This is a genomic window from Pseudomonas sp. B26(2017), from assembly GCF_002113045.1.
Classification (GTDB): domain Bacteria; phylum Pseudomonadota; class Gammaproteobacteria; order Pseudomonadales; family Pseudomonadaceae; genus Aquipseudomonas.
Genome location: NZ_NEJJ01000006.1, coordinates 230,687 through 327,345 on the forward strand (window position 1 = coordinate 230,687; position 96,659 = coordinate 327,345).

Sequence of the window (96,659 nt, forward strand, 5' to 3'; positions counted from 1 at the left end):
CCGAGTTCGACGAAGCTGTGTTTGTGCAAAAGTGTTGAGGTGTCAGTCATGGCCGATCTCCTCGAAGCCTTGCTCCAGACGCAGGCGCACCACGCCCGGGGTCGCGCCGAAGTCGTGGATATCGATGGCCATCGCCGGTGGCGTGGTGCCGTCGAACATCCGCGCGAACAGGTGCTGCCAGCGCTGCTGCGCGCCGTTGACCGAGGTCTGCACGTTGATCGTCAGCTTGCCGGCCAGGCCCGGTTCGATCAGCACTTCCAGATCGCCCGAGCCGACACAACCGACCAGCGCGCGACCGCGCGGCGGCTGCCCGGCGGGGAATTCAAAGGATAAGGTTTCCATCAAAACGCTCCCTGAAGGATGCCGTCGCGCTCGATTCGATCAAGCAGCAGGCTGGCGGCGAGCAAGTCGGCGGCGCCACCGGGCGAGGCATTCAATGCGATGAGTTGTTGATCCAGTTCATGCAGGCGGCGGCGACCGGTGAGGCTGGCGCTGCCACCGGCGTCGAGCACGGCCTGGGCGCCGTGCTGCATGGCGTGCAGGCCCTGTTCGCCGGCGCGGTACAGGACGCAGGTGTCGGCGAGCTCAGTCATGATCGCCAGCAAGCCATCGAGCCGGGCGTTCTGTTCGCCATGGCCGGCGGCGCGGCTGCGTTGGAGCTGCGGCAAACCGCGCTGCACCACCGACGGGAAACCGAGCTGCGCTTCTTCCCGGGCACCGCGAGCGCCGTAGCGTTGGGCGACTTGCGCGCCATGGCTCAGCGGGCGCGGCGCATGACGGTCATCGAGCAATGCCAGGCGCGCAGCGCGCAGGGTAACGGCGCCAGCGCTGGTGGACCTGGTGTCCAGCGCAGCAGCCGTGACCAGCAGGCCCAGCGCCCAGATCGCCCCGCGATGGGTGTTCACGCCGTGGGTGGTGGCGAGCATCGCTTGCTCGCCTTCCCGGCCGATGCGGCCAATGGCTTCGCGCAGCGGCAAGCCGATCTCGCCGAACTCGAGCGCGGCCTCGGCCATTTCCTTGAACGCCGGCCACAACGCCAACGCTGAGGCGTGCATCAATCCCAAGTGCAGATCGGTGTGCGCACCGTTGCCACGTCGGTCCACCAGCGCCGGTTTCGGCGACAGGTCGGCTTCGTCGATGAGCGCGTCCACTGCCAGGTCCGCCAGCCGTTCCGCGAGGGTGATGGTTTTCGGTTGCAGGTTGAGTGCGTGCATTACCAGCTCCTGAACTTGGCGGGCGGGTTATAGAGGCCGCCGGACCACTCGACCAGATCGGCCACGCTTTTCGCCGCCAGCAATTCGCGGGTGGCGTCGGTGCGACGGATGCCAAGGTCTTCGGGCAAGGCGATCAGGCCTTCGCGGCGCATGCGTTCAGTGTCTTTCGGGTTGTGGCGCAGGCCGATGGCCGTGACGCCGGCGACCGCAGCGATCATCGCCTGACGCTCTTCCAGCGAGCGCGCCTTGTACAGGTAGGCGATGCCCTCTTCGGTCAGCAGGTGAGTGACGTCGTCGCCATAGATCATGATCGGCGCCAGCGGCATGCCGCTTTTCTTCGCCACCTCAACCGCGTCGAGGGTTTCGACGAAGGTCGGTTTGCCGCCCTCCTGGAACGTCTCGACCATCTGCACCACGAGTTTCTTGCCGCGCTCGAGCATCGGCTGCTGCGAATCGTCATGCCGCATATCGAGCCATGCCGGAGTGCCGTGACGGCGACCGCGCGGGTCGTGACCCATGTTCGGCGCGCCGCCGAATCCGGCGAGACGGCCACGGGTCACGGTGGAGGAATGGCCGTCGCCATCGACTTGCAGGGTCGCGCCGATGAACAGGTCTACCGCGTATTGCCCAGCCAGTTGGCAGAACATCCGGTTGGAACGCAGCGAGCCGTCGCGCCCGGTGAAGAACACGTCCGGGCGAGCGGCGATGTAGTTTTCCATGCCCAGCTCGGTGCCGAAGCAATGAACGCTTTCGACCCAACCACTTTCAATCGCCGGGATCAAGGTGGGGTGCGGATTGAGCGTCCAGTTACGGCAGATCTTGCCCTTGAGGCCAAGGGATTCGCCGTAGGTCGGCAGGATCAGTTCGATGGCCGCGGTGTTGAAACCGATGCCGTGGTTCAGCGACTGCACGTTGTGTTTTTCGTAGATGCCGCGGATCGCCATCATCGCCATCAGCACGTGTACAGGCTTGATGTGGCGAGGGTCCCGAGTGAACAGCGGTTCGATGTAGAACGGCTTGTCCGCCACCACCACGAAATCGACCCACGATGCGGGGATGTCCACGCGAGGCAGTTCGCTGACGTCGTCCACCAGTTGGTTGACCTGGACGATGACGATGCCGTCGCTGAAGGCTGCCGGCTCAATCAGCGCCGGGGTGTCTTCGGTGCTCGGGCCGGTGTAGATGTTGCCGGCACGGTCGGCCATGAACCCGGCCGAGAGCACGACGTTGGGAATCAGGTCCACCACCAGCCGGGCGTAGAGTTCGATGTAGGTGTGGATCGCGCCGACTTCCAGCAGACCGTCTTCGAGCAACTGGCTGATGCGCAGACTCTGGGTGCCGGCAAAGGAGAAATCGAGTTTGCGGGCGATGCCGCGTTCGAACAGGTCCAGATGCTCTGAGCGACCGACGCTGGGCATGATCATGTGCAGGTCGTGGAGCTTTTCAGGATCGGCCCTGGCCAGAGAGCGCGAGAGGAAATCTGCCTGCTTCTGGTTGTTGCCCTCCAGCACCACACGGTCGCCGGGCAGGATCAGCGCCTCAAGCGCCGCGACGATCCTGTCGGTGGGCAACACCGCACCGTCGGCCAGCCCGCGCACCCTGTCGAGGCGCCGCTGCTTCTCGTCACGCCGCCGCGTCCAGCGCGAGTCGGGGGATATTGTTGTTGTCATGCTCACTCCACGGGTTCGCTGTCTTGGAGCTACCTTAGGAGTGTCAGGTGAGGGCATCAATCAAGCGCGGTGGCAAACCGTTACGGTCAGCGTAATGAATACTGGCCTCATCGCTGGCAAGCCCTGGTTCAGTGAACCAGTCCGGCATCCACCAACAATTTCTCCAATGCCAACAAATCCGGCACCTTCGCCACCTGCTCCCCGACCTGCACCGCTGCCTGCTCCAGCGCACACAGCGGCACGTCGACATAACTCAACTGGCTGTCGAGCTTGTACGAGCGCGGAATCCCCTGCACCAACAGCGCAATGAACTTCAACTCAGGCCGCCCGCCGAGGGCGTTGAGGATGACGATCCGTGCCCGCTCGCCGATGACGATCTTGTTGCCGCAGGCCGACTCGAAACTCAGCAGCGGAATCTGCCGCTCGCGCCAGGTCACCCGGCCCAGATACCACGGCGGCGTGTCGAGATCGAAGGCACTGGACTGGTAGTCGATCAGCTCGGCAACGGCGACGTTGGGCAGGATCAGGTTGCGATCCGCCAGCGGCAGCAGCAGCCCGGTGAGTTGGCTGGTGCGTTGGTTGTCCCGGCGTTCATGCATGTTTTTTGCTCCACAGCGCGATGCTTTCGAGCAGCACCGATTCCTGGTACGGCTTGCCGAGGTAGTCGTTGACGCCGATGGCCATCGCGCGGTCGCGGTGTTTCTGGCCGGTGCGCGAGGTGATCATGATGATCGGCAGGTGTTTCAGGCGCTCGTCGTGGCGCACCTGGGTCGCCACTTCGAAGCCGTCCATGCGCGGCATTTCGATGTCGAGCAGCATCAGGTCCGGCATGTGTTCTTCCAGCAGCAGCATCGCATCGACCCCGTCCTTGGCGGTCAGCACGTTCATGCCGTGGCGTTCCAGCAAACGACTGGTGACCTTGCGCACCGTGACCGAATCGTCGACCACCATCACCAGCAACGGCTTTTGCGGTTCGCTCTCGATTTCGTGACTGGCCGGCCGCTGCGGCAACCGCGCCTGCATCGCGCGGATCGGCGCCAGCAGGTCGAGAATCAGCACCACCCGGCCATCGCCGAGAATCGTCGCCCCGGACACGCCCTGCACCGACGCGAACTGCGGGCCGAGGCTCTTGACCACGATCTCGCGGGTGCCGGCCATCGTGTCGACCTGCACCGCAATGTGCCGGTCGTTGCACTGCACCAGCAAGACCGGCACCGGCAGGCTCTGGCCGGACAGCTTCGGCCGTGGCGCGGTTTTCAGCAGCTCGCCCAAATAGCACAGTTCATAACGCTGACCGCCGTATTGATAACTCGGCGGGTCGAGACGGAAATGCCCGTCCAGTTCATTCGGCAGCACACGGACGATGCCGTCGATGGTGTTCAGCGGAATCGCGTATTGATCCTCACCACACTGCACCATCAGCGCACGGTTGACCGACACGGTGAACGGCAGGCGAATGCGGAAGTGCACGCCCTGCCCCGGCACCGAGTCGATGCTCATGGTGCCGCCCAGTTGCCGGACTTCTTCGTGCACCACGTCCATGCCCACGCCACGCCCGGAAATCTGGGTGATTTTCTCGGCCGTGGAAAAACCTGGCTGAAGAATGAACTGCAGCACATCGCGATCACTGATCTGCGCGTCAGGTGCCAGCAATCCTCGCTTGATCGCCTTGCGCCGCACAGCGTCCAGCGGCACGCCGGCGCCATCGTCGCGGATGTCGAACACGATGTCGCCGCCCTCGCGGGACAGGTCGAGGCTGATCTGCCCCTGCGCCGGTTTGCCCGCCGCCAGCCGGACTTCGGCGGACTCCAGACCATGGTCGACGGCATTGCGCAGCATGTGCTCCAGCGGTGCGGCCATGCGTTCGAGTACGTTGCGGTCCATCTCGCCTTCGGCGTTGCCAACGGTAAACGCGACGTCCTTGCCCAGCTCTTCGGCGACCTGTCGGACGATGCGTTTCAAACGCGGCAACATGCGCTCGAAAGGCACCATGCGCGTGCGCATCAGGCCTTCCTGCAACTCGGTGTTGATCCGCCCCTGCTGCTGCAACAGGTTCTCGGCGTCGTGGGCGCGCCGGTCGAGGGTTTCCTTCAGATCCAGCAAGTCGGAAGCGGACTCGAACAGCGCCCGGGACAACTGCTGCAACTGCGAATGGCGGTCCATTTCCAGCGGGTCGAAATCTTCGTAGCCGAGGCGTTCGGCATCCACTTGCTGACGACTGAGGATCCGCCCCTGGGTTTCGGTGTCGAGCCGGCGCAACTGGTCGCGCATGCGCTCGATGGTGGTTTCCATCTCGTGCAGAGCGGTCTGCGCATCGCTGACTTGCTGTTCGATGCGCCCACGGAAAATCGAGGTTTCGCCGGCGAGGTTGACCAGTTCATCCAGCAGCTCGGCGGAGACCTTGACCATGTCCGCCCCGGCTTCGGGCGCCGGAGCAGCAGGCTCAACCTTCACCGCCACCGGCGGCACCGGCGCCGGAGTTTGCACCACCGGATGGCTGAAATTCTGGATCGCGCTGATCAGCCGATCCGCCGGTGGGCATGGCTGGCCGGCGCGCACCGCATCGAGCATCTGGGCCAACCGGTCATGACCACGCTGCAACAGGGCAAACAGTTCGGCACTGCCCTGCAGGGTACCGGCGGACAGGCTTTCGTAAAGGTATTCCAGCTCATGGGCGAGGTCGCCGATCGGGCCGATCTCCACCATCCGCGCGCCGCCCTTGAGGGTGTGCAGATCGCGCAACAGGGTTTCCACTTCCTGGCGATTGCCGGGCTCGGCCTGCCAGCGCAGCAACGCGGCACCGGAGTTTTCGATGATGTCGAAACCTTCTTCGAGGAAGATTTCCAGCAGCTCCGGATCGTGTCCGGGGCCGTCCTGCGTGACGCTGGTTGGCGGTGTTTCAGGATTGGCGGTCGAGCCCTGACGGAAACGGCGGATCGCCTCGATCAGGTCCTGCGCCGGATCCAGCGGCTGGTGCAGGTGCAACTGTTCGAGGAACTGCGCCAGACGTTCGTGGCTCTGGCGCAGCAATCGGTCGAGGGCTTCGCTGTGGCTGTAACGACGATCCACCAACCCTTCGTAAAGGCCTTCCAGCTCATGGGCCAGATCGCCGACAGCCGCCACCTCGGCCATCCGTGCGCCGCCCTTGAGCGTGTGCAGATCCCGTTGCAGCGACGACAGCGTTGCGCCGTTCTCCGGGTCTTTCAGCCAGCGCTGCAAGGCTTGCCCGGCGTTGTCGAGAATGTCGACCGCCTCTTCGAGGAAGATCTCGACGATCTCGTCGTCCGGCCCGCTGTCGGTGCTGTGTTGTTGCAGTTCGGCGGTGGCGCTGCCCAGTTCGCGAATGCTCGGGGTACGGCTGCCATCACTGCGGATCAGGCCCATGGCCGACGGGTCGAGGCTTTCGTCGAGCAGTTCGTGCAAGGCGCGGATGCGCTGCGGTTGCGGGGTGATTTCCTGGCCGGCGGCCAGTTCGTCGAGCATGTTGATCAGGGCTTCATGGGCCTGCTGCGCCTCATGGAAAAACCGCTCGCTGACCGCCAGGCTGCTTTCTTCGACGGCGCCGTACAGATCGAGCAACGCTTCGCACAGCACGTCCACCGGCAGCAGATCCGCCAGGTGCGCGCCCTCGCCCAGGGTCGTCAGTTCATCCAGCAGCGCGCTGAGTTCCTGACGTTCTCCGGGGTGTTGTTGCCAGCGCTGCAGGAGGTTTTCGGCGTCGAGCAGGATGTCCATGCCCTGGGCCAGGAAGTTGTTGATCAGTTGCGGATCGCGCTTGACCCGCAACGCACTGCTCGGCGCGCTGAGGATTGATTCCAGGCGCTCGCCGAGCAGGGTTTCGGTGCGTTTGATCAGCGACTGCGCGCCGACAATCGGCGCCAGCGGATCGTGTTTGAGCTGACGCAGACCGACGCGGAACAGGCCCTCGGCTTCGAGCAGCAGTTCCACTTCGTCCAGGTCCAACGCCAGTTGATGGGCCTTGAATTCCCGGGCGAGCTTGTCGAGCGGCGCCGCCAATTCAGCAATCGGTGAAACCCCCGCCATCGAGGCGCTGCCCTTGAGCGTGTGCAGTGCACGCTGCAATTCGTCACTGGCCTGCAACGGCACATGCTCGGCGGCCTGATCGAGAAAACGGTTGAGGCTGGCGAGATGGGTTTCGGCTTCGTTGCGAAAAATCTCCAGCAGCAGCGGATCGAGGGCCGCGACGTCTTCCACGTCTTCAGCCGGCAGCGGTGTGTCGCCCTTGGCCAGCGCATGAGCACGGGCCGCCAGTTGATCGACATCGTGGCGCTGACGCTGGCCGTTGGTGGCGAATTCGCCGATCAGATCGGGCAACAGCAGCAGCGTGTCGGCAAGCAACTGGTGCACCGCCGGGCCGGGTTCGACGCTGTGCTCAAGCACGCGGTTGAGCAGGTTTTCCACCGCCCAGGCCAGTTCGCCGATAACCAGCGCACGCACCATCCGGCCGCTGCCCTTGAGGGTGTGGAACGCTCGGCGCAGCTCACTGAGGGCGGCGCGGTCATCGGGCTCGGAAGACCAGCGCGGCAGGTATTCGCTCAGTACTTCGAGCACTTCCCCGGTCTCTTCGAGGAACACTTCGCGCAGCTCGTCGTCCACCGGTTCTTCATCAGCCGGTGGCGGCAGCAGGCTGCCCGGCGTGGTCAGTGCCGGCGGGTTGACCGCCGACACCGGGCTGGCCAGCACTTCGGCCAACGACTGCACGATCTGCGGATCATCCAGCTCCTGCAAATCCTGCATCACCAGGGCTTCGCTGGGGCTGAGCACATCGTCGAGCACCGGCACATGCGGCTCGCCGGGCTGTTCGTCGGGAAAGAAACCGAGACTGGCGAGGCTTTTCTGCGCGATATCCAGCAAGTGCTCGCTGGGTGCCTGCGGGTCATCGGTCATGCGCTCAAGGTAGTACTCAAGGCTGCTGATGGCGTCGGCGAGGCTGTCGAGTTGCTGCCAGCCCGGCTCATGAGGGTCGAGCAACAGATGCTCGCGGATGAACCCGTTGCAGGCTTCGAGCAGGCTTGCCGCACGCGCCAGCGGAATCATCGCCAGTGCACCGCGCACCTGGGTCAGCAGCGCCGGCAGGCTTTGCAGTTGCTGGCGATCCCAGTCGGCGTCGATGTAGTCGACGATCATGTCCTTGGCCTGTTGCAGGCAGATGCGCGCTTCCTTGATCACGATCTGATGGATCTGCGTCAGGTCGGTGGTCGGCAGGCGCGAGTCTTCCGGGCTCTCCGGCTCCACCGTACCCACCATCCCGGCCAGCGTCGCTTCGACGTAGAGCAAGGCGCCGGCGACGTCCATCAGCGTGGCATCGTTCGGTTCGCGCTGGCCCTGCGCAAGGCTGAGCACCACTGCCAGTTGATCGATGATGACCTTGCGCGGCTGACCGAAACCAAGCACCGCCAGCGTATCGGCGATCTGCCGCAGCGGCGCCAGCAGGCTGTCCAGGTCCGAGGCGTGCTGGCGGTCGCTGCGCACGAACAGATCGAGGCGTTCCTTGACCCGTACCAGCTCTTCGCACAGCGCCGCGAGCACCGAGCGCATGGCGTCGCGGTCGGGACCGGCCAGGCGCGCGCGTTCTTCGTCGACCATCGCGCTGTCGGGCAGCGCGTCGTCCAGGGAGTAGCGATCTTTCATGGTCAGCATCTGCCCGGTGGGATGTTCGGCTTTGGCGATATAAAACAGCAGGCTTTTCAGCAGTTCAGGCGGTGGCGGCTGGTTGAGGCCGGGCATGCCCTGTTCGAGCAGGCGCTTGAGTTCCTTGTCGGCGTCCTTGAACAGACTGCGCAGGGCCGGGCTGTTGGCGATTCGCCCTTCGCGCATGCCCTCGACCAGCGCCGAGGCGACCTGCCACAACGGGCTCAGCGGCGAGTGACCGCTGAGTGCTTCAAGTCGGGTAAAAACCTTGGCCAGATAACCGAGATGCGTCTGGTCGTCCTGCTCGCGGAGCAATCCGACCAGCGCCATTTGCAGCATCTGGCGCAACTTGCGCAGCACATTCGCCAGCTCTGGCGGTTCCAGCAGCGCCAGTGTTTCTTCGCTCAAAGGCGCCAGTTCGGGCAACTGCGGGCTGAACAGGCTGGTTTCCGACAACAGGCTTTCGCCTCGGGCGCTGCGCAAGTCGTTGATCAGCGGCAGCACCACCAGCGGCAGGTCACGGCGGGCGCCCTGCACGCGGTCGAGGTAAGTCGGCAACTGGCCCAGCGCCTGCAACAGCAAGTGCAGCGCTTCGTCGCGGTGGCTGACACGGTCGTTCTGCAACGCTTCGACCAGGTGTTCCATTTCTTCGGCGAGCAATGCCGCGCCATAGAACTCGACCATCTGCAGGCTGCCATGCACCTGATGGATGCAGGCCAGACACTCGTCCAGCCCCGGCACCGACTGCGGATCGTCGAGCACGGCTTCAATGGCCTGATGCGCCTGTCTCAGCGTCTCGGCTATTTCACCCTTGACCCATTCGAGGGCCACGTAGTCGTGCCGGTCACCCATAACCACTCCGCTCGACATGGCCTCGCCCGCAGGCCTCACGCCTTGTCCGCGACGGGCGCAGGCGCCGCCGGCAAGGTGAATCCGGACACCGAGCGACGCAACTGGCTGGCCATTTTCGCCAGGTTGCCGATGCTCTCGGCGGTGGCCGTGGAACCGGACGAGGTCTGCGAGGTGATCTGCTGAATCACGTTCATCGTCAGGGAAATCTGCCCGGCCGAAGATGTTTGCTGCTGCGCCGCGTTGGAAATGCTCTGGATCAGCGCCGCGAGGGTCTTGGACACGCCTTCGATTTCTTCCAGGGCCACACCGGCATCCTGCGCCAGCCGCGCGCCGCGCACCACTTCGGTGGTGGTCTGCTCCATGGAAATCACGGCTTCGTTGGTGTCGGTCTGGATCGCCCGCACCAACGTTTCAATCTGCCGGGTCGCGGCAGACGAACGTTCGGCCAGCCGTTGCACTTCGTCGGCAACCACGGCGAAGCCACGGCCGGCGTCACCGGCCATCGAGGCCTGAATCGCCGCATTGAGGGCGAGGATGTTGGTCTGGTCGGCAATGTCGTCGATCAGGCTGACGATATCGCCGATCTCCTGAGACGACTCGCCCAGACGCTTGATGCGTTTGGCGGTGTCCTGGATCTGTTCGCGGATGTTGTCCATGCCGTGGATGGTGTTGTGCACCACCTCGTTGCCCTTGTTGGCGATCTCCACCGATCGCTCGGCCACCGCCGACGATTCGGCGGCGTTGGCCGACACCTGATCGATGGATTGGGCCATGTCGCTGATCGCGGTCGAGGCTTCGGAAATCTGCTGGGCCTGATGCTCCGAGGCCTGGGCCAGATGCATCGCAGTGGCCTGGGTCTCCTGCACCGCCGCGGCGACCTGGCCGGCGGTGAGGTTGATGGTGGCCACCAGATCGCGCAACTGATCGACGGAATAGTTGATCGAGTCGGCGATGGTCCCGGTGAAGTCTTCGGTCACCGAGGCAGTCACGGTCAGGTCGCCGTCGGCGAGGTCTTCGATCTCGTCGAGCAGGCGCATGATCGCGTTCTGGTTGCGTTCGTTCTTCTCGGCGGTCTCGCGCAACTGGCGGTTGGTTTCCCGGACCATGACCATGCCGATCAGGATGATCGAAGCCAGCGCCAGCAGGCCCAGCACATAACCGCCGATGGTGTCGGTGCTGCGTCCGCCGGCGAGGTTTTCGAAACCGGTGGCCAGGTGCGAGGCTTCGTCGAGCAGGGTCTGCGACAGGCTGAAGATATTGGTGGCCGACTCACGGACCTTGAACAGCTCAGGCGAGGTTTCGAGGATTTCATCCACCGAACCGGAGACGAACTGGAACAGCTCGGAAATATCGCTCAAGCGAGCTCGGGCGTCGCGGTCTTCGACCTGGCTGATCTTCAGCGTCGAGTTGCCTTGCAGCATGCCGTTAAGCACCTGACCGAAGCGTGCGGCATCGCGACCGAAGGCGTCGGCGGCCTGCTGGGAGTTTTCATCGCCGGAGAGCACGGTGTTCACCGCGCCGAGAATCCGCTCGGCCAGCAGCGACTGACGCTGGGCCATCGCCACCTGTCCCGCCGGGGCACCGCGTTGCAGGAGGATTTCGACGACTTTTTCGTATTCGATCTGCAACTGCGGCACGGTTTCGGCCAGGGTCGCGGCCACTTGATGCAGGGACAGCACGGTCTGTTCGCTGGAGAGAATTGCGTCGGTGTTTTTCAGCAGGCGTTCCCAATCCAGCTGAACGGCGCGCATTTCCGGGCGCACGGTGGACGGCGCGGGTGGCAGGCCGGTGGCCGGGTCGCCTTTCTTCAAATAGCCCCAGCGCTGGGCGAAGTCGTTGCGCGCATCGCTCAACAACTTGAACGCGGCGGCCTTGCCGGCGGCGGCTTCGGTGGCGTTCTTGGCGATCCGCTGCGACAGCACCCGCAGCTCGCCGGCGTGGCCGATGTACTGCTTGTCGTAGTTGGCCTGGGTGTTGAGGTAAGCGAAGTTGGCGAACAGCAGCATGATGAACACGATCAGTGCGATGAACAGCACGATGATCTGCGAGCGGCTGCGCGAGCCTTCTGCGGGCTTGCCTGTTTTTGCTTTGATCATCGGTCCTCGCCTGTTAAACCGCGACGTGCATGAAACTCGGTGACTGCGCCAGCGCAAACAGGCTGAACACCCGCCAGTTCTGCTCGCGCCGGAAATAGCCCTTGATGAACTCGCCCTTGGAACCTTGCCGTTTACTGATCGAGACCGACTCGAAACTGTCCTGCTCGAAGTGCTGCAGGCCGAAGACTTCATCGACCAGCAACCCGGCAAACACGTCCTGATGCTCTACCACCAATACCCGCCGCTGTTTGCGCATCGGTGACAGCTCATGGCCGAAGAATCCGCACAGGTCCATGACCGGCAGCAGCCGACCGCGCAGATTGGCCACGCCCTTGACCCACGGCTTGACGCCCGGCAGCTGGGTGACGCGCAGTTCGGGCAGCACTTCGCTGACTTCGCCCATCGGCGTGACGTACCAGTGCTCGCCCAGACGAAAGCCGATGCCGCTCCAGCGATCCTGGCGCGCAGCTTGCGACGGCAGGTCCGCCGCCAGCAGGCGACAGCGCTGGTCGATCTGCCACAACAGTTCGAACGCGCTCAGCGACTCGCTCATGACGGCGCGATCAACCGGCCAGCACGTTGTTCAGGGTCTTGATCAGCGTGTCTTCGTCGACCGGTTTGGTCAGGTAGTCCCTGGCGCCCTGGCGGGTGCCCCAGACCTTGTCGGTCTCCTGATCCTTGGTGGTGATGATGATCACCGGGATGTGGCTGGTTTCCGCATCCTTGGTCAGCTGACGGGTGGCCTGAAAGCCGTTGAGGCCGGGCATGACGATGTCCATCAGCACCGCGTCGGGTTTTTCCTGACGGGCCAGGGCCACGCCGTCGGCGCCGTTTTCGGCTTTCAACACTTCGTGGCCGTGCTTTTCCAGCATGCCGGTCAGTTTGTACATTTCGGTCGGCGAATCATCGACGATCAGGATACGTGCCATGGTCTTCCCCATTTTTCTTGTCGACACCGGGCCCGCTGGCCGAGCGTCTCTGTGCGTGTCTTACTGCGGCAAAGCGGCAGCGAAGCCCGGAACATGGGCCGAAATCGCGTCGAGCAGTTCTTCCTTGCTGAAAGGCTTGGTCAAAAATTGATCGGAACCGACAATCCGCCCCTTGGCCTTGTCGAACAACCCGTCCCGGGACGACAGCATGATCACCGGCGTGCCCTTGAACGCGTTGTTGTTCTTGATTAAAGCGCAGGTCTGATAACCATCCAGACGCGGCATCATGATGTCGACAAAGATGATCCCGGGATGGTGGTCGGCGATCTTCGCCAAGGCATCAAAACCGTCGATCGCGGTGATGACTTCGCACCCTGCATTTTTCAACAGGGTCTCGGCGGTGCGACGAATCGTTTTCGAGTCGTCGATCACCATGACCTTCAAGGCGCTGGACTGCTGTTCCATAAGGGGGCTCTACCGTCGCCTTTGCGAATCAATTTGTCCGTTTTGCGATGACTGATGGCTGGAAACCCTTGATGCTCAAGGGCCAGCACGGCTGGCAGCCTTTTTAGCACAGTCTCCAGACGCAATCTATCGACGGGTTTTTCCTTGACCGAAAACCCGCCCGGCGCCACTCTGGCGGCACTTTTTTCATACCGATCCGGTAGCCAATTTTCGAGGAAAACCCAATGAGCGTTCGCGTCGGGATTGTCATGGACCCTATCGCCAGCATTTCCTACAAAAAGGATAGCTCGCTGGCCATGCTGCTGGCGGCGCAGAAGCGCGGCTGGGAACTGTTCTATATGGAACAGAAAGACCTTTATCAGGGTGAAGGCCAGGCACGGGCGCGGATGAAGCCGCTGAAAGTCTTCGCCAACCCGGAAAAATGGTTCGAACTGGGCACCGAGCAGGATTCACTGCTCAGCGACCTGAACGTGATCCTGATGCGCAAGGATCCACCGTTCGACATGGAGTTCGTCTACTCCACCTACTTGCTCGAACAGGCCGAAACCGCCGGCGTGCTGGTGGTCAACAAGCCGCAGAGCCTGCGCGACTGCAACGAAAAGCTGTTCGCCACGCTCTTTCCGCAGTGCACGCCGCCAACCATTGTCAGCCGCCGTCCGGACGTGTTGCGCGAATTCGCCGACCACCACGGTGACGTGATCCTCAAGCCGCTGGATGGCATGGGCGGCTCGTCGATTTTCCGTCACACCGCCGGCCATCCAAATCTGTCGGTGATTCTGGAAACCCTGACCCTGCACGGCAAGCAACAGATCATGATCCAGGGTTATCTGCCGGCCATCGTCGATGGCGACAAGCGCATCCTGATGATCGACGGCGAACCGGTGGATTACTGCCTGGCGCGGATTCCGGCCCATGGCGAAACCCGTGGCAACCTCGCCGCCGGCGGCCGTGGCGAAGCCCGTCCGCTGACCGACAAGGATCGCTGGATCGCCGCCCAGGTCGGCCCGACCTTGCGCGAGAAGGGCCTGCTGTTCGTCGGCCTGGACGTGATCGGCGAGCATCTGACCGAAATCAACGTCACCAGCCCGACCTGCATCCGCGAAATCGACAACGCTTTCGGCACCGACATCGGCGGGATGCTGATGGATGCCATCGAGAAAAAGCTGCAAGGTTGATGTACATCACATGCAGCCTGTCGCTTGATGCTTGAAGCCCAAGGCGTAAAACCAACATTGCGTTATCATGCGCGGCCTGTGAAAAACGCGATGTTGGTTTTCTTGTCATGACACTTCCGTCCGATCTGCCTGCTGAACTCGCCCACCGCGGCGTGCGCCCGGTCGATCGCCTCGGATTTACCCTGTTTCTCGCGGCGCTGATCCATTTGGCACTGCTGCTCGGCGTGGGCTTCACCATGGTCGAGCCCAAGCAGATCAGCAAAACCCTGGAAATCACCCTCGCCACCTTCAAAAGCGAAAAGAAGCCGGCGAAGGCCGATTTCCTCGCCCAGGAAAACCAGGAAGGCAGCGGCACTCTCGACAAGAAAGCGGTCCCCAAGACCACCGAAGTCGCGCCGTTCCAGGCAAACGAGGTCAAGAAAGTCACCCCGCCGCCGGCCGCCAAGCCGCAAGTGCAGGAAGCCGCGCCCAAGGCGGCCGTGACCACCGTCGCGCCGAAACCGAAAAAGGCGCCGACCAAGAAAGAAGAAGCCAGGACCGAGATCAAACCAACGGTCGATGCGCCGACTTTCGACAGTTCGCAACTCTCCAGCGATATCGCCAGCCTCGAAGCGGAACTGGCCAAAGAACAACAGCTGTACGCCAAGCGCCCGCGCATCCACCGCCTGAGCGCCGCATCGACCATGCGCGACAAGGGTGCCTGGTACAAGGACGAATGGCGCAAGAAGGTCGAGCGCATCGGCAACCTCAATTACCCCGAGGAAGCCCGGCGCAAGCAGATCTACGGCAATCTGCGCCTGATGGTGTCGATCAACCGCGACGGCTCGCTGTATGAAGTGCTGGTGCTGGAGTCCTCCGGCCAGCCGCTGCTGGATCAGGCGGCGCAGCGCATCGTGCGACTGGCAGCTCCGTTTGCACCGTTTACCGGCGACCTGTCGGACATCGACCGGCTGGAAATCATCCGCACCTGGAAATTCGCCCGCGGTGACAAACTCTCGAGCAACTGACACACCGAAGAACCCCTGTGGGAGTGAGCTTGCTCGCGAATGCGGTGTGTCATACAACATTGATGTGACTGATCCACCGCTTTCGCGAGCAAGCTCGCTCCCACATTGGAACAGTGTTGCAAGCATCTCCAGCTTGTCAGTTCGCCCCCCGAACGCCACACTAGCGCACATGAAAAACGTCAGCCCCAGCTACCTCAAGCATCACTTCCTGATCGCCATGCCACACATGGCCGACCCGAACTTTGCCCACACCTTGACCTACATCGTCGAGCACACGGCCAATGGGGCCATGGGGCTGGTGGTCAACCGACCGCAAGAGCTGAATCTGGCCGACATCCTCGAACAACTGCGCCCGGACATCGATCCGCCAGCGCTGTGCCAGCATGTACCGATCTTCATCGGCGGCCCGGTACAGACCGATCGCGGTTTCGTGCTGCATCCGGCGGGCCAGACCTTCCAGGCCACCGTCGAGCTGGACGGCGACCTGGCCCTGTCGACCTCGCAGGACGTGCTGTTCGCCATTGCCGACGGCGTGGGCCCGGCCAAAAGCGTCATCACCCTCGGCTATGCCGGCTGGGAAGCTGGACAACTGGAGGCCGAACTGGCCGACAACGCCTGGCTGACCTGCCCGTACGACGCCGACATCCTGTTCAACACCAGCAGTGAACTGCGCCTGGAGGCGGCGGCCAGGCACCTGGGGATCAACCTCAGCCTGCTGACCAGCCAGGCAGGACACGCCTGATGGCCCTGCGCCTGCTCCTCGGCTTCGACTACGGCACCAAACAGATCGGCGTCGCGGTCGGCCAGGTGATTACCGGCCAGGCCCGCGAACTGTGCACCTTGAAGGCGCAAAACGGTGTGCCGGACTGGAATCAGGTCGAAGCCCTGATAAAGGAATGGAAGCCCGACGCCGTGGTGGTCGGCCTGCCGCTGAACATGGACGGAACGCCCAGTGAAATGTGCGCCCGCGCCGAGAAATTCGCCCGACGCCTCAACGGCCGCTTCAACCTGCCTTTCTATACCCACGACGAACGCCTGACGACCTTCGAAGCCAAGGGCGAACGACTGGTGCGCGGCGGGCAGAAAGGCAGCTACCGCGACAACCCGGTGGACGCCATCGCCGCCGCCCTGCTGCTGCAAGGCTGGCTCGACGAAAACACCGCACTATTTGAATCCTGACAAGCGCTACGGCGCTTTTCTTTTGGTTACAACCCGAGCCACGGTTCGCGAGAACCGGCTCGACCCCAAGAAGGAGCAACCATGAGCCTGCCCAATCCCGCCGATCTGATCAGCCAGATGGCGACCCGCCTCAAGGCGCACCTTGCCCAGCGTAATATCAGCGAACCGCGTTACATCGGCATCCGCACCGGCGGCGTCTGGGTCGCCCAGGCCCTGCTCGCAGAGCTGGGCAGCGATGCGCCATTGGGCACGCTGGATGTTTCCTTCTACCGCGACGACTTCAGCCAGAACGGCCTGCACCCGCAAGTGCGCCCGTCCGCCCTGCCCTTCGAAATCGAAGGCCAGCATCTGGTGCTGATCGACGACGTACTGATGAGCGGCCGGACCATCCGCGCCGCCATGAACGAACTGTTCGACTACGGCCGCCCGGCCAGCGTGACGCTGGTCTGCCTGCTGGACCTGGACGCCGGCGAACTGCCGATCCGCCCGAACGTGGTCGGCGCGACCCTGTCGCTGGCCGCCCACGAGCGGGTCAAGCTGTCCGGCCCGGAGCTGGCCCTCGAACTGCAAGACCTTGCCCTTTAATCCGCCCTATTGAGAGTCCCCTTCGCGATGACGCCTCTAGATACCAAGCGCCCGCTGCAGCTCAATGATCAGGGCCAGCTGCGCCACTTCCTCTCGCTCGACGGCCTGCGCCGCGAGTTGCTGACGGAAATCCTCGACACTGCCGACTCGTTCCTGGAAGTCGGTGCCCGGGCCGTGAAGAAGGTCCCGTTGCTGCGCGGCAAGACCGTGTGCAACGTGTTCTTCGAAAACTCCACACGCACCCGCACCACCTTCGAACTGGCGGCCCAGCGACTGTCGGCGGACGTGATCACCCTGAACGTGTCGACCTCGTCGGCCAGCAAGGGCGAAACCCTGCTCGATACCCTGCGCAACCTGGAAGCCATGGCCGCCGACATGTTCGTCGTGCGCCACGGTGACTCCGGCGCTGCGCACTTCATCGCCGAACATGTCTGCCCGCAGGTGGCGATCATCAACGGCGGCGACGGCCGGCACGCGCACCCGACCCAGGGCATGCTCGACATGCTGACCATCCGCCGCCACAAGGGCGGCTTCGAGAACCTTTCGGTGGCCATCGTCGGCGACATCCTGCACTCGCGGGTGGCGCGCTCGAACATGCTCGCCCTGAAGACCCTCGGCTGCCCGGACATCCGCGTGATCGCGCCGAAGACCCTGCTGCCGATCGGCATCGAGCAATACGGCGTGAAGGTCTACACCGACATGACCGAAGGCCTGAAAGACGTCGACGTGGTGATCATGCTGCGCCTGCAGCGTGAGCGCATGACCGGTGGCCTGCTGCCGAGCGAAGGCGAGTTCTATCGCCTGTTCGGCCTGACCACCGCGCGCCTGGCCGGCGCCAAGCCCGATTGCATCGTCATGCACCCGGGGCCGATCAACCGTGGCGTGGAGATCGAGTCGGCGGTGGCCGACGGCCCGCACTCGGTGATCCTCAATCAAGTCACCTACGGCATCGCGATCCGTATGGCCGTGCTGTCGATGGCCATGAGCGGACAAACAGCGCAGCGTCAATTCGAGCAGGAGAACGCCCAGTGAAGCTCAGCATTCTCGGCGCCCGCGTCATCGATCCAAGCAGCGGCCTGGATCAAATCACCGATATTCACGTTGAAGCCTGCAAGATCGTCGCCCTGGGCGCTGCACCGGCCGGTTTCAGCGCCGTCGAAACCATCGACGCCCAAGGCCTCGTCGCCGCTCCCGGCCTTGTAGACCTGAACGTTGCCCTGCGCGAGCCGGGCTACAGCCGCAAAGGCACCATCGCCAGCGAAACCCGCGCGGCTGCGGCCGGCGGCGTGACCAGCCTGTGCTGCCCGCCGAAGACCAGACCGGTACTCGACACCTCCGCCGTGGCCGAGCTGATCCTCGACCGCGCCCGCGAGGCCGGCAACACCAAAGTGTTCCCGATCGGCGCGCTGAGCAAAGGTCTGGATGGCGAACAGCTTGCAGAACTCGTTGCACTGCGCGACGCCGGTTGCGTGGCGTTCGGCAACGGCCTGGAGAGCTTCCGCAACACCCGTACCCTGTGCCGGGCGCTGGAGTACGCGGCGACCTTTGACCTGACGGTGATTTTCAACTCCCAGGATCACGACCTGGCCGACGGCGGCCTGGCCCACGAAGGCGCTACCGCCAGTTTCCTCGGCCTGCCGGGCATTCCGGAAACCGCTGAAACCGTGGCCCTGGCCCGTGACCTGCTGCTGGTCGAACAGACCGGCGTGCGTGCGCACTTCAGCCAGTTGACCAGTGCTCGTGGCGTAGCCCTGATCGCTCAGGCCCAGGCTCGTGGTTTGAAAGTCACGGCGGATGTCGCCCTGTATCAGTTGATCCTGACGGACGAAGCGCTGATCGATTTCAGCAGCCTGTATCACGTACAACCACCGCTGCGCACCCGCGCGGATCGCGACGGCCTGCGTGAAGCGGTGAAGTCCGGGGTGGTCTCGGCGATCTCCAGCCATCACCAGCCCCATGAGCGCGATGCCAAACTGGCACCGTTCGGCGCGACCGAGCCGGGCATCAGCAGCGTCGAGCTGCTGCTGCCGCTGGCGATGACGTTGGTGGAAGATGGTCTTCTGGATCTGCCAACCCTGCTGGCACGCCTGAGCGCCGGCCCGGCCGAGGCCCTGCGCCTGCCGGCGGGCAAGCTGGCGGTGGGTGGCGCGGCGGATATCGTGCTGTTCGATCCGAAGGCTTCGACCGTGGTTGGCGAAACCTGGCTGTCGAAGGGCGAGAACTGCCCGTTCCTCGGCCATAGCCTGCCGGGTGTGGTGCGTTACACCTTGGTGGATGGCCGGATCAGCCATCAGGCTTGATACCGAGTCGAGCCTAATCGCGAGCAAGCTCGCTCCCACAGGATTTGTGCAGTGACAAATCCCAGGTTACACACAGAACCTGTGGGAGCGGCGGTGCGACGATTCGACTTGCCAGCAATGACTTACTGAAAGGCACCCCGCCCTTCGGCATTACGCACCGACACCTGATCGTTCAGCGTCCAGAAGTCATACAGCACTCCCAGAAAGAACAACCCGCCGGTCAGCAGATAAATCACCCCGCTGATCCACTTGCCCTGATACATCCGGTGCACGCCGAGCGCGCCGAGGAAGGTCAGGAGAATCCACGCCACGTTGTACTCGATAGGGCCCGCGGCGAAACGCAGGTCGGCTTCGCGATCCATCGCCGGGATCAGGAACACGTCGATCAGCCAGCCGATTCCCAGCAACCCGAAGGTGAAAAACCAGATCGTGCCGGTCACCGGTTTGCCGTAATAGAAGCGGTGCGAGCCTGTGAAACCGAAAATCCACAACAGGTAACCGATCACCTTGCTATGGGTGTCTTTTTCCTTCACACGGGGCAGCTGATAGCTGTTCATTAAGACCTCGATACACGCGATAGATAAATATTCTTTAATTCTTTGTGACTTTTTTACAGGTTGCCGACGTATGGCAAATGCTACCGTGTCTCCCGTCAAACCCTTATAGCACCGGACTTCTGTCCGACAATTGCGTTTTTTTGCCGCTTATTTGGTTCCGTTGGCGCCCGATTGAATCGACCAACGGCCTCGGAAGTGACAAAAAAGCTGTTATAAAGTTGCGCGCTAACACACCAAGAGCCCTGCCTAATGCGTCCATTTTTCAAGACATGGCTAACCATTTGCCTATTAATGCCACTGGCCGCCCACGCCACCAATCGTGAGCAACGTCTTCCAAACGTTAACGGTTTCACCCCCAAATCCCATGCCTCTGCTCCTTCGAACAAAGGCAAACAGGTCAAACACACCACGCTGAGCAGCAACGGCCGCAGCAAGCTGGTGCCACCAATGGCGACCAAGGAAAGCAGCAATGTCCTGAGTCGTGCGGTAAACGTCCTCGGTACGCCATACCGTTGGGGCGGCAGCAGCCCGAGTAAAGGCTTCGACTGCAGCGGTCTGGTGAAATACGCGTTCAACGACGCCACGTTCGACCTGCCACGCACCTCGAATGCCATGGCCAGCGGTCACGGCGAGAAAGTCGAACGCAAGGACCTGAAGCCGGGCGACCTGATTTTCTTCAATATCAAGAGCCGTCGGGTCAATCACGTTGCCATCTACCTGGGCAACGATCGTTTCATCCACGCACCACGGCGCGGCAAGTCGGTGAGCATCGACACTCTGAACAAGCCGTACTGGGAAAAACACTACGTGGTGGCCAAACGCGTATTGCCGAAGGAACAGGGGCAGATGCGCGTCGTTCAGCGCTAACACCATACCGATCGTTCCCACGTCGAGGCGTCGAACCGTCCGCGTGGGAACGATCAGAACAAAAAAATCGCAGCCCACGGGCTGCGATTTTTTTTGCCTAGAAGTTATCCGGCGTACGCGCCTTCTCCCGCGCATGTTCGCGACTGATCAAGCCCTTGGTCACCAGATCCTTCAGGCACATGTCGAGTGTCTGCATCCCCAGTGAGCCGCCGGTCTGTATCGCCGAATACATCTGCGCCACCTTGTCCTCGCGGATCAGGTTACGGATCGCCGACGTCCCCAGCATGATCTCGTGCGCCGCCACCCGGCCGCCGCCGATCTTCTTGATCAGCGTCTGCGACACCACCGCCAGCAACGACTCCGAGAGCATCGAGCGCACCATGGACTTTTCATCCCCGGGGAACACGTCCACCACCCGGTCGATGGTTTTGGCCGCTGACGTGGTGTGTAACGTGCCAAACACCAGGTGCCCGGTCTCGGCGGCGGTCAGGGCCAGGCGAATGGTTTCCAGGTCCCGCATCTCGCCCACCAGGATCACATCCGGGTCTTCACGCAGCGCTGAACGCAATGCAGTGGCGAAACTGCGGGTATCGCGATGGACTTCGCGCTGATTGATCAGGCATTTGCGCGATTCATGGACGAATTCGATCGGATCTTCGATGGTCAGGATGTGGTGATGGCGATGGGTGTTGAGGTAATCGATCATTGCCGCCAGGGTTGTGGACTTGCCGGAGCCGGTCGGTCCGGTCACCAGCACCAGCCCGCGCGGCGCATCAGTGATCTTGCGAAAGACGTCGCCCATGGCGAGGTCTTCCATGCTCAGCACTTTCGATGGGATGGTCCGGAATACCGCGCCAGCGCCGCGGTTCTGGTTGAAGGCATTGACCCGGAAGCGCGCCACGCCAGGCACCTCGAAGGAAAAGTCGGTTTCCAGATGTTTCTCGAAGTCCACCCGCTGGGTGTCGTTCATGATGTCGTAGATCAGTTCATGCACTTGCTTGTGATCCAGCGCCGGCAGATTGATCCGCCGCACGTCGCCATCCACGCGGATCATCGGCGGCAGACCGGCCGACAGGTGCAGGTCGGAAGCGCCCTGTTTGGCGCTGAAGGCCAGCAGTTCAGTGATATCCATAGCGTCCCTCAATTCCAGTAGAATGCCGCGAACCTTCAGACCGCTGGCGCCTCTTGATGTCCACGATAGCAGACAACATTCTCCAGGTTAGTTCGCGCATTAAGGCAGCCGTCAAAGCCGCCGGCCGCGATGAAAACAGCGTCCGGCTGCTGGCCGTGAGCAAGACCAAACCCGCCCAAGCCTTGCGCGAAGCGTACGCCGCCGGCCTGCGCGACTTTGGCGAGAACTACCTGCAGGAGGCCTTGGGCAAACAGCTCGAACTGGCCGACCTGCCCTTGATCTGGCACTTCATCGGCCCCATTCAGTCGAACAAGACCCGCTCGATTGCCGAGCATTTCGCCTGGGTGCACTCCGTGGATCGTCTGAAAATCGCCCAACGCCTGTCCGAACAACGCCCGGCGGATCTGCCGCCACTGAACATCTGCATTCAGGTCAATGTCAGCGGTGAAGCCAGTAAATCCGGCTGCACCCCGCAAGACCTGCCAGCCTTGGCCCAAGCCATCAGCACCTTGCCGCACCTGAAACTGCGCGGATTGATGGCGATTCCCGAGCCGACCGAAGATCGCGCCGAGCAGGATGCTGCATTCGCTGCCGTCCAGAAATTGCAGGCCGGCCTCGATCTGCCGCTCGACACACTTTCCATGGGCATGAGCCACGACCTCGAGTCGGCCATTGCCCAGGGCGCGACCTGGGTCCGTATCGGTACGGCCCTGTTCGGCGCCCGCGACTATTCCCAATCTTGACCATTTCCAGATAAGGACCTGACATGAGCAACACACGTATTGCCTTTATCGGTGCCGGCAACATGGCCGCCAGCCTGATCGGCGGCCTGCGGGCCAAGGGTCTGGAAGCTGCACGGATTCGCGCCAGCGATCCGGGTGAAGAAACCCGCAACCGGGTCAGCGCCGAGCACGGCATCGAAACCTTCGCCGACAACGCCCAGGCCATCGACGGCGCCGACGTCGTCGTGCTGGCAGTCAAGCCGCAGGCCATGAAGGCCGTGTGCGAGGCCATCCGCCCGAGCCTGAAACCGAATCAACTGGTGGTCTCCATCGCCGCCGGCATCACCTGCGCCAGCATGACGGCCTGGCTGGGAGAGCAGCCGATCGTGCGCTGCATGCCGAATACCCCGGCGCTGCTGCGTCAGGGTGTGAGCGGTTTGTACGCCACCAGCGCAGTGAGCGCCGAACAACGCCAACAGGCTGAAGAACTGCTGTCCGCCGTGGGCATCGCCCTGTGGCTGAACGAAGAGCAGCAACTGGACGCAGTCACCGCCGTCTCCGGCTCCGGCCCGGCGTACTTCTTCCTGCTGATCGAAGCCATGACCGCCGCCGGCGTCAAACTCGGCCTGCCGAAGGAAACCGCCGAGCAACTGACCTTGCAGACCGCGCTGGGCGCCGCGCACATGGCGGTTTCCAGCGACGTCGACGCTGCCGAGCTGCGCCGCCGCGTGACCTCACCGGCCGGCACCACGGAAGCCGCGATCAAATCGTTCCAGGCCGGCGGCTTCGAAGCCCTGGTGGAAAAAGCACTCGGCGCCGCCGCGCACCGCTCGGCCGAAATGGCCGAACAACTGGGCAAATAAGGAGCCTTACATGATCGGATTGAACACCGCAGCGGTTTACGTGCTGCAAACCCTCGGCAGCCTGTACCTGCTGATCGTGCTGCTGCGCTTCGTCCTGCAACTGGTGCGGGCGAACTTCTACAACCCGCTGTGCCAGTTCGTGGTCAAGGCTACCCAGCCGTTGCTCAAGCCGCTGCGCCGGATCATCCCGAGCCTGTTCGGCCTGGACATGTCGTCGCTGGTACTGGCGATCCTCGTGCAACTGGTACTGATGGCGCTGACCCTGCTGCTGACTTACGGCACCACCGGTAACCCGCTGCAACTGTTGATCTGGTCGCTGATCGGCGTGACGGCGCTGTTCCTGAAGATATTCTTCTGGGCCATGATCATCAGCATCATCCTGTCCTGGGTCGCACCGGGCAGCCACAATCCGGGCGCCGAGCTGGTGAACCAGATCTGTGAACCGGCCCTGGCGCCGTTCCGTCGCATCGTTCCGAACCTTGGTGGCCTGGACCTGTCGCCGATCTTCGCTTTCCTCGTGCTGAAGCTGATCGACATGCTGGTGATCAACAACCTTGCGGCGATGACGATGATGCCGGAAATCCTGCGCCTGCTGATGTGAGCTGGTTTCGTTGGGACGGTGACGATCTGATTCTGGAATGTCACCTGCAGCCGGCCGCCCGCAGCGATGACTTTTGCGGGCTGCACGGTGATCGCCTGAAGATCCGCCTGACCGCGCCGCCGGTCGAGGGCAAGGCCAATGCGTATCTGATGGGCTTTCTGGCCAAGGCCTTTGGGGTTTCCAGGAGTCAGGTCAGTTTGCTCAGCGGCGAGTTGAACCGGCAGAAGCGGGTGAAGATTTGCTCGCCAAAGAAGTTGCCGGATTTGCCGGGTTTGGTTTTTCCCTGATCGATCCCAAGCAGAGCGTGGGAACGAGCGCAGGTAGTTGCTTGCCGCTAACCCCACCGGTCTTTAGACTTACGCCTCATTTCAACGAGAGCAGGGTCGATGCCAGCTGCCTTTCCCCCCGATTCTGTTGGTCTGGTGACGCCGCAAACGGCGCACTTCAGCGAACCGCTGGCCCTGGCCTGCGGCCGTTCGCTGGCCGATTATGACCTGATCTACGAAACCTACGGCACGCTGAACGCGCAAGCGAGCAACGCCGTGCTGATCTGTCACGCCCTGTCCGGCCACCACCACGCCGCCGGCTACCACAGCGTCGAAGACCGCAAGCCCGGTTGGTGGGACAGCTGCATCGGCCCCGGCAAACCGATCGACACCAACAAGTTCTTCGTGGTCAGCCTGAACAACCTCGGCGGTTGCAATGGTTCCACCGGCCCGAGCAGCCTCAACCCGGAAACCGGCAAGCCGTTCGGCGCCGACTTCCCGGTGCTGACTGTAGAAGACTGGGTGCACAGCCAGGCACGCCTGGCCGACCTGCTCGGCATCGGCCAGTGGGCCGCGGTGATCGGTGGCAGCCTCGGCGGCATGCAGGCGCTGCAATGGACCATCACTTACCCGGATCGCGTGCGCCATTGCCTGGCCATCGCCTCGGCCCCCAAGCTGTCGGCGCAGAACATCGCTTTCAACGAAGTGGCGCGCCAGGCGATCCTCACCGACCCGGAATTCCACGGCGGTTCGTTCCAGGAACAGGGCGTGATCCCCAAGCGCGGCTTGATGCTGGCGCGGATGGTCGGGCACATCACCTACCTGTCCGACGACTCCATGGGCGAGAAATTCGGTCGCGGCCTGAAGAGTGAAAAGCTCAACTACGACTTTCACAGCGTCGAGTTCCAGGTCGAAAGCTATCTGCGCTATCAGGGCGAAGAGTTCTCCGGGCGCTTCGATGCCAACACCTATCTGTTGATGACCAAGGCGCTGGACTACTTCGATCCTGCGGCGAATTTCAACGATAACCTGGCGAAAACCTTCGAAGGTGCGAAAGCCAAGTTCTGCGTGATGTCGTTCACCACCGACTGGCGTTTCTCCCCGGCCCGCTCGCGGGAACTGGTGGACGCGCTGATGGCGGCGCGCAAGGACGTCAGCTACCTGGAAATCGACGCGCCACAGGGCCACGACGCCTTCCTGATTCCGATCCCGCGTTATTTGCAGGCGTTCGGCAATTACATGAACCGCATTACGTTGTGAGAAAGCCATGAGAGCTGATCTGGAAATCATCCAGGAATGGATCCCCGCCGGCAGCCGCGTGCTCGACCTTGGTTGCGGTGATGGCGAGTTGCTGACCTGGCTGCGCGACCACAAGCAGGTCACCGGCTACGGCCTGGAAAACGACCCGGACAACATCGCCGAGTGCGTGGCCAAAGGCATCAACGTCATCGAGCAGGACCTGGACAAAGGCCTGGGCAACTTCGCCAGCAACAGCTTCGACGTGGTGGTGATGACCCAGGCCCTGCAAGCCGTGCATTACCCGGACAAGATCCTCGACGAAATGCTGCGGGTCGGCCGCCAGTGCATCATCACGTTCCCCAACTTCGGCCACTGGCGCTGCCGCTGGTATCTGGCGAGCAAGGGCCGGATGCCAGTGTCCGAGTTCCTGCCGTACACCTGGTACAACACGCCGAACATCCACTTCTGCACCTTCGAAGACTTTGAAGAACTTTGTCGCGAACGTGAGGCGAAGGTCATTGATCGGCTTGCCGTGGATCAACAGCACCGCCACGGGTGGGCCAGTAAGCTATGGCCTAATCTGTTAGGTGAGATCGGTATCTACCGCGTCAGCAGCCCGGGGCTTGCGGATCACAAAATCGCGGTCTGAACCACGACATTGCGAGGAGAACGAACATGGGACGCTTGATTACCGCGCTATTGGCCGCCTGCCTGAGCCTGTCGGCCGTTGCCGCCGATGCCATCAAGGGCGAGCGCAAGGAAGTGTTCGGTGATGTCACCGTGCATTACAACACCTTCAATTCCACCTACCTGACGCCGGACATCGCCAAGGCTGCCGAACTGGTCCGCAGCAAGAACCAGGGCGTGATCAATGTCTCGGTGATCAAGGACGGCAAGCCGTTGATCGCCAACGTCACCGGTACGGTGAAAGATCTGACCAGCCAGAGCGTGCCGCTGACCTTCCGCCAGATCACCGAACAGGGCGCGATCTATTACATCGCCCAGTACCCGGTGGAACAGCAGGAAACCCGCACCTTTGAAATCAAGGTGCAGACGGGCGACAAGATCAACACCATCAATTTCAACCAAGAGCTTTTCCCTGGCCAATGATCAATCTCAAGCAACTCGTACTGGCCAGCCACAACGCCGGCAAACTCAAGGAACTCCAGGCCATGCTCGGCGATTCGGTGCAATTGCGCTCGATCGGCGAATTCAGCAGCGTGGAGCCGGAAGAAACCGGCCTGTCTTTCGTCGAGAACGCGATCCTCAAGGCCCGCAATGCCGCGCGCATCTCCGGGCTGCCGGCGCTGGCCGACGATTCGGGCCTGGCAGTGGATTTCCTCGGCGGTGCGCCGGGCATCTATTCGGCGCGTTATGCCGACGGCAAGGGCGACGCGGCGAACAATGCCAAGCTGCTCGACGCCTTGAAGGACGTGCCTGAAGCCGAACGCGGCGCACAGTTCGTCTGCGTGCTGGCGCTGGTGCGTCACGCCGACGACCCGCTGCCAATCCTCTGCGAAGGCCTTTGGCACGGGCGCATCCTGACCGCTGCCAGCGGTGAGCACGGTTTCGGCTACGACCCGCTGTTCTGGGTGCCGGAGCGTAACCTGTCCAGCGCCGAGCTGAGCCCGAGCGACAAGAACCAGATCAGCCACCGCGCCCGCGCAATGGATCTGCTGCGCCAGCGTCTGGGCTTGAAATGACCGGTGACTCTTCCGCGTCGCCACTGATCGTCGGTGGCGCCGCCTCCTCGCCTCGGACGCCGTTGCCGACGCTGCCGCCCCTGGCGCTGTACATCCACATCCCGTGGTGTGTGCGCAAATGCCCCTATTGCGACTTCAACTCCCACACCGCCAGCCCGGTGCTGCCGGAGCAGGAATACGTCGATGCGTTGCTGGCTGACCTCGATCAGGATCTGCACGCAGTGTATGGCCGTGAGTTGAGTTCGATCTTCTTCGGCGGCGGCACACCGAGCCTGTTCAGCGCTGAAGCACTCGGTCGCTTGCTGGAAGGCGTGAAACAGCGCATTCCGTTTGCCGATGACATCGAGATCACCCTGGAAGCCAACCCCGGAACCTTCGAACAAGAGAAGTTCGTCGCCTACCGCAAACTGGGGATCAATCGCCTGTCGATCGGCATCCAGAGCTTCCAGCAGGAAAAACTCAAGGCCCTCGGCCGTATCCACAACGGCGACGAAGCGGTACGCGCCGCCGGCATGGCGCGTCAGGCCGGGTTCGATAACTTCAACCTCGACCTGATGCACGGCTTGCCGGACCAGTCGCTGGACGATGCCCTGAGCGATCTGCGCCAGGCGATCGAACTGAAGCCGACGCATATCTCCTGGTATCAGCTGACGCTGGAGCCGAACACCGTGTTCTGGAACCAGCCGCCGGTGCTGCCGGAAGACGACACGCTGTGGGACATTCAAGAGGCCGGACAGGCGCTGCTGGCCGAGCACGGTTACGCGCAATATGAAGTTTCGGCCTATGCGCAACCGGGTCGCCCGGCGCGGCACAACCTGAATTACTGGAGCTTCGGCGACTTCATCGGTATCGGCGCCGGCGCCCACGGCAAGCTCAGTCACCCGGACGGGCGCATCGTCCGCACCTGGAAGACGCGCCTGCCGAAGGACTACCTCAACCCGGCCAAAAGCTTCCAGGCCGGCGAGAAAGCCCTCACCAACGACGAGATGCCGTTCGAGTTCCTGATGAACGCCCTGCGCCTGACCGCCGGCGTCGAATCGCGCCTATACCCGGAACGCACCGGACTGCCGCTGGAGAGTCTCGACGAACACCGGCGCGAGGCCGAACAAAGCGGTCTGTTGCAGGTCGAACCGTCACGTCTGGCGGCCACCGAGCGCGGACAGCTGTTCCTCAATGACTTGCTGCAGAAATTTCTGAGCTGACCGCTCTTAAGGAAACCGCATGGATTTGATACTCGACCTGCTCGCCACCGTGTCCCGCTGGAGCCGCAGCAACCTCTCAGAAATCGCTCTGGCGCTGGTGGGCTGTCTGCTGGTGCTGTTTGGCGCCGACTTCAAGGGCTGGGTCGAGCAACGGCTGGGCAGCATCGCCGGCGCCCTGCGCGTCCCGCTGATGGCCCTGCTGTGCATGATCGGCAGCGGCGCGGCGCTGATTTACGCCACACCCTGGGTGGTGAAGGGGCTGAGCCAGTTCAACAACTACAGTCTGGCGCCGGTGCTGTTGGTGGTGCTCGTTTTGATCGGCGTGGTCGCCGACCGCCGCTGATCTTCAGCACACACAAAACAACTGTGGGAGCGAGCTTGCTCGCGATGGCGGTGTAACAGACGACATAAATGTTGAATGTGACGGCCTCATCGCGAGCAAGCTCGCTCCCACAGTTTTTATTGCGTGATGCTTAAGCGAGCTTTTCGAACTTCAGATCCCACACGCCATGCCCAAGACGCTCGCCGCGGCGTTCGAACTTGGTGATCGGGCGTTCGGCCGGGCGCGGCACGCACTTGCCGTCTTCGGCGAGGTTGCGATAGCCCGGGGCGACGTTCATCACTTCCAGCATGTATTCGGCGTACGGCTCCCAGTCGGTGGCCATGTGCAGAATGCCGCCAACCTTCAGCTTGCTGCGCACCAGCTCAGCGAAGGACGCCTGAACGATGCGACGCTTGTGGTGACGGCTCTTGTGCCATGGGTCCGGGAAAAACAGCATCAGGCGATCGAGGCTGTTGTCGGCGATGCAACGGTTGAGCACCTCGATCGCGTCGCAATCGTAGACCCGCAGGTTGGTCAGGCCCTGGGTCAGCACGCCGTTGAGCAGCGCGCCGACACCCGGACGGTGAACTTCGACACCGATGAAATCCTGTTCCGGCGCAGCGGCGGCCATTTCCAGCAGCGAGTGGCCCATGCCGAAGCCGATCTCCAGCGAACGCGGCGCGGAACGGCCGAACACCTGGTCGTAATCCACCGGCGCATCAGCCAGCGGCAGGACGAACTTCGGCGCGCCCTGATCCAGGCCGCGCTGCTGGCCTTCGGTCATGCGCCCGGCACGCATCACAAAACTCTTGATGCGGCGGTGTTGGCGCTCGTCGCCTTCTTCCGTCTGGATTGGCGTGTCGTTCGATTCAGTCATCAATAGCTCTTACTTGATCAGACCATCCAGCGGCGAAGAGGCGCTGGCATAGAGTTTTTTCGGCATGCGTCCGGCGAGGTAGGCCAGGCGGCCCGCGACGATCGCGTGTTTCATGGCTTCAGCCATCATGATCGGCTGCTGGGCATGGGCGATGGCCGAGTTCATCAGCACGGCGTCACAGCCCAGCTCCATCGAGATGGTGGCGTCGGAAGCAGTGCCGACACCGGCATCCACCAGCACCGGGATCTTGGCTTCTTCGAGGATGATCTGCAGGTTGTACGGATTGCAGATCCCCAGGCCCGAACCGATCAGACCGGCCAGCGGCATCACCGCGATGCAGCCGATTTCCGCCAGTTGCCGGGCGATGATCGGGTCATCACTGGTGTAGACCATCACGTCGAAACCTTCCTTGACCAGCACTTCGGCGGCCTTGAGGGTTTCGATCACGTTGGGGAACAGGGTTTTCTGGTCGGCCAGCACTTCCAGCTTCACCAGGTTGTGGCCATCGAGCAGTTCACGGGCCAGGCGGCAGGTGCGCACGGCTTCCACCGCGTCGTAGCAGCCTGCGGTGTTCGGCAGGAAGGTGTAGCGATCCGGCGACAGCACTTCGAGCAGGTTCGGCTCGCCTTCGATCTGGCCCAGGTTGGTGCGGCGCACGGCGAAGGTGACGATCTCGGCACCCGAGGCTTCGATGGCCAGGCGGGTTTCTTCCATGTCACGGTATTTGCCGGTACCGACCAGCAAACGCGACTGGTAAGTACGACCGGCCAGAACGAAAGGCTTGTCGCTACGAACGATGCTCATGGGGAATCCTCTGTTGGGGTGAGGGTCTTGCAGAATTGTCGACCCATGCAGGCCTGGCGACTAGCCGCCGCCTATCGCGTGCACGACTTCGACATTGTCGCCGTCGTTCAGCGTGGTGTCGGCGTGCTGGCTGCGCGGGACGATATCCAGATTGAGTTCGACCGCGACGCGGCGTCCGGTCAGATCCAGACGGGTCAGCAGGGCCGCAACGGTTTCACCGTCGGGCAGTTCAAAGGATTCACCGTTCAACTGAATGCGCATGCGCAACGCCGCCATCACTTTTTAGGGGGTGGCATTCTAGCCCGATCATGACCTAAAGGTCAGCACCAAGCGTCAAGCGGTTGGCTGCAGGCGCCAGGCGGCGAGTCCGAGGCACAGCCAGCCGATCAGGAATGCCAGGCCACCGAATGGGGTGATGATGCCGAGCTTGCCGATGCCGAGGGTGGTCAACAGGTACAGGCTGCCGGAGAACAGCAGGATACCGACGGTGAACGAGATGCCGGCCCAGGCGACCAGACGCCCCTGAAGCTGCGTGGCCAGCAGCGCCACGCCGAACAGCGCCAATGCGTGTACCAACTGATACGTGACGCCAGTGTGGAAGATCGCCAGGTAATCCGGGGTCAGGCGGTTTTTCAGGCCATGGGCGGCGAATGCGCCAAGGCCGACACCCGTGAAACCAAAGAAGGCAGCCAGCATCAGAAAGCTACGCAGCATGTAGAACTCCACTCAGACTCGATCGGCAGGGTCTGTATAATGGCCCGCTCAACCGGTTCGGCCAAGCCATCTCTATGCTGCGTTTATTTCTCCGTCGTTTCACGAAGGCCCTGCTCTGGTTCGCGGGCGGCAGTGTATTGCTGGTGTTGGTGTTTCGCTTCGTGCCGCCGCCGGGCACGGCGTTGATGGTCGAGCGAAAGATCGAATCCTGGGTCGACGGCGAGCCGATCGATCTGCAACGCACCTGGAAGCCGTGGGACGAGATCTCCGATGACCTGAAGGTCGCGGTGATTGCCGGCGAAGACCAGAAATTCCCCGAGCACTGGGGTTTTGACCTGAGTGCAATCAAAGCTGCACTGGCCCACAACGAACTCGGTGGCTCGATTCGCGGCGCCAGCACGTTGAGCCAGCAAGTGTCGAAGAACCTGTTCCTGTGGTCAGGCCGCAGTTATCTGCGCAAAGGCCTGGAAGCCTGGTTCACCGCGTTGATCGAAGTGTTCTGGCCCAAGCAGCGGATTCTCGAGGTGTACCTGAACAGCGTCGAGTGGGATGACGGCGTGTTCGGCGCCGAAGCGGCGGCACGGCATCACTTCGGCGTAGGTGCCAAGTCATTGTCCCGGCAGCAGGCGAGTTATCTGGCGGCCGTACTGCCGAATCCTCGGGTGTGGAGCGCCAGTCATCCGACTGCTTACGTGTCGCGCCGCGCCGGATGGATTCGCCAGCAGATGAGCCAGCTGGGTGGCGACAGCTATCTGCTGACACTCGATGAGTCACGTCGGGCACCCTGGGCCCAATGAGTTTCTGAAGCGCACACGAAAACGCCCCGATCATCACTGATCGGGGCGTTTTTTATTGCCAGACTACCGGTTATGCGGCAATCGACAACTTGAGCTTGTTCATCGCGCTCTTCTCGAGCTGACGGATCCGCTCGGCCGACACGTTGTACTTCTGCGCCAGATCGTGCAGCGTGGCTTTCTCTTCTGCCAGCCAGCGCTGGTAGAGAATGTCGCGGCTGCGTTCGTCCAGCACTTCCAGCGCTTCGTGCAGATTGTGATTGGAGTTGTCGCTCCAGTCGGCATCTTCCAGTTGACGCGCCGGGTCGTACCGGTGGTCTTCCAGGTAGTTGGCCGGCGACTGGAAAGCACTGTCGTCGTCGGCTTCGGCAGCCGGGTCGAAGGCCATGTCATGGCCGGTCAGGCGACTTTCCATCTCACGCACTTCACGCGGCTCGACGCCGAGGCTTTCCGCCACACGGTGGACTTCCTCGTTGTTCAGCCAGGCCAGACGCTTCTTCTGGCTGCGCAGGTTGAAGAACAGCTTGCGCTGGGCCTTGGTGGTCGCGACTTTCACGATCCGCCAGTTGCGCAGGATGAACTCGTGAATCTCGGCCTTGATCCAGTGCACCGCGAAGGACACCAGACGCACGCCCATTTCCGGGTTGAAACGCTTAACGGCCTTCATCAGGCCGACGTTACCTTCCTGGATCAGGTCAGCCTGAGCCAGACCGTAGCCGGAATAGCTACGGGCGATGTGTACGACAAACCGCAGGTGGGCGAGCACCATCTGCCGAGCCGCCCCCAGATCCTGCTCATAGTAGAGACTCTCGGCCAGTTCACGCTCCTGCTCCGGCGTCAGCAATGGAATGCTGTTGACGGTGTGCACGTAGGCTTCCAGGTTTGCGCCTGGAACCAATGCATACGCAGGTTGCAAAGAATTGGACATACGGAAAAACCTCCGACTTACATACTCATGCTTTTCAGCATTGCGAAAAATTGACCGGAAACTCAAATGAAAGTTTCCTTAACCACTGAAAGGTCAATCACGCGCAAAAAAGATTCTACTTCGGCGCCAACTCCCTGAGATGACGTGCGACTGCAATCCATGCACCGATATAACCCAACAGCACCGCGCCAAGCAAGAGCGACAGACCGTCGGCAACTGGCACGCCGGCCAGTGCGAAGTCACTGCCGTACAAGCCGGCCAGCCCGACCACCGCGTCATTCAGCCAGTCCAGGCCGAACGCCAATACACCCCAAGACAGCAGCCCCGCACCGAAGCCATACAGCGCGCCCATATAAAGGAAAGGACGACGCACATAGCTGTCGGTGCCGCCGACGAGTTTAATCACTTCTATCTCGGTGCGGCGGTTTTCAATATGAAGACGAATGGTATTGCCTATCACCAAAAGCAATGCGGAAACCAGCAACACCGTCAGACCGAACACAAAACGGTCGCCGAGCTTGAGGATGGCAGCCAGACGCTCGACCCAGACTAGATCAAGTTGCGCCTGTTGTACCTTCGGCAGCTCGGAAAGTTTTTGTCTTAATGCTTCCAGGGTCGACTTGTCGACCTCGTTCGGCGTCACCAGCACCACGCCCGGCAGCGGGTTTTCCGGCAGCTCGCGCAGGGCTTCGCCCAGTCCCGACTGCTGCTGGAATTCTTCCAGCGCCTGGTCGCGGCCGACATATTCAGCATCAGCTACGCCGGGCATGCCTTTGATCTGGTCGCGCAACGCTTCGCCCTGAGACGGACTGGCCTCGAGCTCCAGGTACAGCGAAATCTGCGCCGCGCGCTGCCACGAGCCGCCCAGGCGCTCGACGTTGCTCAGCAACAGCGAAAGCCCCATCGGCAGGCTCAGGGCAACCGCCATCACCATGCAGGTGAAGAAGCTGCCGATCGGCTGCTTGCCGAGACGGCGCAGGCTGTCGATCCAGCTGGCGCGATGGCTTTCGATCCAGGCACGGAACAATGTGGCGAAATCCGGGCCGTCGTCATCGTCGTGCTTTTTCTTCTTTGGCGGTTGCGGATCGGCTGCCTTCGGGGCCACGCGCTCGGAAACCTTCGGACTACGTGTTGCACTCATACGCCGGCCTCCCCGTCGCCGATCAATCGGCCGCGTTGCAGAGTCAGCATGCGATGGCGCATGCGCGCGATCAGCGCCAGGTCGTGACTGGCGATCAGCACGCTGGTGCCCAGACGGTTGATGTCTTCGAACACGCCCATGATCTCGGCCGCCAGACGCGGGTCGAGGTTACCGGTCGGTTCGTCCGCCAGCAGCAAAGCCGGACGGTGAACGATGGCGCGGGCAATGCCGACGCGCTGTTGCTGACCGGTGGAGAGGTCGCCCGGATACAGTTCGGCCTTGTCCGACAGCGCCACACGCTCCAGCGCCGAATCGACGCGCTTGGCGATTTCAACCTTGGACAGCCCGAGAATCTGCAACGGCAGCGCGACGTTGTTGAACACCGTGCGATCAAACAACAGTTGATGGTTCTGGAACACCACACCGATCTGTCGGCGCAGGAACGGAATCTGCGCATTGCTGATGGTGCTCAGGTCCTGTCCGGCCAGCAGCAGTTTGCCGCTGGTCGGACGCTCCATCGCCAACAACAGGCGCAACAATGTGGATTTACCGGCACCGGAGTGGCCGGTGACAAACAGGAACTCGCCGCGACGGACTCGAAAGCTCAGCTCATGCAAGCCGACGTGACCGTTCGGGTAGCGCTTACCGACCTGTTCGAAACGAATCATGAACGCTCCCGCTCGGCGAACAATGCCTGGACAAAGGGTTCGGCTTCAAAGGTACGCAGATCGTCGATGCCTTCACCGACGCCGATGTAGCGGATCGGCAGGCCGAATTGCTTGGCCAGGGCGAAAATCACCCCGCCCTTGGCGGTGCCGTCGAGCTTGGTCAGCGCCAGGCCGGTCAGTTCGACGGTCTGGTTGAATTGCTTGGCCTGGTTGATGGCGTTCTGACCGGTGCCGGCGTCGAGCACCAGCAGCACTTCGTGCGGCGCATCGGCGTCGAGCTTGCCGATCACCCGGCGAACCTTCTTCAGTTCTTCCATCAGGTTGTCTTTGGTGTGCAGACGACCAGCGGTGTCGGCGATCAGCACATCGATGCCACGGGCCTTGGCGGCCTGCACGGCGTCGAAGATCACCGAAGCCGAGTCCGCGCCCGTGTGCTGGGCGATCACCGGAATCTTGTTGCGCTCGCCCCAGACCTGCAATTGCTCGACAGCTGCGGCACGGAAAGTGTCACCGGCGGCCAGCATGACTTTCTTGCCTTCCAGCTGCAGCTTCTTCGCCAACTTGCCGATGGTGGTGGTTTTGCCCGCGCCGTTGACGCCGACCACCAGAATCACGAACGGCTTGTTCTGGGAAGCGATTTTCAGTGGCTGTTCGACCGGCTTGAGCATTGCGGCCAGCTCGGCCTGCAGGGATTTGTACAAGGCGTCGGAATCGGCCAGCTCTTTACGTGCGACCTTCTGGGTCAGACGCTGGATGATCACCGAAGTCGCCTCGACGCCGACGTCGGCCGTCAGCAGGCGGGTTTCGAGATCGTCGAGAAGATCGTCATCAATGGCTTTCTTGCCGAGGAACAGGCTGGCCATGCCTTCGCCAATACTGGCGCTGGTCTTGGACAGGCCTTGCTTGAGGCGGGCGAAGAAGCCGGCCTTGGTTTCCTCGGTGCGCGGGGCCTCGACCGGGGTTTCCACAAGAGCGACTGGCGCTACGGCGACTGGTGCAGGTGCAGGTGCAGGTGCAGGTGCAGGTGCAGGTGCAGGTGCAGGTGCAGGCTCGGGCGTTTCAACAATCGGGGCAACCGGGGCAGCAACCACAGGTTCTGGAATGACAGGAGCGGCTTCCACCACTGGCGCCTGAGCAGGTTCCGGCGTAAACGCAACCGGCGCAGGAATCGGCGGCGTAACGTGCGGCGCGGCCTCTTCCACCAGCGCCACCGGCTCTTCCGCCACCGGCAAGGTCAGCCACGGCTCACTGGCCGGGGTCAGCGGCAATTCGGCGGCAGCCGGCGCTTCAGGCTCGGCCTCGGCCACAGGTTGCAACACCGGCTCGGCGATCGGCAGCACAACCGGTGCCGGCGCTTCTTCTATTACGGGAGCAGGCGCGGGGGCTGGCTCAGGAATGGCAGTCGGCTGTTCGATGACGGGTTCCTGCGGTTTCTTGCGCAGCCATCCGAACAGGCTTTTCTTCTCGCCAGCCGCAGCTGGGGTCTTCTTGTCGTCGTTGGAACCAAACATGGAGGACGGCTATCTCACGGTAGCGACGCGCCACAGGGGCGCCCCGGCAAATAAATATTCGATGCAGAACAGACTGTGTTTCACCCAGCTTGTTCACGCGCAACATTTTGTCGAGGCACCAACGGCACCTCAAAGGAATCGTTTTAATGAAGGACTGGCCGGCAAAATCGGCGAAAAAGCGAAGTTTAGCTGATAAACCAAAGCCTTCTGCCGCAAACCCATACAACCTGATCAGGTTTCAAAACCGGATAGGCGTGGTCGCCGGTAAAACGGATCAGTATCCTAGCACCCTCTCGCCCGCCGACGCTAAGACCAAGCGGGCAGCCCAACAGGTTTAAAAACGAATGAATGCTCTAGCCCGCCGCGCCGCAGGCCTGCTGCTCAGCACAGTCTGCCTGCCCCTTTCGGCCCTGGCGGCCGATCCGCAACCGACTCACGAATTTACCCTCGACAACGGCCTGAAGGTCGTCGTGCGCGAAGACCATCGCGCGCCGGTGGTGGTGTCGCAGGTCTGGTACAAGGTCGGTTCCAGCTACGAAACCCCGGGCCAGACCGGTCTGTCCCACGCCCTCGAGCACATGATGTTCAAGGGCAGCGAAAAAATCGGCCCCGGCGAAGCTTCGCTGATCCTGCGCGACCTCGGCGCCGAAGAGAACGCCTTCACCAGCGACGACTTCACCGCTTATTACCAGGTGCTGGCCCGCGACCGTCTGGGCGTGGCCTTCGAACTGGAAGCCGACCGCATGGCCAGCCTGCGGCTGCCGGCCGACGAGTTCGCCAAGGAAATCGAAGTCATCAAGGAAGAGCGCCGCCTGCGCACCGACGACAAGCCGATGTCCAAGGCCTACGAGCGCTACAAGGCCATGGCCTACCCGGCCAGCGGTTATCACACGCCGACCATCGGCTGGATGGCCGACCTTGAGCGGATGAAGGTCGAAGAGCTGCGTCACTGGTATCAGTCCTGGTACGTGCCGAACAACGCCACATTGGTGGTGGTCGGCGACGTGACCCCGGACGAGGTGAAAAGCCTCGCCCAGCGCTACTTCGGGCCGATCCCGAAACGCGACGTGCCACCGGCGAAAAAGCCGCTGGAGCTGGCGGAACCGGGTGAACGCCAGATCACCCTGCACGTGCAGACCCAACTGCCAAGCCTGATGCTCGGTTTCAACGTTCCGAGCATCGCCACCGCCGAAGACAAACGCTCGGTCAACGCCTTGCGCCTGATTTCGGCGTTGCTGGACGGCGGCTACAGCGGCCGCATCCCGACCCAGCTGGAGCGCGGTGAAGAGCTGGTGTCCGGCGGTTCGTCGAGTTACGACGCCTACACTCGCGGCGACAGCCTGTTCACCCTATCGGCCACGCCGAACACCCAGAAGAAAAAGACCATGGCCCAGGCTGAAGCCGGTCTGTGGAAACTTTTGGATCAGCTGAAAACCACCGCACCGTCCGCCGAAGAACTGGAGCGCGTGCGTGCGCAGGTTATCGCCGGCCTGGTCTTCGAGCGCGATTCGATCACCAGCCAGGCCACCGCCATCGGCCAGCTGGAGACCGTCGGTCTGTCGTGGAAACTGATGGACACCGAACTGGCCGATCTGGAAAGCGTCACCCCGCAAGACATCCAGAACGCCGCCAAGCTGTATTTCACCCGCGAACGTCTCAGCGTCGCCCACGTCCTGCCATTGGAGACGACTCATGAGTGAGCGCAAAACCCCACGCCTGCTGCTCGGCCTGATCGCCGTGGCCGTCATCGGCTCCGCTGCGTTCTATCTGGTGCCGAGCGACAACACCAAGGCCAGCGAAGCGCTGGATAACGCCAAGTCCAGCCAGAAGCTGCAATCGCTGGCGGAACTCGACGGCAAGGCCCCGGCCAGCCGCAAGCTCGACGTGCAGACCTGGAATACCGCCGAAGGCGCCAAGGTGCTGTTCGTCGAGGCCCGCGAATTGCCGATGTTCGACATGCGCCTGATTTTCGCCGCCGGCAGCAGCCAGGACGGTAACGCGCCGGGCCTGGCCCTGCTGACCAACGCCATGCTCAACGAAGGCGTGGCGGGCAAGGACGTCGGTGCCATCGCCCAAGGTTTCGAAGGCCTGGGCGCGGACTTTGGCAACGGCGCCTATAAAGACATGGCCATCGCCTCGCTGCGCAGCCTGAGCGCCGCCGACAAACGCGAGCCGGCGCTGAAACTGTTCTCGGAAGTGGTGGGCAAACCGACCTTCCCGGCCGACTCCTTCACGCGCATCAAGAACCAGATGCTCGCCGGTTTCGAGTACCAGAAACAGAACCCCGGCAAACTCGCCAGCCTGGAGCTGATGAAGCGTCTGTACGGCGATCACCCATACGCCCATTCCAGCGATGGCAACGCGCAAAGCGTGCCGAAAATCACGCTGGCGCAACTGCGTGAGTTCCACGCCAAGGCCTATGCGGCGGGCAACGTGGTGATCGCACTGGTGGGCGATCTGTCCCGCAGTGAAGCCGAGGCGATTGCCAATCAGGTGTCCGCTGCGCTGCCAAAAGGCCCGGCGCTGGCGAAAATCGAGCAACCGACCGAACCGAAGGCCAGCGTCGGCCACATCGAATTCCCGTCCAAGCAGACCAATCTGATGATTGCGCAACTGGGCATCGACCGTGACGACCCGGACTACGCCGCGCTGTCGATGGGCAACCAGATCCTCGGCGGTGGCGGTTTCGGCACCCGACTGATGAGCGAAGTGCGTGAAAAGCGCGGCCTGACCTACGGCGTGTATTCGGCCTTCAGCCCGATGCAGGCTCGTGGCCCGTTCATGATCAACCTGCAGACCCGCGCGGAAATGAGCGAAGGCACCCTGAAACTGGTGCAGGACGTGCTCGCCGACTACCTCAAGACCGGCCCGACCCAGAAAGAACTGGACGACGCCAAGCGCGAACTGGCCGGCAGCTTTCCGCTGTCCACCGCGAGCAATGCCGATATCGTCGGTCAGCTCGGCGCCATGGGGTTCTACAACCTGCCGCTGAGCTATCTGGACGACTTCATGCGTCAGTCCCAAAGCCTGACGGTCGAGCAGGTTCGCGACGTTCTGAACAAACACTTGAGCACGGATAAACTGGTCATCGTCAGCGCTGGCCCGACCGTGCCGCAAAAGCCGTTACCGGCCCCATCTGATAAACCTGCCGAGCAGCCGCTCGGGGTTCCGGAGCATTAATGGCCAGTCCAAAGAAACCTGTACAAAAACTGCACAACGGGGTGAACCAGTTGCGCATCATCGGCGGCGAATGGCGCAGCCGCAAACTGAGCTTTCCTGATGCGCCGGGCCTGCGTCCGACGCCGGATCGGGTACGCGAAACCCTGTTCAACTGGCTCGCGCCGTACGTTGCCGGGGCCAAGGTTCTCGATCCGTTCGCCGGCAGCGGCGCACTGTTTCTGGAAGCGCTGTCCCGTGGCGCAGCAATGGGTCAGGCCCTGGACGCCAGCCATGTTGCGGTCTCCAGCCTGAAAGAACACCTCGGCACGCTGCGCTGCACCAACGGCCACGTACAGACCGCCGATGCGCTGCGCTACCTGGAAACCCAGACCGCGACTCCGTTCGACCTGGTGTTCCTCGACCCGCCGTTCAACCAGAACCTGCTGCCGTCGGTGTGCACATTGCTGGAAGAGCGCCAATGGCTGGCCGAAGATTCGTGGATCTACACTGAAAGCGAAACCGCACCATCGACCCTCGGCCTGCCGGGCAACTGGCGCCTGCACCGCGAGCAGAAATCCGGGCGGGTGTACTACGCGTTGTGGCAGCGCAGCCTGCCCGCTCTCTGACACCGTCGATCCACGCAATGCCCGGCGTGCGGTAGATAACTACCGCACGCCTCCCCTGCAAAATCTCCACAGTGGATTACGCCATTTCCGTAATCCACTGAGGATGAATCACTTATGGACACTTTGTGCAGCAGGATGCTGCCTTGCCTGGCCCTCGCCCCGCTGCTGGCGCTGGCCGATCCACCACCGACCACCCATGAGTTTCTGCTGGACAATGGCCTGAAGGTCGTCGTCCGCGAGGATCACCGGGCCCCGCTGGTCACCTCACAACTCTGGTTCAAAGTCGGCTCGGCTGACGAATCGCCGGGCCAGACCGGACTGTCCCACGCGCTGGAGCACATGCTTTACAAGGGCAGCAGCAAGACTTGTCCGGGTGAGGCATCGGCCATTCTGGAATCCCTGGGCGCATCGGAAAATGCCTTTACCAATAAGGACGTCACGGCCTATTACCAGACGCTGCCCAAGCCTTATCTGGGCGTCGCGTTTGAGCTGATGGCCGACCTGATGTCGACCGCTCACCTCAGACCTGAGGATTTCACCCCCGAGATTGCCGTCATTCAGGAAGAACGTCGCTGGAGTGTTGAAGACAGTCCTCTCGACACCGCAATGGAACGCCTGGAAGCTCTGGCCTATCCCTCCAGCAGCTACCGGACGCCCGTCATCGGCTGGATGAATGACCTGCACGGTCTGAACGCCACTCAGTTGCGGGGCTGGTATGAGTCACGCTATTCCCCCGGCAATGCCACGCTGGTTGTCGTCGGTGACGTCACGCTCGATTACGTTCAGCCCTTGGCTCAGCGTTATTTCGGCGGCCTGCCCGGTCGCGCCTTTCCACAAGCCGTGAAACCTCATGAACTGCCGGAGCCGGGCGAACGCCGAATCACACTCAATCAACCGGTTCCTGCCCCACAACTGATCATGGCAATCAACGTTCCCAGCCTGGCTACGGCAGACACCGATCGGACCGCACACGCACTGCAGCTGATCAGAATGTTGCTGGCAGGCTCCCAGAGCGCACGCCTGCAAAAACGCCTGTTGCACCAGGAGCATTTGCTCAGCCAAGTCGACGCCAGCTACAACCTTTACAGCCGTGGCGACACCCTCCTGATAGTGCGCACCCGGCTCGACAATTCGCACTCGGCCACGCCTGACAAGGCGCAATCACGCGTCTGGGATCTGTTCGAGGAGCTGCGCACAACGCCTCCCTCCATCGATGAACTGGAACGCGCGCGAACCCAGTTGATCGCCCAAAGGGTTTTTGCACGAGACTCTATCGAGAGCACTGCCCAACAGCTGGTCGCCCTCGAGAGCATTGGCCTGTCGTGGCAATTGCTCGATCAGGAGATTGCCGAGTTAAAGAACGTGACGCCCGAGGACATCCGTCAGACCGCTGAAAAATATCTGATCCGCGAACGCCTCAGCACCGCCCATGTGCTCATGGAGAAAAAACATGGATAAATCGGCGCGCGTCTTTGAGTCTGTCCTGGCCTGTTTCGCACTCATCGGTTGGCTGTCAGCCAGCCCGGCTACTGCCGCCAACTCGCCAGCCGGCTTTCCCGACACTCGATTGCAATCGTTGCTGGAAACAGACTCCACACAACAGGCTCCACGCCCCTTTACCATCAAGGGCTGGAAACCACGACAGGCATCAAAACGTTATTCATCCGCACCACGAATCTGCCAATGTTCGACGTTCACGTCAGCTTCGCCGGCGGCAGTGCGCACGATGGCGACACACCCGGTCTGGCAGCGGTGACATTCAGTCTGTTCAACGAAGGCGTCGCCGACATGAGCGATCATGCAGCGATCGCCGAAGTGTTCGACGGGCTGGGAGCGAAGCTCGGGATGGACCTGGATCAGGAACGTGCCACTTTCACGTTACGCAGCCTGAGCGATCCAGACAAAAGCAGCCCGGCTCTGCAGCTGTTTACGCAAATGCTGGGGCAGCCCGCTCTTACCGAAGAAGCTCTGCTCAGGGTCAAGCGCGAGCTTCGTGGCTTGCAGCTGGCAGAACAGCAACAACCTGCGGAAATTGCCTTGCTGCGCCTGCTGGATCTGCTGGCTGCGGACACGCCATACGCCCGTTCGATCTACGGAACCGATGCCGGCCTGACCTCGCTCATCCGTCAGGCCGTTCAAACGTTCCACAGCCAGACCCACTCGGCAAGCCAGACACAAATTACATTGGTGGGAGACCTTTCCGTCGAACAGGCACAGGCCATCAGCCTGCAAATCGCCAACGCGCTACCCGCGCCCCTCGTTGCATTGCCCACCGTCGAACCGCTCAAAGCGTTCGGTACTGAAATGCATCGCCATGTCGAGCGCACACAGGAACAGGTTCACGTATTGCTGGGACAACCCAGCCTGTCGCGCCAACACGAAGACTTCGTTGCGCTGTATGCCGCGACGCTGATTTTCGGCAGGGGAGCAAACTCCCGTCTGATGACAGAACTGCGGCAAAAACGCGGCCTGGTGTACGACGCCAGCATTCGCACCAAAGACTGGGCGGGCAGCGGCCTGACATCAATCACCCTGCAGACCAGCCCTCAATTCGCGAATGAAACGGTGGCCCTGGTGAAATCGATGCTCAGCAAATTCCGGCGTGAGGGCCCGACACAGGAGGAATTGGCTCACTTCAAACGCCGACTGGCCAACGCCAACATCGTTGGCAGCGCCAGCAACGCGCAGATTCTCGGGCGCCTGGCCGAGATCAACCGGCATCACTTGCCACTGGACCTGGACTTCTTCGCACAACAGGTGCAGCGCCTGACGCTTGAACAGATCAGAACGGCAATGGACAAACATCTGCCGGACGATCAGTGGCGGGTAGTGACGGTCGGTCCGACGGTACCCCAAGTGCCGCTCCCGCAACCGGCCATTGTCCCGACCGTCGAGCCGTCGGGGCATTCGTGTCGCGCCGATGCAGGCTTTGTGGCAAGTTAGACCTCCCTTGAAGTGACAGCCCTTGTATGACTGTCACTTCATGCATGACACCGTCGAGATTTACCGTGCGCGCACTTCTTTCTCCTTCCGAACCAGGTTTTCTTTTCACACCCGCCTTCGGCCTTGGCAATCCGCACCTGCAAACCTTGTGGGGGCCGCTGTGGCGCAAGACCGTTCACCTTGACCGTCAGCGCGAACGGCTATGGCTGGAGGATGGCGACTTTCTCGACCTCGACTGGTACGGCCCGCACAGCGCCGAAGCGCCACTGGTGCTGGTGTTGCACGGGCTGACCGGCTCCTCCAATTCGCCTTATGTGGCCGGAATCCAGGCAGCGCTCGCCGCACAGGGCTGGGCCAGTGTTGCGCTGAACTGGCGCGGCTGCTCCGGCGAGCCGAACCTGTTGCCGCGCAGCTACCATTCCGGCGCCAGCGAAGACCTCGCCGAGACCATCCGCCATCTGAAAGCCAAGCGGCCACTGGCGCCGTTGTATGCGGTCGGCTATTCCCTCGGCGGCAATGTGCTGCTCAAGCATCTGGGGGAAACCGGCAGCGCCAGCGGCGTACTGGGTGCCGTGGCGGTGTCGGTGCCGTTTCGCCTCGATCAATGCGCCGACCGTATCGGCCAGGGTTTCTCCAAGGTCTATCAGGCGCACTTCATGCGCGAGATGGTGGCCTACATCAAGAACAAGCAGCGCCAGTTCCAGCACGACGGGCGCGAGGACGGTCTTGCCGCACTGGCCGCTCTCGGCTCGCTGGAAAACATGCGCACTTTCTGGGATTTCGATGGCCGGGTGACCGCGCCGCTGCACGGTTTCGTCGATGCCGAGGATTACTATCGCCGGGCATCGAGCCGTTACTTTCTTGGCGAGATTCGTACGCCGACCCTGATCATTCAGGCGGCGGACGATCCGTTCGTGTTTCCCCACAGTTTGCCTTCAGCCAGTGAGCTATCGAGCTCGACCGTGTTCGAATTGCAGAACAAGGGCGGGCATGTCGGCTTCGTCGACGGCACGCTCCGCCAGCCAGGCTATTACCTGGAACGACGGATTCCGCAGTGGCTGGCCGACGCGGGTCGCGGGTGAGGTCATGAGCGATCAGGGCGAGTCGATCCGTTTCTGGCAAGCCGCGCCTCTGGCCGGGGTCGAGCTGTTGACCGCGCGCTACATCGAGCAACGTTTCGCCCCGCACGTCCACGACGGTTATGTGATCGGCATGATCATGGCCGGTGCCCAGCGCTACCGTTATCGCGGCGCCGAACACCTGGCGGGCAGCGGCACGCTGGTGCTGATCAATCCGGATGAATTGCACACCGGCCACAAGGGCACCGAGGACGGCTGGCTGTACCGTGCGTTCTACCCGGACACCGGCAAGATTGTCTCGCTGCTTGAGGAACTGGAACTGCCGACCGCGCCGATGCCGGCCTTTGGCGCAACGCTGTATCGCGACCCGGATCTGGTCACCGGCTTCAGTCAGTTGCACCGCTTGCTGGAAAGCCCCGCCACCGCGCTGCAACAGCAAACGGTGTGGCGCGAAATGATGATGCGGCTGTTGCAGCGTCACGCGGCGGTGCACATCAACGGCAACCCCGGCAAGGAGCATCGCGCGGTGGCGATGGCCAAGGAGTTGCTGCACGCGCAACTGGCGGCGCCGCCCTCGCTGGAAGAACTGGCGGCGGCCGTGAACCTGTCACCCTTCCACTTCGCCCGGGTGTTCCGCCGCGCCACCGGCATGCCGCCGCACAGCTGGCTGATGCAGCAGCGGATCGCCTGTGCGCGGGGCTTACTGCAGAGCGGCTGCGTGCCGGTGGAAGTCGCCGCGCAGCTGGGATTTGCCGACCAGAGCCATCTGAGCCGGCAGTTCAAACAGGTTTATGGTGTGGGGCCGGCGGCCTATCGCAGCGCGCGGCTGGGTCGCTGAGCGCTTATTCGCCCGTCGCGATACCGCGCGACGGCTCGTTGATCCACTCGCTCCACGATCCGGCATACAGCGAACCCAACGGGTAACCCGCCAGACACAGGGCGAACAGGTTGTGACACGCTGTCACCCCGGAGCCGCAGTAAGCCACCAGATCGGCCGGCGAACGCTCGCCGAGTTTCGCGGCGAAACGCTGCTTGAGCTGATCGGCCGGCAGGAAACGCCCGTCGCTGCCCAGATTGTCGGTGAACGCCGCGCACTGCGCGCCGGGAATGTGCCCGGCGATCGGGTCGATCGGTTCCACTTCACCCTTGAAGCGCGGCAACGCGCGGGCATCGAGCAGGGTCAGGGCCGGTTGGCCGAGGCGCTGCTGCAATTGCTCGGCGCTGAGCAGCAGGTTCATGTCCGGCTGGCCGCTGAAGTTGCCGCGGACCGCTGACGGTGGATCGAGGCTCAGCGGCAGCCCCGCCGCATGCCAGGCCTTGAGCCCGCCATCGAGAATGAACACGCCGTCGCGCTTGCCCAGCCACGCCAGCAACCACCAGGCCCGCGCCGCATAGGCGCCCGGGCCGTCGTCATACAGAACCACGTCACTGTCGTTGTTGATGCCGAAGGCTTGCAGGCGATCAATAAGCGCCGTCGGCTCCGGCAGCGGATGGCGACCGGTCACGCCTTTGGTCACCGGGCCGCTGAGGTCCCGCTCAAGATCGGCGAAATGTGCCCCGGCAATGTGCCCCTCGGCGTAGCTGCGCTGGCCGTAATCCGGGTCTTCGAGGGCAAAACGGCAATCGAGAATCACCAGCCCCGGCTGCGCCTTGCGGGCATCCAGGGCGGTCGGGCTGATCAGTTGCGCAATCGGCATAGCGAACGACTCCAGTGAGGAAATGGAATTACGGTCTCTCTTCGAGGGCCTGGGCCAGCGGCACGTAGAACTCTTCGAACAAGGCGTTGACCTCATCGCGGGCCTGCTCGGTGACGAACCCCGCTTCCAGCACCAGCACCTGATACACGCCACGTTTAATGGCCTGTTCGCTGAGGTGATTGGAATTTTCTCGGGTCGTGCACAGGAAGCGCACCCACGAGGTGAGGATGATCCATGCGTTGAGGGTCAGGGATTCGATCTGCACCCGGTCCATCTTCAGGATCCCGGCGGCAACGAAGCCTTCGTAGATCGCCGCGCCCTGGATCACGCAGCGCTGGGAGAAGCGCCGGTAACGCTCGGCCAGATCCGGATCGCTGTCGAGCAGATGCTCGAGATCGCGGTGCAGGAAACGGTAGCGCCACATCGCCGACAGCAATTCCTTGAGATAGAAACGCTTGTCTTCGACCGTCGCGGCCCGGCCCTGGGGCGGACGCAGGAAGCTGTCCACCAGGCTTTCGTACTCACTGAACAGCACGGCGATGATCGCCTGCTTGTTGGGGAAGTGGTAGTACAGATTGCCCGGAGAAATCTCCATGTGGGCGGCGATGTGATTGGTGCTGATGCTGCGCTCGCCCTGCTGATTGAACAGCTCGAGGCTGTTCTGCACGATGCGCTCGCTGGTTTTGATCCGTGGGGCCATGGCTTGAGCTTTAATTCAGAGTGCGTTGGGGGGCATCTTACGACCTAACCGGAACCGGATAAAACCAGGATGCGCAAGGAAGCCATTTGACTTTCTAGAGCATAGACTCTAAAAAGTTCGTCACAACAACATCTCCGGAGCTGACAATGACTGCCGATATTGCCTACCTGCAAACGCTGCAACAGCCGCTGGAAGAGCTCAATCGGCTGTTCGATGCGCAGCGTGCCGCCTACGCCGCCAACCCGATGCCGCCGGCGGCCCAGCGTCAGCAATGGCTCAAGGCCCTGCGCGATTTGTTGAGCAGCGAGCGGCAGGCCCTGATCGACGCCATCAGCTCCGACTTCAGCCACCGCAGCGCCGATGAAACCCTGCTCGCCGAACTGATGCCGAGCCTGCACGGCATTCACTACGCCAGCCGGCACATCAGCCAGTGGATGAAACCTTCGCGGCGCAAAGTCGGCGTCGCCTTCCAGCCGGCATCGGCGAAAGTCGTGTACCAGCCGCTTGGAGTGGTGGGCGTCATCGTGCCGTGGAACTACCCGCTGTTTCTGGCCATCGGCCCGTTGACCGGCGCCCTCGCGGCCGGTAATCGGGTGATGCTGAAACTCAGCGAATCGACCCCGGCCACCGGCCTGCTGCTCAAGCAACTGCTGGCGCGAATCTTCCCCGAGGATCTGGTGTGCGTGGTGCTCGGCGAGGCCGATGTCGGCGTGGCGTTTTCGAAGATGCGCTTCGATCACCTGCTGTTCACCGGCTCCACCAGCGTCGGCAGGCACGTGATGCGCGCGGCGGCAGAAAACCTGACCCCGGTGACGCTGGAGCTGGGCGGCAAATCCCCGGCCATCGTCTCCCACGACGTGCCGCTCAAGGACGCCGCCGAACGCATCGCCTTCGGCAAGACCCTCAACGCCGGCCAGACCTGCGTGGCCCCGGATTACGTGCTGGTGCCGGAAGCGAGCATCGGCGGTTTCGTCGAAGCCTATCGCCAGGCCGTACGCGGGTTTTATCCGACACTCGCCGACAATCCGGACTACACCGCCATCATCAACGAGCGCCAACTGGCGCGACTGAACAGCTACCTCAGCGACGCCACCAGCAAGGGCGCGCTGCTGATTCCGCTGTTCGAGCAGGGCCAGGGCCGGCGCATGCCGCACAGCCTGCTGCTGAATGTCAGCGACGAGATGACGGTGATGCAGGACGAAATCTTCGGCCCGCTGTTGCCGATCGTGCCGTATCAGGATCTGGATCAGGCATTTGCTTACATCAATCAGCGGCCACGTCCTCTGGCTCTTTACTACTTCGGCTACGACAAACGCGAACAGAAGCGCGTGCTCAGCGAAACCCATTCCGGCGGCGTCTGCCTCAACGACACGCTGCTGCATGTGGCGCAGGACGACATGCCGTTCGGTGGCATCGGCCCGTCGGGCATGGGGCATTACCACGGGCACGAAGGTTTCCTGACGTTCAGCAAGGCCAAGGGCGTGCTGGTCAAACAACGTTTCAACGCGGCGAAACTGATCTACCCGCCCTACGGCAAATCCATTCAGAAACTGATCCAGAAACTGTTCATTCGCTAACGTCACCGCCGGGTAATAACAACAATGCACCCAAGCCTGACCGAAACACCTGCCCTCTCGCGCCGTGGCCTGCTGAAATTCAGCCTGGGCGCCACGGCGTTCCTCGCCACCGCCGGGCTTGGTGCCAGCCTCAGCGGCTGTTCATCGAGCGTATCGGCCCACGGATTCACCACGCTGCGCAGCGGTGACCTGCTGTTTCTGCGCGCGCTGATTCCGGTAATGCTCGATGGCGCCGTCGCGGTGGAAAAGATGCCCGCCGCTGTCGATGGAACCCTGAAGTCGCTGGATTACAGCCTCGATCACCTGTCGCCGGAAATGCTCAAGCTCACCCGGCAACTGTTCGATGTGCTGGGCATGGCGGTGACGCGCGGGCCATTGACCGGAATCTGGGGCAGTTGGGAAAACGCCAGCCCCGAGGCGATCCGCCATTTCCTCGATCGCTGGGAAAACAGCTCGCTGAGCCTGCTGCGCATGGGCCACAGCTCATTGCTGCAAATGGTGATGATGGCCTGGTACACCCGCGCCGAATCCTGGGCCCATTGCGGTTACCCCGGCCCGCCCGCCGTTTGAGCCTGGCGCCCCACGCAAAACAATAATAAGAGAACCTGATCGATGCCCGTACCCGACCCGTTTCGCGAAGGCCTTGCCCGTGGCTGGAAAACCTACAACGGCGCGCAACTCAGCGATGACCTGACCCTGGAAACCGATGTCGCCATCATCGGCAGCGGCGCCGGCGGCGGTACCACGGCGGAAATCCTCAGTGCCGCCGGCTACAAAGTGCTGTTGATCGAAGAGGGTCCGCTCAAGACCAGCAGCGATTTCAAACTGCTGGAAGACCAGGCCTACAGCAGCCTCTATCAGGAAGGCATCGGCCGCATGAGCAAGGACGGCGCGATTACCATCCTTCAGGGCCGCGCGGTTGGCGGCACCACCCTGATCAACTGGACATCGAGCTTTCGCACGCCGGAGCCGACCCTCGAACACTGGGCCAAAGAACACAACGTCAAAGGCCACAGCCCCGCCGACATAGCACCGTGGTTCGAGAAAATGGAGCAGCGCCTCGGCGTCGCCTCGTGGAGGGTGCCGCCCAACGCCAACAACGACGTGATCCGCAAAGGCTGCGAACAGCTCGGCTACAGCTGGCACGTGATTCCGCGCAACGTGCGCGGCTGCTGGAACCTCGGTTACTGCGGCATGGGCTGCCCGACCAATGCCAAGCAGTCGATGATGGTCACGACCATTCCGGCAACCCTGGAAAAGGGCGGCGAACTGCTCTATCTGGCCCGGGCCGAAAAACTGTTGATCAACGGCGACAAGGTCACCGGGCTGCAGTGCGTGGCGATGGACGAACGCTGCGTCGAGCCGACCGGACGCACGATCACCGTCAAGGCGCGGCATTACGTGCTGGCCGGCGGCGGGATCAACAGCCCGGCACTGCTGATGCGTTCGGATGCACCGGATCCGCACAAACGCCTGGGCAAGCGCACCTTCCTGCATCTGGTGAACATGTCTGCCGGGCGTTTCGACGAGGTGATAAACCCGTTCTACGGTGCGCCGCAGTCGATCTATTCAGATCATTTCCAGTGGAAGGACGGCACCACCGGCCCGATGGCTTACAAGCTTGAAGTGCCGCCGCTGCACCCGGCGCTGGCTGCCACATTGCTCGGCGGGTTCGGTCAGGAAAGTGCGCAACACATGGCGGACCTGCCGCACACCCACGCGATGCTGGCCCTGCTGCGAGACGGTTTTCACCCGGACAGCCAGGGCGGCAGCGTCGAGCTGCGCGGTGACGGCTCGCCGGTACTCGACTATCAGGTTTCGCCTTACGCCTGGGAGGGTTTGCGTCGCTCCTTCCACAGCATGGCCGAGATCCAGTTCGCCGGCGGCGCCAAAGCAGTGATGCCGATGCACGCTGATGCGCGCTACGTGAACAGCCTGGCCGAGGCCCGCTCGTTGATCGACAGCCTGAGTCTGCAGTTGTATCGCACCCGCCTGGGCAGTGCCCACGTCATGGGCGGCTGCGCGATGGGCGAAGACCCGAAAACCGCCGTCACCGACAGCCTCGGCCGCCATCATCAACTGCGCAATCTGTCGATTCACGACGGCTCGCTGTTCCCCACAAGCATCGGCGCCAACCCGCAGTTGTCGGTGTATGGTCTGACGGCGCAACTGGCGACATCCCTCGGCGAACGGCTGAGAAACCCGTGAAAAAGACGAAAATTCCGATCGTCTATAGTGCTTTCTTACCCAACAGGCGACTTTCCCGACCGGGACGGCTGCGATACCATCCGACTCCCCAACGGATTCCCGCCAGGACGACGCGATGAACCGAGTGTTGTACCCAGGTACCTTCGACCCTATTACCAAGGGCCATGGCGATCTGGTCGAACGCGCCTCGCGCCTGTTCGACCACGTGATCATCGCCGTCGCCGCCAGCCCCAAAAAGAATCCGCTGTTCCCGCTGGAACAACGGGTCGAGCTGGCCCGCGAGGTCACCAAACACCTGCCGAACGTGGAAGTGGTCGGCTTCTCGACGCTGCTGGCGCATTTTGCCAAAGAGCAGAACGCCAACGTGTTCCTGCGTGGCCTGCGCGCGGTGTCGGACTTCGAATACGAATTCCAGCTGGCCAACATGAACCGCCAGTTGGCCCCGGATGTGGAGAGCCTGTTTCTCACCCCGTCCGAGCGTTATTCGTTCATTTCCTCGACCCTGGTGCGGGAAATCGCGGCCCTGGGCGGCGATATCAGCAAGTTCGTTCATCCGGCGGTGGCCGAAGCCCTGACCCTGCGCTTCAAGAAGTAACGACCGTTCAAACGGCGCCCGCGTGCACTACGGGCGCCAATGCGGCACAATTGCGCGCATTGATTCATAGCGCCCGGGCTCCCCGCCCCGGCTGGAGTTAGCATGTCCCTGATCATCACCGACGATTGCATCAACTGCGACGTCTGCGAACCCGAGTGTCCGAACGCCGCCATTTCTCAAGGCGAAGAGATCTACGTGATCGACCCGAACCTGTGCACCCAGTGCGTCGGCCACTACGACGAGCCACAGTGCCAGCAGGTCTGCCCGGTGGATTGCATTCCACTGGACGAAGCCCATCCGGAGACTGAAGAACAGTTGATGGAGAAGTACCGCAAGATCACCGGCAAGGCCTGAGTTTCTGACCGTGATCGCAGCAGCAGGCTGCGATCACGTCATTCACGCTGTTCGAATCCCTCTCCAGTGCAGCCCAGGCAACGCACGAACGCCGCTTTCGCCGGCGCCACCACCAGCGCCTCTCCCGCATCGCCAATCCCGCCACCCAGCGCGGTGAACGGCAACGACACAACGAACGCCCCGGCACCGATCACCGTCGCCACCACCAGTAACGGACGGGCAATCAGCAGATCGCCGAGCATGGCGTAGGCCGGTGGATTCTGGATGGCGTAACGAGGATCGCCGCTGCCGCCTTCCGCGGCCTGAATGGTCAGGCTGAAGCACAGCAGCAGGGCGACGATGAGGGTTTGCAAGGACTTCATGGCACGATCCTTCGGGCTGAACAGTGAGACAACTCACTATAGACCGTAGGCGTTTTTCGGACGCCCTGTCAGCTTTGGCAGCGCGGACACCAGACGCTGGCGCGCTGGCCGAGCTTCATTTCCCGCAAGCCTGTGCCGCAGATCTTGCAGTGCTCGCCACCGCGACCGTAAACAAACAGTTCCTGCTGGAAATACCCCGGCTGCCCGTCGCCACCGATGAAATCACGCAACGTGGTGCCGCCGCGCTCGATGGCAGCAGCGAGGATGCGCTTGATCTCGATCGCCAGCTTCAAATACCGCGCCCGGGAAATGCCTTTGGCTTCACGGCGCGGATCGATACCGGCGGCGAACAGTGCTTCGGTCGCGTAGATATTGCCGACCCCCACCACCACCGCGTTATCCATGATGAACGGTTTGACCGCCATCGAGCGCCCGCGCGACAGCTGATACAACCGCTCGCCATCGAACAGATCGGTCAACGGCTCAGGGCCCAGACGGATCAGCAACTCGTGATTGAGCGGGTCATTGCTCCACAGCATCGCGCCGAAACGTCGCGGATCGGTGTAGCGCAAGGCCAGTCCGGAATCCAGTTCGATATCGACATGCTCATGCTTGGCCGCCGGCATCCCGACCTCAACCAGCCGCAAGTTGCCGGACATGCCCAAGTGGCTGATCAGCGTACCGGCCTCGGCGTTGATCAGCAGATACTTGGCGCGTCGCTCGACCAGCACGATGCGCTGCCCGGACAGCCGCACATCGAGGTCTTCGGGAATCGGCCAGCGCAGCCGCCGGTCCCGCACGATCACCCGGCTGACGCGCTGGCCTTCCAGGTGCGGGGCGATGCCGCGACGGGTGGTTTCGACTTCCGGCAGTTCAGGCATGGATTCCTCGAATCATCAGCTTCTCTAATCAGTGCGCGCCAAGTTCGCGGATCGTCTGCTTCAACGTTTCGAAGTCGTAATCCGAGAGGCCGATGTACTCAAGCACCAGCGGCCCGACAGCCTGCCATTCGAAGTCTTCGGTCTGGTTGCCCAGCACCCGGTACGACGCACAGATGTGCTCGGCCATCTTCAGGATCGCCAGCAGGTTCTTCATCTGACTGTTGCGCGAGGTCTCGTCGCTGAAGATCGCCAGGGCATTGTGGTGGTTGGCGATGGCCGCGCTGACATGTTCCGGCAGGCGCCAGGACTTGGCGGTGTAATAACCGACCACCGAGTGATTGGTGTTGTAGACATCGTTCTCGGTATCCACGACCCGGCGCTCGGCACTCGCGTTGGCGTAGGCCTTTTCGAGCGTCGTCATGTAATCCGGGAATCGCTGAAGCATCAGCGGTACGCCGCAGTCATGGAACAGGCCCAACGCGTACGCCTCGTCGCTCGCCTCGGTGCCGACGCGCTTGGCCAGGGTCAGGCAGGTCATGGCCACGTCCTGGGCGGTGTCCCAGAAACGATTGAGGGTGACGATGGTGTCATCGTTCATCTCGCCCTTGATCGACATGGCGTTGATCAGATTGACGATCGAACGGCTGCCCAACAGGTTCACCGCGCGCTTGATCGAAGTAATCTTGTTGCTCAGGCCGTAATACGGCGAATTAACGATTTTCAGCAGCGAGCCGGAAAGGCCGGGATCCTGGGAGATCAGCTTGGCGATCGTCTCCAGGTCCGGGTCGGGCATGTATTGCTCCATTTGCAGATCCACCATGATCTGCGGCTGCGCGGGCACGCTGATGCCTTGCAGGGACTGTTGAATCTGTTCGGTGGTCAGCTCTTGGGACATAAGTACACACTCTGGGACAGGCGGCGATTCTAACCTCTAAAAACCGCCGCACGACACACCAGTGGGCAATTCGCAGGAACTTTCACTTTTGCCCGGCCTTCGGAATCTGTAGTGCCCGGAACAGTTCTCGATCTGTCCCCGGGCTGTAATCCCAACAGACTCAGGAGCTTAACGATGGCAAATTCTCTCGGCAGCAAGCGCGTCGCTTTTCTGGTAACCGATGGTTTCGAGCAAGTTGAACTGACCGGTCCCAAAAACGCACTCGAGCAGGCTGGAGCGCAGGTTGACATCCTCTCTGCCGAAACCGGCAGCGTCAAAGGCTGGAACCACGATAAACCTGCGGACGATTTCAAGGTCGACCAGACTTTCCAGGGCGCAAGCATCGATCAGTACGACGCCGTGGTGCTCCCGGGCGGCGTGCAGAACTCTGACACCATCCGCATCGACCAGGACGCGCAACATCTGGTCAAGACCGGTGCCTCCGCCGGCAAACCGATCGCGGTGATCTGTCACGGCAGCTGGCTGTTGATTTCGGCCGGGCTGGTCAATGGCAAGACCATGACCAGCTACAAGACCGTCAAGGACGATCTGGTCAACGCGGGGGTGAACTGGGTCGATCAGGAAGTCGTAAAAGACGGCAACCTGATCAGCAGCCGCCAACCGGACGATATTCCGGCATTCAGCAAAGCGCTGATTGACGCGCTGTCGGCATAGAGCACAGGCGGGTGGACACGGGGGTGGGCCTGCTTGTAACGAGGCCCGCCGCGTTTCATCGCACGCCAAACCCGGCATAAGGCGCAACACGGTATACTCCCGCTCTTTTTTCCGGAGCGACGTCATGTCCCTGCCTAGCTTGCGCCTCAAAGCCAACGCCGACCGTCGCCTGCGCGCCGGTCACTTGTGGATCTACAGCAACGAAATCGACGTGGCCGCGACCCCGTTGCACGGCTTCAAGGCCGGCGACCAGGCGATCCTCGAAGCCGCCGGCGGCAAGCCGCTGGGCATCGTTGCCATGAGCCCGAACAACCTGATCTGCGCCCGCCTGCTGTCGCGCGACATCAAGCTGCCGCTGGACAAGTCGCTGCTGGTGCATCGCCTCAACGTGGCCCTGTCGCTGCGCGAGCGCCTGTTCGACAAACCGTTCTATCGTCTGGTCTACGGCGATTCCGACCTGCTGCCGGGTCTGGTGGTCGACCGTTTCGGCGACATCCTCGTGGTGCAACTCGCTTCGGCGACCATGGAAGCCCATAAAGATGACGTGATCGCGGCGCTGACCCAAGTGCTCAAGCCAAGCGGCATCCTGTTCAAGAACGACTCCGCTGCCCGCGATGCCGAAGGCCTCGAGCGTTACACCGAAACCGTTTTCGGCGTGGTGCCGGAGTGGGTAGCACTGGAAGAGAACGGCGTGAAATTCGAAGCACCCGTCGTTCAAGGTCAGAAAACCGGCTGGTTCTACGATCACCGCATGAACCGCGCCCGCCTGGCCCCTTACGCCAAGGGCAAGCGCGTGCTGGACCTGTACAGCTACATCGGTGGCTGGGGCGTGCAAGCCGCCGCATTCGGCGCCAGCGAAGTGTTCTGCGTCGACGCATCGGGCTTCGCCCTCGACGGCGTTGAGCGCAACGCCGCACTGAACGGTTTCGCCGACAAGATGACCTGCATCGAAGGCGACGTCTTCGAAGCCCTGAAGGAACTCAAGGCCGGCGAAGAGCGCTTTGACGTGATCGTTGCCGACCCGCCTGCGTTCATCAAACGCAAGAAAGACCTGAAAAACGGTGAAGGCGCCTACCGTCGCCTGAACGAGCAAGCCATGCGACTGCTCAACAAGGACGGCATCCTGTTCAGCGCTTCGTGCTCGATGCACCTGCCGGAAGACGATCTGCAGAACATCCTGCTGACCAGCGCCCGTCACCTGGACCGCAACATCCAGCTGCTGGAGCGCGGCGCTCAGGGCCCGGATCATCCGGTACACCCGGCCATCCCGGAAACCCGCTACATCAAGAGCATCACCTGCCGCCTGCTGCCGAACAGCTGACAGATCCACGGCATTGACGCTATCGAAAGGGGAGCCCACGGGCTCCCCTTCTTTTTGTCTTTGATTTTGCTTTCCTACATTTATATTCCTACCAACGTGCAGGATATTTCCGCAAATACTTTATTTACTGAAATTTAACTTACACAATCAGTTCCAGCCAAAGATCACTCCGACAAAATTACTGGATTATTCCTACTTAATATTTGCTTGCGATTAATCCATTACAAACTATTATTAAGTCGTCACCACGGAGGTGACACCAACTAATCCAAGTAACAATGAACAAGGAGTTCAATCATGAAAGCAATCACTCTGGAATCCCGCACCCTCGCAAACCTGGCTTTTCTGGTCGCACCTAAAGCCCGTTAAATAAGGTGGGCGCTGGGTATAGCCGGCTACCCAGCGCCTCTGACAAAGCAACTATCCAGAGCAGCGTGTCACAACATGCATATAAACCCTTATTTATTCATACTGCCGCGAACTCCCGGCCAGATAGTCTGGAATTACAGAGACCATACTCAACATGAACTTGATCTTGAGTATTCCTCCCGACTGGCGCAACTTATTCACAACCCCGACTTATATGACAGCAGCAACATAATAGATACACAGCTATTAAATGCCGGAATACTGACTTCTTCAAAAATCTCCGCCCCTGCCTGGGGCTGGGATGAACTGTCCATGATCTACCATATCGGGACTCGGGATATTCCTTGCGAACATACTCCCCGAAATATTCAGGAATGGTCCAGGCAATACCTCGAACACTGCAACACGGTGCTCGCCACTCCAGCGCCACACGACATGCCTGTGGATATCGGTCCGAACGCACTCATCGCCCTGCCCGAGCCGCTGGCATTGAATGACGACAGCCTGTCGAATTCGCTGACCCGGCGAAAGACCTGCCGATCCTTCACCGGCGCCGCCGTGTCGCTGGACGATGTCGGCACCTTGCTTTATCTGTCACTTGGTTACCTGCGAGAACGCGACGCCGATCGCGACGACAGCATCGCCGATGGACTTGGCGCGCGACGCAGCAGCCCTTCCGGCGGCGGCCTCAATGCCTGCGCCGGGTTCGTGCTGGTAAAGAACGTCGACGGACTGGCGCCCGGCGTGTATGCCTACCACCCCACCGAACATGCCCTGAGCTTCATCAACCCTTTGCCCGATACCGCGCCCGGCAATCTGCTGGGAGGCCAGCACTTCATCAACAACCTGCCATTGGGGCTGTTCATCACCGCCCGTTTTGACCGGCTCTGGTGGAAATACCCGCATTCGCGTGCCTATCGAATGGCATTCGTCGAAGCCGGGCACCTTTCGCAGACGTTTCAACTGGTGGCCACGGCCCTGGGCATGAACACCTGGCTCACGGGCGCGTTTTCCGATGATCAGGTCGAAACGTTGCTGCAACTCGAGAACAGTGCGGAGCAACCCTTGTTTTTCGTCGGTTGCGGGGAAAGCGACGGTCAGGCGATGTGTCAGGAAATGCGCGACCTGCTGCGTGAGGCACAACCATGAACGCCCTCGCCCCGGCACCGGTTTTCCAGTTCACCCTGAGTGACTGGAACACCCGCGCCTCGGTCCGCACCAGCCCTCACGATTACCGCTTGCCGGACAACGTGCAGGAACAACTGGAGACCCGGCACTGGTTTCCGCCGACATTCCTGCCCTACCTGGCCCACCCGGCCATCAAGGCAGCGGGCCGTTCGATGCTGCATCGGCTTACGGCCCGACATCTGGTGCATTTTCTCGACTACACCACATTGCTCGAACACCGGATCGTCAATCGCGCTGTCGAAACCATCGTCCACGAAGAACTGCCGGTCGCGGTGCCGGCGCCGATGAAAACCGCCGCACTGCAGCTCTATACCGACGAGGGCTATCACGCTCTGTTTTCCAGTCAGGTGGCGGAGCAGATCGCCAGCCTCTACGCCATCACCGGGCGCCCGGTCATGCCCGGACGGATCACCCGGATGAACCTGCTGATCGCACGCACTGGGCAGGAGCACCAGCCGCTGGCGCGCTTTCTTCTGGGTTTCGTCTCGGAAACCATCATTGCCCGTGAACTGCTGGATGTCTGCCGCGACAGCCTGGTGTCCGGCGTCAACGATATGTTGCGCGATCACCTTACCGACGAAGCGCGCCACAGCCGCTATTTCACCGAAGTGTTCCACTACCTCTGGTTGCACCTGGACCCGCGACAGCGAACGTTCACCGCAACGACCTTGCTCGACATTCTGGAAATCTTCTTCGAAGTGGATGAGCACTGGCTGCAGGAAAGCCTCTGTGGCGAGGGCATTGCCGACACCACGGTGATGGACATTCTCGGCACGATGACTACAGCGCAGGCCATTCGACAGCGAGCACGCTCCGGCAGCCTCGCCACGATAAGCGCATTGAAGAAAGCCGGATTTTTCGCCGAACCTCAAAACCAGACACTTTTTGCCAGGGCGGGACTGATCGATGGATGACGGACAATCTGTGGTGACCGGACGTCAGCGGCGCGGAGCTGTCAGTCTTTTGCTGGCGATGGTGTTGCTCGGCGTCTTTCCGCTGGATGTCCTGCTGCCTTCGTTCCCGGCACTGGCCGAACACTTTCACCGCACCCCGGCGGACATCGCCCTGTCGATCAGCCTGTTCGCCGTCGGTATCGCCTTCGCCCAGTTGCTGATCGGGCCGCTGTCGGATGTGATCGGACGCAAAGGCCTGCTGCTCGCCGGCATGAGCGTTTCTATGCTCGGCGCCCTCGGGTGCGTGATGACCTCGGACTATTCGCTGTTTCTGACGTTCCGGGTGGTGCAGGCGCTGGGGTGCGGTTGCTTCGTGCTGTCCCAGGCGCTGGTGCAGGATCTGTTCGAAGGCGAAGAACGCGATCGCCTGCGGATCCTGATGGTCACCGCCGGCGGGATATTCATCTCGGTATCGCCGCTGGCAGGCACCTTTCTTCAGGCGACACTGGGTTGGCGCGGCAGCTTCTGGGTGTTCATCGGCTTATCCGCCGCAGTGCTGCTCAAGGCCTGGCTGCTTCTGGAAAACACCCGACCGACCGCCAGTGACACACGTACGAACTTCTTCATGGCCTATCGACGGGTTCTGGGAGATTTCGACTTCGTCGGCTACTGGCTGATTTCAGCGTTTGCATTCGCCTGCCACTTTTCATTCATCGTGATCTCGCCGCTGATCTTCATGGATCGGCTGCAACTTTCCGCTTACGAATTTTCGTTGATCCTGCTGATCTACGGTGCGGCTTACGTCACCGGGGGTATCCTCGCCAGCCTGTTGAGCAGACGCCTCAACAGCGACCAGCAGATGGTCGTCGGCCTGAGCCTGATCCTGTCCGCGGGCCTGAGCATGCTTTACCTGTCATCAAGCTTTGCACTGGCTCCGGCGACCGTGCTGATCCCGATGCTGATCTGTACCGCCGGCACTACCATTGCACGGCCGGCGGCCACTTCCCGGGCCATGAGCCTGTTTCCGGAAAACGCCGGCACCTCGGCCTCGGCCGGCAGCACGATCATTTTCATCTGCGGCGGCATGATCAGTGCCTTGATCAGCCTGAGCCCGGCCAACCTGCAATCCACGCTCGGCTACAGCTTCGTGATACTCAGCGGGGTAGCACTGGCATTGAACGTCCGGATCAGTCGGCGCAACGATCTCGTGGGGCGACCGGACAGCGATTAACCTTGCCGGTCGTCATCCCGAACGCTTCGTCAGCACTGGAACAACGCTTTGCGCCATTCCCTCCTGACGCCAGCGGTGTAGAATCGCGAGATTCATCGCCATTCATCCCCGGCGGGTTTATGAGCTCAGGCTGAGACCAGCGGCGATCCCGCAACGTCATCGGCAACATCAGAACACACGGCCATTTCTGAGTGTTCCAGACGTCAATAGAAGCTCACTCCCTTTTGATACCTGATTAGCCGCCCGGAGTGCTCCATGCCAGATTACCGCTCGAAAACATCCACCCACGGCCGCAACATGGCCGGCGCCCGCGCACTGTGGCGCGCCACCGGGATGAAAGATGACGACTTCAAGAAGCCGATCATCGCCATTGCCAACTCCTTCACCCAGTTCGTACCGGGCCACGTTCACCTGAAGGACCTGGGCCAGCTGGTTGCTCGCGAGATCGAACGCGCTGGCGGCGTCGCGAAAGAATTCAACACCATCGCCGTGGACGACGGCATCGCCATGGGTCACGACGGCATGCTCTATTCGCTGCCGAGCCGCGAGATCATCGCCGACTCCGTCGAGTACATGGTCAACGCCCACTGCGCCGACGCCATCGTCTGCATCTCGAACTGCGACAAGATCACCCCGGGCATGCTGATGGCTGCGCTGCGCCTGAACATACCGGTGATCTTCGTCTCCGGCGGTCCGATGGAAGCCGGCAAGACCAAACTGGCCAGCCACGGTCTCGACCTTGTCGACGCCATGGTGATCGCCGCCGACTCCAGCGCTTCTGACGAGAAGGTTGCCGAGTACGAGCGCAGCGCCTGCCCGACCTGCGGTTCGTGCTCCGGCATGTTCACCGCCAACTCGATGAACTGCCTGACCGAAGCCCTGGGCCTTGCATTGCCGGGCAACGGTTCGACCCTGGCCACCCACAGCGATCGCGAACAGCTGTTCCTGCAGGCCGGCCGCACCATCGTCGAACTGTGCAAACGCTACTACGGCGAGAACGACGAATCGGTTCTGCCGCGCAACATTGCCAACTTCAAGGCGTTCGAGAACGCGATGATGCTCGACATCGCCATGGGTGGTTCGACCAACACCATCCTGCACTTGCTGGCCGCCGCCCAGGAAGCCGAGATCGACTTCGACCTGCGTGACATCGATCGTCTGTCGCGCAAGGTGCCGCAACTGTGCAAGGTCGCACCGAACATCCAGAAGTACCACATGGAAGACGTGCATCGCGCTGGCGGCATTTTCAGCATCCTCGGTTCGCTGGCCCGTGGCGGCCTGCTGCACACCGACTTGCCGACCGTGCACAGCCGCAGCATGGAAGAAGCCATCGCCAAGTGGGACATCACCCAGACCGACGATGAAGCCGTGCACCACTTCTTCAAGGCAGGCCCGGCCGGCATTCCGACGCAAACCGCGTTCAGCCAGTCGACCCGTTGGGAAACCCTGGACGACGACCGTGAAAACGGCTGCATCCGCAGCTTCGAACACGCCTATTCGAAAGAAGGCGGCCTGGCCGTGCTGTACGGCAACATCGCCCTGGATGGCTGCGTGGTGAAAACCGCCGGCGTCGATGAGTCGATCCACGTCTTCGAAGGCAACGCGAAGATTTTTGAAAGCCAGGACAGCGCCGTGCGCGGCATCCTCGCCGACGAAGTGAAGGAAGGCGACATCGTCATCATTCGCTACGAAGGCCCGAAAGGCGGCCCAGGCATGCAGGAAATGCTCTACCCGACCTCGTACCTGAAATCCAAAGGCCTGGGCAAAGCCTGCGCCCTGCTGACCGACGGCCGTTTCTCCGGCGGTACTTCCGGCCTGTCCATCGGCCACGCTTCGCCAGAAGCTGCGGCCGGCGGCGCGATCGGTCTGGTGCAGGACGGTGACAAGGTGCTGATCGACATTCCAAACCGCTCGATCAACCTGTTGATCAGCGACGAAGAACTGGCGGCACGCCGGGTCGAGCAGGACAAGAAAGGCTGGAAACCGGTCGAGAAGCGTCCACGCAAAGTGACCACGGCCCTCAAGGCCTACGCCCTGCTGGCGACCAGCGCCGACAAAGGCGCGGTGCGCAACAAGGCGATGCTCGACGGACTGTGATGCTTAACCGTCGTGCATAAAAATGCCCCGCCAAGTGCGGGGCATTTTTTTGCCTTCAGTTTGATCGTTCCCACGCTCTGCGTGGGTATGCAGCCCGTGACGCTCTGCGTCACTGGACGCGGAGCGTCCCGGTAGGCATTCCCATGCGGACGGTTCGACGCCTCGACGTGGGAACGATCATCGTAGAAAGGTTTACTGGATTTCTTCCGGCTTCACGATCACCCAGTTCTTGTCCGCCGTCACCGGCAAACCTTCTTTCGCCTGGGCCGCTGCGTGCTTGGCCATCATGCCGTTGAGCTGGGTCATGTACTTGTCCTTGCGGTTGATCCACAGGTGAATACCGCCCTTGGCCACGTCCACATCGTGGAACAGCATGTAGCCGTCGCTGGTCGGCGTGTCGCCACCCACCAGGACCGGTTTTTTCCACTCGTCGATGTAGGTCAGGATCGCCGCGTGCTTGCCGGCCATCCAGGTCGCCGGTGTCCACAGGTACGGAGTCAGTTCGAGGCCGAGGTTGGCCTTCTCGTCATACTTGCCGGCGGTGATCTGCTTGCGCGCGGTGGTCAGTTCGCCGGTCTCGCGGTTCTTCAGCAACGTGGTCACGCCGATCACGTTCTGCGGTTTGACGTTGTAACCGTACTTCGGATCGGCCGCGACCATGCGCACCAGTTCTTCGGAGGCGGCGGTCATCACGTAGACCTCGATGCCGTTTTCCATCAACTTGTTGTACAGCTCTTTCTGGCCGGTGAAGATCTTCGGCGGGTTCACATCCAGATTCTTGACCACATCACCTTCGTAATAGGTCGTCGGCACCGGTTTGCCTGAGGCCATCAACTCATCGACATAGCCCTTGAGTTCCTTGAGGGTGAAACCGGAAAACACCTGCGCGACCCATGGATAGCAAACCATGTCGTCAACTTCGCAGAGGCGGTAGTAGTAGCTGAACAGGCTTTCCTTGTGGTCGGCGGTGTCCTTGAACGGCAGCAGTTTCAGGGAAGGGTCGAGCTTGTCGCGGGTGATCAGGCCCTTGTTTTCCATGAACGGCAACAACGACTCTTCGAGGTCGTAGCGGTAACTGGTGTTGTCCATGTCGAACACCGCGTAGTTACCCTTGTTGGCATTGGCGGCGATCATCGCGTCCAGTGCCTTGGCCTGATCCGCCGGCCAGTGTTTCAGGTCGGTGGCGAATGCCTGAGTGACCAGGCCCATTCCCACAGTCAGTGCGACAGCCAGAAATTTCGGTGCAAACTTCATTGGCGCTTCTCCCTGGGTCAAAGAAATCGACGCTAACAAATAAATGTGACAGTCCCCGTCTGTCAGCGACCATCCGCGTCCGTTTCGCGCCAGTTGCATCTCCGTGAGCGACACCCGCTTATTCCAAAACCGACGGACGACCTTTGATTTCGGTATTAAATCATTGGAAATCAAACTGTTAGGCTTGCCGGTTCGCAACAGCCCCGGAAGGTTGTTGGCACAGTCTTTTCTGGAGTTCTCATGAATCTGCCCCTGATTCTCAACTTGCTGGTGTTCCTTGCCCTGCTCTTCGGCCTGGCGCAAACCCGTCACACCACGTGGAGCCTGGCGAAAAAAGTCCTGCTCGCGCTGGTGCTGGGCGTGGCATTCGGCGTCGCGCTGCACACGATCTACGGTGCCGGCAACCCGGTGCTGAAAGCCTCGATCGGCTGGTTCGACCTGGTCGGCAACGGTTACGTGCAACTGCTGCAAATGATCGTGATCCCGCTGGTGTTTGCCTCGATCCTCAGCGCCGTGGCCCGTCTGCACAACGCTTCGTCGCTGGGCAAGATCAGCTTCCTGACCATCGGCACGCTGCTGTTCACCACCGCCATTGCCGCGCTGATCGGCATCGGCCTGACCAACCTGTTCGGCCTGACCGCTGAAGGCCTGGTCGCCGGGACGCAGGAAATGGCCCGCCTGCAAACCATTCAGACCGACTACGCCGGCAAGGTCGCCGACCTGAATGTGCCGCAATTGCTGCTGTCGTTCATCCCGCAGAACCCGTTCGCCGACCTGGCCCGAGCCAAGCCGACCTCGATCATCAGCGTGGTGATCTTCGCCGCGTTCATGGGGGTTGCCGCGCTGCAACTGCTCAAGGATGACGTCGAGAAAGGTCAAAAAGTGATCAACGCCATCGACACCCTGCAAGCCTGGGTGATGCGCCTGGTGCGTCTGGTGATGAAGCTGACCCCGTACGGCGTACTGGCGTTGATGACCAAAGTGGTGGCCGGTTCCAACCTGCAAGACATCATCAAGCTCGGCAGTTTCGTCGTGGTGTCGTACCTCGGTCTGGGCCTGATGTTTGTGGTGCACGGCCTGCTGGTGTCGGCGGCCGGGATCAACCCGCTGCGTTTCTTCCGCAAGATCTGGCCGGTGCTGACCTTCGCCTTCACCAGCCGCTCCAGCGCGGCGAGCATTCCACTGAGCATCGAAGCGCAGACCCGTCGTCTGGGCATTCCGCAATCGGTGGCAAGTTTCGCCGCTTCGTTCGGCGCGACCATCGGCCAGAACGGTTGCGCCGGTCTGTACCCGGCGATGCTGGCGGTGATGGTTGCGCCAACCGTCGGCATCAACCCGCTGGATCCGCTGTGGATCGCGACGCTGGTGGCGATTGTTACCTTGAGTTCGGCCGGTGTGGCGGGCGTGGGGGGCGGTGCGACCTTCGCCGCGCTGATCGTGCTGCCGGCCATGGGCTTGCCGGTTTCGCTGGTGGCGTTGCTGATTTCGGTCGAGCCGCTGATCGACATGGGTCGCACGGCGCTGAACGTGAGTGGTTCGATCACCGCCGGTGCGATTACCAGCCAGGTGATGCAGCAGACCGACAAGGCCCTGCTGGATGCCGATGAGCATGCGGAACTGGCTCAGGCTTGATTGACGTTGTGGCGAGGGAGCGTGCTCCCTCGCTGATCGTTCCCACGCTCCGCGTGGGAATGCAGCCCGTGACGCTCTGCGTCACTGGACGCGGAGCGTCCCTAGAGGCATTCCCACGCAGGAGCGTGGGAACGATCGAGATTCAGGCTTTTTCCCAGACTTCGAAGTTGTAAGCCGGTTTGTCGCCTTCAGCCGGATTCGGCACGTTCGACACCCGCTTCCACTGGTTCAGATCGAACTCCGGAAACCACGCATCGCCTTCCGGGCTCAGTGCCACACGGGTCAGATACAGACGATCCGCCTGCGCCAGTCCCTGCGCATACAGTTGCGCCCCGCCAATCAGCATCAACTCATCGACGCCCTGCTCTTTCGCCCAAGCTTCGGCGCGAACCACGGCGGCTTCCAGCGATGGATAGACTTCCGCGCCCTCCAGCACCAGATCCTGCTGACGGCTGACTACGATGTTCAAACGGCCCGGCAATGGACGACCGAGGGAGTCCCAGGTCTTGCGACCCATGATGATCGGCTTGCCGAGCGTCGTGGCCTTGAAGTATTTGAAGTCCCCCGGCAAGTGCCAGGGCATGCTGTTGTCGACGCCGATCACGCGGTTTTCACCGAGGGCTGCGATCAGGCTGAGGGGGAGAGATTTAGTCATGCCGGCGAGGATACCAGAGCCGCGCTTACCCCGATAAGCGCCACAGCGGTTATGCTCACGGCTCAATCAAGCAACGGGATGCCGCGTGACTGAACTGACTCCACTGCAAAACCTCTGGCTCACCGAAACCGTGCGCCTGCGCGAAGAACACGCAGGCCCGCTGGACGATCCGGAAGCCAATCGCCTGGCCCGCGCGGCCGGCGGCGATCTGCCCGGACGCATTCAACGCCGCGCCCTGTGGCTGGCCGAGCGCGATGGCCTGACCTCGGCGCTCAAGCGCTGGCTGCAAGGCGCGCGCCTGGCGCTGGTGTTGTTGGCGATCTTCGCGGTACTGAGCGGCGCCGGCCTGGCCTTCGCCGCACTGGGCCAGACGCCGGTCAATGTGTTCTGGGCGCTGGGCAGTCTGCTCGGGCTGAACCTGATCCTGCTGTTGAGCTGGGCGCTGGGGCTGATCTTCGCTGGCGAACATGGCGCCACTCTCGGCCGCTTGTGGCTGTGGCTCAGTGAAAAACTCGCTCGCGACGCCAAGGCTGCGCAACTGGCGCCGGCCCTGCTGCTGATGCTGCAACGCCGGAAACTCAATCGCTGGGCGCTCGGCACGCTGGTCAATGGCCTGTGGTTGCTGGCAATGCTCAGCGCGCTGGTTTTGCTGCTGACGCTGATGGCGACCCGGCGCTACGGCTTCGTCTGGGAAACCACGATTCTCAGCGCCGACACGTTCATCAACATGACTCAGGCCCTCGGCGCCTTGCCGGCGCTGCTGGGCTTTAACGTGCCCACGGTCGAAATGATCCGCGCCAGCGGTGACACCGCGCTGAACATCGAAAGCGCCCGTCAGGCCTGGGCGACCTGGCTGGTCGGCGTGCTGGTGGTGTACGGCGTGCTGCCGCGTCTGCTGTTGGCGCTGTTCTGCTTCTGGCGTTGGAACAGCGGCAAGGCTGCGCTGCGTCTGGACCTGAACCTGCCCGGATACGCCCAGTTGCGCGAACGCCTGATGCCGACCAGCGAACGTCTCGGCATCACCGATCCCGAGCCTGCGCAATTGCACCGCATCGAAAGCACCGTCGGCGAACACGCCAGCGATGGCGCGTTACTCGTGGCCATCGAACTCGATGATCAACACCCATGGCCGCCGACGCTGCCGAAAAACGTCAGCAACGCCGGCATCCTCGACAGCCGTGAATCGCGCAACAAACTGCTCGAACAACTCAGCCGCTTCCCGCCGGCGCGCCTGGCGATTGCCTGCGACCCAAGGCGTTCGCCGGATCGCGGCAGCCTGGCGCTGATTGCCGAGTTGGCGCGCAATGCCGCCGCCACCCGCGTCTGGCTGATGCAGGCGCCGCAAGGACAAGCGCTGGACGCCGAACGCCTCGGCGACTGGCACGTGGCTCTGCAACAACTCGAACTGCCGTTTGCCGATTGCGCCCCGTTGAACTGGCTGGAGCACGGACATGACTGATGCCTGGAAAGCGCCGCTGAAACTGGCGGTAGTCGGCCACACCAACGTCGGCAAGACTTCACTGTTGCGCACCCTGACCCGCGATGTCGGCTTCGGCGAAGTCTCCCATCGCCCAAGCACCACGCGGCATGTCGAAGGCGCGCGGCTGTCGGTGGATGGCGAGCCGTTGCTCGACCTCTACGACACGCCGGGCCTGGAAGACGCCATCGCCCTGCTGGATTTTCTCGAGCGCCTGGAACGCCCCGGCGAACGCCTCGACGGCCCGGCGCGATTGGCGCGGTTTCTCGACGGCAGCGAAGCGCGACAGCGTTTCGAACAGGAAGCCAAAGTGCTGCGGCAACTGCTCGCCTCCGATGCCGGCCTGTACGTGATCGACGCCCGCGAACCGGTGCTGGCCAAATACCGCGACGAACTGGAAGTACTGGCCAGTTGCGGCAAGCCGTTGCTGCCGGTGCTGAATTTCGTCAGCAGCGCCAACCACCGCGAGCCGGACTGGCGCGAAGCACTGGCGCGTCTCGGCCTGCATGCGCTGGTGCGTTTCGACAGCGTCGCCCCGCCCGAGGATGGCGAGCGGCGGCTATATGAAAGCCTCGCCCTGTTGCTGGAAAACGCCCGCCCACAACTTGAACGCCTGATCGCCGATCAACAGGCCCAGCGCCTCGCCCGCGAGCAAAGCGCCGCACGCCTGATTGCCGAATTGCTGATTGACTGCGCCGCGTGCCGACGCAGTGTGGCGAGCAACGCCGAACAGGAACAACAAGCCATCAGCGAATTGCGCAAAGCCGTGCGTCAGCGCGAACAACGCTGCGTCGAAGCGCTGCTCAAGCTCTACGCCTTCCGCCCACAGGACGCTGCCGCGAGTGATCTGCCGTTGCTCGACGGGCGCTGGGGCGATGACCTGTTCAACCCGGAAACCCTCAAGCAGCTCGGCGTGCGGGTCGGCGGCGGAATTGCCGCCGGTGCCGCAGCCGGTGCGGGTGTGGATCTGCTGGTCGGCGGCATTACGCTCGGCGCTGCCGCTCTGGCCGGTGCCATTGCCGGTGGCGCCCTGCAAACCGCCCGCAGCTATGGCAATCGCCTGCTCGGCAAGATTAAAGGCCAGCGAGAACTGACGGTCGACGATAACGTGCTGCGCCTGTTGGCCCTGCGTCAGCGGCAATTGCTGCAAGCGCTGAACGCCCGAGGCCATGCGGCGCTGGACAGCATTCAGGTGGCAACACCGCAGGACAAGACCTGGCGCGAAGGCAAGTTGCCGGAGGCGCTGAACAAGGCGCGGGCGCATCCGCAGTGGTCTTCGCTGAACCCGCATCCGAAGCTGAATCAGACGGAGCGGCAGGAAGAGATTGAGTCTTTGGCCACAGAGCTGTAGTGCCTGATCCGCCGTCTTCGCGAGCTTGCTCGCTCCCAAAGTTACTTTGAGCGTTCACAGGATTTGTGTTTACCAAAGATCTTTGTGAGAGCGAGCAAGCTCGCGAATGCAGCAGCCCGGTCCAAAGACTTACACAGCAAGCAACCGCGCTGCCTTGCCCTTCAGCACGCCCAGATCCATCACCGGCACGGCCATTTCCTTCGCCAGCTCATCCCACTGGCGCATCCGCAGGCTGACGGCACACAACGGATCCTGCTCGAACGCATCGGCTTCAGCCTCGGTCATCACCCCGCCCTGATAGTCCAGGGTGCGGCGACTGGCTTCGCTCAAGCGCTCGTAATAGCCCGACTCCCTGAGCGTCAGATAGCGCTTGGCCTGGACGTGATACTCGACCAGCCGCGCCAGGCGCTCGCTGAATCCGGCCTCGCGCAAATAATCCGCGCCGAGGCGTTCGTGGCTGACCACGCCGTAACCACCCATGTTCTCCGCACCTTCGGCACACAAATGGCCGATGTCGTGGAAGAACGCGGCGAGTACCACTTCGTCGTCGAAGCCTTCGGCGATGGCCAGTTGCGCCGCCTGGGACATGTGTTCGATCTGCGATACCGGTTCGCCGATGTAGTCGCTGGCGCCGAAGCGCTCATAGAGGCCGAACACCCGGTCGATGACTTGCTCGTGACTCAACATCAGTTCTCTCCCAAAAGCTGTGCGACATTGCGCTCGGCCATGGCCGGGCCGACGCTCATACCGACGCCGCTGTGCATCAGCGCCACACTCAGCCCCGGCGCCGGGCGCAGGAACGAAAACGGCCCCGGCCCCCGGGAACCATAGACACCCTGCCAGCGCTCGACCACTTGCACATTGCAACCGAGAGTCTGCTCGGCCAGTTCGAGCATCCAGTTGTCCACCTGCTCGGCGTTGAACGGCGACGGATCGCTGCCGTAATGGTGCGAATCGCCGATGATCAGCTCACCATAGGGCGTCGGGCTGATCAAAAGGTGGATGCCGTTTTCCTGCAGGTGCGGTTGTTCGCGCAGGATTTGCGCCTGCACCGCCGACGCTTCCGGCAAGTCAGCGAAGGCGCCGTAGTGCACGCAGCTGAGGCCGGTGAGCAAAGCGTGTTGCAAGTTCAGGTCAATCTGCGGCCGAGCGCGAAGCATTTGCAGGCGGCAGATTTGCGGGTCGAGGGCGGCAATCGGTTCGGCCAGCAAGGTCTGATAATCATGGCCGGAGCAGACGATGATCTGCTCGGCGGTGAAGGTGCCGGCCGTACTGTGCAGGCGTCCCGGTTCGACGTCGCGCACCAGCGTCGAGAAGTGAAACCCGACGTTGAGTTCGCGGCGCAGGTATTGGATCAGCGCCGGAATCGCTTCCCGGGAATACAGTTGTTGATCGTCCATCCCGTGCAGCGCGGCGCGGTGATGGCTGAACTGGCCGCCATACAGATCGCGCAGCGCGGCACCGCGTAGCAGCTCGACGCGGTAGTCGTGCTCGACGGCGCGCCCGGCGCAGAAGGCTTCGAGCAAGTGTTCTTCGGCCTCGGTGCGGGCGAACAGGTACGAGCCGTTGCGCTTGAGTTGCAGGCCGGCGAGCTGCGCCCACTGGCCCCAGATTTCGCGGCTGGCCTTGGCCAGCTCCAGCATCGGGCCCGGTGGCTGGCCGGTGACCAGCGCCTGGCCGAAGTTGCGTACCGAGGCGCCGAGAGGCGTGGCGGTGCGCTCGAAAACCGTGACCCTGAGACCGCGCCGGGCGGCGGCGTAAGCGTGGGACAGGCCCAGGATGCCGGCGCCGACGATCAGCAAGTCTTTGTGTTGTGTCATGCAGCCCCCAATAATCGTTCTCGCGTCCAGGCGCTTCTCGTTCCCACGCTCTGCATGGGAATGCAGCCAAGGACGCTCCGCGTCCTCTGTGACGCAGAGCGTCACGGTATTCATTCCCACGCGGAGCGTGGGAATGAGCGGGCAAGAAGATTTACTTGGCGGCGACTTTCTCGGACTTGCCGTCATAGCGCTTGCGCCATTCGGTCAGGATCTCGTCGCGGTTCTTCGAGGCCCAGGCGAAGTCGTTCTTGATCAGGCGCTGCTCGTAGTCGGCCGGCAGTTCGGTCTGCGGCTTGGCGATGCCCGGCTGGGCGAGGACGGCGAAGTTTTCCTTGTACAGGTCCATCGCCGGGGCGCTGGCGGAGAAGTCGGCCAGTTTCTTCGCGGCCTCTTCATGCGGCGTGCCTTTGATCACGGCAGTCGCTTCGATCTCCCAGCCCAGGCCCTCTTTCGGCAGGATGATGTCCAGCGGCGCACCCTGACGCTTCAGCTGAACGGCCGGGTACTCAAAGGAGATCCCGATCGGGAATTCGCCCGCTGCCGCCAGTTTGCAAGGCTTGGAACCGGAGTGAACGTACTGGCCGATGTTCTGGTGCAGACCGTCCATGTAAGCCCAGCCCTGTTTCTCGCCGAAGGTTTGCAGCCAGGCGCTGACGTCGAGGAAACCGGTGCCGGACGAGGCCGGGTTCGGCATCACGATCTTGCCTTTGTACTCAGGCTTGGTCAGGTCTTGCCAGCTCACCGGTTTGGTCAGGCCCTGCTTTTCGGCTTCGACGGTGTTGAAGCAAATCGTCGCGGCCCAGACGTCCATGCCGACCCAGGCTGGCGGGTTGGCGGCGTCGCGGTAGTTTGCGCCGATCTTGCCCAGGTCCTTCGGCGCATAGCTTTGCAGCATGCCCTGTTGATCGAGGATTGCCAGGCTCGACGCCGCCAGGCCCCACACCGCGTCAGCCTGCGGGCGATCCTTTTCGGCCAGCAGTTTGGCGGTGATGATCCCGGTGGAATCGCGCACCCACTTGATCTCGACGTCCGGGTTGGCCTTTTCGAAGGCCTCTTTGTAGGACTTCAACTGCTCGGCTTCGAGGGCGGTGTACACCGTCAACTCGGTTTTTGCCGCGAAGGCATTCAGGCTGAAAGTAGCGAGCACAGCAGCGGCCAGGGCCATAGGCTTGAACATGATCGTTTTCCTGTAGGTGAGTTGAGCGATAGGGGACAAGTCGTGGATCAGTGGCCGGGCGCCGTTTGCCGCCAGGCCTGGGAACGGCGCAGCAAGCCGCGCGAAGCCCACGCCAGCAGCAAGGACACGCCCGCCGAGGTGAACAGAATCAGGGTCGACATCGCCGCCGCGCCGCCGACGTTGCCGGCGTCATCCATGTTCAGTACCGCCACCGCCGCGAGAATGGTGTCGGGGCTGTAGAGGAAAATCGCGGCGGACACGGTGGTCATGGCCGAGACGAACAGGTAGCGCACGATGTCCAGCAGCGCCGGCAGGCAGATCGGCACGGTGACTCGCAGGTAATGTCGGTACAGCGGCGCCTTGAGCGACAGCGCGGCGGCTTCGAACTCGGCGTCGAGCTGACGCAGCGCGGTGGTGGCGGTCATCTGCGCAGTGGTCAAATAATGAGCAATGGTGCAGACGATCAGCAGGGTCATGGTCCCGTACAGCACGTGCAGCGGGTTGCCGGTCAGGTTGAAAAAGAAGACGTAACCCAGACCGAGCACCAGCCCCGGTACCGCCATCGGTACGAAACTGAGCATGCGCAGTGTCAGATTCAGCCCGCGCTGGCTGCGGGTCTTTTCCATCAGGTAGGCGCCGGTGAAGATCAGCACACTGCCGATCAACGCCGTGCCCAGCGCCATCTCCAGACTGTTGCCGTAGGCCTGCCAGCCACCGCCGGCGGTCTCGTTGAACTGATAGTGGTTGAGCGACAGCGACAGGTTGTACGGCCAGAACTTCACCAGCGACGAGAACACCGCCATGCCGAACACCAGCAGCAACGCGGCGCTGATCAGCAGGACAACGGCGAGATAAAAGGCATCACGCTTCTTCGACGGCGCCGGTTTGAACACCTGGGCGCGGCCGCTCATGGAGTCGCCGTGACGACGACGCAACCAGGCATCGACGCCGAAGCTGAACAGCGCCGGCAGCAGCAGAACCATGCCGATCAACGCACCGCGACCGAATTGCTGCTGGCCGACCACGGCTTTGTAGGCTTCCAGCGCCAGCACCTGATAGTCGCCACCGACCACCACCGGTACACCGAAATCGGTGATGGTCAGGGTGAACACCAGACAGAACGCGGCGAACACGGCCTGACGGGTCGCCGGCCAGGTGATGCTGCGAAAGGCTTTCGCGGGACTGGCGCCCATGCTCGACGCAGCGTCGAACAGTCGTGCATCCGCCAGTGACAGGGCTGACAGCAAAATCATCAAGGCATGTGGGAAGGTGTAGATCACCTCACCCAGAACAATCCCCCAGAAACCGTAGATGTTGTCCGAGAGCAGTCCGCGCAGCATGCCCTGATTGCCGAACAGATAGACCAGCGCGATCCCCGGCAACATCGACGGCGCCATCAATGGCAGCAACGAAATCCCGCGCCAGATACCCTTTGCCGGAATCAATGTGCGCTGCAAGGCGTAAGCAAACAGGTAGGCCAGCGGTACGACGATGGCCGCGACGCTGAGGGAAACTTTCAGGCTGTTGCCGAGCAGCCAGTGGAAATTGTCGCTGGTCACCAGTTCCTTCGCGGCGAGCCAGCCACCGCCCTGCCCGGCTTCGCTGCTGAAACCGCGCCAGAAGATCGCCAGCAATGGCAACAGCACCGCCACACCGAGCAGCACCAGCAGCAGGAGTTTGCCGCCGAGGACGAAGATCCGGTCGCCGACCTCGGCCCCGGACACCTGCCGCGCCTGCTTTTGCGGTAGTGGCAGTGCGAGGTTGCTGTTCATCAGGCAAACACCTGCAGGCTGCGGGGCGGCAAAGCAACCATGATCTGCTGGGCGCCGAGGCGCGGCATGGCTTCCGGCGCCAGTTCGGCGAGCAAGGCATGACCGGGCAATTGATCGAGCTCGAAGCTCATGCGGCAGCGATTGCCAAGGAAAGTGATCTCGCGGACCCTGGCCGGGAACAGGTTTTCCTCATGCCCCAGCGGATTGACGTTGATCGCTTCCGGGCGGCAGAACAGTCGGCCCGACGGACTGTGGACGCTGCCGTCGGCCAGGCGCAGGTTCATCCCGCCAACCTTGGCGTGACTGTCGCTGCTGCGCTGGAACGGCAGCCAGTTACCCTGGCCGACAAACTCGGCCACGAACGGTGTGGCCGGGCGGTTGTAGATTTCCTGCGGGGTGGCGTACTGCTCGACCTTGCCGTTGTTCATCACCGCAATGCGGTCGGCCATCAGCATGGCTTCGTCCTGATTGTGCGTGACCATCAGGGTGGTGATGCCGAGGTTGCGTTGCAGTTGGCGCAGCTCGGTGCACAGATGCTCGCGCACCCGGGCATCGAGGGCCGACATCGGTTCGTCGAGCAACAGCAGCGACGGCGCGGGGGCCAGGGCTCGGGCCAGGGCTACACGTTGTTGCTGGCCGCCGGACAACTGGCCTGGGTACTTTTTCTCACTGCCGCTGAGGCCGACCAGTTCCAGCATCTGACCGACACGACGGCGCACTTCATCGCGACCACTGCCGGCGAGGCCGTAGGCAATGTTCGCTTCGACGGTCAGATTGGGAAACAGCGCGTAGGACTGAAACAGAATGCCGTAGTCCCGAGCCTGTGGCGCGAGGTGGGAAACGTCGCGCTCACCGAGGTACAACTCGCCGCTGTCCTGCTTCTCCAGACCGGCGATGCAACGCAACAGCGTGGTCTTGCCACAGCCCGACGGGCCGAGCAGGCACACCAGCTCACCGGCCGCGACATCGAGGGAGACATTATCCAGCGCGGTGAAGGCGCCGAAGCGCTTCTGCACGCCACGCACTTTCATCGGTGCGCCGGGGTTGGTCAGGGCAGTTGCGATTGCAGGGTTCATGGACAGGCCTCATCAAGCGGATGAGGCAGATCCTAGAGTTGTAATGCGTCGGTCATATGGCAACGAGGCAAAAACGACCGATAGTGGTATTCAGGGATTTTGGTTCCCCGCGGATCGTTCCCACGCTCTGCGTGGGAATGCAGCCCGGGACGCTCCGCGTCCCAAGAGCGGACGCAGAGCGTCCAATGAGGCATTCCCACGCAGAGCGTGGGAACGATCATTACGATCAGGCCGGGGACATTTCCTGCGCCAGTCCAAGAAACGCTGCCGGCAACCGGGCGCTCTTGCGCTCCTTGAGGCAGTAGAGGTATTCGGGAATCTGCGGTGCATTCTCCAGAGTCAGCACCCGCAATTGCGGATCATGCGGCACTTCCTGACGGGCGATGATGCTGATGCCGATATTGCGCAGCACCGCTTCGCGGATCGACTCGCGGCTGCCGATCTCCAGCAACGGCCCGAAACTGACGCCGGCGCCGGCCAGCAACTCTTCGGTCAGGCGACGGGTGGTCGAGCCGGATTCACGCATCAGCAAGGTATGCCCGGCCAGCGCACTCAGCGCTACATGGTCGTGCGCTGCCAGCGGATGATTGCGATGCACCGCCAGCACCAGCGGATCGCTGCCGAGCACTCTACGGATCAACCGCGCATCGTCGAGCAGTTGCGACGACGCCGCGACATCCACCCGATAGTCCTCCAGCGCTTCGAGCACCTGCTGCGAGTTGCCGATTTCCACCGACACTTCCACCTGCGGCAGGCGCTCACGGAAGGTCTTCACCAGATCGAGGATGTAATACGGCGCGGTGGCGGCGATACGCAGCGTGCCCTGCACCTGACCACTGTTGCGCAGGAAGAACTCGATATCGGCCTCCTGCTGCAACAGCGCCTTGACCATCGGCAACAGCCGCGCGCCTTCGTCGCTGACACTCAGGCGCCGGCCGCCACGGTAGAACAGTTCCACCGAATACTGGCTTTCCAGATTGCGGATCTGGGTGGTCACGGTCGGTTGGCTGAGGCCGAGCTTTTTTGCCGCCAGCGTGATGCTGCCCAGACGGGCCACCATGTAAAACGCTTTCAGCTCGGCACTCAGCACAACCGTCCCTCTTCCTCTACTTGCGCAACAGGCGCAAACCGTTGAACACCACCAGCAGGCTCACGCCCATGTCGGCAAACACCGCCATCCACATGGTGGCGAGCCCGGCGAAGGTTACCCCAAGAAAGATCGCTTTGATCACCAGCGCCAGCGCGATGTTCTGTTTCAGGATAGCGGCGGTATGGCGCGACAGACTGATGAAGGCTGGAATCTTGCGTAGATCGTCGTCCATCAGGGCGACATCGGCGGTTTCAATCGCTGTATCGGTACCGGCCGCCGCCATCGCAAACCCGATCTCGGCCCGAGCCAGTGCCGGTGCATCGTTGATACCGTCGCCGACCATGCCGACTCGACGGCCCTGCGCGTACAGATCTTCGATGGCTTGCAGTTTGTCGGTCGGCAACAAGTCGCCCTTGGCCTGATCGATCCCGACCTGCGTCGCAATCGCCTGGGCGGTGTGGACGTTGTCGCCGGTCAGCATCAGGGTTTTCACGCCCAGATCATGCAACTGGCGGATCGCCTCGCGGCTGGTTTCCTTGACCGTGTCGGCTACGGCGAACAGCGCCAGCGGGCCGGAACGGTCGAGCAGCAACACCACGGACTTGCCCTGTTTCTCCAGCGCGAACAGCTTTTCTTCCAGTTGCGGCGAGCACAGGCCGAGTTCTTCGACCAGACGGTGGTTGCCCAAGTGGTAGGCCTGACCGTTGATCTCACCTCTCACCCCGCGGCCGGCCAGCGCTTCGAAGTTATCCACAATCAGCGGCGCGAAACCTTTATCCACAGCCGCATTGGCGATGGCCAGCGACACCGGGTGATCGGAACGCCCGGCCAACGCGGCGGCAATCGCCGGGGCCGTAGCGTCGGCGGTCGGATCGAGGGACAGGTAATCGGTCTGCACCGGTTTGCCGTGAGTGAGGGTGCCGGTCTTGTCGAGGGCCAGATAGTCGAGTTTGAAACCGCCCTCCAGGTACACGCCACCCTTGACCAGAATGCCTTTGCGCGCCGCCGCCGCGAGGCCGCTGACGATGGTCACCGGGGTGGAAATCACCAGCGCACACGGGCACGCGACGACCAGCAGCACCAGCGCGCGGTAGATCCAGTCGAACCACGCGGCGCCCATGAACAGCGGCGGGATGATCGCCACGGCCAGAGCCAGGGCGAAGACCACCGGGGTGTAGATTTTCGAGAATTGATCGACGAAGCGCTGGGTCGGTGCCCGCGCGCCCTGCGCCTGTTCCACAGCGTGGATGATCCGCGCCAGAGTGGAGTTGTTCGCAGCTGCGGTCACCGCGTATTCCAGCGAACCAGCCTGGTTGATGGTGCCGGCAAACACTTTGTCGCCGACGGTTTTCTCAACCGGCAGGCTTTCGCCGGTGATCGGCGCCTGATCGATGGTCGAACTGCCGCTGACAACTTCACCGTCCAGCGCAATACGCTCGCCGGGTTTTACCCGCACGCGGGCGCCGATATCGACGCTCTTCACCTCCAGATCGACCCAGTTGCCGTCCGCCTGCAACACCGTCGCCCGCTCCGGCGTCATCTGCATCAGGCCGCTGATGGCGTTGCGCGCGCGATCCAGCGAGCGCGCTTCGATCAGCTCGGCCACAGTGAACAGGAACATCACCATCGCCGCTTCCGGCCACTGGCCGATCAACACCGCACCGGTTACGGCGATGCTCATCAGCGCGTTGATGTTGAGGTTGCGGTTCTTCAGGGCGATCCAGCCCTTTTTGTAGGTGGTGAGGCCACCGCTGAGGATCGAGATCAGCGCGATGATCGCTACCACCCAGGTCGGCGCAGCGCTGGTGAAGTGAATCACTTCGGCAGCCAGCGCACCGACGCCGGACAGCGCCAGCGGCCACCAGTGTTTTTTCACCGGGGCTGGCGCTGGTGCTTCAACGCCCGCCTCCAGCGGCTCGGCCTGCATGCCAAGGGATTTGATCGCGTCGATGATCGGCGCGGTGTCCGGCAGATTGTGGGTCACGCCGAGCACGCGGTTGATCAGGTTGAATTCCAGCTGCTGGATCCCGGTGAGTTTGCCGAGCCTGTTCTGGATCAGCGTCTGTTCGGTCGGGCAGTCCATTGCCTCGATGCGGAAACTGCTCAGCCGGGCGTCAGCGCTTTTCGCTTCGCTCAGTTGAATCAGCGACGGCGCCGCCGCTTTCGATGCACAGCAGGCATCAGCGCCGTGGTCGTGTTTATGTACAGGCTGCAATTTTTGGCGGTGGTCGTGTCCCGCGTGGGATTGGTGGGTGTGCTGGGAATCGCTCATTGGTCGCGTCCATGAAGGTGCCTGTTGCCAAGTAAAGACCCTGTAGCCACTATAGGGTCAAGCACCCTTTTTGGAGATGGCCGTCATGAAGATCGGAGAACTGGCGAAACAGACCGATTGCGCCGTGGAAACCATCCGCTACTACGAGCGTGAAAACCTGCTGCCGGAACCGGCCCGCAGCGACGGCAATTACCGGGTCTACACCCAGGCCCACGCCGAACGCCTGACCTTCATCCGCAACTGCCGCACCCTCGACATGACCCTCGAAGAAATCCGCAGCCTGCTCGCCTTGCGCGACAGCCCGCAGGATCAGTGCGAGAGCGTGAATGCGCTGATCGACGAGCACATCCAGCACGTCAAGGCGCGGATCGACGGGCTACTGGCATTGCAGACGCAACTGCTCGACCTGCGACAGCGGTGTGGCGAAGGGCCGGAGGCGGATCAGTGCGGGATCCTGCAGCGGCTGGAGGTGAGTGGCGGGGTTGTGGCGGCGGAGGTTGAGCATTCGCATGTGGGCCGTAGTCACGGTCACTGAGCACACCACATAACACTGTGGGAGCGAGCTTGCTCGCGAAGGCGGAGTGTCAGTTGGTAAAAATATCGACTGACCCGACGCTTTCGCGAGCAAGCTCGCTCCCACAGTTTTTTACATTGCCTGTCAGACCGCCATCGGCGCGGTCATCGGCGCATGGTGCTCGTAGCCTTCCAGCGAGAAGTCGCTCGGCTCCACCATTTCCAGCCACTCCGGCTGGTAAATACCGGTCTTGGCAAATTCCGGCACACGATCCGAAATCTTCAGCTTCGGCATGGCGAACGGCTCGCGCTTGAGCTGTTCGTTGAGCATGTCCAGGTGGTTTTCGTAGACGTGGGCGTCACCGATGAAATAAGTGAACCAGCGCGGCGTGTAGCCGGTCAGGCGACCGATCAGGCTCAGCAGCGCCGCGCCTTCGGTGAGGTTGAACGGCGTGCCCAGGCCCAGGTCGTTGGAGCGGATGTAGAGGGTCAGAGAGATCTCTTTGGTCTCGACATTCGGGTGGAACTGGTACAGCAGATGGCACGGCGGCAAGGCCATTTCATCGAGCTGGGCACAGTTCCAGCCGTGGAACAGGATGCGGCGGCTGCCCGGGTCCTTGATGATCGTGTCGACGCACTGGCGCACCTGATCGATGGCTTTGTACAAGACCACGTAGGCCTGGCCGTCTTCTTCGCCCTGGGCAATCTGCTTGTAGCCGTTGCTCAGGCTCTGTTCGATGGCGGCGGTGTTGCTCAGCGGAATCTGCTTGTACGCCGGCCATTTGCGCCATTGCACGCCGTAGATTTCGCCGAGGTCGTCTTCACCCTGGCGGAACGGGTTGGCCAGCCACTGGGCGTTTTCGTTGGCGTTCTGATCCCAGACCTTGCAGCCCAGCGCACGGAATTCGGCGGCGTTGTTCACGCCACGCAGAAAGCCGCACATCTCGCCGATGGCCGATTTGAAGGCCATCTTGCGGGTGGTGATCGCCGGGAAACCTTCCTGCAGATCGAAGCGCAGCATGGCGCCCGGAAAGCTGATAGTGTTCACGCCGGTACGGTTGGCCTGTTTGGTGCCGTTGTTGATGACGTGCGACACCAGATCGAGATATTGCTTCATGAGTTACCTGTGTCCTTGAGCCCCGGCAAACATCGCCGGGGTTCGAATGTTTAAGCTGTCGGTGCAACCGGCGCCGCCGGGGCGCGGTGGTAGGCCAGCCAGATCAGGAACAGCCCGCCGATGATCATCGGTACGCAGAGTACCTGCCCCATGGTCAGCCAGTTCCAGGCCAGATAGCCCAGTTGCGCGTCCGGCACGCGAACGAATTCGACGATGAAACGGAAGATGCCGTAGAACAGCGCGAACATGCCGGAGACCGCCATGGTCGGCCGGGGCTTGCGCGAGAACAGCCAGAGGATCAGGAACAGCGCCACGCCTTCGAGCGCGAACTGATACAGCTGCGACGGGTGACGCGGCAGTTGCGCCGGGTCGCTGAACGGCGGAAACACCATGGCCCACGGCACGTCGGTGGCCTTGCCCCACAGCTCGGCGTTGATGAAGTTGCCGATGCGCCCGGCGCCCAGGCCGATCGGCACCATCGGCGCCACGAAGTCCATCAGCTGGAAGAACGACTTGCCGTTACGCTTGCCGAACCACAGCGCGGCCAGCATCACGCCGATGAAACCGCCGTGGAACGACATGCCGCCCTTCCAAACTTCGAAAATCAGCGTCGGGTTGGCGATATAGGCGCTCAGGTCGTAGAACAGCACATAGCCCAGACGTCCGCCGACAATCACCCCCATCGACAGCCAAAACACCAGATCGGAGAGTTTCTCCTTGGTCCAGGTCGGGTCGAAACGGTTGAGCCGGCGCGATGCCAGCAGCCACGCGCCGCCGATGCCGACCAGGTACATCAGGCCGTACCAGTGGATTTTCAGCGGACCGATGGCCAGGGCCACCGGATCGATCTGCGGGTAAGGCAGCATTGCGACTCCTCGTTAGCATTCAAATCTTCAAAAATTCCCGGGCGACGCTGTCACCTCAGGATTAAGCCAGGATTGCGACCTGCCAAAACAGACGGTTCAGAACAAAAAGCTCAAGCCCACGCAAAACAGCAAAGCCGCGAACAGCCGTTTCAGCAACTTCGGCGACAACCTGTGCGCCAGCCGCGCGCCGAGACGGGCGAATACCATGCTGGTCAGGGCAATGCCGAGCAGCGCCGGCAGATACACAAAACCGAGACTATGAGCCGGCAGTAACGGATCATGCCAGCCCAGAATCATGAAACTTATTGCACTGGCCACGGCAATCGGCAGGCCGCAGGCCGACGAGGTCGCCACCGCCTGCTGCATCGGCACGCTGCGCCAGGTCAGGAACGGCACGGTCAGCGAGCCGCCGCCGATCCCGAAAATCGCCGACGCCCAGCCGATCACACTGCCGGCCACGGTCAGACCGAGTTTGCCCGGCACCGTTCGGCTGGCCCTGGGTTTGACATCCAGTGCCAACTGCGCCGCGATCACCAGGGCAAACACACCGATGATCTTTTGCAGGTTGGGCCCGGAGATCGCCTCGGCGGTCAGCGCACCGAAACCGGCGCCGAGCAGGATGCCGACGGTCATCCAGCGGAAGATCGGCCAGCGCACCGCGCCGCGTCGATGATGTTCACGCACGGCGTTGACCGAGGTGAAGATGATCGTCGCCAGGGACGTGCCGACCGCCAGATGGGTCAGGATCGACGGATCGAAGCCCTGCAAGGTGAAACTGAACACCAGCACCGGCACGATGATGATCCCGCCGCCCACTCCGAACAGCCCGGCCAATACGCCCGCACAGGCGCCGAGCGCCAGATAGAGCAGAAATTCCATGACTGCCTCCCAAGGCGCGTCCCCAAAACCGGAGCGGCATGGTAACGGATGGATACCCTTCGGCTCCACTGGCGATGGATGCACGGACAATGTCTGCGTAGAGTGGGCAAAAAACACACAAGGACCACCTTATGTGCCTGATCGTTTTCGCCTGGCGGCCGGGGCATGCCCAGCCGCTGATCGTCGCGGCCAACCGCGACGAGTTCTACGCCCGGCCCAGCCTGCCGCTGGCGCAGTGGCCCGAGTCGCCGCATGTTCATGCCGGTCGGGATCTGGAGGCTGGGGGCACCTGGCTCGGCCTGGGCGCCAACGGTCGTTTTGCGGCGCTGACCAACATTCGCGATCCGCATCAACCGCCGGCCCGACGCTCTCGGGGCGAGTTGGTGGCGGGATTTCTCACCGGAAACCTGTCGATCGATGACTATTTGTCCGACGTTGTCGCCCGCTCCCCGGAATATGCCGGCTTCAACCTGCTGCTGGGCAATGCCAACGAGCTGTGGCATTTCAATGCGCGGTCATCGGAACCGGTGATGTTGCAGCCCGGTGTTTATGGTTTGTCCAACGCCGGGCTGGATACGCCGTGGCCGAAACTGCTCAAGGCCAAGGCAGCGTTGAGTGGCGTGCTGGATGATCCGCAGCCCGAGCGGTTGTTGGCGTTGTTGGGGGATGCACAAACGGCGCCGTTTGCCGAGCTGCCGGACACCGGCGTGGGGCTGGCGACCGAGTCGTTGCTGTCGAGTGTGTTTATTGCCAGCCAGAGCTACGGGACACGGGCGAGTACGGCGTTGATTGTGCAGGCTGACGGGACGCGGCGGATGGTGGAGCGCAGTTTCGGGCCGTATGGCGGGCACTTGGGGGAAGTGGAAATTCTGATTTAGGCGTTGCTATACGGGCGCCATCGCTGGCAAGCCAGCTCCCACAGGATGCTCGGTGGACACATATTTTGTGAACACTAGAGGAAACTGTGGGAGCTGGCTTGCCAGCGATGAGGCCCTCAGAATTTCAGAGCGGGTTGGCTGCCGCCGGATTGACCATCTTCGCCAACCCGAGTTTCTTCAACGCCAGTTGCAGCGAGCTGTGGATCACCTGCGGGTTGTCGATGGTCATCAACTCCGCCAGCAGTTCCTTGGCCTTGCTCAGGTTGATCTGGCGCAACATCCATTTCACCTTCGGCAGGTTGGTGGCGTTCATCGACAGGCTGTCGAAGCCCATCGCCATCAACAGCACCGCCGCCGCCGGGTCACCGGCCATCTCACCGCAGATGCTCACCGGCTTGCCTTCGGCATGGGCGTCGCGCACCACGGTTTGCAGGGCTTGCAGCACCGCCGGGTGCAGGTAGTCGTAGAGATCGGCGACCCGCGGGTTGTTGCGATCCACGGCCAGCAGGTACTGGGTCAGGTCGTTGGAGCCGACCGACAGGAAGTCCACCATCCGCGCCAGCTCTTTGGTCTGGTAAACCGCCGCAGGAATTTCGATCATCACACCCACTGGCGGCATCGGCACGTCGGTGCCTTCGTCGCGCACTTCGCCCCAGGCACGGTGAATCAGGTGCAGCGCTTCTTCGAGCTCGTGGATGCCGGAGATCATCGGCAACAGGATCCGCAGGTTGTTCAGGCCTTCGCTGGCCTTGAGCATCGCGCGGGTCTGCACCAGGAAGATTTCCGGATGGTCGAGGGTGACGCGGATCCCGCGCCAGCCGAGGAACGGGTTGTCTTCCTTGATCGGGAAGTACGACAGCGACTTGTCGCCGCCGATGTCCAGGCTGCGCATGGTCACCGGTTGCGGGTGGAACGCGGCAAGCTGCTCGCGGTAGATCGCCAGTTGTTCCTTCTCGCTCGGGAAGCGCTGGTTGATCATGAACGGCACTTCGGTGCGGTACAGACCGACGCCTTCGGCGCCACGCTTCTGCGCCCGCGCCACGTCTGCCAGCAGGCCGGTGTTGACCCACAGCGGCATGCGGTGGCCGTCGAGGGTCACGCACGGCAGGTCGCGCAGGGAGTCGAGACCCAGCGCCAGTTGTTTCTCTTCTTCCACCACCTCGGCGAACTGCTTGCGCAGCACATCGCCGGGGTTGGTGTAGACCTCGCCGCGATTACCGTCGACGATCAGTTCGATGCCGTCGACCTTGGCATACGGCAGGTCGACCAGGCCCATTACCGTCGGGATGCCCATGGCCCGGGCCAGGATCGCGACGTGGGAGTTGCCCGAACCGAGTACCGACACCAGACCGACCAGCGTGCCTTCCGGCACCTCGCCGAGCATTGCCGGCGTCAGTTCTTCGCTGACCAGAATGGTCTTTTCCGGATAGACCAGGTTCTGCTGACGCTCTTCCTGCAGGTAGGCGAGCAGGCGACGGCCCAGGTCCTTGACGTCCGACGCCCGCTCACGCAGGTATTCGTCGTCCATCAATTCGAAACGGTTGACGTGATCGGTCACGACCTGGCGCAGCGCACCCTGGGCCCACTGGCCGGTCTTGATCACGGTGGTGATTTCGCTGCCCAGCGAGGCATCGTCGAGCATCATCAGGTAGACGTCGAACAGCGCGCGCTCTTCCGGACGCAGCTGGGTCGCCAGTTTGGCCGACAACGCACGCATGTCGGCCCGCACGCCTTCGATGGCGGTCTTGAACAGCGCGAGTTCCGCGTCGATGTCGGTGATGGTCTTGTCCGGCACCACGTCCAGATCCGCCGGCGGCAGCATGACCACCGCGGTACCGACCGCCGCACCCGGCGAACCCGGCACGCCGACGAACTTGGCTTCCTGGATGCCCTTGCCCTGACGGCCAAGGCCACGGATCGAGCCGGTAGCCTCGGCGTGAGCGATGACGCCCGCGAGTTGCGCGCTCATGGTCACGAGGAAGGCTTCTTCACCTTCATCGAACTGGCGGCGTTCTTTCTGCTGGATGACCAACACGCCGACGACGCGGCGGTGGTGAATGATCGGCGCCCCGAGGAACGAGGCGTAGCGCTCCTCGCCGGTCTCGGCGAAGTAGCGGTAGCGCGGGTGATCCGCGGCGTTTTCGAGGTTCAGGGGTTCTTCACGCGTGCCGACCAGGCCGACCAGACCTTCGTTGGGTGCCATGCTGACCTTGCCGATCGAGCGCTTGTTCAAGCCCTCGGTGGCCATCAGCACGAAGCGGTTGGTCTCTGGATCAAGCAGGTAGACCGAGCAGACCTGGCTGCCCATGGCCTCTTTGACGCGCAACACAATAATCCCCAACGCCGCCTTGAGATCCTTGGCGGAGTTAACTTCCTGGACGATCTTGCGCAGCGTATTGAGCATGGCTCGGGGTCGAACTCCGTCGTCAGTCGCGCGCTAAAAGGCGCGGGGCAAGCTCTTTGAGAGCGCGGCGATACACTTCGCGCTTGAATGTCACCACCTGGCCCAACGGATACCAATAACTGACCCAGCGCCAGCCATCGAACTCCGGTTTACCGGTCAAATCCATCCGCACCCGCTGCTCGTTGGAGACCAGGCGCAGGAGAAACCATTTCTGTTTCTGGCCGATGCACAGCGGTTGGCTGTGGGTTCGCACCAGACGTTGCGGCAAACGATAGCGCAACCAGCCCCGGGTACAGGCGAGAATTTCAACATCTTCGCGTTCCAGGCCAACTTCTTCGTTCAGCTCGCGGTACAAGGCGTCTTCCGGCGTCTCCTCGGGATTGATTCCCCCTTGCGGAAACTGCCAGGCATCTTGATTGATACGGCGAGCCCATAGCACCTGGCCGGCGTCATTCGTCAGAATGATCCCGACATTAGGGCGGAAACCATCGGGGTCGATCACGGCAACAACCTCGCAAACGCATGTCGCCGCATTGTTCCACAAAGGTTGTGAAGGCGGCAACGAAGGTTCCGAGCTTATGTGCACTCTTGTGAAAAGACCGTATTCTTGTGGCCTTTTTACTGACTTTTCAGCGGGTAACTGCAATGCGCCTGGCTTTATTCGATTTGGACAACACCCTTCTGGGCGGCGACAGCGACCACGCCTGGGGCGATTATCTGTGCGAACGCGGCTTCCTTGACCCGATCGCCTACAAGGCCCGCAATGACGAGTTCTACCAGGATTACCTGGCCGGCAAACTGGATAACGCCGCCTACCTGAACTTCTGCCTGGAGATTCTCGGCCGCACCGAGATGGCCGTGCTTGAGCAGTGGCACAACGATTACATGCGCGACTGCATCGAACCGATCATGCTGCCAAAAGCCGTTGAGTTGCTGAACCAGCACCGCGACGCCGGCGACAAGCTGGTGATCATCACCGCCACCAACCGCTTCGTCACCGCACCGATTGCTGCGCGCCTGGGCGTCGAAACCCTGATCGCCACCGAATGCGAGATGCAGGACGGCCGCTATACCGGACGCAGCACCGACGTGCCGTGCTTCCGTGAAGGCAAGGTGACGCGCCTGAACCGCTGGCTGGAAGAAACCGGGCATTCGCTGGAAGGCAGCTATTTCTACAGCGACTCGATGAATGACCTGCCGCTGCTGGAGCAGGTGGTGAATCCGGTCGCAGTCGACCCGGATCCGAACCTGCGGGCCGAAGCAGAGAAACGCGGCTGGCCGGTAATCAGTCTGCGCGACTGACTACGCCTTCGTCGGAACGCCGCCCGGAGCAAGCCCGCCCCAACATTGGATCTGTGTCGCACACAATCCCCTGTGGAAGCGGGCTTGCTCGCGATTGGGGTCGACTCGATCCCGGGCCTTAAACCGGCTTGGCGCCCATCAACCCGGCAATCGCGATAAAGCAGACCAGCCCGAACAACGCCAGCCCCAGACTGAACCGGCCCACGCCGCCCGGCGCCTTGCGCAACCGGTTCAAGCGCACCAGCAGCCAGAACCACGCCAGTGCGGCCACGGTGTACAGCACGCTGGAAGCCAGAATCCACGTCTGCCCCAGCGGCCAGCCCACCAGATGCACCATCCACCAGCCGGTGAACGGCATGCTCACCAGCGCCAGTACGATCAACAACCAGACAAACAGCCATGGCCGCTGCAACGTGCGGCTGCCCGCCGTCGCATCACCGTTGCGCCGTGCGCGCCAGACGCCTGTTCCGAGGCCCAGCGCACCGAGCAGCAACACCGCGGTCGCCAGCATGTGCGCCGCTTTCAGGGCGGTTAACGTTTCCATGATCCGATTTCCTTATGGCCTGCCCATCAGCGTAGCCGTTCAGCCAAGAAACAGCTTATAGGCCGGGTTGTCGCTTTCGTCCCAGTACGGGTAGCCGATTTCCTCAAGGGCTGCGGGCACCAGATGACGTTCGTCGTGGGGCACTTGCAGGCCCGCCACCACACGGCCGTCCGCCGCACCGTGGTTGCGGTAGTGGAACATCGAGATGTTCCAGCGACCGCCGAGTTTGTTGAGGAAGTTGAACAGCGCACCCGGACGCTCCGGGAACTCGAAGCGCAGCACCACTTCATCGACCACGTGCGCCGCACGTCCGCCGACCATGTGACGGATGTGCAGCTTGGCCAGCTCGTTGTCGGTCAGGTCGAGCACCGGGAAACCCTGCTCGGTCAGGCTCGCCAGCAACGCACTGCGCGGGTCGTTGTCCGGGTGCGTCTGCACGCCGACGAAGATGTGCGCTTCGCTGCCATTGTTATAGCGGTAGTTGAATTCGGTGATCTGGCGCTTGCCGATGGCCTCGCAGAATGCCTTGAAGCTGCCGGCCTTCTCCGGGATGGTCACGGCGATGATCGCTTCACGACCTTCACCCAGCTCGGCGCGCTCGGCGACGTGGCGCAGACGGTCGAAGTTGACGTTGGCCCCGGAATCGATGGCCACGAAGGTCTGGCCGCTGACGCCGCGCTGCTCGACGTACTTCTTGATACCGGCCACGCCCAGGGCGCCGGCCGGTTCGGTGATCGAACGGGTATCGTCGTAGATGTCCTTGATCGCCGCGCAGATTTCGTCGGTACTGACGGTGATCACTTCGTCGACGTAATCCTTGCAGATGTCGAAGGTGTGCTGGCCGATCTGCGCCACCGCCACGCCGTCAGCGAAGATGCCCACGGCCGGCAGCACCACACGCTCGCCCGCGGCCATCGCCGCTTGCAGGCAGTTGGAGTCGTCGGGTTCGACGCCGATGACCTTGATGTCCGGACGAAGGTATTTCACGTACGCCGCGATGCCGGCGATCAGACCGCCGCCGCCCACCGGGACGAAGATCGCGTCCAGTGGCTGCGGGTGCTGGCGCAGAATCTCCATCGCCACGGTGCCCTGCCCGGCAATGGTGTGCGGATCGTCGTACGGGTGGATGTAGACGTAGCCTTTTTCATCGACCAGTTTCAGCGAGTAGGCCAGCGCTTCCGGGAAGGAATCGCCGTGCAGCACCACCTTGCCACCACGGGAGCGCACGCCTTCGACCTTGATCTCCGGGGTGGTCTTGGGCATCACGATGGTCGCCTTCACGCCCAGCACTTTCGCCGCCAGGGCCAGGCCCTGCGCGTGGTTGCCCGCCGACGCGGTGACCACGCCACGGGCGCGCTCATCGTCGCTCAACTGGGTCAGCTTGTTGTAGGCGCCGCGAATCTTGAACGAGAACACCGGCTGCAAGTCTTCGCGCTTGAGCCAGATGTCGTTGCCCAGCCGCTCGGAGAGCTGGCGGGCGTTCTGCAGCGGGGTTTCTACGGCAACGTCATAAACGCGCGAGGTGAGGATCTTCTTGACGTACTGTTCGAGCATCGGAAAGCATCACTGAGCGGGTTGGGCAGGGCCAACGAGTCTAACCCGGCTTTTGGGCGCACGACCACACGAATCCAGAGGTTTTAGCCCGGCTTGAGGCTATAATGCCGGCCTTTCCGTTCTTACCTTGCCCGCTTCCGGAGCCCGCATGACCCAGGATCAACTCAAACAGGCCGTGGCCCAGGCTGCCGTCGACTTCATCCTTCCGAAACTCGACGACAAGAGCATCGTCGGCGTCGGCACCGGCTCCACCGCCAACTGCTTCATCGATGCCCTGGCCCAGCACAAGGGCGCATTCGATGGCGCGGTCGCGAGTTCCGAAGCCACCGCCGCGCGCCTCAAGGGCCACGGGATTCCGGTGTACGAGCTGAACACCGTGAGCAATCTGGAGTTCTACGTCGACGGCGCCGATGAAAGCGACGAACACCTGAACCTGATCAAGGGCGGCGGCGCAGCACTGACCCGCGAGAAGATCGTCGCGGCCGTGGCCAAGACCTTCATCTGCATCGCCGACGCCAGCAAACTGGTGCCGGTGCTGGGCGCGTTCCCGCTGCCGGTGGAAGTGATCCCGATGGCCCGCAGCCACGTGGCCCGCCAGCTGGTGAAGCTGGGCGGCGACCCGGTCTACCGCGAAGGCGTGCTGACCGACAACGGCAACATCATCCTGGACGTGCACAACCTGCAGATCACCAATCCGGTGGAGCTGGAAGCGCAGATCAACGCGATCGTCGGCGTGGTCACCAACGGCCTGTTCGCGGCACGCCCGGCGGATCTGTTGTTGCTGGGTACTTCCGAAGGTGTGAAAACACTGAAGGCTGAATAAGCCGAAACTACCCACATCTTTGTGGGCAGATGAAAAAACCTGTGGGAGCTAGCTTGCTAGCGATAGCGGTGTGACAGTCGACATGTTTGGCGACTGACCCTCCCTCATCGCGAGCAAGCTCGCTCCCACAGTGTTTTGGGGTTTTGGTTAGTTCTGCGCAGGCCTCTTGAAGACGTAGAACAGATTCGGCTCGCTCACCAGATACAACGTCCCATCGTCATCCATTGCGATACCTTCCGCCTGCGGCACGGTTTTCTTCAGGCCCTGTCGACCACCGCTCAACGACATCGTGCTCAACGGGCGCCCGTCCACATCCAGTTCCAGAATCAACCGCGATTCATCGGACAGAGCCAGCAAATGGCCGCTGCGCTCGTCGTATTGCAGGCTCGACAGATCTCGCACGAACATCCCGGCATCGCGTTTGGGATTGTTGATTACGTGTACCGCGTAGGATTTTTCCGGGTTGAAGTGCGGAAAACCGTGCACTTCATAGATCAGCATCGGGTCCCGTTCCTTGGCCACGAACAGGCGCTTGCCCACCGAGTCGTAAGCCAGGCCTTCAAACCCCTTGTTGCCGCTCATGTGCACACCAAGGGTCATCTGCTCGGCGTCCGCCGCATCGAGGAACGTAGTGTCGTGCTCCAGATGGATCTTGATCAGCCGTTGCTGGCGCTCATCGGTGATTACGTAGGTATCGGCGCTGATGAACTCCACCGCCTCCGGATCGCCGAAGCCGATCAAGGCAACACGGCGCAGGATCGTGCCATCCAGTGACAGCTCGATCAGCTCGGCATTCTTGTTGGTCACGGTGAACAGGCTCTTGCGCACCGGATCGTAGGTCAGCGCCGAGACGTCGTCGTTCAGTCCGTCAATGACCTTCGCTTCGATCGCTACCCGATATTGATCCAGCCCGATGGCCTCGCTGTTCATCGGCTGCCAGAGCGTATTCAGGTTGAACCAGGCACGCTCGAACAGGCGCATGTATTGGCCGATCGCAATCAGCGTGATCAGGGCAATCACCGACAGGATGATGAACAGAGGCTTGGGACGGGCAAGTCGACGCATTCGGGGCAGGCTCGGAATCAAAACAGGCGGATGAAATATCACGCCTGTCTGAACTGAAGCTTAATGGCCACTTGCCTCAAGCCACAACTCCACAGATCTGCAATTGCTGCGGGAGCAATTACTTCTGCTTTTCGAAGCGGTAGAACAGGTTCGGCTCGCTGACCATGTACAGCGTGCCCGCCTCGTCCATGGTCACGCCTTCGGCGCGGGGAATGGTCTTCTTCAAGCCGTTGAAACCGCCGAGCAGGGTCATGAAGCTGACTTGTTCGCCCTTCTCGTCCAGCTCCAGCAACAGGTGCGAATCGGCGGACAGCACCAGGGTGTGACCGGTGCGCGGGTCAATCGCTAATGCTGAAAGGTTGCGCAGGTCCAGCTCATCGCTGTCGAGTTTCTGCTTGTCGCCTTTGAGCGTCTGGCTGCCGTCGCTTTTCCAGGTGAACAGCGCAGGCGGACGCTCCTCGCCCAGCAGCAGTTGCTGATTGCGGGCGTCCCAGGTAATGGCTTCGAAAGCTTTGTTCTGGTCTTTCGACGGGCCGAGGTCGTATTTGGGGAAATCGTCGCGCTTCAGCTCACGGGTGTCAGCATCGACCTTGACGATGGAGAGCATATGCGCGCGCTCGTCGACAATCGCCATCAAGCCGTTTTCCATCACCGTCAGGCCTTCCGGATTGCTCCAGCCCACCAGCGGCATCTTGCGCAGCACGTCGCCCTGCAGAGTCAGCTCGACCAGAAACGGGTTCTTGCCCATCACCGAAAACAGGGTTTTGGTCTGCGGGTTATAGGACAGGTCCGAAGCTTCGTCCTTCTCCATGCCAGGCAGCAGTTTGGCGTCGATGACCGCCCGGTAGTCCGGAAGCCAGACGCTTTCCTGCTTCTCGGTCGAACTCTCGAAGCGCTCCAGCACCCACAACAGGCCACGGTCATCCCAATGCATGGCAAACGCCAGCCCGTACGTAGCGGCGGCTACCAACAACAGCCAGGAATACCAGCGCAGGGCGAAGCGTGAACGGCGAGCGGGTTTGAGCTGAGTTTGAGATGACATCAAAGGACGCGTTCCGAAAATTCAGGCTACGGGTAATAGCACAAAGAGGCCGGCTCAGACGCCAGAATGACCGGAATTATCCGGACTAAATGTGAAAAAAACGGCAAATGGCCGGAACGCCATATATGTTTGCGAGCTGAAACACACAAACAAATGTGGGAGCAAGCTCGCTCCCACAGTTTTTTTCAGAGTTGCCGTCAGCGAACGCTGCTGGTGAAGCGACTGGCGCCCGGCAGTTCCAGCACGATTTCATCGCCAACGTTCAGCGGACCGACGCCCACCGGTGTGCCGGTGAGAATCACGTCACCGGCCTGCAGCGAGAAGCAGCCGGCCATGTGCTGGATCATCGGTACGATCGGGTTGAGCATCGCGCTGCTGTTGCCGTCCTGGCGCACTTCGCCGTTGATGGTCAGGCGAATGCCGATGTCGGTCAGGTCGGAAAAGGTACTGCCGACCACAAACGGTGCAATCACCGCCGCGCCGTCGAACGACTTGGCGATTTCCCACGGCAGCCCCTTGGACTTGAGCTCGGCCTGCTTGTCGCGCAGGGTCAGGTCCAGCGCCGGGGCGAAACCGGAGATCGCGTCCAGCACTTCTTCACGGCTCGGCTTGGTCGACAGTGGCTTGCCGATCAACACAGCGATTTCCGCTTCGTAATGCACCGAGCCACGCTCGGTCGGAATGCTGAAACCGCCTTCCAGCGGTACCACGCAACTGCCGGGCTTGATGAACAGCAACGGCTCGGTAGGCACCGGGTTGTCCAGTTCCTTGGCGTGTTCGGCGTAGTTACGGCCGATGCACACCACTTTTCCCAGCGGAAAATGAATCCGCGTACCGTCGACATACTGGTGCTGATAGCTCATTACCGACTCCTGCCTTCATTGATTCATCAGGGATTGCCAATCAAACCGCGAAGATCTTGCCCGGGTTCATGATGCCGTTCGGGTCGAACACCGCCTTGACCGCTTTCATGTATTCGATTTCCACCGGCGAGCGGCTGTAGGTCAAGTAGTCGCGTTTGGTCATGCCCACGCCGTGTTCGGCTGAAATCGAACCGTTGTACTTCTCGACGGTTTCGAACACCCACTTGTTGACGGTGGCGCACTTGGCGAAAAACTCGTCCTTGCTCAGGTTGTCCGGCTTGAGGATGTTCAGGTGCAGGTTGCCGTCACCGATGTGGCCGAACCAGACAATTTCGAAATCGGGATAGTGTTCACCGACGATCGCGTCGATTTCCTGCAGAAATGCCGGGACTTTCGAGACGGTGACCGAGATGTCGTTCTTGTATGGCGTCCAGTGGGAAATGGTTTCGGAGATGTATTCGCGCAGCTTCCACAGGTTCTGCAACTGGGTTTCGCTCTGGCTCATCACGCCGTCCAGCACCCAGCCCTGCTCCACGCAATGTTCGAAGGTTTCCAGCGCGGTATTGGCCACTTCTTCGGTGGTCGCCTCGAATTCCAGCAAGGCATAGAACGGGCAGTCGGTTTCGAACGGCGCCGGGACGTCTCCACGGCCCATGACCTTGGCCAGGGCCTTGTCGGAGAAAAATTCGAACGCGGTCAGGTCCAGCCGGCCTTGGAATGCGTGCAGCACCGGCATGATCGAATCGAAATCAGCCGTGCCGAGGACCATCGCGGTCAGGTTTTTCGGCGAACGGTCCAGGCGCATGGTCGCCTCGACCACAAAACCCAGGGTGCCTTCAGCGCCGATGAACAGCTGCCGCAGGTCATAACCGGTGGCGTTCTTGATCAGGTCTTTGTTCAGTTCCAGCACATCGCCCTTGCCGGTCACCACTTTCATGCCTGCGACCCAATTGCGGGTCATGCCATAGCGAATGACCTTGATCCCGCCGGCATTGGTGCCGATGTTGCCGCCAATCTGGCTGGAACCTGCCGAGGCGAAGTCGACCGGGTAGTACAAGTCATGTTCTTCGGCGGCATTCTGCAATTGCTCGGTGACCACGCCCGGCTGACAGACGGCGGTGCGGTCGGTGAGGTTGATATCGAGAATCTGGTTCATGTAGTCGAACGACACGACCACTTCGCCATTGGCGGCCACGGCGGCGGCGGAAAGCCCGGTGCGCCCGCCCGACGGCACCAGCGCCACTTTATGTTCGTTGGCCCAGCGCACGACGGCCTGCACCTGCTCGATGGTCTTGGGGAACACGATGGCGCTGGGCGTCGGGGCGAAATGCTTGGTCCAGTCCTTGCCATAAGCGTTCAGGGAGTCGGCATCGGTCAGGACCTTGCCAGGCTCGACCAGGGTCTTCAGTTCATCAATCAGGGCAGGATTGGTCATCGACGGAACTCTCGAACAATTCATGGTCATCCTGAGAACGCTTCACGTCGCAGGAATGAGTGATTAGCGGGGTGGCTATGCTAGCATACCGACCCCGCAGGCCAGTGCCCCAGGCCGGTTCTGCGGTGACGGCTTTCTTGTCGTCCAGGTCAATGTCTGTTGACCATTTCCTGCCATTTTTCTCCGGGATACAGGTTTACGCAGATGAGCAAGACTTCTCTCGATAAGAGCAAGATCAAGTTCCTTCTTCTCGAAGGCGTCCACCAATCGGCTGTCGACGTCCTCAAGGCGGCGGGCTACACCAGCATCGAATACCTGACAGGCTCCCTGCCGGAAGCCCAGCTCAAGGAAAAGATCGCTGACGCTCACTTCATCGGCATTCGCTCGCGCACCCAGCTGACCGAAGAGATCTTCGATCACGCCAAGAAGCTGGTCGCTGTCGGCTGTTTCTGCATCGGCACCAACCAGGTTGACCTGGAAGCGGCCCGCGAGCGCGGCATCGCCGTGTTCAACGCGCCGTACTCCAACACCCGCTCCGTGGCCGAGCTGGTGCTGGCCGAAGCGATCCTGCTGCTGCGCGGCATCCCTGAGAAAAACGCTTCCTGCCACCGTGGCGGCTGGATCAAGTCCGCAGCCAACTCCTTCGAGATCCGTGGCAAGAAACTGGGCATCGTCGGTTACGGCTCGATCGGTACTCAGCTGTCGGTCCTGGCGGAAGGTCTGGGCATGCAGGTGTTCTTCTACGACACCGTGACCAAGCTGCCACTGGGCAACGCGACCCAGGTCGGCAACCTGCACGAGCTGCTGGGCATGTCCGACATCGTCACCCTGCACGTTCCGGAAACCGCTGCGACCCAGTGGATGATCGGCGAGAAGGAAATCCGCGCCATCAAGAAGGGCGGCATCCTGATCAACGCTGCACGCGGCACTGTGGTCGAGCTGGATCACCTGGCCGCCGCGATCAAGGACAAGCACCTGATCGGCGCCGCCATTGACGTGTTCCCGGTCGAGCCGCGCTCCAACGACGAAGAGTTCGAAAGCCCGTTGCGCGGCCTGGACAACGTGATTCTGACCCCGCACATCGGTGGTTCCACCGCTGAAGCGCAGGCCAACATCGGTCTGGAAGTAGCAGAAAAACTGGTCAAGTACAGCGACAACGGTACCTCGGTATCGTCCGTGAACTTCCCGGAAGTGGCCCTGCCGGCTCACCCTGGCAAGCACCGTCTGCTGCACATCCACGAGAACATCCCGGGTGTGATGAGCGAGATCAACAAGGTCTTCGCCGAAAACGGCATCAACATTTCGGGTCAGTTCCTGCAGACCAACGAGAAAGTCGGCTACGTGGTGATCGACGTCGACGCCGAGTACTCGGAGCTGGCGCAAGAGAAGCTGCAACACGTCAACGGCACCATCCGTAGCCGCGTGTTGTTCTGATCCGGCGCTGAGCGACAAAAAAGGGAGCCTTCGGGCTCCCTTTTTCATGCACGCGAGAACGTCATTCGACGTTGACGGTGATCTTCTTCGACACGATCGGCGGATCGAACGCCATGTGACCGCTGTCACCCAGCTCCAGTTGCAGGGTGTGCTTGCCCGGCGCGAGTTTGATGTCGGCCTGGGTCTGCGCCTTGCCGAAATGCATGTGGTTGGCGTCGGTCGGCACGACGGAGCCGGCCGGAACGATTTCCTTGGCATCGATCAGCAGATGGTGATGACCGGTGTTCTTGGTGACGTCACCGGCCGGCGCCAGCGCGATGTCCTTTACACCGAACTTGACCGTGAAGGTCTGCGGAACCGTGGCTCCGTCCTCGGGAGAAACGATGAACACTTCGGCGCCCTTCGGTGCCGGAGTGGCCGCACTGGCCAGTACCGAAACACCCATCAGCACACCGGCCAACGCTGCACGTGACATAAAGCTTTTCATTTTCTTCTCCAGTTTTTCCGTAAAATCCGCACGGTCATGACAACTTCATGACCATTCGTTGTCGAAGGCACTCGACAACCATAGCAAAGCGAGCCTGGAAAACAGGCCGATATCGATTTCAAAGGAGTGACCATGCGTTTTCTGCCTGGCCTGATCTGTCTGCTTCCCCTTCTGAGCCCTCTGGCTCACGCCGAACTGATTGATGACGTCAACGACCGTGGCGAGTTGCGCATAGCCCTTGAGGCTAATACACCGCCCTTCAATTTCAAGGACGGCGACACGCTCACGGGGTTCGAGGTCGAGCTTGGGCAACTGCTGGCCAACGAACTGGATGTGCGGGCCGACTTCATCGTCACCGACGAAGCCGATCTGCTCCAGGGCGTCGAAAGCGGCAAGTACGACGTCGCGCTCAACCACATAGCACTGACACCTGAGCTCAAGGAACGTTTCGACATGAGCGAGCCTTACACGCAGGTGAATGCACAATTGCTGGCGAAAAAGGACGAGCAGCCCCGGCCGATGGTACTGGTCCAGGCACTGACCGAAGAGAAGCCGAAGGTCGGGCCGCCGGTGGATCTGGCGATTCCGTTTCAGAAGGGTAACCCGGCGTTCCACGCAAGCCTGGAAAATGCCTTGCAGCGGATCAGGGCGGATGGGCGGCTGGAAGCGTTGTCGAAAAAGTGGCTGAGCGTGCAGGCCTCTGAAGACCTGAAGTGAACACAACTTCCATGTGGGAGCGAGCTTGCTCGCGAAAGCGGCCTGTCAGCCACCGATATCGGTACTGACAATACGCAATCGCGAGCAAGTTCACTCCCACAGTGTTGTTGGTGTGTGATTAGTCGAGTTGTGTCAGCGCTTGTGCAGCCTGCGGCAATTCGAGCTCGCTGAAGACCTGCACTCCATGGCGCTTGAGCAACGCTGCAGTAACCCCCTCGCCACTCACCTTCACCCCACTGAACGTCCCGTCATAGGTCAGCAGATTCCCGCAGGAAGGGCTGTTGGCCTTGAGCACCGCCACGCGAATCCCGTGTTTCTGCACCAGCTCCAGCGCCTGCCGCGCGCCGTCGAGAAACTGCGCGCTGACATCTTCGCCCTCGGTGGTGATCACCGAGGCGAGCCCGTCCAGTACTTCACCGCCCTGCCCGCCCGGAATCTCTGCCGCCGCTCGTGGCGTCGACAGACCACCAGCGACTTCCGGGCACAACGGTACGACGCGCCCTTCGGCAATCCACTGTTCCAGCAGATCGAACGGCCCGCTGGCCCCACCGTCATAACGCACGCGATGGCCCAGCAGGCAGCGACTGACCAGAATCCTGTGCATCTCAGAACGGCTCGTTGCCACGGCGGCGGAACCAGCCTGTCAGCGACAGCCGCTCGCGCTGTGCCGGCAGAACCTCGTGGGGGACTTCACCGGAGAGAAACACCACCAGACAACCGCCCGTAGGCTGTACGTCATGAACGCGGTCGTTCTCCAGGTACATGCGCAGTTGCCCGCCATCCTCCGGCAACCAGCCGTCGTTGAGGTAGATCACCGCCGAGACCATGCGTCGGTCATCGTCGCGGAAACGGTCGACATGCTTGCGGTAGAACGCGCCCGGCGGGTACAGGGCGAAATGGCACTCAAAGTCTTCAAGCCCCAGGAACAAACCCCGGTTGAGAGCCTCGCGAAGGCTGTCCATCAGGTTCAGATAACGGTCGCTGGCCTCGGCCTGGCCGGGATCGATCCACTGGATATGGTCGCCGCGAATGCCCTCGCGAACCTCAGAAAACGGCCCGCGTCCGACGCCCGCCGGCGCCAATTCACCTTCGGCGTCACGTTTGCGGCACTCGGCCGCCAGCGCGCGGGTCAAATCCGCAGGCAGGAAAATGTTCTGCTGCGACCAGCCGCGCTCGGCCAGGTCGTCGACGATACGTAACAGCAGCGGGTGATCAGAGGATATTTGCATGGCGCGCATAGTATGCCTGCGGCAAGAATTCCGACAGAGCCACGCGGCGGCTTGATACGAATTCTCGACAAGTACTGGCACCGCACGGAGAATAGTCGGCTGCCGACAGGAGTCCTTATGCGCCGTTTGCTTTTTTCACTGTTGATGTTCTGCGTTTTGCCCGCCTGGGCGGACGACCACGACCAGTTGTACAAGGTCGCTGGCTGGCCAGAACAACGCGCGCATTTCAACGATGCCCTGAGTGCCGCGCAGCAGCGTTACCAGAACAGCCTGCCGCCCGCGGTGTTTCAAGCGCTGGTGAACAACAGCAACCAGCGCTTTGCCCCCCAGGCCGTGGATCAACGCGCCGAAGCGCAACTGCGCAAGAACCTCGCCGATCCGCAACCGGCCCTGTCGTTCTTTCAATCACCGCTGGGCAAGAAGATCGTCGCCGCCGAGCTGCTGGCGACCCGCCGCGATCAACTGGCGAAAAACGCCAAGGGCCTGCCGAAGATGCCGGCCAGCGACAGTCGTTTGCTGATCATCGGCCACCTCGCCCAGGCCCTGCCCGCCCGTGAAGCCGGTGCCGAAGTCAGTCTGGCGATTGCCGGCGTGGCGGCGGACAGTCTGAGTTCGATGATCCCCGGCCTGCTCGGCGGCGGTCAGGCCCAGGGCATGTTGAACGGTCAGCGCCAACGGCTGATGGATCAGATCGGCGCCGACCTGAACAACACGCTGCTGTACGTCTATCGCGACCTGTCGGATGAAGAGCTGGAAGAGTTCGCGACCTTTGCCGAATCCACTGAAGGCAAGGCCTACTATCAGGCCGCGCTGGCCGCGATCCGCGCCGGGCTGGCCGTCGGCCAGAGCACCTCGAACCTGAATCAATAAATCTCTGCTGCCTGCTCCCACAACTGATTGCGATCTACTGTGGGAGATTCTATGGTTTAGGGGAAACCCTCAACTTGCTTTCGGCTGGTATTCGCTCTGCCCCTTTAGTAGTGCGAATACGACCCGAGCAAGTTTAC

The 96,659-nt window shown here is 61.9% G+C and carries 96 protein-coding genes (1 of these 96 cut by a window edge); 48 read left to right on the top strand and 48 right to left on the bottom strand.

The window, feature by feature from the left end:
* The 10 genes from CAF79_RS11325 to pilG all read right to left on the bottom strand — a co-directional run.
* Positions 1 to 50 carry the 5' end (the start) of a biotin-independent malonate decarboxylase subunit beta gene (locus CAF79_RS11325; protein ID WP_085697839.1) on the bottom strand. Its footprint begins 802 nt before the window's first position, so only the first 50 of its 852 coding nucleotides appear in the window; the start codon lies at positions 48 to 50; its stop codon lies off the left edge, out of view.
* Positions 43 to 342, bottom strand: coding sequence for a malonate decarboxylase subunit delta (locus CAF79_RS11330; protein WP_003229075.1), 300 nt, complete (start codon positions 340 to 342; stop codon positions 43 to 45). The genes CAF79_RS11325 and CAF79_RS11330 overlap by 8 nt, the downstream gene beginning before the upstream one ends.
* Positions 342 to 1,214 carry a triphosphoribosyl-dephospho-CoA synthase gene (locus tag CAF79_RS11335; protein WP_085697840.1) on the bottom strand — a complete coding sequence of 291 codons (873 nt, stop codon included), beginning with the start codon at positions 1,212 to 1,214 and terminating at the stop codon, positions 342 to 344. Before CAF79_RS11335 ends, CAF79_RS11330 begins: the two co-directional genes overlap by 1 nt.
* A complete protein-coding gene (gene mdcA / locus CAF79_RS11340; RefSeq protein WP_085697841.1) occupies positions 1,214 to 2,884 on the bottom strand; it encodes a malonate decarboxylase subunit alpha in 1,671 nt (556 codons plus the stop codon). The genes CAF79_RS11335 and mdcA overlap by 1 nt, the downstream gene beginning before the upstream one ends.
* A gap of 128 nt (positions 2,885 to 3,012) precedes the next feature.
* Positions 3,013 to 3,483: a chemotaxis protein CheW gene (locus CAF79_RS11345; RefSeq protein ID WP_085697842.1), complete on the bottom strand. Its 471-nt coding sequence runs from the start codon at positions 3,481 to 3,483 to the stop codon at positions 3,013 to 3,015.
* A complete protein-coding gene (locus CAF79_RS11350) occupies positions 3,476 to 9,388 on the bottom strand; it encodes an Hpt domain-containing protein (protein ID WP_085697843.1) in 5,913 nt (1,970 codons plus the stop codon). The genes CAF79_RS11345 and CAF79_RS11350 overlap by 8 nt, the downstream gene beginning before the upstream one ends.
* A 35-nt stretch (positions 9,389 to 9,423) precedes the next feature.
* The gene (locus CAF79_RS11355; RefSeq protein ID WP_085697844.1) at positions 9,424 to 11,484 is read right to left on the bottom strand and encodes a methyl-accepting chemotaxis protein; all 2,061 of its coding nucleotides are present in this window, start codon (positions 11,482 to 11,484) and stop codon (positions 9,424 to 9,426) included.
* A gap of 13 nt (positions 11,485 to 11,497) precedes the next feature.
* The gene (locus CAF79_RS11360; protein WP_085697845.1) at positions 11,498 to 12,037 is read right to left on the bottom strand and encodes a chemotaxis protein CheW; all 540 of its coding nucleotides are present in this window, start codon (positions 12,035 to 12,037) and stop codon (positions 11,498 to 11,500) included.
* Positions 12,038 to 12,047: 10 nt separating this feature from the next.
* A complete protein-coding gene (gene pilH, locus CAF79_RS11365) occupies positions 12,048 to 12,413 on the bottom strand; it encodes a twitching motility response regulator PilH (protein ID WP_011336365.1) in 366 nt (121 codons plus the stop codon).
* Between the two features lie 60 nt (positions 12,414 to 12,473).
* Entirely contained in the window at positions 12,474 to 12,878 is a 405-nt protein-coding gene (pilG, locus tag CAF79_RS11370) for a twitching motility response regulator PilG (protein WP_007953330.1), read from the bottom strand.
* Positions 12,879 to 13,102: 224 nt separating this feature from the next.
* Here pilG and gshB point away from each other — a divergent pair, with 224 nt between their 5' ends.
* From gshB to CAF79_RS11405, 7 genes are all read left to right on the top strand, one after another.
* Entirely contained in the window at positions 13,103 to 14,053 is a 951-nt protein-coding gene (gene gshB, locus CAF79_RS11375) for a glutathione synthase (RefSeq protein ID WP_085697846.1), read from the top strand.
* A 107-nt stretch (positions 14,054 to 14,160) separates the two neighbouring features.
* Entirely contained in the window at positions 14,161 to 15,060 is a 900-nt protein-coding gene (locus tag CAF79_RS11380) for an energy transducer TonB (protein ID WP_085697847.1), read from the top strand.
* A 169-nt stretch (positions 15,061 to 15,229) separates the two neighbouring features.
* Entirely contained in the window at positions 15,230 to 15,802 is a 573-nt protein-coding gene (locus CAF79_RS11385) for a YqgE/AlgH family protein (protein ID WP_085689619.1), read from the top strand.
* Positions 15,802 to 16,239, top strand: coding sequence for a Holliday junction resolvase RuvX (gene ruvX / locus CAF79_RS11390; RefSeq protein ID WP_085697848.1), 438 nt, complete (start codon positions 15,802 to 15,804; stop codon positions 16,237 to 16,239). The genes CAF79_RS11385 and ruvX overlap by 1 nt, the downstream gene beginning before the upstream one ends.
* 81 nt (positions 16,240 to 16,320) lie before the next feature.
* Positions 16,321 to 16,824, top strand: coding sequence for a bifunctional pyr operon transcriptional regulator/uracil phosphoribosyltransferase PyrR (gene pyrR, locus CAF79_RS11395; protein WP_011336369.1), 504 nt, complete (start codon positions 16,321 to 16,323; stop codon positions 16,822 to 16,824).
* Positions 16,825 to 16,851: 27 nt separating this feature from the next.
* A complete protein-coding gene (locus CAF79_RS11400) occupies positions 16,852 to 17,856 on the top strand; it encodes an aspartate carbamoyltransferase catalytic subunit (protein WP_007913665.1) in 1,005 nt (334 codons plus the stop codon).
* Positions 17,853 to 19,124: a dihydroorotase gene (locus CAF79_RS11405; protein ID WP_085697849.1), complete on the top strand. Its 1,272-nt coding sequence runs from the start codon at positions 17,853 to 17,855 to the stop codon at positions 19,122 to 19,124. Before CAF79_RS11400 ends, CAF79_RS11405 begins: the two co-directional genes overlap by 4 nt.
* 122 nt (positions 19,125 to 19,246) lie before the next feature.
* Here the strand turns inward: CAF79_RS11405 and CAF79_RS11410 are convergent, their stop codons facing one another.
* Positions 19,247 to 19,681, bottom strand: a complete 435-nt coding sequence (locus CAF79_RS11410; protein ID WP_085697850.1) for a TM2 domain-containing protein — start codon at positions 19,679 to 19,681, stop codon at positions 19,247 to 19,249.
* A 249-nt stretch (positions 19,682 to 19,930) separates the two neighbouring features.
* On the opposite strand from CAF79_RS11410, the gene CAF79_RS11415 reads away from it, so the two are divergent.
* The gene (locus tag CAF79_RS11415; protein ID WP_007953345.1) at positions 19,931 to 20,548 is read left to right on the top strand and encodes a C40 family peptidase; all 618 of its coding nucleotides are present in this window, start codon (positions 19,931 to 19,933) and stop codon (positions 20,546 to 20,548) included.
* A gap of 97 nt (positions 20,549 to 20,645) precedes the next feature.
* On the opposite strand, the gene CAF79_RS11420 is transcribed toward CAF79_RS11415, so the two are convergent.
* Entirely contained in the window at positions 20,646 to 21,680 is a 1,035-nt protein-coding gene (locus CAF79_RS11420) for a type IV pilus twitching motility protein PilT (RefSeq protein ID WP_007953348.1), read from the bottom strand.
* A 56-nt stretch (positions 21,681 to 21,736) separates the two neighbouring features.
* On the opposite strand from CAF79_RS11420, the gene CAF79_RS11425 reads away from it, so the two are divergent.
* From CAF79_RS11425 to CAF79_RS11470, 10 genes are all read left to right on the top strand, one after another.
* Positions 21,737 to 22,423, top strand: coding sequence for a YggS family pyridoxal phosphate-dependent enzyme (locus CAF79_RS11425; protein ID WP_085697851.1), 687 nt, complete (start codon positions 21,737 to 21,739; stop codon positions 22,421 to 22,423).
* 23 nt (positions 22,424 to 22,446) lie between these two features.
* Positions 22,447 to 23,265 (top strand): pyrroline-5-carboxylate reductase, encoded by an 819-nt coding sequence (gene proC / locus CAF79_RS11430; RefSeq protein WP_007953353.1) that lies wholly within the window; start codon positions 22,447 to 22,449, stop codon positions 23,263 to 23,265.
* Positions 23,266 to 23,275: 10 nt separating this feature from the next.
* A complete protein-coding gene (locus tag CAF79_RS11435; RefSeq protein WP_085689611.1) occupies positions 23,276 to 23,866 on the top strand; it encodes a YggT family protein in 591 nt (196 codons plus the stop codon).
* Positions 23,863 to 24,153 carry a DUF167 domain-containing protein gene (locus tag CAF79_RS11440; protein ID WP_085689609.1) on the top strand — a complete coding sequence of 97 codons (291 nt, stop codon included), beginning with the start codon at positions 23,863 to 23,865 and terminating at the stop codon, positions 24,151 to 24,153. Before CAF79_RS11435 ends, CAF79_RS11440 begins: the two co-directional genes overlap by 4 nt.
* Positions 24,154 to 24,252: 99 nt before the next feature.
* The gene (locus CAF79_RS11445; protein ID WP_085697852.1) at positions 24,253 to 25,392 is read left to right on the top strand and encodes a homoserine O-acetyltransferase; all 1,140 of its coding nucleotides are present in this window, start codon (positions 24,253 to 24,255) and stop codon (positions 25,390 to 25,392) included.
* Between the two features lie 7 nt (positions 25,393 to 25,399).
* Positions 25,400 to 26,020, top strand: coding sequence for a methionine biosynthesis protein MetW (gene metW, locus CAF79_RS11450; protein ID WP_085697853.1), 621 nt, complete (start codon positions 25,400 to 25,402; stop codon positions 26,018 to 26,020).
* A 26-nt stretch (positions 26,021 to 26,046) separates the two neighbouring features.
* The gene (locus CAF79_RS11455; protein WP_085697854.1) at positions 26,047 to 26,481 is read left to right on the top strand and encodes a DUF4426 domain-containing protein; all 435 of its coding nucleotides are present in this window, start codon (positions 26,047 to 26,049) and stop codon (positions 26,479 to 26,481) included.
* Positions 26,478 to 27,074 (top strand): RdgB/HAM1 family non-canonical purine NTP pyrophosphatase, encoded by a 597-nt coding sequence (gene rdgB, locus CAF79_RS11460; protein ID WP_085697855.1) that lies wholly within the window; start codon positions 26,478 to 26,480, stop codon positions 27,072 to 27,074. The genes CAF79_RS11455 and rdgB overlap by 4 nt, the downstream gene beginning before the upstream one ends.
* On the top strand, positions 27,071 to 28,276 hold the full coding sequence (hemW, locus tag CAF79_RS11465) for a radical SAM family heme chaperone HemW (protein ID WP_085697856.1): 1,206 nt from the start codon (positions 27,071 to 27,073) through the stop codon (positions 28,274 to 28,276). The genes rdgB and hemW overlap by 4 nt, the downstream gene beginning before the upstream one ends.
* A 19-nt stretch (positions 28,277 to 28,295) precedes the next feature.
* Complete coding sequence (locus CAF79_RS11470) at positions 28,296 to 28,619, top strand: DUF3392 domain-containing protein (RefSeq protein WP_011336381.1); 324 nt, start codon at positions 28,296 to 28,298, stop codon at positions 28,617 to 28,619.
* Between the two features lie 130 nt (positions 28,620 to 28,749).
* Here the strand turns inward: CAF79_RS11470 and trmB are convergent, their stop codons facing one another.
* The 4 genes from trmB to CAF79_RS11490 all read right to left on the bottom strand — a co-directional run bounded on the left by trmB (position 28,750) and on the right by CAF79_RS11490 (position 30,993).
* Positions 28,750 to 29,475 carry a tRNA (guanosine(46)-N7)-methyltransferase TrmB gene (gene trmB / locus CAF79_RS11475; protein ID WP_085646976.1) on the bottom strand — a complete coding sequence of 242 codons (726 nt, stop codon included), beginning with the start codon at positions 29,473 to 29,475 and terminating at the stop codon, positions 28,750 to 28,752.
* Positions 29,476 to 29,484: 9 nt separating this feature from the next.
* A complete protein-coding gene (locus CAF79_RS11480) occupies positions 29,485 to 30,279 on the bottom strand; it encodes a thiazole synthase (protein WP_007953385.1) in 795 nt (264 codons plus the stop codon).
* A 60-nt stretch (positions 30,280 to 30,339) separates the two neighbouring features.
* Positions 30,340 to 30,540 (bottom strand): sulfur carrier protein ThiS, encoded by a 201-nt coding sequence (thiS, locus tag CAF79_RS11485; RefSeq protein WP_007953386.1) that lies wholly within the window; start codon positions 30,538 to 30,540, stop codon positions 30,340 to 30,342.
* Positions 30,541 to 30,612: 72 nt separating this feature from the next.
* Positions 30,613 to 30,993: a DUF423 domain-containing protein gene (locus CAF79_RS11490; protein ID WP_085697857.1), complete on the bottom strand. Its 381-nt coding sequence runs from the start codon at positions 30,991 to 30,993 to the stop codon at positions 30,613 to 30,615.
* Positions 30,994 to 31,067: 74 nt separating this feature from the next.
* On the opposite strand from CAF79_RS11490, the gene mtgA reads away from it, so the two are divergent.
* A complete protein-coding gene (mtgA, locus tag CAF79_RS11495; protein ID WP_085697858.1) occupies positions 31,068 to 31,790 on the top strand; it encodes a monofunctional biosynthetic peptidoglycan transglycosylase in 723 nt (240 codons plus the stop codon).
* A gap of 70 nt (positions 31,791 to 31,860) precedes the next feature.
* Here mtgA and rpoH read toward each other — a convergent pair whose 3' ends face one another.
* From rpoH to ftsY, 4 genes are all read right to left on the bottom strand, one after another.
* A complete protein-coding gene (gene rpoH, locus CAF79_RS11500) occupies positions 31,861 to 32,715 on the bottom strand; it encodes an RNA polymerase sigma factor RpoH (RefSeq protein ID WP_007953393.1) in 855 nt (284 codons plus the stop codon).
* Positions 32,716 to 32,830: 115 nt separating this feature from the next.
* Positions 32,831 to 33,856 carry a permease-like cell division protein FtsX gene (gene ftsX, locus CAF79_RS11505; protein WP_085697859.1) on the bottom strand — a complete coding sequence of 342 codons (1,026 nt, stop codon included), beginning with the start codon at positions 33,854 to 33,856 and terminating at the stop codon, positions 32,831 to 32,833.
* Complete coding sequence (ftsE, locus tag CAF79_RS11510; RefSeq protein ID WP_007953396.1) at positions 33,853 to 34,524, bottom strand: cell division ATP-binding protein FtsE; 672 nt, start codon at positions 34,522 to 34,524, stop codon at positions 33,853 to 33,855. Before ftsE ends, ftsX begins: the two co-directional genes overlap by 4 nt.
* On the bottom strand, positions 34,521 to 36,035 hold the full coding sequence (gene ftsY, locus CAF79_RS11515) for a signal recognition particle-docking protein FtsY (RefSeq protein WP_085697860.1): 1,515 nt from the start codon (positions 36,033 to 36,035) through the stop codon (positions 34,521 to 34,523). Before ftsY ends, ftsE begins: the two co-directional genes overlap by 4 nt.
* On the opposite strand from ftsY, the gene CAF79_RS29130 reads away from it, so the two are divergent.
* The 8 genes from CAF79_RS29130 (at position 36,034) to CAF79_RS11555 (ending at position 44,680) form a co-directional block, all read left to right on the top strand.
* Positions 36,034 to 36,228: a hypothetical protein gene (locus CAF79_RS29130; protein ID WP_080511029.1), complete on the top strand. Its 195-nt coding sequence runs from the start codon at positions 36,034 to 36,036 to the stop codon at positions 36,226 to 36,228. The two genes, ftsY and CAF79_RS29130, sit on opposite strands and share 2 nt — an antisense overlap.
* Positions 36,229 to 36,379: 151 nt before the next feature.
* Positions 36,380 to 37,735: a pitrilysin family protein gene (locus CAF79_RS11525; protein WP_085697861.1), complete on the top strand. Its 1,356-nt coding sequence runs from the start codon at positions 36,380 to 36,382 to the stop codon at positions 37,733 to 37,735.
* Positions 37,728 to 39,215 carry a pitrilysin family protein gene (locus CAF79_RS11530; RefSeq protein ID WP_085697862.1) on the top strand — a complete coding sequence of 496 codons (1,488 nt, stop codon included), beginning with the start codon at positions 37,728 to 37,730 and terminating at the stop codon, positions 39,213 to 39,215. The genes CAF79_RS11525 and CAF79_RS11530 overlap by 8 nt, the downstream gene beginning before the upstream one ends.
* Positions 39,215 to 39,820: a 16S rRNA (guanine(966)-N(2))-methyltransferase RsmD gene (gene rsmD / locus CAF79_RS11535; RefSeq protein WP_085697863.1), complete on the top strand. Its 606-nt coding sequence runs from the start codon at positions 39,215 to 39,217 to the stop codon at positions 39,818 to 39,820. The genes CAF79_RS11530 and rsmD overlap by 1 nt, the downstream gene beginning before the upstream one ends.
* 114 nt (positions 39,821 to 39,934) lie before the next feature.
* Entirely contained in the window at positions 39,935 to 41,278 is a 1,344-nt protein-coding gene (locus CAF79_RS11540) for a pitrilysin family protein (RefSeq protein ID WP_085697864.1), read from the top strand.
* 48 nt (positions 41,279 to 41,326) lie between these two features.
* Positions 41,327 to 42,763 (top strand): pitrilysin family protein, encoded by a 1,437-nt coding sequence (locus tag CAF79_RS11545; protein ID WP_139832589.1) that lies wholly within the window; start codon positions 41,327 to 41,329, stop codon positions 42,761 to 42,763.
* A 65-nt stretch (positions 42,764 to 42,828) separates the two neighbouring features.
* Complete coding sequence (locus CAF79_RS11550; RefSeq protein ID WP_256579264.1) at positions 42,829 to 43,845, top strand: hydrolase; 1,017 nt, start codon at positions 42,829 to 42,831, stop codon at positions 43,843 to 43,845.
* A 4-nt stretch (positions 43,846 to 43,849) separates the two neighbouring features.
* A complete protein-coding gene (locus CAF79_RS11555) occupies positions 43,850 to 44,680 on the top strand; it encodes an AraC family transcriptional regulator (RefSeq protein ID WP_085697867.1) in 831 nt (276 codons plus the stop codon).
* A gap of 4 nt (positions 44,681 to 44,684) precedes the next feature.
* Here CAF79_RS11555 and CAF79_RS11560 read toward each other — a convergent pair whose 3' ends face one another.
* Positions 44,685 to 45,539: a sulfurtransferase gene (locus CAF79_RS11560; RefSeq protein ID WP_085697868.1), complete on the bottom strand. Its 855-nt coding sequence runs from the start codon at positions 45,537 to 45,539 to the stop codon at positions 44,685 to 44,687.
* A 28-nt stretch (positions 45,540 to 45,567) separates the two neighbouring features.
* Positions 45,568 to 46,239, bottom strand: coding sequence for a TetR/AcrR family transcriptional regulator (locus CAF79_RS11565; protein ID WP_085697869.1), 672 nt, complete (start codon positions 46,237 to 46,239; stop codon positions 45,568 to 45,570).
* Between the two features lie 146 nt (positions 46,240 to 46,385).
* Between CAF79_RS11565 and CAF79_RS11570 the strand changes: the two genes are divergently transcribed.
* The 5 genes from CAF79_RS11570 to CAF79_RS11590 all read left to right on the top strand — a co-directional run bounded on the left by CAF79_RS11570 (position 46,386) and on the right by CAF79_RS11590 (position 50,973).
* Positions 46,386 to 47,816, top strand: coding sequence for a coniferyl aldehyde dehydrogenase (locus CAF79_RS11570; protein WP_085697870.1), 1,431 nt, complete (start codon positions 46,386 to 46,388; stop codon positions 47,814 to 47,816).
* Positions 47,817 to 47,840: 24 nt separating this feature from the next.
* Positions 47,841 to 48,386 (top strand): twin-arginine translocation pathway signal protein, encoded by a 546-nt coding sequence (locus CAF79_RS11575; RefSeq protein ID WP_085697871.1) that lies wholly within the window; start codon positions 47,841 to 47,843, stop codon positions 48,384 to 48,386.
* A 42-nt stretch (positions 48,387 to 48,428) separates the two neighbouring features.
* Positions 48,429 to 50,024 (top strand): GMC family oxidoreductase, encoded by a 1,596-nt coding sequence (locus tag CAF79_RS11580; protein WP_085697872.1) that lies wholly within the window; start codon positions 48,429 to 48,431, stop codon positions 50,022 to 50,024.
* Between the two features lie 115 nt (positions 50,025 to 50,139).
* Positions 50,140 to 50,619 carry a pantetheine-phosphate adenylyltransferase gene (gene coaD, locus CAF79_RS11585; RefSeq protein ID WP_007953414.1) on the top strand — a complete coding sequence of 160 codons (480 nt, stop codon included), beginning with the start codon at positions 50,140 to 50,142 and terminating at the stop codon, positions 50,617 to 50,619.
* A gap of 102 nt (positions 50,620 to 50,721) precedes the next feature.
* A complete protein-coding gene (locus CAF79_RS11590) occupies positions 50,722 to 50,973 on the top strand; it encodes a YfhL family 4Fe-4S dicluster ferredoxin (RefSeq protein WP_003195146.1) in 252 nt (83 codons plus the stop codon).
* A 38-nt stretch (positions 50,974 to 51,011) separates the two neighbouring features.
* On the opposite strand, the gene CAF79_RS11595 is transcribed toward CAF79_RS11590, so the two are convergent.
* The 3 genes from CAF79_RS11595 to CAF79_RS11605 form a co-directional block, all read right to left on the bottom strand.
* Positions 51,012 to 51,335, bottom strand: a complete 324-nt coding sequence (locus tag CAF79_RS11595; RefSeq protein WP_085697873.1) for a multidrug transporter — start codon at positions 51,333 to 51,335, stop codon at positions 51,012 to 51,014.
* Positions 51,336 to 51,403: 68 nt separating this feature from the next.
* A complete protein-coding gene (mutM, locus tag CAF79_RS11600) occupies positions 51,404 to 52,216 on the bottom strand; it encodes a bifunctional DNA-formamidopyrimidine glycosylase/DNA-(apurinic or apyrimidinic site) lyase (RefSeq protein ID WP_085697874.1) in 813 nt (270 codons plus the stop codon).
* Between the two features lie 28 nt (positions 52,217 to 52,244).
* On the bottom strand, positions 52,245 to 53,057 hold the full coding sequence (locus CAF79_RS11605) for an HDOD domain-containing protein (RefSeq protein ID WP_162130477.1): 813 nt from the start codon (positions 53,055 to 53,057) through the stop codon (positions 52,245 to 52,247).
* A 228-nt stretch (positions 53,058 to 53,285) separates the two neighbouring features.
* On the opposite strand from CAF79_RS11605, the gene CAF79_RS11610 reads away from it, so the two are divergent.
* The 6 genes from CAF79_RS11610 (at position 53,286) to ilvD (ending at position 60,924) form a co-directional block, all read left to right on the top strand.
* Complete coding sequence (locus CAF79_RS11610; protein WP_085689565.1) at positions 53,286 to 53,825, top strand: type 1 glutamine amidotransferase domain-containing protein; 540 nt, start codon at positions 53,286 to 53,288, stop codon at positions 53,823 to 53,825.
* Between the two features lie 124 nt (positions 53,826 to 53,949).
* Positions 53,950 to 55,146, top strand: coding sequence for a class I SAM-dependent rRNA methyltransferase (locus CAF79_RS11615; RefSeq protein ID WP_085697875.1), 1,197 nt, complete (start codon positions 53,950 to 53,952; stop codon positions 55,144 to 55,146).
* 444 nt (positions 55,147 to 55,590) lie between these two features.
* Complete coding sequence (locus tag CAF79_RS11620; RefSeq protein ID WP_085697876.1) at positions 55,591 to 56,664, top strand: SagB family peptide dehydrogenase; 1,074 nt, start codon at positions 55,591 to 55,593, stop codon at positions 56,662 to 56,664.
* Positions 56,661 to 57,617: a diiron oxygenase gene (locus tag CAF79_RS11625; protein ID WP_085697877.1), complete on the top strand. Its 957-nt coding sequence runs from the start codon at positions 56,661 to 56,663 to the stop codon at positions 57,615 to 57,617. Before CAF79_RS11620 ends, CAF79_RS11625 begins: the two co-directional genes overlap by 4 nt.
* Entirely contained in the window at positions 57,610 to 58,827 is a 1,218-nt protein-coding gene (locus CAF79_RS11630; protein WP_085697878.1) for an MFS transporter, read from the top strand. Before CAF79_RS11625 ends, CAF79_RS11630 begins: the two co-directional genes overlap by 8 nt.
* Positions 58,828 to 59,082: 255 nt before the next feature.
* A complete protein-coding gene (ilvD, locus tag CAF79_RS11635; protein WP_064380052.1) occupies positions 59,083 to 60,924 on the top strand; it encodes a dihydroxy-acid dehydratase in 1,842 nt (613 codons plus the stop codon).
* A 192-nt stretch (positions 60,925 to 61,116) separates the two neighbouring features.
* Here ilvD and CAF79_RS11640 read toward each other — a convergent pair whose 3' ends face one another.
* Entirely contained in the window at positions 61,117 to 62,178 is a 1,062-nt protein-coding gene (locus CAF79_RS11640; protein ID WP_085697879.1) for a phosphorylcholine phosphatase, read from the bottom strand.
* 240 nt (positions 62,179 to 62,418) lie between these two features.
* Here CAF79_RS11640 and CAF79_RS11645 point away from each other — a divergent pair, with 240 nt between their 5' ends.
* Positions 62,419 to 63,810: an L-cystine transporter gene (locus CAF79_RS11645; protein ID WP_085697880.1), complete on the top strand. Its 1,392-nt coding sequence runs from the start codon at positions 62,419 to 62,421 to the stop codon at positions 63,808 to 63,810.
* A gap of 142 nt (positions 63,811 to 63,952) precedes the next feature.
* Here CAF79_RS11645 and CAF79_RS11650 read toward each other — a convergent pair whose 3' ends face one another.
* A complete protein-coding gene (locus CAF79_RS11650) occupies positions 63,953 to 64,465 on the bottom strand; it encodes a dihydrofolate reductase (protein WP_085697881.1) in 513 nt (170 codons plus the stop codon).
* Positions 64,466 to 64,550: 85 nt separating this feature from the next.
* Between CAF79_RS11650 and CAF79_RS11655 the strand changes: the two genes are divergently transcribed.
* Together CAF79_RS11655 and CAF79_RS11660 are read left to right on the top strand one after the other, a co-directional pair.
* Positions 64,551 to 65,924: a DUF2868 domain-containing protein gene (locus CAF79_RS11655; protein WP_085697882.1), complete on the top strand. Its 1,374-nt coding sequence runs from the start codon at positions 64,551 to 64,553 to the stop codon at positions 65,922 to 65,924.
* The gene (locus CAF79_RS11660; RefSeq protein ID WP_085697883.1) at positions 65,917 to 67,293 is read left to right on the top strand and encodes a GTPase/DUF3482 domain-containing protein; all 1,377 of its coding nucleotides are present in this window, start codon (positions 65,917 to 65,919) and stop codon (positions 67,291 to 67,293) included. The genes CAF79_RS11655 and CAF79_RS11660 overlap by 8 nt, the downstream gene beginning before the upstream one ends.
* Positions 67,294 to 67,422: 129 nt before the next feature.
* Here the strand turns inward: CAF79_RS11660 and CAF79_RS11665 are convergent, their stop codons facing one another.
* From CAF79_RS11665 to CAF79_RS11700, 7 genes are all read right to left on the bottom strand, one after another.
* Positions 67,423 to 67,980 carry a phosphonate degradation HD-domain oxygenase gene (locus CAF79_RS11665; protein ID WP_085697884.1) on the bottom strand — a complete coding sequence of 186 codons (558 nt, stop codon included), beginning with the start codon at positions 67,978 to 67,980 and terminating at the stop codon, positions 67,423 to 67,425.
* Positions 67,980 to 69,113, bottom strand: coding sequence for a TIGR03364 family FAD-dependent oxidoreductase (locus CAF79_RS11670; RefSeq protein ID WP_085697885.1), 1,134 nt, complete (start codon positions 69,111 to 69,113; stop codon positions 67,980 to 67,982). The genes CAF79_RS11665 and CAF79_RS11670 overlap by 1 nt, the downstream gene beginning before the upstream one ends.
* Before the next feature lie 151 nt (positions 69,114 to 69,264).
* Positions 69,265 to 70,290 (bottom strand): putative 2-aminoethylphosphonate ABC transporter substrate-binding protein, encoded by a 1,026-nt coding sequence (locus CAF79_RS11675; RefSeq protein WP_064600170.1) that lies wholly within the window; start codon positions 70,288 to 70,290, stop codon positions 69,265 to 69,267.
* A gap of 47 nt (positions 70,291 to 70,337) precedes the next feature.
* Complete coding sequence (locus CAF79_RS11680; protein ID WP_085697886.1) at positions 70,338 to 72,062, bottom strand: putative 2-aminoethylphosphonate ABC transporter permease subunit; 1,725 nt, start codon at positions 72,060 to 72,062, stop codon at positions 70,338 to 70,340.
* Positions 72,062 to 73,138, bottom strand: coding sequence for a putative 2-aminoethylphosphonate ABC transporter ATP-binding protein (locus tag CAF79_RS11685; RefSeq protein WP_085697887.1), 1,077 nt, complete (start codon positions 73,136 to 73,138; stop codon positions 72,062 to 72,064). Before CAF79_RS11685 ends, CAF79_RS11680 begins: the two co-directional genes overlap by 1 nt.
* 226 nt (positions 73,139 to 73,364) lie before the next feature.
* The gene (locus tag CAF79_RS11695) at positions 73,365 to 74,228 is read right to left on the bottom strand and encodes a LysR family transcriptional regulator (RefSeq protein WP_085697889.1); all 864 of its coding nucleotides are present in this window, start codon (positions 74,226 to 74,228) and stop codon (positions 73,365 to 73,367) included.
* A gap of 16 nt (positions 74,229 to 74,244) precedes the next feature.
* Positions 74,245 to 76,500 (bottom strand): heavy metal translocating P-type ATPase, encoded by a 2,256-nt coding sequence (locus tag CAF79_RS11700; protein ID WP_085697890.1) that lies wholly within the window; start codon positions 76,498 to 76,500, stop codon positions 74,245 to 74,247.
* Positions 76,501 to 76,585: 85 nt separating this feature from the next.
* Here CAF79_RS11700 and cadR point away from each other — a divergent pair, with 85 nt between their 5' ends.
* Positions 76,586 to 77,035 carry a Cd(II)/Pb(II)-responsive transcriptional regulator gene (cadR, locus tag CAF79_RS11705; protein ID WP_007953454.1) on the top strand — a complete coding sequence of 150 codons (450 nt, stop codon included), beginning with the start codon at positions 76,586 to 76,588 and terminating at the stop codon, positions 77,033 to 77,035.
* 123 nt (positions 77,036 to 77,158) lie between these two features.
* On the opposite strand, the gene CAF79_RS11710 is transcribed toward cadR, so the two are convergent.
* From CAF79_RS11710 to CAF79_RS11720, 3 genes are all read right to left on the bottom strand, one after another.
* Positions 77,159 to 78,130, bottom strand: coding sequence for a thymidylate synthase (locus tag CAF79_RS11710; protein WP_085697891.1), 972 nt, complete (start codon positions 78,128 to 78,130; stop codon positions 77,159 to 77,161).
* Between the two features lie 50 nt (positions 78,131 to 78,180).
* Positions 78,181 to 78,996: a prolipoprotein diacylglyceryl transferase gene (gene lgt / locus CAF79_RS11715; protein ID WP_007953463.1), complete on the bottom strand. Its 816-nt coding sequence runs from the start codon at positions 78,994 to 78,996 to the stop codon at positions 78,181 to 78,183.
* A 96-nt stretch (positions 78,997 to 79,092) separates the two neighbouring features.
* Entirely contained in the window at positions 79,093 to 79,875 is a 783-nt protein-coding gene (locus CAF79_RS11720; RefSeq protein ID WP_085697892.1) for a sulfite exporter TauE/SafE family protein, read from the bottom strand.
* 131 nt (positions 79,876 to 80,006) lie between these two features.
* Between CAF79_RS11720 and CAF79_RS11725 the strand changes: the two genes are divergently transcribed.
* Entirely contained in the window at positions 80,007 to 80,753 is a 747-nt protein-coding gene (locus CAF79_RS11725; RefSeq protein ID WP_085697893.1) for an NRDE family protein, read from the top strand.
* A gap of 124 nt (positions 80,754 to 80,877) precedes the next feature.
* Here the strand turns inward: CAF79_RS11725 and ptsP are convergent, their stop codons facing one another.
* Positions 80,878 to 83,157 carry a phosphoenolpyruvate--protein phosphotransferase gene (ptsP, locus tag CAF79_RS11730; RefSeq protein ID WP_085697894.1) on the bottom strand — a complete coding sequence of 760 codons (2,280 nt, stop codon included), beginning with the start codon at positions 83,155 to 83,157 and terminating at the stop codon, positions 80,878 to 80,880.
* A gap of 22 nt (positions 83,158 to 83,179) precedes the next feature.
* Positions 83,180 to 83,659, bottom strand: coding sequence for an RNA pyrophosphohydrolase (locus CAF79_RS11735; protein ID WP_053163553.1), 480 nt, complete (start codon positions 83,657 to 83,659; stop codon positions 83,180 to 83,182).
* 143 nt (positions 83,660 to 83,802) lie between these two features.
* Here CAF79_RS11735 and CAF79_RS11740 point away from each other — a divergent pair, with 143 nt between their 5' ends.
* Entirely contained in the window at positions 83,803 to 84,459 is a 657-nt protein-coding gene (locus tag CAF79_RS11740; protein ID WP_085697895.1) for an HAD family phosphatase, read from the top strand.
* A 118-nt stretch (positions 84,460 to 84,577) separates the two neighbouring features.
* Here the strand turns inward: CAF79_RS11740 and CAF79_RS11745 are convergent, their stop codons facing one another.
* Positions 84,578 to 85,003, bottom strand: coding sequence for a DUF2269 family protein (locus CAF79_RS11745; protein WP_085697896.1), 426 nt, complete (start codon positions 85,001 to 85,003; stop codon positions 84,578 to 84,580).
* A 39-nt stretch (positions 85,004 to 85,042) separates the two neighbouring features.
* Positions 85,043 to 86,557 (bottom strand): threonine ammonia-lyase, biosynthetic, encoded by a 1,515-nt coding sequence (gene ilvA / locus CAF79_RS11750; protein ID WP_085697897.1) that lies wholly within the window; start codon positions 86,555 to 86,557, stop codon positions 85,043 to 85,045.
* A gap of 148 nt (positions 86,558 to 86,705) precedes the next feature.
* On the opposite strand from ilvA, the gene rpiA reads away from it, so the two are divergent.
* Positions 86,706 to 87,380: a ribose-5-phosphate isomerase RpiA gene (gene rpiA, locus CAF79_RS11755; protein WP_085697898.1), complete on the top strand. Its 675-nt coding sequence runs from the start codon at positions 86,706 to 86,708 to the stop codon at positions 87,378 to 87,380.
* Between the two features lie 147 nt (positions 87,381 to 87,527).
* Here the strand turns inward: rpiA and CAF79_RS11760 are convergent, their stop codons facing one another.
* The 4 genes from CAF79_RS11760 to CAF79_RS11775 form a co-directional block, all read right to left on the bottom strand.
* Complete coding sequence (locus CAF79_RS11760; protein ID WP_085697899.1) at positions 87,528 to 88,445, bottom strand: SdiA-regulated domain-containing protein; 918 nt, start codon at positions 88,443 to 88,445, stop codon at positions 87,528 to 87,530.
* A gap of 118 nt (positions 88,446 to 88,563) precedes the next feature.
* Positions 88,564 to 89,487 (bottom strand): SdiA-regulated domain-containing protein, encoded by a 924-nt coding sequence (locus CAF79_RS11765; protein ID WP_085697900.1) that lies wholly within the window; start codon positions 89,485 to 89,487, stop codon positions 88,564 to 88,566.
* 197 nt (positions 89,488 to 89,684) lie between these two features.
* A complete protein-coding gene (locus tag CAF79_RS11770) occupies positions 89,685 to 90,350 on the bottom strand; it encodes a fumarylacetoacetate hydrolase family protein (protein ID WP_085697901.1) in 666 nt (221 codons plus the stop codon).
* 40 nt (positions 90,351 to 90,390) lie between these two features.
* The gene (locus tag CAF79_RS11775; RefSeq protein ID WP_085697902.1) at positions 90,391 to 91,785 is read right to left on the bottom strand and encodes an FAD-binding oxidoreductase; all 1,395 of its coding nucleotides are present in this window, start codon (positions 91,783 to 91,785) and stop codon (positions 90,391 to 90,393) included.
* A gap of 204 nt (positions 91,786 to 91,989) precedes the next feature.
* Here CAF79_RS11775 and serA point away from each other — a divergent pair, with 204 nt between their 5' ends.
* Positions 91,990 to 93,219, top strand: coding sequence for a phosphoglycerate dehydrogenase (gene serA / locus CAF79_RS11780; RefSeq protein ID WP_007953487.1), 1,230 nt, complete (start codon positions 91,990 to 91,992; stop codon positions 93,217 to 93,219).
* 61 nt (positions 93,220 to 93,280) lie between these two features.
* Here serA and CAF79_RS11785 read toward each other — a convergent pair whose 3' ends face one another.
* Positions 93,281 to 93,706, bottom strand: a complete 426-nt coding sequence (locus tag CAF79_RS11785; RefSeq protein ID WP_007953489.1) for a DUF4399 domain-containing protein — start codon at positions 93,704 to 93,706, stop codon at positions 93,281 to 93,283.
* Positions 93,707 to 93,838: 132 nt separating this feature from the next.
* On the opposite strand from CAF79_RS11785, the gene CAF79_RS11790 reads away from it, so the two are divergent.
* On the top strand, positions 93,839 to 94,423 hold the full coding sequence (locus tag CAF79_RS11790; protein ID WP_085697903.1) for a transporter substrate-binding domain-containing protein: 585 nt from the start codon (positions 93,839 to 93,841) through the stop codon (positions 94,421 to 94,423).
* Between the two features lie 118 nt (positions 94,424 to 94,541).
* Here CAF79_RS11790 and CAF79_RS11795 read toward each other — a convergent pair whose 3' ends face one another.
* Entirely contained in the window at positions 94,542 to 95,027 is a 486-nt protein-coding gene (locus CAF79_RS11795) for a DUF523 domain-containing protein (protein WP_085697904.1), read from the bottom strand.
* A 1-nt stretch (position 95,028) separates the two neighbouring features.
* Positions 95,029 to 95,661, bottom strand: coding sequence for a 2OG-Fe(II) oxygenase (locus tag CAF79_RS11800; RefSeq protein WP_085697905.1), 633 nt, complete (start codon positions 95,659 to 95,661; stop codon positions 95,029 to 95,031).
* Between the two features lie 108 nt (positions 95,662 to 95,769).
* On the opposite strand from CAF79_RS11800, the gene CAF79_RS11805 reads away from it, so the two are divergent.
* A complete protein-coding gene (locus CAF79_RS11805) occupies positions 95,770 to 96,522 on the top strand; it encodes a DUF2059 domain-containing protein (RefSeq protein WP_085697906.1) in 753 nt (250 codons plus the stop codon).
* Positions 96,523 to 96,659: the final 137 nt, after the last annotated feature.

Excerpts from the sequence above, each read along its gene's own strand:
- pilG (WP_007953330.1), bottom strand. The coding sequence starts at position 12,878 with ATGGAACAGCAGTCCAGCGCCTTGAAGGTCATGGTGATCGACGACTCG.
- CAF79_RS11435 (WP_085689611.1), top strand. The coding sequence starts at position 23,276 with ATGATCGGATTGAACACCGCAGCGGTTTACGTGCTGCAAACCCTCGGC.
- CAF79_RS11540 (WP_085697864.1), top strand. The coding sequence starts at position 39,935 with ATGGACACTTTGTGCAGCAGGATGCTGCCTTGCCTGGCCCTCGCCCCG.
- ilvD (WP_064380052.1), top strand. The coding sequence starts at position 59,083 with ATGCCAGATTACCGCTCGAAAACATCCACCCACGGCCGCAACATGGCC.
- CAF79_RS11335 (WP_085697840.1), bottom strand. The coding sequence starts at position 1,214 with ATGCACGCACTCAACCTGCAACCGAAAACCATCACCCTCGCGGAACGG.
- CAF79_RS11650 (WP_085697881.1), bottom strand. The coding sequence starts at position 64,465 with ATGACTAAATCTCTCCCCCTCAGCCTGATCGCAGCCCTCGGTGAAAAC.
- CAF79_RS11590 (WP_003195146.1), top strand. The coding sequence starts at position 50,722 with ATGTCCCTGATCATCACCGACGATTGCATCAACTGCGACGTCTGCGAA.
- CAF79_RS11760 (WP_085697899.1), bottom strand. The coding sequence starts at position 88,445 with ATGCGTCGACTTGCCCGTCCCAAGCCTCTGTTCATCATCCTGTCGGTG.
- CAF79_RS11740 (WP_085697895.1), top strand. The coding sequence starts at position 83,803 with ATGCGCCTGGCTTTATTCGATTTGGACAACACCCTTCTGGGCGGCGAC.
- CAF79_RS11410 (WP_085697850.1), bottom strand. The coding sequence starts at position 19,681 with ATGAACAGCTATCAGCTGCCCCGTGTGAAGGAAAAAGACACCCATAGC.
- CAF79_RS11680 (WP_085697886.1), bottom strand. The coding sequence starts at position 72,062 with ATGAACAGCAACCTCGCACTGCCACTACCGCAAAAGCAGGCGCGGCAG.
- CAF79_RS11330 (WP_003229075.1), bottom strand. The coding sequence starts at position 342 with ATGGAAACCTTATCCTTTGAATTCCCCGCCGGGCAGCCGCCGCGCGGT.
- CAF79_RS11575 (WP_085697871.1), top strand. The coding sequence starts at position 47,841 with ATGCACCCAAGCCTGACCGAAACACCTGCCCTCTCGCGCCGTGGCCTG.
- ftsE (WP_007953396.1), bottom strand. The coding sequence starts at position 34,524 with ATGATTCGTTTCGAACAGGTCGGTAAGCGCTACCCGAACGGTCACGTC.
- pilH (WP_011336365.1), bottom strand. The coding sequence starts at position 12,413 with ATGGCACGTATCCTGATCGTCGATGATTCGCCGACCGAAATGTACAAA.
- CAF79_RS11710 (WP_085697891.1), bottom strand. The coding sequence starts at position 78,130 with ATGAAGCAATATCTCGATCTGGTGTCGCACGTCATCAACAACGGCACC.
- CAF79_RS11360 (WP_085697845.1), bottom strand. The coding sequence starts at position 12,037 with ATGAGCGAGTCGCTGAGCGCGTTCGAACTGTTGTGGCAGATCGACCAG.
- lgt (WP_007953463.1), bottom strand. The coding sequence starts at position 78,996 with ATGCTGCCTTACCCGCAGATCGATCCGGTGGCCCTGGCCATCGGTCCG.
- mdcA (WP_085697841.1), bottom strand. The coding sequence starts at position 2,884 with ATGACAACAACAATATCCCCCGACTCGCGCTGGACGCGGCGGCGTGAC.
- CAF79_RS11480 (WP_007953385.1), bottom strand. The coding sequence starts at position 30,279 with ATGAGCATCGTTCGTAGCGACAAGCCTTTCGTTCTGGCCGGTCGTACT.
- CAF79_RS11630 (WP_085697878.1), top strand. The coding sequence starts at position 57,610 with ATGGATGACGGACAATCTGTGGTGACCGGACGTCAGCGGCGCGGAGCT.
- CAF79_RS11445 (WP_085697852.1), top strand. The coding sequence starts at position 24,253 with ATGCCAGCTGCCTTTCCCCCCGATTCTGTTGGTCTGGTGACGCCGCAA.
- CAF79_RS11775 (WP_085697902.1), bottom strand. The coding sequence starts at position 91,785 with ATGACCAATCCTGCCCTGATTGATGAACTGAAGACCCTGGTCGAGCCT.
- CAF79_RS11400 (WP_007913665.1), top strand. The coding sequence starts at position 16,852 with ATGACGCCTCTAGATACCAAGCGCCCGCTGCAGCTCAATGATCAGGGC.
- CAF79_RS11420 (WP_007953348.1), bottom strand. The coding sequence starts at position 21,680 with ATGGATATCACTGAACTGCTGGCCTTCAGCGCCAAACAGGGCGCTTCC.
- CAF79_RS11415 (WP_007953345.1), top strand. The coding sequence starts at position 19,931 with ATGCGTCCATTTTTCAAGACATGGCTAACCATTTGCCTATTAATGCCA.
- CAF79_RS11425 (WP_085697851.1), top strand. The coding sequence starts at position 21,737 with ATGTCCACGATAGCAGACAACATTCTCCAGGTTAGTTCGCGCATTAAG.
- serA (WP_007953487.1), top strand. The coding sequence starts at position 91,990 with ATGAGCAAGACTTCTCTCGATAAGAGCAAGATCAAGTTCCTTCTTCTC.
- CAF79_RS11700 (WP_085697890.1), bottom strand. The coding sequence starts at position 76,500 with ATGAGCGATTCCCAGCACACCCACCAATCCCACGCGGGACACGACCAC.
- CAF79_RS11770 (WP_085697901.1), bottom strand. The coding sequence starts at position 90,350 with ATGAGCTATCAGCACCAGTATGTCGACGGTACGCGGATTCATTTTCCG.
- rpoH (WP_007953393.1), bottom strand. The coding sequence starts at position 32,715 with ATGTCCAATTCTTTGCAACCTGCGTATGCATTGGTTCCAGGCGCAAAC.
- CAF79_RS11670 (WP_085697885.1), bottom strand. The coding sequence starts at position 69,113 with ATGACACAACACAAAGACTTGCTGATCGTCGGCGCCGGCATCCTGGGC.
- CAF79_RS11660 (WP_085697883.1), top strand. The coding sequence starts at position 65,917 with ATGACTGATGCCTGGAAAGCGCCGCTGAAACTGGCGGTAGTCGGCCAC.
- coaD (WP_007953414.1), top strand. The coding sequence starts at position 50,140 with ATGAACCGAGTGTTGTACCCAGGTACCTTCGACCCTATTACCAAGGGC.
- CAF79_RS11625 (WP_085697877.1), top strand. The coding sequence starts at position 56,661 with ATGAACGCCCTCGCCCCGGCACCGGTTTTCCAGTTCACCCTGAGTGAC.
- CAF79_RS11725 (WP_085697893.1), top strand. The coding sequence starts at position 80,007 with ATGTGCCTGATCGTTTTCGCCTGGCGGCCGGGGCATGCCCAGCCGCTG.
- CAF79_RS11805 (WP_085697906.1), top strand. The coding sequence starts at position 95,770 with ATGCGCCGTTTGCTTTTTTCACTGTTGATGTTCTGCGTTTTGCCCGCC.
- CAF79_RS11790 (WP_085697903.1), top strand. The coding sequence starts at position 93,839 with ATGCGTTTTCTGCCTGGCCTGATCTGTCTGCTTCCCCTTCTGAGCCCT.
- mutM (WP_085697874.1), bottom strand. The coding sequence starts at position 52,216 with ATGCCTGAACTGCCGGAAGTCGAAACCACCCGTCGCGGCATCGCCCCG.
- CAF79_RS11470 (WP_011336381.1), top strand. The coding sequence starts at position 28,296 with ATGGATTTGATACTCGACCTGCTCGCCACCGTGTCCCGCTGGAGCCGC.
- CAF79_RS11640 (WP_085697879.1), bottom strand. The coding sequence starts at position 62,178 with ATGAAGTTTGCACCGAAATTTCTGGCTGTCGCACTGACTGTGGGAATG.
- CAF79_RS11345 (WP_085697842.1), bottom strand. The coding sequence starts at position 3,483 with ATGCATGAACGCCGGGACAACCAACGCACCAGCCAACTCACCGGGCTG.
- CAF79_RS11525 (WP_085697861.1), top strand. The coding sequence starts at position 36,380 with ATGAATGCTCTAGCCCGCCGCGCCGCAGGCCTGCTGCTCAGCACAGTC.
- CAF79_RS11795 (WP_085697904.1), bottom strand. The coding sequence starts at position 95,027 with ATGCACAGGATTCTGGTCAGTCGCTGCCTGCTGGGCCATCGCGTGCGT.
- proC (WP_007953353.1), top strand. The coding sequence starts at position 22,447 with ATGAGCAACACACGTATTGCCTTTATCGGTGCCGGCAACATGGCCGCC.
- CAF79_RS29130 (WP_080511029.1), top strand. The coding sequence starts at position 36,034 with ATGGAGGACGGCTATCTCACGGTAGCGACGCGCCACAGGGGCGCCCCG.
- CAF79_RS11765 (WP_085697900.1), bottom strand. The coding sequence starts at position 89,487 with ATGTCATCTCAAACTCAGCTCAAACCCGCTCGCCGTTCACGCTTCGCC.
- CAF79_RS11595 (WP_085697873.1), bottom strand. The coding sequence starts at position 51,335 with ATGAAGTCCTTGCAAACCCTCATCGTCGCCCTGCTGCTGTGCTTCAGC.
- cadR (WP_007953454.1), top strand. The coding sequence starts at position 76,586 with ATGAAGATCGGAGAACTGGCGAAACAGACCGATTGCGCCGTGGAAACC.
- ftsX (WP_085697859.1), bottom strand. The coding sequence starts at position 33,856 with ATGAGTGCAACACGTAGTCCGAAGGTTTCCGAGCGCGTGGCCCCGAAG.
- CAF79_RS11565 (WP_085697869.1), bottom strand. The coding sequence starts at position 46,239 with ATGGCCCCACGGATCAAAACCAGCGAGCGCATCGTGCAGAACAGCCTC.
- CAF79_RS11555 (WP_085697867.1), top strand. The coding sequence starts at position 43,850 with ATGAGCGATCAGGGCGAGTCGATCCGTTTCTGGCAAGCCGCGCCTCTG.
- CAF79_RS11675 (WP_064600170.1), bottom strand. The coding sequence starts at position 70,290 with ATGTTCAAGCCTATGGCCCTGGCCGCTGCTGTGCTCGCTACTTTCAGC.
- CAF79_RS11385 (WP_085689619.1), top strand. The coding sequence starts at position 15,230 with ATGAAAAACGTCAGCCCCAGCTACCTCAAGCATCACTTCCTGATCGCC.
- rsmD (WP_085697863.1), top strand. The coding sequence starts at position 39,215 with ATGGCCAGTCCAAAGAAACCTGTACAAAAACTGCACAACGGGGTGAAC.
- gshB (WP_085697846.1), top strand. The coding sequence starts at position 13,103 with ATGAGCGTTCGCGTCGGGATTGTCATGGACCCTATCGCCAGCATTTCC.
- CAF79_RS11570 (WP_085697870.1), top strand. The coding sequence starts at position 46,386 with ATGACTGCCGATATTGCCTACCTGCAAACGCTGCAACAGCCGCTGGAA.
- mtgA (WP_085697858.1), top strand. The coding sequence starts at position 31,068 with ATGCTGCGTTTATTTCTCCGTCGTTTCACGAAGGCCCTGCTCTGGTTC.
- metW (WP_085697853.1), top strand. The coding sequence starts at position 25,400 with ATGAGAGCTGATCTGGAAATCATCCAGGAATGGATCCCCGCCGGCAGC.
- CAF79_RS11455 (WP_085697854.1), top strand. The coding sequence starts at position 26,047 with ATGGGACGCTTGATTACCGCGCTATTGGCCGCCTGCCTGAGCCTGTCG.
- CAF79_RS11490 (WP_085697857.1), bottom strand. The coding sequence starts at position 30,993 with ATGCTGCGTAGCTTTCTGATGCTGGCTGCCTTCTTTGGTTTCACGGGT.
- CAF79_RS11580 (WP_085697872.1), top strand. The coding sequence starts at position 48,429 with ATGCCCGTACCCGACCCGTTTCGCGAAGGCCTTGCCCGTGGCTGGAAA.
- CAF79_RS11720 (WP_085697892.1), bottom strand. The coding sequence starts at position 79,875 with ATGGAATTTCTGCTCTATCTGGCGCTCGGCGCCTGTGCGGGCGTATTG.
- CAF79_RS11645 (WP_085697880.1), top strand. The coding sequence starts at position 62,419 with ATGAATCTGCCCCTGATTCTCAACTTGCTGGTGTTCCTTGCCCTGCTC.
- CAF79_RS11785 (WP_007953489.1), bottom strand. The coding sequence starts at position 93,706 with ATGAAAAGCTTTATGTCACGTGCAGCGTTGGCCGGTGTGCTGATGGGT.
- thiS (WP_007953386.1), bottom strand. The coding sequence starts at position 30,540 with ATGCGCATTCAGTTGAACGGTGAATCCTTTGAACTGCCCGACGGTGAA.
- pyrR (WP_011336369.1), top strand. The coding sequence starts at position 16,321 with ATGAGCCTGCCCAATCCCGCCGATCTGATCAGCCAGATGGCGACCCGC.
- CAF79_RS11665 (WP_085697884.1), bottom strand. The coding sequence starts at position 67,980 with ATGTTGAGTCACGAGCAAGTCATCGACCGGGTGTTCGGCCTCTATGAG.
- CAF79_RS11615 (WP_085697875.1), top strand. The coding sequence starts at position 53,950 with ATGTCCCTGCCTAGCTTGCGCCTCAAAGCCAACGCCGACCGTCGCCTG.
- CAF79_RS11610 (WP_085689565.1), top strand. The coding sequence starts at position 53,286 with ATGGCAAATTCTCTCGGCAGCAAGCGCGTCGCTTTTCTGGTAACCGAT.
- ptsP (WP_085697894.1), bottom strand. The coding sequence starts at position 83,157 with ATGCTCAATACGCTGCGCAAGATCGTCCAGGAAGTTAACTCCGCCAAG.
- CAF79_RS11530 (WP_085697862.1), top strand. The coding sequence starts at position 37,728 with ATGAGTGAGCGCAAAACCCCACGCCTGCTGCTCGGCCTGATCGCCGTG.
- rpiA (WP_085697898.1), top strand. The coding sequence starts at position 86,706 with ATGACCCAGGATCAACTCAAACAGGCCGTGGCCCAGGCTGCCGTCGAC.
- CAF79_RS11800 (WP_085697905.1), bottom strand. The coding sequence starts at position 95,661 with ATGCGCGCCATGCAAATATCCTCTGATCACCCGCTGCTGTTACGTATC.
- ftsY (WP_085697860.1), bottom strand. The coding sequence starts at position 36,035 with ATGTTTGGTTCCAACGACGACAAGAAGACCCCAGCTGCGGCTGGCGAG.
- trmB (WP_085646976.1), bottom strand. The coding sequence starts at position 29,475 with ATGACTGAATCGAACGACACGCCAATCCAGACGGAAGAAGGCGACGAG.
- CAF79_RS11685 (WP_085697887.1), bottom strand. The coding sequence starts at position 73,138 with ATGAACCCTGCAATCGCAACTGCCCTGACCAACCCCGGCGCACCGATG.
- CAF79_RS11350 (WP_085697843.1), bottom strand. The coding sequence starts at position 9,388 with ATGGGTGACCGGCACGACTACGTGGCCCTCGAATGGGTCAAGGGTGAA.
- CAF79_RS11355 (WP_085697844.1), bottom strand. The coding sequence starts at position 11,484 with ATGATCAAAGCAAAAACAGGCAAGCCCGCAGAAGGCTCGCGCAGCCGC.
- CAF79_RS11380 (WP_085697847.1), top strand. The coding sequence starts at position 14,161 with ATGACACTTCCGTCCGATCTGCCTGCTGAACTCGCCCACCGCGGCGTG.
- CAF79_RS11560 (WP_085697868.1), bottom strand. The coding sequence starts at position 45,539 with ATGCCGATTGCGCAACTGATCAGCCCGACCGCCCTGGATGCCCGCAAG.
- ruvX (WP_085697848.1), top strand. The coding sequence starts at position 15,802 with ATGGCCCTGCGCCTGCTCCTCGGCTTCGACTACGGCACCAAACAGATC.
- hemW (WP_085697856.1), top strand. The coding sequence starts at position 27,071 with ATGACCGGTGACTCTTCCGCGTCGCCACTGATCGTCGGTGGCGCCGCC.
- rdgB (WP_085697855.1), top strand. The coding sequence starts at position 26,478 with ATGATCAATCTCAAGCAACTCGTACTGGCCAGCCACAACGCCGGCAAA.
- CAF79_RS11620 (WP_085697876.1), top strand. The coding sequence starts at position 55,591 with ATGCATATAAACCCTTATTTATTCATACTGCCGCGAACTCCCGGCCAG.
- CAF79_RS11745 (WP_085697896.1), bottom strand. The coding sequence starts at position 85,003 with ATGGAAACGTTAACCGCCCTGAAAGCGGCGCACATGCTGGCGACCGCG.
- ilvA (WP_085697897.1), bottom strand. The coding sequence starts at position 86,557 with ATGCTCGAACAGTACGTCAAGAAGATCCTCACCTCGCGCGTTTATGAC.